The 115,343-nt window shown below is 61.1% G+C and carries 97 protein-coding genes, 2 tRNA genes, 1 pseudogene and 1 riboswitch (2 of these 101 cut by a window edge); of the genes and pseudogenes, 31 read left to right on the top strand and 69 right to left on the bottom strand.

Annotated elements, in window-relative coordinates; translation table 11 throughout:
• The 4 genes from ACIN8IBEIGE_RS01240 to ACIN8IBEIGE_RS01225 all read right to left on the bottom strand — a co-directional run.
• Positions 1–740, bottom strand: the 5' portion of a protein-coding gene (locus ACIN8IBEIGE_RS01240) for a type II secretion system F family protein (RefSeq protein ID WP_160013050.1). 259 nt of this gene lie to the left of the window's left edge; 740 of the gene's 999 nt are visible here — the first part of the coding sequence; it begins with the start codon at positions 738–740; the stop codon falls past the left edge of the window.
• Positions 741–812: 72 nt separating this feature from the next.
• Complete coding sequence (locus tag ACIN8IBEIGE_RS01235; protein WP_256665019.1) at positions 813–1,568, bottom strand: ABC transporter substrate-binding protein; 756 nt, start codon at positions 1,566–1,568, stop codon at positions 813–815.
• A gap of 53 nt (positions 1,569–1,621) precedes the next feature.
• Entirely contained in the window at positions 1,622–2,383 is a 762-nt protein-coding gene (locus ACIN8IBEIGE_RS01230) for an ABC transporter substrate-binding protein (RefSeq protein WP_160013049.1), read from the bottom strand.
• 102 nt (positions 2,384–2,485) lie between these two features.
• Complete coding sequence (locus tag ACIN8IBEIGE_RS01225; RefSeq protein ID WP_256665018.1) at positions 2,486–3,427, bottom strand: substrate-binding domain-containing protein; 942 nt, start codon at positions 3,425–3,427, stop codon at positions 2,486–2,488.
• A 262-nt stretch (positions 3,428–3,689) separates the two neighbouring features.
• Between ACIN8IBEIGE_RS01225 and ACIN8IBEIGE_RS01220 the strand changes: the two genes are divergently transcribed.
• The 4 genes from ACIN8IBEIGE_RS01220 to ACIN8IBEIGE_RS01205 all read left to right on the top strand — a co-directional run bounded on the left by ACIN8IBEIGE_RS01220 (position 3,690) and on the right by ACIN8IBEIGE_RS01205 (position 7,406).
• Complete coding sequence (locus ACIN8IBEIGE_RS01220) at positions 3,690–4,418, top strand: VC0807 family protein (RefSeq protein WP_160013047.1); 729 nt, start codon at positions 3,690–3,692, stop codon at positions 4,416–4,418.
• 24 nt (positions 4,419–4,442) lie between these two features.
• The gene (locus tag ACIN8IBEIGE_RS01215; RefSeq protein WP_160013046.1) at positions 4,443–4,880 is read left to right on the top strand and encodes a YqaA family protein; all 438 of its coding nucleotides are present in this window, start codon (positions 4,443–4,445) and stop codon (positions 4,878–4,880) included.
• A gap of 151 nt (positions 4,881–5,031) precedes the next feature.
• Positions 5,032–5,985 (top strand): YbhN family protein, encoded by a 954-nt coding sequence (locus tag ACIN8IBEIGE_RS01210; RefSeq protein ID WP_372239976.1) that lies wholly within the window; start codon positions 5,032–5,034, stop codon positions 5,983–5,985.
• 155 nt (positions 5,986–6,140) lie between these two features.
• Positions 6,141–7,406, top strand: a complete 1,266-nt coding sequence (locus tag ACIN8IBEIGE_RS01205; protein ID WP_160013044.1) for an Hsp70 family protein — start codon at positions 6,141–6,143, stop codon at positions 7,404–7,406.
• 138 nt (positions 7,407–7,544) lie between these two features.
• Here ACIN8IBEIGE_RS01205 and ACIN8IBEIGE_RS01200 read toward each other — a convergent pair whose 3' ends face one another.
• Positions 7,545–9,875, bottom strand: a complete 2,331-nt coding sequence (locus tag ACIN8IBEIGE_RS01200) for a YgiQ family radical SAM protein (RefSeq protein WP_160016277.1) — start codon at positions 9,873–9,875, stop codon at positions 7,545–7,547.
• Between the two features lie 235 nt (positions 9,876–10,110).
• Here ACIN8IBEIGE_RS01200 and ACIN8IBEIGE_RS01195 point away from each other — a divergent pair, with 235 nt between their 5' ends.
• Both ACIN8IBEIGE_RS01195 and ACIN8IBEIGE_RS01190 read left to right on the top strand, forming a co-directional pair.
• On the top strand, positions 10,111–11,988 hold the full coding sequence (locus ACIN8IBEIGE_RS01195) for a diguanylate cyclase (protein ID WP_178124315.1): 1,878 nt from the start codon (positions 10,111–10,113) through the stop codon (positions 11,986–11,988).
• A 134-nt stretch (positions 11,989–12,122) separates the two neighbouring features.
• Positions 12,123–14,027 (top strand): diguanylate cyclase, encoded by a 1,905-nt coding sequence (locus ACIN8IBEIGE_RS01190; RefSeq protein ID WP_160013042.1) that lies wholly within the window; start codon positions 12,123–12,125, stop codon positions 14,025–14,027.
• A 1-nt stretch (position 14,028) separates the two neighbouring features.
• Here the strand turns inward: ACIN8IBEIGE_RS01190 and alr are convergent, their stop codons facing one another.
• Positions 14,029–15,108 carry an alanine racemase gene (gene alr / locus ACIN8IBEIGE_RS01185; RefSeq protein WP_160013041.1) on the bottom strand — a complete coding sequence of 360 codons (1,080 nt, stop codon included), beginning with the start codon at positions 15,106–15,108 and terminating at the stop codon, positions 14,029–14,031.
• Positions 15,109–15,347: 239 nt separating this feature from the next.
• On the opposite strand from alr, the gene ACIN8IBEIGE_RS01180 reads away from it, so the two are divergent.
• Both ACIN8IBEIGE_RS01180 and ACIN8IBEIGE_RS01175 read left to right on the top strand, forming a co-directional pair.
• Positions 15,348–15,713 carry a VOC family protein gene (locus ACIN8IBEIGE_RS01180; protein ID WP_160013040.1) on the top strand — a complete coding sequence of 122 codons (366 nt, stop codon included), beginning with the start codon at positions 15,348–15,350 and terminating at the stop codon, positions 15,711–15,713.
• 62 nt (positions 15,714–15,775) lie between these two features.
• On the top strand, positions 15,776–16,477 hold the full coding sequence (locus tag ACIN8IBEIGE_RS01175) for a YafY family protein (protein ID WP_160013039.1): 702 nt from the start codon (positions 15,776–15,778) through the stop codon (positions 16,475–16,477).
• 23 nt (positions 16,478–16,500) lie between these two features.
• On the opposite strand, the gene dnaB is transcribed toward ACIN8IBEIGE_RS01175, so the two are convergent.
• The 7 genes from dnaB to rnr all read right to left on the bottom strand — a co-directional run bounded on the left by dnaB (position 16,501) and on the right by rnr (position 23,608).
• The gene (gene dnaB, locus ACIN8IBEIGE_RS01170) at positions 16,501–17,895 is read right to left on the bottom strand and encodes a replicative DNA helicase (protein ID WP_090376759.1); all 1,395 of its coding nucleotides are present in this window, start codon (positions 17,893–17,895) and stop codon (positions 16,501–16,503) included.
• 115 nt (positions 17,896–18,010) lie between these two features.
• The gene (gene rplI / locus ACIN8IBEIGE_RS01165; protein WP_090376762.1) at positions 18,011–18,457 is read right to left on the bottom strand and encodes a 50S ribosomal protein L9; all 447 of its coding nucleotides are present in this window, start codon (positions 18,455–18,457) and stop codon (positions 18,011–18,013) included.
• A 21-nt stretch (positions 18,458–18,478) separates the two neighbouring features.
• The gene (locus tag ACIN8IBEIGE_RS01160) at positions 18,479–19,351 is read right to left on the bottom strand and encodes a hypothetical protein (RefSeq protein ID WP_160013038.1); all 873 of its coding nucleotides are present in this window, start codon (positions 19,349–19,351) and stop codon (positions 18,479–18,481) included.
• Between the two features lie 36 nt (positions 19,352–19,387).
• Positions 19,388–19,618, bottom strand: a complete 231-nt coding sequence (rpsR, locus tag ACIN8IBEIGE_RS01155; RefSeq protein WP_069519637.1) for a 30S ribosomal protein S18 — start codon at positions 19,616–19,618, stop codon at positions 19,388–19,390.
• 28 nt (positions 19,619–19,646) lie between these two features.
• Positions 19,647–20,069 carry a 30S ribosomal protein S6 gene (gene rpsF, locus ACIN8IBEIGE_RS01150; RefSeq protein ID WP_160013037.1) on the bottom strand — a complete coding sequence of 141 codons (423 nt, stop codon included), beginning with the start codon at positions 20,067–20,069 and terminating at the stop codon, positions 19,647–19,649.
• Between the two features lie 243 nt (positions 20,070–20,312).
• A complete protein-coding gene (gene rlmB / locus ACIN8IBEIGE_RS01145) occupies positions 20,313–21,065 on the bottom strand; it encodes a 23S rRNA (guanosine(2251)-2'-O)-methyltransferase RlmB (RefSeq protein ID WP_090376769.1) in 753 nt (250 codons plus the stop codon).
• Entirely contained in the window at positions 21,062–23,608 is a 2,547-nt protein-coding gene (rnr, locus tag ACIN8IBEIGE_RS01140) for a ribonuclease R (protein ID WP_160013036.1), read from the bottom strand. Before rnr ends, rlmB begins: the two co-directional genes overlap by 4 nt.
• A gap of 202 nt (positions 23,609–23,810) precedes the next feature.
• Between rnr and ACIN8IBEIGE_RS01135 the strand changes: the two genes are divergently transcribed.
• Positions 23,811–23,897, top strand: a tRNA-Leu gene (locus ACIN8IBEIGE_RS01135).
• Between the two features lie 82 nt (positions 23,898–23,979).
• Positions 23,980–24,066: transfer RNA gene (locus ACIN8IBEIGE_RS01130), tRNA-Leu, on the top strand.
• Positions 24,067–24,174: 108 nt separating this feature from the next.
• Here the strand turns inward: ACIN8IBEIGE_RS01130 and ACIN8IBEIGE_RS21090 are convergent.
• The 14 genes and pseudogenes from ACIN8IBEIGE_RS21090 to ACIN8IBEIGE_RS01065 form a co-directional block, all read right to left on the bottom strand.
• Entirely contained in the window at positions 24,175–25,059 is an 885-nt protein-coding gene (locus ACIN8IBEIGE_RS21090; RefSeq protein ID WP_372239999.1) for a methyl-accepting chemotaxis protein, read from the bottom strand.
• A pseudogene (locus ACIN8IBEIGE_RS21085) lies at positions 25,033–25,230 on the bottom strand (HAMP domain-containing protein); the annotation flags it as partial. The pseudogene ACIN8IBEIGE_RS21085 and the gene ACIN8IBEIGE_RS21090, both read right to left, overlap by 27 nt.
• 1,017 nt (positions 25,231–26,247) lie before the next feature.
• On the bottom strand, positions 26,248–27,543 hold the full coding sequence (locus tag ACIN8IBEIGE_RS01120) for an adenylosuccinate synthase (protein ID WP_160013034.1): 1,296 nt from the start codon (positions 27,541–27,543) through the stop codon (positions 26,248–26,250).
• A 64-nt stretch (positions 27,544–27,607) separates the two neighbouring features.
• Positions 27,608–28,795: an ATP phosphoribosyltransferase regulatory subunit gene (locus tag ACIN8IBEIGE_RS01115; RefSeq protein ID WP_160013033.1), complete on the bottom strand. Its 1,188-nt coding sequence runs from the start codon at positions 28,793–28,795 to the stop codon at positions 27,608–27,610.
• Positions 28,796–28,832: 37 nt separating this feature from the next.
• On the bottom strand, positions 28,833–29,018 hold the full coding sequence (locus ACIN8IBEIGE_RS01110) for a DUF2065 domain-containing protein (RefSeq protein WP_160016276.1): 186 nt from the start codon (positions 29,016–29,018) through the stop codon (positions 28,833–28,835).
• Positions 29,019–29,118: 100 nt separating this feature from the next.
• The gene (gene hflC, locus ACIN8IBEIGE_RS01105; RefSeq protein ID WP_160013032.1) at positions 29,119–29,988 is read right to left on the bottom strand and encodes a protease modulator HflC; all 870 of its coding nucleotides are present in this window, start codon (positions 29,986–29,988) and stop codon (positions 29,119–29,121) included.
• Positions 29,988–31,145 carry an FtsH protease activity modulator HflK gene (gene hflK, locus ACIN8IBEIGE_RS01100; RefSeq protein WP_160013031.1) on the bottom strand — a complete coding sequence of 386 codons (1,158 nt, stop codon included), beginning with the start codon at positions 31,143–31,145 and terminating at the stop codon, positions 29,988–29,990. The genes hflC and hflK overlap by 1 nt, the downstream gene beginning before the upstream one ends.
• Before the next feature lie 96 nt (positions 31,146–31,241).
• Positions 31,242–32,543, bottom strand: coding sequence for a ribosome rescue GTPase HflX (hflX, locus tag ACIN8IBEIGE_RS01095; protein WP_160013030.1), 1,302 nt, complete (start codon positions 32,541–32,543; stop codon positions 31,242–31,244).
• A gap of 14 nt (positions 32,544–32,557) precedes the next feature.
• The gene (gene hfq, locus ACIN8IBEIGE_RS01090) at positions 32,558–32,818 is read right to left on the bottom strand and encodes an RNA chaperone Hfq (protein ID WP_090249679.1); all 261 of its coding nucleotides are present in this window, start codon (positions 32,816–32,818) and stop codon (positions 32,558–32,560) included.
• A gap of 102 nt (positions 32,819–32,920) precedes the next feature.
• Positions 32,921–33,898 (bottom strand): tRNA (adenosine(37)-N6)-dimethylallyltransferase MiaA, encoded by a 978-nt coding sequence (gene miaA / locus ACIN8IBEIGE_RS01085; protein WP_160013029.1) that lies wholly within the window; start codon positions 33,896–33,898, stop codon positions 32,921–32,923.
• Between the two features lie 28 nt (positions 33,899–33,926).
• Entirely contained in the window at positions 33,927–35,804 is a 1,878-nt protein-coding gene (gene mutL / locus ACIN8IBEIGE_RS01080) for a DNA mismatch repair endonuclease MutL (RefSeq protein WP_160013028.1), read from the bottom strand.
• The gene (locus ACIN8IBEIGE_RS01075; protein WP_372239975.1) at positions 35,801–37,231 is read right to left on the bottom strand and encodes an N-acetylmuramoyl-L-alanine amidase; all 1,431 of its coding nucleotides are present in this window, start codon (positions 37,229–37,231) and stop codon (positions 35,801–35,803) included. The genes mutL and ACIN8IBEIGE_RS01075 overlap by 4 nt, the downstream gene beginning before the upstream one ends.
• Positions 37,232–37,238: 7 nt before the next feature.
• On the bottom strand, positions 37,239–37,706 hold the full coding sequence (gene tsaE / locus ACIN8IBEIGE_RS01070; protein WP_160013026.1) for a tRNA (adenosine(37)-N6)-threonylcarbamoyltransferase complex ATPase subunit type 1 TsaE: 468 nt from the start codon (positions 37,704–37,706) through the stop codon (positions 37,239–37,241).
• A complete protein-coding gene (locus ACIN8IBEIGE_RS01065) occupies positions 37,694–39,193 on the bottom strand; it encodes an NAD(P)H-hydrate dehydratase (RefSeq protein ID WP_160013025.1) in 1,500 nt (499 codons plus the stop codon). The genes tsaE and ACIN8IBEIGE_RS01065 overlap by 13 nt, the downstream gene beginning before the upstream one ends.
• A gap of 59 nt (positions 39,194–39,252) precedes the next feature.
• Between ACIN8IBEIGE_RS01065 and queG the strand changes: the two genes are divergently transcribed.
• Positions 39,253–40,314, top strand: coding sequence for a tRNA epoxyqueuosine(34) reductase QueG (queG, locus tag ACIN8IBEIGE_RS01060; RefSeq protein WP_160013024.1), 1,062 nt, complete (start codon positions 39,253–39,255; stop codon positions 40,312–40,314).
• Positions 40,315–40,357: 43 nt separating this feature from the next.
• Here the strand turns inward: queG and orn are convergent, their stop codons facing one another.
• Both orn and ACIN8IBEIGE_RS01050 read right to left on the bottom strand, forming a co-directional pair.
• On the bottom strand, positions 40,358–40,900 hold the full coding sequence (gene orn, locus ACIN8IBEIGE_RS01055) for an oligoribonuclease (RefSeq protein ID WP_160013023.1): 543 nt from the start codon (positions 40,898–40,900) through the stop codon (positions 40,358–40,360).
• A gap of 76 nt (positions 40,901–40,976) precedes the next feature.
• Positions 40,977–41,756, bottom strand: coding sequence for a class I SAM-dependent methyltransferase (locus ACIN8IBEIGE_RS01050; RefSeq protein ID WP_160013022.1), 780 nt, complete (start codon positions 41,754–41,756; stop codon positions 40,977–40,979).
• A 119-nt stretch (positions 41,757–41,875) separates the two neighbouring features.
• On the opposite strand from ACIN8IBEIGE_RS01050, the gene rsgA reads away from it, so the two are divergent.
• A complete protein-coding gene (rsgA, locus tag ACIN8IBEIGE_RS01045) occupies positions 41,876–42,907 on the top strand; it encodes a small ribosomal subunit biogenesis GTPase RsgA (RefSeq protein WP_160013021.1) in 1,032 nt (343 codons plus the stop codon).
• A 124-nt stretch (positions 42,908–43,031) separates the two neighbouring features.
• Here rsgA and motB read toward each other — a convergent pair whose 3' ends face one another.
• The gene (motB, locus tag ACIN8IBEIGE_RS01040) at positions 43,032–44,048 is read right to left on the bottom strand and encodes a flagellar motor protein MotB (RefSeq protein WP_160013020.1); all 1,017 of its coding nucleotides are present in this window, start codon (positions 44,046–44,048) and stop codon (positions 43,032–43,034) included.
• An 8-nt stretch (positions 44,049–44,056) separates the two neighbouring features.
• A complete protein-coding gene (motA, locus tag ACIN8IBEIGE_RS01035) occupies positions 44,057–44,908 on the bottom strand; it encodes a flagellar motor stator protein MotA (RefSeq protein ID WP_160013019.1) in 852 nt (283 codons plus the stop codon).
• Between the two features lie 119 nt (positions 44,909–45,027).
• On the opposite strand from motA, the gene ACIN8IBEIGE_RS01030 reads away from it, so the two are divergent.
• The 5 genes from ACIN8IBEIGE_RS01030 (at position 45,028) to ACIN8IBEIGE_RS01015 (ending at position 52,470) form a co-directional block, all read left to right on the top strand.
• Positions 45,028–46,542, top strand: a complete 1,515-nt coding sequence (locus tag ACIN8IBEIGE_RS01030; RefSeq protein WP_160013018.1) for an HDOD domain-containing protein — start codon at positions 45,028–45,030, stop codon at positions 46,540–46,542.
• Positions 46,543–46,587: 45 nt separating this feature from the next.
• Positions 46,588–47,403: a rhodanese-like domain-containing protein gene (locus tag ACIN8IBEIGE_RS20875; RefSeq protein ID WP_256665017.1), complete on the top strand. Its 816-nt coding sequence runs from the start codon at positions 46,588–46,590 to the stop codon at positions 47,401–47,403.
• A gap of 36 nt (positions 47,404–47,439) precedes the next feature.
• Entirely contained in the window at positions 47,440–48,300 is an 861-nt protein-coding gene (gene asd / locus ACIN8IBEIGE_RS20870; protein ID WP_256665016.1) for an archaetidylserine decarboxylase, read from the top strand.
• Positions 48,301–48,530: 230 nt separating this feature from the next.
• Positions 48,531–50,336: a molecular chaperone gene (locus tag ACIN8IBEIGE_RS01020; protein WP_160013017.1), complete on the top strand. Its 1,806-nt coding sequence runs from the start codon at positions 48,531–48,533 to the stop codon at positions 50,334–50,336.
• 64 nt (positions 50,337–50,400) lie between these two features.
• Positions 50,401–52,470: an EAL domain-containing protein gene (locus ACIN8IBEIGE_RS01015; protein WP_160013016.1), complete on the top strand. Its 2,070-nt coding sequence runs from the start codon at positions 50,401–50,403 to the stop codon at positions 52,468–52,470.
• A 48-nt stretch (positions 52,471–52,518) separates the two neighbouring features.
• On the opposite strand, the gene serB is transcribed toward ACIN8IBEIGE_RS01015, so the two are convergent.
• The gene (gene serB / locus ACIN8IBEIGE_RS01010) at positions 52,519–53,733 is read right to left on the bottom strand and encodes a phosphoserine phosphatase SerB (RefSeq protein WP_160013015.1); all 1,215 of its coding nucleotides are present in this window, start codon (positions 53,731–53,733) and stop codon (positions 52,519–52,521) included.
• A 174-nt stretch (positions 53,734–53,907) separates the two neighbouring features.
• Between serB and ACIN8IBEIGE_RS01005 the strand changes: the two genes are divergently transcribed.
• Positions 53,908–55,440 (top strand): AhpA/YtjB family protein, encoded by a 1,533-nt coding sequence (locus ACIN8IBEIGE_RS01005; protein WP_160013014.1) that lies wholly within the window; start codon positions 53,908–53,910, stop codon positions 55,438–55,440.
• 51 nt (positions 55,441–55,491) lie between these two features.
• Here ACIN8IBEIGE_RS01005 and ACIN8IBEIGE_RS01000 read toward each other — a convergent pair whose 3' ends face one another.
• The 10 genes from ACIN8IBEIGE_RS01000 to thiC form a co-directional block, all read right to left on the bottom strand.
• On the bottom strand, positions 55,492–56,196 hold the full coding sequence (locus tag ACIN8IBEIGE_RS01000; RefSeq protein ID WP_160013013.1) for a membrane integrity-associated transporter subunit PqiC: 705 nt from the start codon (positions 56,194–56,196) through the stop codon (positions 55,492–55,494).
• 155 nt (positions 56,197–56,351) lie between these two features.
• Entirely contained in the window at positions 56,352–58,601 is a 2,250-nt protein-coding gene (gene parC / locus ACIN8IBEIGE_RS00995) for a DNA topoisomerase IV subunit A (protein ID WP_160013012.1), read from the bottom strand.
• Between the two features lie 7 nt (positions 58,602–58,608).
• Entirely contained in the window at positions 58,609–59,133 is a 525-nt protein-coding gene (locus ACIN8IBEIGE_RS00990) for a TIGR02281 family clan AA aspartic protease (RefSeq protein ID WP_160013011.1), read from the bottom strand.
• On the bottom strand, positions 59,130–60,116 hold the full coding sequence (locus ACIN8IBEIGE_RS00985) for an esterase-like activity of phytase family protein (RefSeq protein WP_178124379.1): 987 nt from the start codon (positions 60,114–60,116) through the stop codon (positions 59,130–59,132). Before ACIN8IBEIGE_RS00985 ends, ACIN8IBEIGE_RS00990 begins: the two co-directional genes overlap by 4 nt.
• Positions 60,113–62,017, bottom strand: coding sequence for a DNA topoisomerase IV subunit B (gene parE / locus ACIN8IBEIGE_RS00980; RefSeq protein ID WP_160013009.1), 1,905 nt, complete (start codon positions 62,015–62,017; stop codon positions 60,113–60,115). Before parE ends, ACIN8IBEIGE_RS00985 begins: the two co-directional genes overlap by 4 nt.
• Positions 62,018–62,032: 15 nt before the next feature.
• Positions 62,033–62,644, bottom strand: a complete 612-nt coding sequence (locus ACIN8IBEIGE_RS00975) for a YqiA/YcfP family alpha/beta fold hydrolase (RefSeq protein WP_160013008.1) — start codon at positions 62,642–62,644, stop codon at positions 62,033–62,035.
• 55 nt (positions 62,645–62,699) lie between these two features.
• Positions 62,700–63,521 (bottom strand): 3',5'-cyclic-AMP phosphodiesterase, encoded by an 822-nt coding sequence (gene cpdA / locus ACIN8IBEIGE_RS00970; protein WP_160013007.1) that lies wholly within the window; start codon positions 63,519–63,521, stop codon positions 62,700–62,702.
• 173 nt (positions 63,522–63,694) lie between these two features.
• On the bottom strand, positions 63,695–64,159 hold the full coding sequence (locus tag ACIN8IBEIGE_RS00965; RefSeq protein ID WP_090376863.1) for a DUF1249 domain-containing protein: 465 nt from the start codon (positions 64,157–64,159) through the stop codon (positions 63,695–63,697).
• A complete protein-coding gene (locus ACIN8IBEIGE_RS00960; protein WP_160013006.1) occupies positions 64,150–64,749 on the bottom strand; it encodes an NUDIX domain-containing protein in 600 nt (199 codons plus the stop codon). Before ACIN8IBEIGE_RS00960 ends, ACIN8IBEIGE_RS00965 begins: the two co-directional genes overlap by 10 nt.
• Before the next feature lie 230 nt (positions 64,750–64,979).
• A complete protein-coding gene (gene thiC / locus ACIN8IBEIGE_RS00955) occupies positions 64,980–66,872 on the bottom strand; it encodes a phosphomethylpyrimidine synthase ThiC (RefSeq protein WP_160013005.1) in 1,893 nt (630 codons plus the stop codon).
• 95 nt (positions 66,873–66,967) lie between these two features.
• Positions 66,968–67,074: riboswitch (TPP riboswitch) on the bottom strand.
• A 217-nt stretch (positions 67,075–67,291) separates the two neighbouring features.
• On the opposite strand from thiC, the gene ACIN8IBEIGE_RS00950 reads away from it, so the two are divergent.
• Positions 67,292–68,734, top strand: a complete 1,443-nt coding sequence (locus ACIN8IBEIGE_RS00950; RefSeq protein WP_160013004.1) for a TolC family outer membrane protein — start codon at positions 67,292–67,294, stop codon at positions 68,732–68,734.
• A 101-nt stretch (positions 68,735–68,835) separates the two neighbouring features.
• Here the strand turns inward: ACIN8IBEIGE_RS00950 and waaA are convergent, their stop codons facing one another.
• Together waaA and ACIN8IBEIGE_RS00940 are read right to left on the bottom strand one after the other, a co-directional pair.
• A complete protein-coding gene (waaA, locus tag ACIN8IBEIGE_RS00945) occupies positions 68,836–70,128 on the bottom strand; it encodes a lipid IV(A) 3-deoxy-D-manno-octulosonic acid transferase (protein ID WP_160013003.1) in 1,293 nt (430 codons plus the stop codon).
• 52 nt (positions 70,129–70,180) lie between these two features.
• Positions 70,181–71,065, bottom strand: coding sequence for a LysR family transcriptional regulator (locus ACIN8IBEIGE_RS00940; RefSeq protein ID WP_160013002.1), 885 nt, complete (start codon positions 71,063–71,065; stop codon positions 70,181–70,183).
• 87 nt (positions 71,066–71,152) lie between these two features.
• Here ACIN8IBEIGE_RS00940 and ACIN8IBEIGE_RS00935 point away from each other — a divergent pair, with 87 nt between their 5' ends.
• The 4 genes from ACIN8IBEIGE_RS00935 (at position 71,153) to ACIN8IBEIGE_RS00920 (ending at position 74,634) form a co-directional block, all read left to right on the top strand.
• Positions 71,153–71,485, top strand: coding sequence for a multidrug efflux SMR transporter (locus ACIN8IBEIGE_RS00935; protein WP_090249763.1), 333 nt, complete (start codon positions 71,153–71,155; stop codon positions 71,483–71,485).
• Positions 71,486–71,701: 216 nt separating this feature from the next.
• On the top strand, positions 71,702–72,874 hold the full coding sequence (locus tag ACIN8IBEIGE_RS00930; protein ID WP_160013001.1) for an FAD-binding oxidoreductase: 1,173 nt from the start codon (positions 71,702–71,704) through the stop codon (positions 72,872–72,874).
• Positions 72,874–73,689 (top strand): aldo/keto reductase, encoded by an 816-nt coding sequence (locus ACIN8IBEIGE_RS00925; protein ID WP_090376887.1) that lies wholly within the window; start codon positions 72,874–72,876, stop codon positions 73,687–73,689. The genes ACIN8IBEIGE_RS00930 and ACIN8IBEIGE_RS00925 overlap by 1 nt, the downstream gene beginning before the upstream one ends.
• A 69-nt stretch (positions 73,690–73,758) precedes the next feature.
• Positions 73,759–74,634 carry a metal ABC transporter ATPase gene (locus ACIN8IBEIGE_RS00920; RefSeq protein ID WP_160013000.1) on the top strand — a complete coding sequence of 292 codons (876 nt, stop codon included), beginning with the start codon at positions 73,759–73,761 and terminating at the stop codon, positions 74,632–74,634.
• 202 nt (positions 74,635–74,836) lie between these two features.
• On the opposite strand, the gene ACIN8IBEIGE_RS00915 is transcribed toward ACIN8IBEIGE_RS00920, so the two are convergent.
• The 6 genes from ACIN8IBEIGE_RS00915 to msbA all read right to left on the bottom strand — a co-directional run bounded on the left by ACIN8IBEIGE_RS00915 (position 74,837) and on the right by msbA (position 83,060).
• Positions 74,837–76,045, bottom strand: coding sequence for an acyl-CoA dehydrogenase family protein (locus ACIN8IBEIGE_RS00915; protein WP_160012999.1), 1,209 nt, complete (start codon positions 76,043–76,045; stop codon positions 74,837–74,839).
• Positions 76,046–76,057: 12 nt separating this feature from the next.
• Positions 76,058–77,341: an acyl-CoA dehydrogenase family protein gene (locus tag ACIN8IBEIGE_RS00910; protein ID WP_160012998.1), complete on the bottom strand. Its 1,284-nt coding sequence runs from the start codon at positions 77,339–77,341 to the stop codon at positions 76,058–76,060.
• 110 nt (positions 77,342–77,451) lie between these two features.
• Complete coding sequence (hldE, locus tag ACIN8IBEIGE_RS00905) at positions 77,452–78,873, bottom strand: bifunctional D-glycero-beta-D-manno-heptose-7-phosphate kinase/D-glycero-beta-D-manno-heptose 1-phosphate adenylyltransferase HldE (RefSeq protein WP_160012997.1); 1,422 nt, start codon at positions 78,871–78,873, stop codon at positions 77,452–77,454.
• Between the two features lie 64 nt (positions 78,874–78,937).
• Entirely contained in the window at positions 78,938–80,338 is a 1,401-nt protein-coding gene (locus ACIN8IBEIGE_RS00900; RefSeq protein ID WP_160012996.1) for a PIG-L deacetylase family protein, read from the bottom strand.
• A gap of 2 nt (positions 80,339–80,340) precedes the next feature.
• Complete coding sequence (locus ACIN8IBEIGE_RS00895) at positions 80,341–81,237, bottom strand: GNAT family N-acetyltransferase (RefSeq protein WP_160012995.1); 897 nt, start codon at positions 81,235–81,237, stop codon at positions 80,341–80,343.
• Complete coding sequence (gene msbA, locus ACIN8IBEIGE_RS00890) at positions 81,237–83,060, bottom strand: lipid A export permease/ATP-binding protein MsbA (protein ID WP_160012994.1); 1,824 nt, start codon at positions 83,058–83,060, stop codon at positions 81,237–81,239. Before msbA ends, ACIN8IBEIGE_RS00895 begins: the two co-directional genes overlap by 1 nt.
• Before the next feature lie 34 nt (positions 83,061–83,094).
• Here msbA and ACIN8IBEIGE_RS00885 point away from each other — a divergent pair, with 34 nt between their 5' ends.
• A complete protein-coding gene (locus tag ACIN8IBEIGE_RS00885; protein WP_160012993.1) occupies positions 83,095–83,709 on the top strand; it encodes a lipopolysaccharide kinase InaA family protein in 615 nt (204 codons plus the stop codon).
• Here the strand turns inward: ACIN8IBEIGE_RS00885 and ACIN8IBEIGE_RS00880 are convergent.
• The 16 genes from ACIN8IBEIGE_RS00880 to glnE form a co-directional block, all read right to left on the bottom strand.
• Positions 83,679–84,497 carry a lipopolysaccharide core biosynthesis protein gene (locus ACIN8IBEIGE_RS00880; RefSeq protein WP_160012992.1) on the bottom strand — a complete coding sequence of 273 codons (819 nt, stop codon included), beginning with the start codon at positions 84,495–84,497 and terminating at the stop codon, positions 83,679–83,681. The two genes, ACIN8IBEIGE_RS00885 and ACIN8IBEIGE_RS00880, sit on opposite strands and share 31 nt — an antisense overlap.
• A 37-nt stretch (positions 84,498–84,534) precedes the next feature.
• Positions 84,535–85,716, bottom strand: a complete 1,182-nt coding sequence (locus ACIN8IBEIGE_RS00875; protein ID WP_160012991.1) for an O-antigen ligase — start codon at positions 85,714–85,716, stop codon at positions 84,535–84,537.
• 10 nt (positions 85,717–85,726) lie between these two features.
• Complete coding sequence (locus ACIN8IBEIGE_RS00870; protein WP_256665015.1) at positions 85,727–86,470, bottom strand: glycosyltransferase family 25 protein; 744 nt, start codon at positions 86,468–86,470, stop codon at positions 85,727–85,729.
• Between the two features lie 24 nt (positions 86,471–86,494).
• Positions 86,495–87,757, bottom strand: coding sequence for a capsule biosynthesis protein (locus ACIN8IBEIGE_RS00865; RefSeq protein WP_160012990.1), 1,263 nt, complete (start codon positions 87,755–87,757; stop codon positions 86,495–86,497).
• A gap of 7 nt (positions 87,758–87,764) precedes the next feature.
• Positions 87,765–88,898 carry a glycosyltransferase gene (locus ACIN8IBEIGE_RS00860; RefSeq protein ID WP_160012989.1) on the bottom strand — a complete coding sequence of 378 codons (1,134 nt, stop codon included), beginning with the start codon at positions 88,896–88,898 and terminating at the stop codon, positions 87,765–87,767.
• Positions 88,885–90,639, bottom strand: a complete 1,755-nt coding sequence (locus ACIN8IBEIGE_RS00855) for a carbamoyltransferase (RefSeq protein ID WP_160012988.1) — start codon at positions 90,637–90,639, stop codon at positions 88,885–88,887. The genes ACIN8IBEIGE_RS00860 and ACIN8IBEIGE_RS00855 overlap by 14 nt, the downstream gene beginning before the upstream one ends.
• 14 nt (positions 90,640–90,653) lie before the next feature.
• Entirely contained in the window at positions 90,654–92,114 is a 1,461-nt protein-coding gene (locus ACIN8IBEIGE_RS00850; RefSeq protein ID WP_160012987.1) for a lipopolysaccharide kinase InaA family protein, read from the bottom strand.
• Positions 92,111–92,857, bottom strand: coding sequence for a lipopolysaccharide kinase InaA family protein (locus tag ACIN8IBEIGE_RS00845; RefSeq protein ID WP_160012986.1), 747 nt, complete (start codon positions 92,855–92,857; stop codon positions 92,111–92,113). The genes ACIN8IBEIGE_RS00850 and ACIN8IBEIGE_RS00845 overlap by 4 nt, the downstream gene beginning before the upstream one ends.
• Positions 92,854–93,588, bottom strand: coding sequence for a lipopolysaccharide kinase InaA family protein (locus tag ACIN8IBEIGE_RS00840; protein ID WP_160012985.1), 735 nt, complete (start codon positions 93,586–93,588; stop codon positions 92,854–92,856). Before ACIN8IBEIGE_RS00840 ends, ACIN8IBEIGE_RS00845 begins: the two co-directional genes overlap by 4 nt.
• Complete coding sequence (locus ACIN8IBEIGE_RS00835) at positions 93,588–94,586, bottom strand: glycosyltransferase family 9 protein (protein WP_160012984.1); 999 nt, start codon at positions 94,584–94,586, stop codon at positions 93,588–93,590. Before ACIN8IBEIGE_RS00835 ends, ACIN8IBEIGE_RS00840 begins: the two co-directional genes overlap by 1 nt.
• Before the next feature lie 53 nt (positions 94,587–94,639).
• Positions 94,640–95,467 carry a lipopolysaccharide core heptose(I) kinase RfaP gene (gene rfaP / locus ACIN8IBEIGE_RS00830; protein WP_160012983.1) on the bottom strand — a complete coding sequence of 276 codons (828 nt, stop codon included), beginning with the start codon at positions 95,465–95,467 and terminating at the stop codon, positions 94,640–94,642.
• Complete coding sequence (locus ACIN8IBEIGE_RS00825) at positions 95,464–96,585, bottom strand: glycosyltransferase family 4 protein (protein WP_160012982.1); 1,122 nt, start codon at positions 96,583–96,585, stop codon at positions 95,464–95,466. The genes rfaP and ACIN8IBEIGE_RS00825 overlap by 4 nt, the downstream gene beginning before the upstream one ends.
• Positions 96,585–97,586 (bottom strand): lipopolysaccharide heptosyltransferase I, encoded by a 1,002-nt coding sequence (gene waaC / locus ACIN8IBEIGE_RS00820; RefSeq protein WP_160012981.1) that lies wholly within the window; start codon positions 97,584–97,586, stop codon positions 96,585–96,587. Before waaC ends, ACIN8IBEIGE_RS00825 begins: the two co-directional genes overlap by 1 nt.
• A 1-nt stretch (position 97,587) precedes the next feature.
• Positions 97,588–98,622, bottom strand: a complete 1,035-nt coding sequence (gene waaF / locus ACIN8IBEIGE_RS00815) for a lipopolysaccharide heptosyltransferase II (RefSeq protein WP_160012980.1) — start codon at positions 98,620–98,622, stop codon at positions 97,588–97,590.
• A 124-nt stretch (positions 98,623–98,746) separates the two neighbouring features.
• Positions 98,747–99,670: a branched-chain-amino-acid transaminase gene (gene ilvE / locus ACIN8IBEIGE_RS00810; RefSeq protein ID WP_090380709.1), complete on the bottom strand. Its 924-nt coding sequence runs from the start codon at positions 99,668–99,670 to the stop codon at positions 98,747–98,749.
• A gap of 84 nt (positions 99,671–99,754) precedes the next feature.
• Positions 99,755–102,703, bottom strand: coding sequence for a bifunctional [glutamate--ammonia ligase]-adenylyl-L-tyrosine phosphorylase/[glutamate--ammonia-ligase] adenylyltransferase (gene glnE, locus ACIN8IBEIGE_RS00805; protein ID WP_160012979.1), 2,949 nt, complete (start codon positions 102,701–102,703; stop codon positions 99,755–99,757).
• A gap of 266 nt (positions 102,704–102,969) precedes the next feature.
• On the opposite strand from glnE, the gene aceE reads away from it, so the two are divergent.
• Positions 102,970–105,615 carry a pyruvate dehydrogenase (acetyl-transferring), homodimeric type gene (aceE, locus tag ACIN8IBEIGE_RS00800; protein WP_160012978.1) on the top strand — a complete coding sequence of 882 codons (2,646 nt, stop codon included), beginning with the start codon at positions 102,970–102,972 and terminating at the stop codon, positions 105,613–105,615.
• Positions 105,616–105,626: 11 nt separating this feature from the next.
• Complete coding sequence (aceF, locus tag ACIN8IBEIGE_RS00795) at positions 105,627–107,297, top strand: dihydrolipoyllysine-residue acetyltransferase (RefSeq protein WP_160012977.1); 1,671 nt, start codon at positions 105,627–105,629, stop codon at positions 107,295–107,297.
• Between the two features lie 100 nt (positions 107,298–107,397).
• Here the strand turns inward: aceF and ACIN8IBEIGE_RS00790 are convergent, their stop codons facing one another.
• A complete protein-coding gene (locus ACIN8IBEIGE_RS00790) occupies positions 107,398–107,874 on the bottom strand; it encodes a hypothetical protein (RefSeq protein WP_256665014.1) in 477 nt (158 codons plus the stop codon).
• Positions 107,875–108,005: 131 nt separating this feature from the next.
• Here ACIN8IBEIGE_RS00790 and ACIN8IBEIGE_RS00785 point away from each other — a divergent pair, with 131 nt between their 5' ends.
• From ACIN8IBEIGE_RS00785 to ACIN8IBEIGE_RS00775, 3 genes are all read left to right on the top strand, one after another.
• A complete protein-coding gene (locus ACIN8IBEIGE_RS00785) occupies positions 108,006–110,648 on the top strand; it encodes a bifunctional diguanylate cyclase/phosphodiesterase (protein WP_160012975.1) in 2,643 nt (880 codons plus the stop codon).
• 61 nt (positions 110,649–110,709) lie between these two features.
• On the top strand, positions 110,710–111,357 hold the full coding sequence (gene msrA, locus ACIN8IBEIGE_RS00780; protein ID WP_160012974.1) for a peptide-methionine (S)-S-oxide reductase MsrA: 648 nt from the start codon (positions 110,710–110,712) through the stop codon (positions 111,355–111,357).
• Positions 111,358–111,375: 18 nt separating this feature from the next.
• Positions 111,376–111,573 carry a putative motility protein gene (locus ACIN8IBEIGE_RS00775; RefSeq protein ID WP_160012973.1) on the top strand — a complete coding sequence of 66 codons (198 nt, stop codon included), beginning with the start codon at positions 111,376–111,378 and terminating at the stop codon, positions 111,571–111,573.
• Here ACIN8IBEIGE_RS00775 and ACIN8IBEIGE_RS00770 read toward each other — a convergent pair.
• The gene (locus ACIN8IBEIGE_RS00770) at positions 111,570–113,222 is read right to left on the bottom strand and encodes an NAD(P)/FAD-dependent oxidoreductase (protein WP_160012972.1); all 1,653 of its coding nucleotides are present in this window, start codon (positions 113,220–113,222) and stop codon (positions 111,570–111,572) included. The genes ACIN8IBEIGE_RS00775 and ACIN8IBEIGE_RS00770 overlap by 4 nt on opposite strands.
• A 126-nt stretch (positions 113,223–113,348) precedes the next feature.
• On the opposite strand from ACIN8IBEIGE_RS00770, the gene ACIN8IBEIGE_RS00765 reads away from it, so the two are divergent.
• Both ACIN8IBEIGE_RS00765 and ACIN8IBEIGE_RS00760 read left to right on the top strand, forming a co-directional pair.
• Entirely contained in the window at positions 113,349–113,885 is a 537-nt protein-coding gene (locus ACIN8IBEIGE_RS00765; protein ID WP_160012971.1) for a PadR family transcriptional regulator, read from the top strand.
• 97 nt (positions 113,886–113,982) lie between these two features.
• Positions 113,983–115,236: an HD-GYP domain-containing protein gene (locus ACIN8IBEIGE_RS00760; RefSeq protein ID WP_160012970.1), complete on the top strand. Its 1,254-nt coding sequence runs from the start codon at positions 113,983–113,985 to the stop codon at positions 115,234–115,236.
• Here the strand turns inward: ACIN8IBEIGE_RS00760 and ACIN8IBEIGE_RS00755 are convergent.
• Positions 115,233–115,343: the 3' end of a 23S rRNA (adenine(2030)-N(6))-methyltransferase RlmJ gene (locus tag ACIN8IBEIGE_RS00755; protein ID WP_160012969.1), read on the bottom strand. Its footprint extends 738 nt past the window's final position; 111 of the gene's 849 nt are visible here — the last part of the coding sequence; the start codon falls outside the window, past its right edge; its stop codon occupies positions 115,233–115,235. The two genes, ACIN8IBEIGE_RS00760 and ACIN8IBEIGE_RS00755, sit on opposite strands and share 4 nt — an antisense overlap.

The raw sequence follows: 115,343 nt of genomic DNA, 5'->3' as shown, positions 1-115,343 counted from the left end.
AGGTTTTGGCCGCGCTGCACAGCCAACTGCACACCGCTGAAGCGTTTGCGCAACGGCGCATGGCGGATCACCGCGCAGGCCTTGGGCAGAGCTTCGAGCATGGGCATGCCAGCCTCCAGCATCAGCCCCAGGCTGTCGAAAAAGTCGCGCAGATTACGCCGCAGCAACGCGGGACCGAGAATCGGCACATTCGCCAACAGGCCATCGAACGGCGAAGCCTCACCAGCAGGCGCGCGCTCACGACGCAGGTAAGACCCACGACCCAGGCCATAGAGCGCGCCCAGCACCAACAACGGCCAGAGCACACCCCACAGATAACCGGCGATGCTCAGCTGACCGCCGACCAATGCGGGCAGCGGCTGGATAAACAGCGCCAGCACCAACACGGCTGCCGGCAACAGCAAGCGTGACTTCACGGCGGCGGCCTGTTGCGCCCGGTGGTTGTAACGCCCGGCCAAGCGCTGATAAACCGCCGCCAGGCAGCCGCTGGTCTGAGCGGCACGCAGCAAGGTGCTGTCCAGCGGGGCGAACAAGCCACTGCGCAGCCCGGCACTGGCCATATCACTACCGCCGGCGATATGGGCTTGCAGGCTGGCCAGCGCAGCCCTGGCGCGCGCTGGCACTTGCAGGCTGAGCAGCGCCCGCTCGACTGGCACACCAGCTTTTTCCATAGCCGCCAGATGGCCGAACAACTGGGCGCGCGCAGCAAAATCAGGCAAGGCAGGACGTGGGGGCGGCATAGGTGGGCTCAACGAAGTCAGATCGACATAACAGGCGTCAGGTTAGCAGGCCGCGAATTGCAGAGCAGCGGGCTATTCAGTTGCCGTCGGTAACTCGGCATGCGGCAGCCAGCGGCGGAATATCTGCGCGAAGCTGCCGTCCTCATGCATGGCATCGAGGGCGCGCCGCCAGCGTTCGACCAGCGCCTTATCGGTCTGCGGGGAGAAGGCGATGTAGTAAGCCGACCGCATAAAGGGCAAGTGCGCCTGCACCTGGTCCGGGCGCAAACCGCCGCTGGCCAGTTCGTCCTTGAGAGTCAGGTCTTCAGTGGCGATCAACTGCACCCGCTCATGTTTGAGCATGGTCACCATATTCTTCGAGCTGGGAACCCCGTAGAGATTCTTGAAACCACGCGCGCTGAGGGTTTCAAAGGTGTACCACTGTTTCGGCACTGCCAGCGGCCCGCTCTCGGCGGCTTGCTGCAGGTTGTCGAAACGCAGATTGCGCGATTTCAGCGAGTAGAAGCTGGTGGTGCCAATCAGCAGCGGGCCGACCCATTGAAACTTGCTCTCACGCTCCGGCGTACGCACAGTGGAGAAGATCGCCGTATTCGGCTCCTGCTGAGCCAGGTGGTAGCCGCGCGTCCAAGGCAGCAGCTCGATCTTGCCGGGGTCGCCGGTACGCTCGATCAGCGCGCGCACCACTTCTACGGCCAGGCCGTGCAACTCGCCATCACGGCTAAAGCTGGTCGGCGGCGCTTCCTCGGTAAGCAGATGCAACTCGGCACGCACAGGCCCGACCAGACAGAGCAGCAGCCAGATCATCAGCGCGCAGCATGGTTTGAGCAAAGTGGGTTCTCCCGGCACTGACTTCAGCCTAGCTCAGAGCCGGGCAAGTCGCGTTATGGCAAGGAAGGTGCGTTCGGCATGCTGAACGGCTGGTTAAACCAGCGCTTATGAATCCGTTCCAGACTGCCATCGCGCAGTAACTCATCAAGGGCCAGCTGCCATTGCCGGACCAGAGCAGGATCGGTGTTATTCGAAAAGGCGATATAGGAGTTGTTACCCATAAAGGTGAACTGCAACTCCACCTCATCACGGCGCATGCCTTGCTGCGAAAGCATGTCATCCAGAGCCAGGTTATTCGCCACCAACAGCTCGATACGGCCGTGCTTGAACATTTTCATCATGTGCTGGGGCGTTGGCACTCCGTAGAGGTTTTTCATACCACGGTCGCTGAGGTACTCATAGGAGTACCACTGTTTGGGCACCGCCAGGGTGTTGAAGCGCTCGACATCCTGCAGCGTGCGCACATTCAACCCGGCGCCGCGTCGCGCATAGAAGCTGGTATGCCCCCGGGCAATCGGCCCGACCCACTGGAACAGCGCCTCGCGCCGTGCGGTGCGCACTGTGGAGAACAAGCCACTGTTGGCCTCGCGCTGCACCTGATGGTAACCACGGGTCCAGGGCACCAGTTCGATGCGGGTGTCCTGTCCGGTACGCTGAATCAGCAGTTCGATCACTTCCACGGCCATACCGGTCAGCTTGCCATCTTCGATATAGCTCAGCGGCCGGTATTCCTCGGTATACAGGCGCAACTCGGCAGCCTGCGCAGATGTACAGCAGCCAAGCAACAACACAACAAACCAGGACTTCAACCACATTGGGCAACACCTGAAACACACGAACAATGGGCCGAAAAACAGAATGATAAACAGCGATTGGTTCAGCAACCAGTCGAGCTCTGCGGCAAATCAGCGCGCGGGCTATGGATTTGCAGTCAGCTCCAACTCCCGCGCTCGCTGCCATTGCGCCAGGTTTTCGCGATTGACCTGCATGACCGGCAACGCGACGCTAACCGGTTGCGGCGGCAGCTCACCACGCAAGCTTTGCGCCGCCAACTGCACGGCCTGATAACCAATGGCGTGAGCCTGCTGAATCATCAGGCTATGGATCTCGCCCTGGCGTAACGCATCGATCAGCAACTCATCGGCATCAAATCCGATATGGAACAGCTCACCGGCTTTATGGAGCCGGCGTAGTGCAGCCAGAGCAGCCCGTGTACTGGTGCTATTGGGGGTAAACACGCCGTCCAGCTGCGGAAGCTGATCACGCAGCGCGTCCACCGCTGCCTGGCTGTCATCGCCGATATAGGCATCGACCAACACCCTCAGCCCCCCTGCTTCAGCCCCCTGGCGAAAGCCACGCTCTCGCTCACTGGTCGAAGTAATACCACGCTGTAAGCGCAATAATGCCACCTGCCCCTGGCCACCAAGTGCCAACGCCAACGCCTGGCCGGCCTGAACACCAGCGCGAAAGTTATCGGTAGCCACCACGCCGCGCACCACGCTGCCGGGCAGATCACGGTCGAAATAGATGGTATTGACTCCACTGGCGGCAAGTTGCTGCACACGCGGGGCAATCTCAGGACCGCTAGGGGCGATGACAAGCGTCTTACAGCCTTGCTCCAGCATCCAATCAATAATCTGTAGCTGGGTTTCCACACGCCCCTCGCGGCTGGGCCCACGAAAGCGCACATTCAAGTCAAGCTCTTTGCCTGCCTGCTGCGCACCGGCCTCCACCTGTACCCAAAAGGGTAGGGCCCCTGCAGCTACAACGCCGATACAATCCTTTGCCAACGTTTGAGTGGCCCAACAGGTCAACGCAACGAATAACAGCGCATATTTCGCTTGGCATCGGCGGTACATCAGCATCACTCCCAGAACCTGACGACGCCATGCATCGCACTCATGCACCGTACCTTAAAGCGCTCAGGCGTCACCGTAGAATTACCGCTATCACTTTAGCATCAGACCATTAGCCTCACCGAGCATGGGACTAGCGGTCATTCGCCAAAAAACGTGGCATACGCCTGCTCCTCACACTTTTTCACACTCCAGGCGACGGTTGGGCTGGTAGCCGCCGTTCAAGCAGGCGATGATCGCGTCTCTTTCCTGCACCTTGAATGACATGACCGATACCACGCAAAGCACTCAGGCCACGCACAAACCCCGCCCGCTGATCGATCTACTGGTCAGTATCCTGATTCCTTCCCTGATCCTGATGAAGCTCAGTGGCGAGAGCCGACTGGGTGCCGACGGCGCGCTGATGCTGGCGCTGGCTTTCCCGCTGGGCTGGGGCAGTTTCGAGCTGCTCAAGTACCGCAAATTCAACTTTATCGCCCTGCTCGGCCTTATCAGTGTGCTGCTTACCGGCGGTATCGGCCTGCTCAAGCTGGACAACCAGTGGCTGGCGATCAAGGAAGCGGCGATCCCCGGCATCATCGGTATTGCCGTGCTGGTATCAACCCGCACCCGCTTCCCGCTGATTCGCACCATGCTGTTCAACAAGACCGTGCTCAACGTCGACAAAATCCATGAGCGCCTGGAGCAGGCCGGTAATACCGAGCTGTTCGAAACGCGCCTGCTCAGAGCCACCTACTGGCTGAGCGGCACCTTCTTCTTCTCCTCGGCAATGAACTACGTGCTGGCCAAGTGGATCGTCATCAGTCCAGCCGGCAGCGAAGCCTTCAACGCCGAACTGGGGCGGATGAACCTGCTCAGTTACCCGATGATCGCGATCCCGTCGATGATCATGCTGATGGCCATCTTCTATTACCTCTGGCGCACCATTCACGGGCTTACCGGCCTCAAGCTGGAAGACGTGATGGCCAATGCCGAGCAGGAAAAGCAGCCTTAAACGACACGGCCTGGCGTACCAAGGGTGTTGACGTTTTCCGCCTACCTCGGCCTGTTTGTTTCGGCCCTTGGCGCCGCCACCCTGCTGCCGCTGCAATCGGAAAGCGTGCTGGTGGCGCTGCTACTCAGCAGCGACTATTCACCCTGGGCGCTGCTGGCGGTGGCCAGCGTCGGCAATATCCTCGGCTCACTGCTCAACTGGCTGCTCGGCCGCTACCTGGAACACTTTCGCCATAAGTCCTGGTTCCCCGTCAGCGAAGCACGCCTGCAGCAGGCACAGCGCGGCTACGCACGGTATGGTCGCTGGTCACTGCTGCTGAGCTGGATGCCGATCATCGGCGACCCGCTGACCCTGGTGGCCGGGGTGATGCGCGAACGCCTGTGGTTTTTCCTGCTGATCGTCAGCCTGGCGAAAACCGCCCGCTATGCTGTATTGGTAGCCCTGACCCTCGGCTGGAGCTGAGTTACACCACGCGCGACACACGCCGTAACGCCAACGGCAAGTCCGAGGTTGAGCATCGGCCATGCCTCCGTGATACTGCGCAGCCTTCGCACAGGCGCGTGCGAGGACAGTCGCAATGCGAAGAAGTGATCTCAGTGGAGCTGCATCCGTGATGAAAAGGAGCGATCTGGTCTGGACCCTGGTGGGGCTCGGCGCCGTGCTGCTGTCGTGCTACTTGCTCTATCACCAAGTGCGCACTATCTCCCTGAATGAAATCGCCGACAGCCTGCGCGCCATTCCACGCCTGGATTGGCTGCTGGCCGCAGCAGCCACCCTTGGCGCCTATAGCGCCCTGGCCTGGTACGACCGCATCGCCCTCGCTCACCTGGGCAAAAAGATTTCCTGGCGCTTTATCAGCCTGTGCTCCTTCACTACCTATGCGCTGGCCCACAACATCGGTGCCTCAGTGTTCTCCGGCGCCCTGGTGCGTTACCGCGCTTACCGCACCAAAGGCATGACGCCGCAGGAGATCGGCATCCTGATCGTCTTCTGCTCCTTTACCTTCGCCCTCGGCACCATCCTCGCCAGCGGCTGCGTACTGGTGCTGGAGCCGGATCTGATCCACCGCGTGGCGAAAGTCACGCCGCTGGTGTCCGAAATCATCGGCGTGCTCCTGCTGCTGTTGGTCGCGCTCTATGTGCTCGGTTCCTGGCGGCACTTCAAGCCCTGGCACTGGGGCAAGCTGCATCTCGAATACCCACGCCTGGGGATTGTCGGCCGCCAACTGCTGGCCGGCCCACTGGAGCTGGCTTGCGCGGCAGCGATCATCTACTTCGCCCTGCCGGCGGAGAACAACCCGGGCTATCTGGTGGTGTTCGGCGTATTCCTCGCCTCGTTCTCGCTGGCGCTGCTGTCTCACGCCCCCGGCGGCCTGGGTGTGCTGGAAGTGACCTTCCTCGCGGCGATGCCCGAGCTGCCAGCGGCGGACGTTCTCGCCGCGCTGATCGTGTTCCGCTGCTTCTACCTGCTGTTGCCGTTCGCCCTGTCGCTACTGGTGGTACTGGGCTTCGAGTGGACGCAGTGGCAGAGCCGCCGCACCACCCCTGACAACCCGCCCTTGCCCTGAGTCGCACACACCGGATAACCGGGGGCAGCATTGCGCCGCACACTCGCATAGAATGCGCGGCCGTTTTTGCGGCACGCCTTCACAACAGCCACTCGCCGGCTTCGTGACAGGATGCCCAGAAACCTCCCGGTACTTATTCAGGAACAGCGCGCCGCATGACCCTTTCCACGCCCGCCCGCGCCTGCGGCATCGACTTTGGCACCTCCAACTCCACCGTCGGCTGGCTACGCCCCGACGCCGAGACGCTGATTCCCCTGGAAGACGGCAAGATCACCCTGCCCTCGGTGGTGTTCTTCAACCTCGAAGAACGCCGCCCGGTGTATGGCCGCCTCGCGTTGCAGGAATACCTGGAAGGCTACGAAGGCCGCCTGATGCGCTCGCTGAAAAGCCTCTTGGGCAGCAAGCTGCTGAAAAGCGAAACCACGGTGCTGGGCAGCGCCCTGCCGTTCAAGGACTTGCTCGGCTTCTTTATCGGCGAGCTGAAAACCCGCGCGGAAAACACTGCGGGCCGTCCCTTTGAAGAAGTGGTGCTGGGCCGCCCGGTGTTCTTCGTCGACGATGACCTCGCGGCCGATCTGGAAGCACAGAACACCCTGGTGGCCGTGGCGCACAAGCTCGGCTTCAAGGACGTGTCGTTCCAGTACGAACCGATAGCCGCGGCCTTCGACTACGAATCGGGCATCAACCGCGAAGAGCTGGTGCTGATCGTCGATATCGGCGGCGGTACCTCGGACTTCTCCCTGGTGCGCCTGGCGCCCGAACGCCGCTCAGTGGCGGATCGTCACAGCGACATCCTCGCCACCGGCGGCGTGCATATCGGCGGTACCGACTTCGACAAACAGCTGTCGCTAGCCGGCGTGATGCCGCTGTTCGGCTACGGCAGCCGGATGAAGAGCGATGCGCCGATGCCCACCAGCACCCACCTCAACCTGGCCACCTGGCACACCATCAACGCGGTCTATTCGGCGCAGTCGCAGCGCCAACTGCAGAGCATGCGCTACGACATCGTCGACCCCACCGGCATTGACCGCCTGTTCCAGTTGATCGAACGGCGCGACGGTCACTGGCTGGCGATGCAGGTGGAAGACAGCAAGATCGCCCTGACCGAACAGGATGCGCGGCCCATCGACCTCAGTCGTCTGGAAGACGGCCTGGTCGCCGAGCTGACCCGCACACTGTTTGAGGATGCCATCGAACCACTGCTGGAGCGCGTGCGTGCCAGCGTCACCCAACTGCTCGGCGATGCCGGCGTCAGTGTTGAGCAGGTCGATACGGTGTTCTTTACCGGCGGTTCCAGCGGTATTCCGGCGTTGCGCCAGAGCGTCGCGGCGATGCTGCCAAATGCCCAGCACGTGGAAGGCAACACCTTCGGCAGCATCGGCAGCGGCCTGGCCATCGAGGCGCACAAACGCTACGGCTAAACACTGCAACAGCTCGCGGCTAAAGCCCCCCCTCCACAAACACATCGGGCTCCGTGGGAGGGGCTTTAGCCGCGATACAACGGCAAACGCCAGCATAAAAAACGCCAGCTTAGCGCTGGCGTTTTTTATGCTGCAGAATCAGCGCGGCACCACCGGCTTCTTCGGCGGCTTCTTGCCTTTGCCTTTCGCGGCATCGGCGCGTTCCTTGGCCGCCTGCTGGTTACGCGCCTGCGCTGCGGCCTTGGCCTGCTCACGCTTGTCCCAGGGGTTGCCACCGGCCGCACCAGTATCACGCGGCGGCAAGCCGGTGTGCTGGGTCAGCATTGGCTTGCCCTTGCTGGTGTCCTTGGCAACCTTGTGGCTACCAGCCGGCGTCGAGTTCTTCCGCCGTGCGCTGTGGTACTCGTCGACCTTGGGCTGGAAAGCCGGAATCAGCTGGTGTTTGCCATTGCCGATCAGATCGCCACGACCCATGCGCAGCAGCGCTTCGCGCAGCATCGGCCAGCCTTTCGGGTCGTGGTAACGCAGGAACGCCTTGTGCAGGCGGCGCTGTTCTTCGCTCTTGACGATGGTCACGCCGTCGCTCTTGTAGCTGACCTTGCGCAGCGGGTTCTTGCCCGAGTGGTACATGGCCGTGGCAGTGGCCATCGGCGAGGGGTAGAACGCCTGCACTTGGTCGGCACGGAAGCCATTGCCCTTGAGCCACAGCGCGAGGTTCATCATGTCCTCGTCAGTGGTACCGGGGTGCGCGGCGATAAAGTACGGGATCAGGTACTGCTCTTTACCCGCCTCTTTCGAGTACTTCTCGAACATGCGCTTGAACTTGTCGTAGCTGCCAATACCCGGCTTCATCATCTGATTCAGCGGGCCTTCCTCGGTGTGCTCCGGGGCGATCTTCAGGTAGCCGCCAACGTGGTGGGTGACCAGCTCCTTGACATACTCCGGCGACTCGACGGCGAGGTCGTAGCGCAGGCCCGAGGCAATCAGGATCTTCTTCACCCCCGGCAGCGCACGCGCACTACGGTACAGCTGGATCAGGCTGGAGTGATCGGTATTCAGGTTCGGGCAGATGCCAGGGAATACGCAGGACGGCTTGCGGCATGCGGATTCGATTTCCGGGCTCTTGCAGGCGATGCGGTACATGTTGGCAGTCGGCCCGCCGAGGTCGGAAATCACCCCGGTAAAGCCCGGCACCTTGTCGCGGATCTCTTCGATCTCGCGGATGATCGACTCTTCCGAACGGTTCTGGATAATCCGCCCTTCGTGCTCGGTGATTGAACAGAAGGTACAGCCGCCGAAACAGCCGCGCATGATGTTCACCGAAAAACGGATCATTTCGTAGGCCGGAATCTTCTCCTTGCCATACGCCGGATGCGGCACGCGCTGATAGGGCATGCCGAACACGTAGTCCATCTCTTCGGTGGTCATCGGGATGGGTGGCGGGTTGAACCACACATCCACCTCACCATGCTTCTGTACCAGCGCGCGGGCGTTGCCCGGGTTGGTTTCCAGGTGCAGCACGCGGTTGGCGTGGGCGTAGAGCACTGGGTCGTTACGCACCTTCTCCATCGACGGCAGGCGAATCACCGTCTTGTCACGGGTCATCCGTGGGCTGGCGAGAATCTGCACAACCTTCGGCTCGTTCGGATCTTCCTGCGGGCCTGAGCCGGCCGCACCTTTCTCCTGCTCGATGGCGCAGGCCTGGGTGTCCTGGGTGTTCACATACGGGTTGATGATCTTGTCGATCTTGCCCGGCCGGTCGATACGGGTGGAGTCCACTTCATACCAGCCCTGCGGCGTATCACGGCGGATAAACGCGGTGCCGCGCACGTCGGTAATGTCTTCGATCTTGTGGCCATAGGACAGACGCTGGGCCACTTCGACGATGGCGCGCTCGGCGTTGCCATACAGCAGGATATCGGCGCTGGCGTCGATCAGGATCGAGTTGCGCACGCGATCTTGCCAGTAGTCGTAATGCGCAATACGGCGCAAGGATGCCTCAATGCCGCCGAGCACGATCGGCACGTGCTTGTAGGCTTCCTTGCAGCGCTGGCTGTACACCAGGCTGGCGCGGTCCGGGCGCTTGCCGGCCAGGCCGCCAGGGGTGTAGGCGTCGTCGGAGCGGATTTTCTTGTCAGCGGTGTAGCGGTTGATCATCGAATCCATGTTGCCGGCCGCGACGCCGAAGAACAGGTTCGGCTCACCAAGCTTCATGAAATCGTCTTTCGACTGCCAGTTCGGCTGGGCAATGATGCCCACGCGAAAGCCTTGCGACTCCAGCAGGCGGCCAATAATGGCCATGCCGAACGAGGGGTGATCCACATAGGCGTCACCGGTCACGATGATGATGTCGCAGCTGTCCCAGCCGAGCAGATCCATCTCTTCCCGGCTCATTGGCAGGAACGGCGCCGGCCCGAAACACTCGGCCCAGTACTTTGGATAATCGAATAACGGCTTGGCGGCTTGCATGGGCATGAAAAGTGACCGGTGTTGGCGAACAGGGATGGAAAATCGCGGGCGCGGAATATAGCACAAATTTTAACCAAACCCGACTCAGACACTCGGATTAAGCGCGTAAAAATCCCCTACGACTTGTAGTCTTCCTGTAGTGGCTTACGGCTATACTCCAGCGCATAACATCGGCCGCCAATAGCCGGGACAAGGGGTGAACGTGCTGCAACGCTTAGCTTTTTCCATCCTAATCATGTTGAGCCTAGCCCTGCTGCCTGGCCTTTCGAATGCAGCCATCACGCTCACGCCCACCAGCAGTGGCATTTCCCTAAACACCGACATCGAACTGCTGGAAGACAGCAGCGCACAACTGACCATTGCCGATATGGCCGACCCGGCCATTCAGAGCCGCTTCCAGCCGGCCAATGGGCGCGCCAGCGTAGGCCAGAGTCTTAACCCCTGGTGGATCAAGGTTACCCTGCAGCGCACTAGCGATGCCCCCAGCCAGTGGTGGCTGGAAGTCAGTTCGGTCACCCAGCTCGACCTGCGCCTGTACCTGCCCGGGCAGAATGGCCGCTGGCAGGAGCGACAATCCGGCGAGCTGGTCAACCATAAAGAAGGCCGCGATCACGAATTCCGCCACATGCTGTTCAAACTGCCGGAGCTGAGCCCACAACCGCTGACCTTTTATCTGCGCAGCTATGACCCGGCCGGCAACTCGTTCCCGATGCGCGCCTGGCAGCTGGATCAGCTGATCCAAGGCGCCGCAGAAGAGAACCTCGCACTTGGCGTGGTCTACGGCATCATCGCCGCGCTGCTGCTGTACAACCTGTTTATCTTCTTCAGCCTGCGCGACTCGGCCTATTTCTGGTACGTGCTGACCACCGCCGGCGCGCTGCTGATGATCCTCAGCATGAGCGGCCATGGCTTTCAGTACCTGTGGCCAAACAATCCTGTGCCCTTCTGGCTGGACCGTGTCACCCTGCCATCGCTCTGGGGCTTCTGCGCCTGCCGCTTTACTCAATGCCTGATGCAAACCCGCACCCATGTGCGCTGGGCTCATCATCTGTTGAGCCTGGCCTGCGTCTGCTATGTGATTGCAGTCGCCCTGGAGGGCCTGGGACAACGCCATACCGCTGCCTGGATCATTGCCCTGCTATCGCTGACCAGCATCCCTGCAGCGCTGGGCTCGGCCCTGATTCGCTGGCGCCAGGGTTACTTCCCGGCCCTGCTCTATCTCTTTGGCTATGGCCTGATTCTCGGCAGCATCAGTCTGGCGCTGATGCGCGCCACCGGCCTGGTACAGCCGGCCACCTGGAATGCTTATGTGTTCCCGCTGTCAGTGGCAGCGGAGTCGATTCTGTTCTCCTTCGCCCTGGCGTACCGTATCCAAACGCTCAAGCAGGAAAAAGCCGAAGCCCTGGAACAGGCTGATCGCGAAAAAACGGCACGTCTGGCGCAGATGCAAGGCAGCGCCGATGAACTGCAAAGTGCGGTCAAACTGCGTACTGCCGAACTGGCGCAGGCCAACCAGCAACTCTGCGAACGCGAGCGCGAGCTCCAGCACGCCGCCTTCCACGACCCGCTGACCGAGCTGCCCAATCGACGTTTTCTGGTCGAGCGCTGCGAAGCGGCGCTGGCCAATGCCCGTCGGCACAATGAAGCCACGGCTCTGCTGCTGATTGACCTCGACCATTTCAAACCGATCAACGACAGATACGGCCACGATGCCGGCGACCTCATGCTGCAAAGCATCGCTCAACGTCTGCGCGAGCACGTACGCTCGGGTGACGCGGTGGCGCGCCTGGGCGGCGATGAATTTGCCGTACTGATCTGCGGCGAGGACGCCGAACAGCATGCCCGCGATATCGCCCGCCGCCTGCTGGACGAGCTGGCCAAGCCGGTGGCCTATGGTGCTGACCGCCTGACCGTAACCATCAGCATCGGCGTGGCGCTGTATCCGCGTCACGCCAGCAACTTCACCACGCTGTACAAGGCCGCCGACGAAATGCTCTACAAGGTCAAGAGCCGCGGTCGTTCAGGCTCGGCTGTTTGCGGGGAGGACGGCGAGCTGAGCAGCAGCGCGCGCCTGCAACTGGATGTGCTGAATGTACCCAGTGGCTTGGGCTGATTACACGAAGGCAGCGATCAAAACGCTCACAGCACAGTTATCACCAAACCAATGTCGTGCTGGCAACTTCTGTGAACGATCACACAGCTGCGCCTATACTCGCGCAAACGCCACTCGACATCAGGACGTCCGCAGTGCAGCGCCTCACCTTATCCATCTTGCTATTGCTGAGCCTGTTTAGCGGCCCGAGCTTTGCCAGCCCGGTGCTGCTGAGCGCGCCAAGTAGTGGCAGCGTGCTCAACGGCCAGATCGAACTGCTGGAGGATGTCGACGGCCAACTGAGCATTGCCGACATGACCGATCCCGCCGTGCAAAGCCGCTTTCAACCCGCCGCCGGGCGCACCAGCGTGGGTCAGAGCGGCAACCCCTGGTGGATCAAACTCAGCCTGCAGCGCAGCAGTGACGCGCCCGCACAATGGTGGCTGGAAGTCGGCGCGGTCACCCTGCTCGACCTGCAAATATTCCTTCCCAGCGCCACAGGCCAATGGCAACTGCGCCAGGCCGGTGAACGCGTCGGTTTCGCCGAAGGCCGCGACCACGATTACCGCCGCGCGGTATTCCGCCTGCCACCGCTCGGCGAGCAGGCGCAAACCATTTACCTGCGCACCTTTGATCCGGCCGGCAACTCCTTCCCGCTGCGTATCTGGCAGCTGCACGACCTCGAGCAACTGGCCAAGCGCGAGCATCTGGTGCTCGGCCTGATCTACGGGGTGATTCTTGCCCTACTGCTGTACAACCTGTTTATCCTGCTGGCCCTGCGCGACCCAGCGTACCTCTGGTATGTACTGACCATGGCGGCCTCATTGGTGTTTATCGCTAGCATGAGCGGCCACGGCTTCCAGTACCTTTGGCCTGACGGCCCGGTGCCCCCCTGGCTGGATCGCATCACCCTGCCCATTCTGGTCAGTCTCGGCATCCTGCGTTTTGCCCAGGCACTGCTGTCCACCCGCACCACCCTGCGCATTGCCCACAGCATCCTCAACGGCTGTGTCGTGGTCTACCTGCTGGCCCTGGCGGTCAACCTCGCCGGCTATCGCAGTGAAACCGGCCTGCTGATCGGGCTGATCCCGATTGTCACTGTCCCTACCCTGCTGCTCAGTGCCGTCATCCGCTGGAGACAGGGCTTTACCCCGGCGCTGTTCTACCTGCTGGGCTACGGCAGCGTGCTGCTGAGCTTTGTGATTCTGGTGCTGCGCGCCGCCGGCGTGGTGCAGCCGGGCGAGTCCACCGCTTACCTGTTCCCGCTGGCAGTGGCGGCCGAGGCGATCCTGTTCTCCTTCGCCCTGGCTTATCGCATCCAGATTCTCAAACAGGAAAAGGCCGACGCGATTCTCCAGGCCGACCGTGAGAAAACCGCACGCTTGGCCCAGGCCCAGGCCAATGCCGCCGAACTGCAGCACTCGGTTGAACTGCGCACCGCAGAACTGGCCGCCACCAATGAACGCCTGCGCCAGCGTGAGCAGGCGCTGCAGCACGCGGCGTTTCACGACCCGCTGACTGAACTGCCAAACCGCCGCTACCTGGTTGAACGCTGCGAAACCGCCCTGGCCAACGCCCGTCGGCACAGCGAAGCGATTGCCCTGCTGCTGATCGACCTCGACCATTTCAAGCCGATCAATGATAAGCACGGCCACGATGCCGGCGACCTGATGCTGCAACAGATCGCCCTGCGCCTGCGTGAGCATGTGCGCGCAGGCGACGCCGTGGCACGCCTGGGCGGCGACGAGTTTGCCGTACTGGTGTGCGGTGCCGATGCCGAAGAGCATGCGCGGGAAATTGCCAACCGCCTGCTCGCCGAGCTGGCCAAACCGGTGATGTACGGCGCCGAACGGCTGACCGTGACCATCAGCATTGGCGTGGCACTGTATCCACAACACGCCGGCACCTTTACCGCGCTTTACAAGGCAGCCGACGAGATGCTCTACCGCGTCAAAACCCGCGGCCGTTCAGGCTCGGCGGTGTGCGGTGAGGGCGGTGAATTGAGCAACAGCGCGCGCCTGCACCTGGATGTGCTCAGCGTACCCAGCGGCCTGCTTTGACTCAGCTGCTGCGATAGCGCCGTGGTACCCGCGCAGTGACCTTGCTGAGCAGCTCATAACCAATGGTGCCGGCAGCCTGCGCCACCTCATCCACCGGCAACTGTGTACCCCACAACTCGACCGCATCACCTACAGCGGCATCGGGCACGTCAGTCAGGTCGACCGTCAGCATATCCATCGACACCCGCCCGACCAGCGCCACCCGCTGGCCACGGACGACAACCGGCGTACCGGTCGGAGTATGGCGCGGGTAGCCATCGGCATAACCGCAACTCACGGTGCCGATACGCGACGGCCGCTCAGCTCGCCAGGTGCCGCCATAGCCAACCGTTTCACCGATTGCTACCTCACGGCAGGCAATCAGCTGCGCGGTCAGGCTCATCGCCGGGCGCAAGCCCAGCTCAGCGGCGCCCAGCTCAGCAAAAGGCGTGGCGCCATAAAGCATGATGCCAGGCCGCAGCCAATCCATATGCGCAGCAGGGATGGTCAGAATTGCCGCCGAGTTGGCCAGCGAGCGCTGGGCAAAATCCAGATCCAGTAGATCGAGAAACTGCTCAAGCTGCAGTTCGCTGGTCTCGCCGCCACGCTCATCGGCGCAGGCAAAGTGGCTGACCAGGTTCAACTCGGCCAGCTGCGCTGCGCCCTGTAAACGACCATGCCATTCACGCACGGCAGCGGCGCTGAAGCCCAGGCGATGCATGCCGCTGTCCAGCTTCAGCCACAGATTCAGCGGGCGCGATAGATTAGCGGCGAGCAGCTGCTGCGCCTGCTGCTCGCTGTGCAACACCAGATCCAGGCCTAGCTGCGCGGCAAACTGATACTCCGCCGCCTCGAAGCAGCCTTCGAGCAACAGAATCCTTGCCTCACCATGCAGCGCACGCACCTCGGCGGCTTCCTCCAGGCTGGCCACAGCAAAGCCATCGGCAACATCGTGCAAGGCCGTCACCACCTCACGCACGCCATGCCCGTAGGCATTCGCCTTGACCACCGCAAATGCCTGTCGGCCCGGCGCACAACGTTTGGCCACCGCGTAGTTATGGGCGATGGCTGACAGATCAACAGTGGCAACAAGAGGACGCATGACAGGGCTCCACGGCAGGCTAAAGCCGAGCATCTTAACCCCCGACTCCCGAGCTGCAAGCGTCAGGTCGCTCAGCACACTGCGGCGCCGCAGTTAGCGCCGCAAATTTAATTGCACAGCCGTGAAAGCTACTGACAATAAGCTGGCAGTAGCACTCCCCTAGAGTGGGCTCCACAGGTTAGAACGCGCCCTCAGATACTGCCGCGGCCTGTCGACCCCAACCTTCAAGGAGAGAGAAAATGAATGCGATCAACTGGTTCGAACTATTTGTCAGCAACTTCGAACGTGCCCGTGGCTTCTATGAACGCGTTCTGGCAACGCCACTGGAGGCAATGGATGGCATGGGCGGACGCGTCGCGCTTTTCCCCTATGCACAAGAAAGCGGGGTCGGTGGTTGCCTGAGTGAATCAGCCGAGCAACAGAGCGGCATTGGCGGCACCCGAATCTACCTGAACGTCGAGGGCCAGCTGGACGCCGTGGTGAACCGGGTTCCCACGGCTGGGGGCGTGATCATCCACAGTAAGATGTCTATCGCGCCGCATGGTTTTATCGCTGTGATAAAAGACAGTGAAGGTAACGAAGTGGGCCTGCATAGCATGTCCTAAGCCCAACCCTCCGGGCGTGCGTCAGCGCGCCCGGTCATCCAGAGCGGAACAGCTGAGACAACATGAGACGCGCCGACCGTCTGTTTCAAATCGTGCAGTTCCTGCGCAGCCGTCGCCTGACCACCGCCCAGTGGCTGGCCGAACGCCTGCAGGTATCGGTGCGCACCATTTATCGCGATATCCAGGACCTTTCCCTTTCCGGAGTGCCGCTGGAAGGTGAAGCCGGCGTCGGCTACGTGCTGCGCCAACCGATGGATTTGCCGCCCTTGATGTTCGAGCGCGAGGAGATTGAGGCGCTGCTGGTGGGCGCGCGCATGGTCAAAGCCTGGGCGGACCCAGAGCTGCAACGAGCCGCCGAATCGGCACTGGCGAAAATCCACAGCGTGCTGCCCAACGAGCTGCGCGATGAGTTCAATCGCAATCAGCTGTTTGCCCCGGAAACCAATCCGTACCCTGTGCACTGGCTCGGCCAGTTGCGCCAGGCCATACGCCAGCACCACAAACTGCTGATCAGTTACCGCGATGAACGCGGTAGAACCAGCCAACGCTGCGTCTGGCCGCTGGGGCTGTTTTTCTGGGGGCAAACCTGGACGCTGTGCGGCTGGTGTGAGCTGCGCAACGACTTCCGCAACTTCCGCATCGACCGCGTGCAGCAGCTGCAGGACCGCGCGGAAACCTTTGAACCGGTAGATGGCCAACGCCTGGAGGACTACCTCAAACCGTTTCTAGGCGAACACGCCACCGCACCACTGTACAAAAGCTAAACGCCTGAAGCCCGCGTGTCAGATCACTCGTCTTCGAACTGATAGCTACCCGGCGCAAGGTTCTCAAAGCGCGAAAACTTACCGAGAAACGCCAGCCGCGCCGTACCCAGCGGGCCGTTACGCTGCTTGCCGATAATGACTTCGGCCACGCCCTTGTACTCGGTCTCGGGGTGATACACCTCGTCGCGGTAAACGAACATGATGATGTCGGCGTCCTGCTCAATCGCACCCGACTCACGCAAGTCGGAGTTGATCGGGCGCTTGTTCGGGCGCTGTTCCAGGCCACGGTTAAGCTGCGACAGGGCAATCACCGGGCAGTTGAATTCCTTGGCCAGAGCCTTAAGCGAGCGGGAGATTTCGGAAATCTCGTTGACTCGGCTGTCGCCGCTGGAGCCGGGAATCTGCATCAGCTGCAGGTAGTCGACCATGATCAGGCCGATCTCGCCGTGCTCCCGCGCCAGACGACGAGTACGTGCGCGCATCTCCGAAGGCGAGATACCGGCGGTGTCGTCGATAAACAGCTTGCGGTCATTGAGCAGGTTGACCGCGCTGGTCAGGCGCGGCCAATCGTCGTCGTCCAGGCGACCGGCACGCACCTTGGTCTGGTCAATGCGCCCTAGCGAGGCGAGCATACGCATGACGATGGAGTCGGAAGGCATCTCCAGGGAGTACACCATCACCACCTTGTCGCTGCGCATCAGCGCGTTTTCCACCAGGTTCATGGCGAAGGTGGTCTTACCCATCGAGGGTCGGCCGGCAACGATGATCAGGTCAGCCGGCTGCAGGCCGCTGGTCAGGTTGTCCAGGTCGGTAAAGCCGGTGGACAGACCGGTGATGGCGTCGCCGGCATTGAACAGGGTGTCGATGCGATCGATGGCCTTGACCAGGATATCGTTGATCCCCACCGGCCCACCGGTCTTCGGCCGCGCCTCGGCAATCTGGAAGATCAGGCGCTCGGCCTCGTCGAGAATTTCGGCACCGGTACGGCCCTGTGGCATATAGGCGCTGTCGGCGATTTCACCGCTGATGCCGATCAACTGGCGCAGCGTGGCGCGCTCACGAATGATCTGCGCATAGGCCTTGATGTTGGCCACCGATGGGGTGTTCTTCGCCAGTTCGCCGAGGTAGGCCAGGCCGCCGACTTGTGACAGCTGGCCTTCCTGGTCGAGCTGTTCGGACACGGTGACCACGTCGAAGGGGTGGTTACGCTCGGCCAGCTTGAAGATCGCACGGAAAATCAGGCGGTGGTCATGCCGATAGAAGTCGCCATCGGACACCGCATCGAGCACCCGCTCCCAGGCGTTGTTGTCGAGCATCAAGCCGCCCAGTACGGCTTGCTCCGCCTCGATCGAGTGCGGTGGCACCTTCAGGGCGGAGGTTTGCAGGTCGTACTGTTCGGGCAGGCTGATGTCGTTCATAAGGCTCGGGCAAGAAATTCTGTGTTGGAAAAACAAAGGGCACGGCATCGCTTTCGCAATGCCGTGCCCGATGTTAGCGAGCCTGCACTCAAGTGCAAGCCCGTTGAGCAGCCAGTTAGGCGGCTACAACAACAACCTTAACGGTTGCTTCAACGTCGCTGTGCAGGTGCACGGCTACGTCGTATTCGCCGAGTTGACGAATGGTGCCGTTCGGCAGACGCACTTCAGCCTTGGCCACTTCAACGCCGGAGGCGGTCAGGGCTTCAGCGATGTCGTGAGTACCGATGGAGCCGAACAGTTTGCCTTCATCGCCCGCGGTAGCGGTGATGGTGACTTCCAGTTCAGCCAACTGAGCAGCGCGGGATTCAGCGTAAGCTTTCTTCTCGGCAGCCAGTTTTTCCAGCTCGGCGCGACGCGCTTCAAACGCAGCAACGTTTGCAGGAGTAGCGGCAGTGGCTTTGCCTTGCGGCAGCAGGAAGTTACGACCGTAACCGGCCTTAACATTCACTTTATCGCCCAGGTTGCCCAGGTTGGCGATTTTTTCCAGCAGGATCAGTTCCATTTGGTAATAACCTCTTAACTTTTAACCTTCACCGTTCGCGGGACCAGAGCCTTGTTTGCGCTCAAAGCGACCACGAAAATCGAACAGGCCATCCAAAACAGCCAGCAGACAGATCAAATTACCGCCCAGTAACACCGCCACATACAGACCGATTTTCCAGAAGCTCGAGAGCCCCTTCATTTCGATCAGACCGTGCCCCAGGGCTAGTCCTGCAACCAGCAACGGCACCGCGCAAATGGTCGCCAGCATCGGTACATCGGTACCTTGCAGCGGCATCAGCACTCCGACCAGCAGCACAATGGCAAGTGCTGGCGGGAGGCGCACGGCGCGAAACTCTTTACCGAAGCCACCCGGGTTGTACAACGAGGCCTGCCAGTATCGCGCCAACACCAGACAGAGAATGCTCGTCGCCTGGAAAGACGAAGCGAGCAACCCGGTCAGGGTCGGAACCAGCGATGCCTGCATGTCAGCCAGTTGCTCAGCAGGCAATTTCGCCTCACTCCAGAACTGCTTGGACGCACCACGGAAAGCTTCCGCAAGCGACGCGACAAGCTCGGGAGAGGTGACGCTCAGCAAAAAAGCAAACATCACACCCAGAACCACACTGACCGCCAGCACCCAGGTCCAGGACGAGGTGGAGCGCAAGACCTGCGCCATCACCAGCGTGCCAACCAGTGTCAGTGCGATACCCGGATCACCGAAATACCACCAGACAAAGGCAGGCAAACACGCCCAGATCAGGATGCCAACTGCATCATTCAACCCCCTGCGCAGCAGCACCAGAGCGCTCGCAGAGGCAGTCAACCAGAACAACAACGGCAATATTGCCGAACCGACCACCACCAGGGTGGCCTGCATGCGGCCGCGCATGATGAACTCAGCCAAAGCACGCATGCGATCTATCTCTCAGCTGTCAGATGCAACCCGATATCAACGGCCGTGGCTGTCGGTGTAGGGCAGCAGGGCCAGGAAGCGGGCGCGCTTGATAGCGGTAGCCAGCTGACGCTGATAACGAGCCTTAGTACCGGTGATACGGCTAGGAACGATCTTGCCGGTTTCCGAGATGTAAGCTTTCAGCGTGTTGAGATCTTTGAAATCGATCTCTTTCACTTCTTCTGCAGTAAAACGGCAGAATTTACGACGACGGAAGAAACGTGCCATGAGAGTGGCTCCTCAATAGATCCGTGGATTACTCGTCAGCGTTGTCGCTGTCGTTGTTGTCGCTGTCATCGCCATCAACAGAATCGGCGTTTTCAGGACGGTCACGACGCTCACGGCGCTCACTGCGGTTTTCTTCGGCCTTGAGCATCTCGGACTGGTCAGTAACGGCCTCGTCGCGACGGATGACCAGGTTACGGATCACGGCATCGTTGTAACGGAAGTTGTCTTCCAGCTCAGCCAGGGCTTTGCCAGTGCACTCAACGTTCAGCATCACGTAGTGAGCTTTGTGGACGTTGTTGATGGCGTAAGCCAGCTGACGACGGCCCCAATCTTCCAGGCGGTGAATCTTGCCGCCGTCTTCTTCGATCAGCTTGGTGTAACGCTCAACCATGCCGCCGACTTGCTCGCTCTGGTCCGGGTGAACCAGAAAGATGATTTCGTAATGACGCATAAATGCTCCTTACGGGTTGTAGCCTGCCGCCAAATGCGGTCAGGCAAGGAGTGAATTTCACTTGTTTGTCTTGCTGAAACAGAAAGGCGCAAAAGCGCCTGCCGTCGCGGCAAGGGGCGACATTCTAGTGAAGCCCCTTGCCACGCGCAAGGCGAACTGGTGATTATTTGAACAATCCGCAGCGGGCACCCGGAAAGAGAAGGCTTAACAAGTGCGGGCACCGACCAGATGCCCGCCACACACTCACTTCTTGCTGACAGCCTTGCGCTGACGCAATGCCTCGAACAGGCACACACCGGTGGCAACCGACACATTGAGACTGCTGACACTGCCCGCCATCGGCAACTTGACCAGGTAATCGCAGTGCTCACGGGTCAACCGGCGCATGCCTTTGCCTTCGGCACCCATGATCAGCACGGTCGGCCCGGTCAGATCATGCTCGTACAACTCCATCTCAGCCTCACCGGCCGTGCCAACAACCCACAGCCCGCGCTGCTGAAGTTTCTCAAGGCTGCGCGCCAGGTTGGTCACCGCGACCAGCGGGATCACCTCGGCGGCGCCGCAGGCCACCTTGCGCACGGTGGCATTGAGCGTGGCGGACTTGTCCTTCGGCACGATAACCGCCAGCGCACCAGCCGCATCCGCGGTGCGCAGGCAAGCACCGAGGTTATGCGGATCGGTCACGCCGTCGAGCACCAGCAACAAGGGCGCGCCCTCAGTGCGATCGAGCAGCTCATCAAGCATCGCCTCGCCCCACACCTGACTGGGACTGACATCAGCCACCACCCCCTGATGCACCCCTTCAACCCAGGCATCCATCTCGCGGCGTTCACACTGACCAACAGCAACCCGCGCATCCGCCGCCAGCGCCAGCAGCACTTGTACCCGCGGGTCATTACGCCCTTCTGCCAGCCAAATCTGCTTGACCCGTTTAGGGTGGTGACGCAGCAATGCCTCTACGGCATGCACGCCATAGATCTTTTCCAACTGACTCATGACTTCGCCTTACGCTTGCGCGCGCCGCCGGACGCTGGCGGCCCACCAGCCGGAGCGCCCTTGCGGTGCGCCCCAGACTTGCCCGACTTGCTGACTGGTTTGGACGACCCACTCTTTGCCGCGCCTTTGCCGGTTTTGCTCTTCGAATCACTGAGCAGCGACTTTTTCAGCGCACGGCTCTTTTCCACATCGGTATTACCTGGCGCAGCGCGCTCGCCGCGACGCCCTGTTTTACCTGTCGCCGACTCAAAACCACCACGACGCTGACCGGCCGGCATAGCCGTTTTGCCTTCAGCCAATTCGAAGTCGATCTTGCGCTCGTCCAGATCGACGCGCATGACCTTGACCTCAACGCTATCGCCCAGGCGGAAACTGCGACCACTGCGCTCGCCCGCCAGGCGGTGATGGACGGGGTCGAAGTGGTAGTAATCGCCCGGCAAGGCGGTGACGTGCACCAGGCCTTCGACGTAGATGTCTTTCAGCTCGACGAACAGCCCGAACCCCGTCACAGCCGTAATCACACCCGGGAAGGTTTCGCCGACGCGATCCTTCATAAACTCGCATTTGAGCCAGTTCACCACATCACGGGTTGCTTCATCGGCGCGCCGCTCGGACATCGAACACTGCTCGCCAAGCTGCTCCAGGGCGGGCTCGTCGTAGGGGTAGATGCGCGCCCTGGGCATGCTCTGCGCACCGGCACGCTTGACGTGCGGGGTATCGAGCTTGGAACGCACCACACTGCGAATCGCCCGATGGATCAGCAGATCCGGGTAGCGACGAATCGGCGAAGTGAAATGCGCATACGCATCGTAGTTCAGACCGAAGTGGCCCTGATTATCCGCGCTGTACACAGCCTGACTGAGCGAGCGCAGCATCACGGTCTGAATCAGGTGGTAATCCGGACGTTCGCGGATACTTTCCAGCAGCAGCTGGTAGTCCTTGGGCGACGGACCGTCCTTCGACTTGCCACGGTGCAGCGACAGCCCCAGCTCGGTGAGAAAGGCCTTGAGCTTCTCTACACGCTCCGGCGGCGGACAGTCGTGCACGCGATACAGCGCTGGAATTTCATGCTTCTGCATAAACGCAGCCGTGGCTACGTTGGCGGCCAGCATGCACTCTTCGATCAGCTTGTGTGCATCGTTGCGCTGGGTTGGGCGGATCTCTGCGATCTTGCGCCCAGCACCGAAGATGATGCGGGTTTCCTGGGTCTCGAAGTCGATAGCACCACGCTCATGACGCGCCGCCAGCAATACCTGATACAGCGAGTACAGCTGCTTGAGATGCGGCAGAACCTCTTTGTACTCACCGCGCAGAGCCTTGCCTTCGCTGCTTTTCGGCAGCTCGAGCATGGCGCTGACCTTGTTGTAGGTCAGGCGCGCATGGGAATGGATAACCGCCTCGTAGAACTGATAATCGGTCATCTTACCGGTCTTCGAGATACTGATCTCGCATACCATGGCCAGACGATCGACATGCGGGTTCAGCGAGCACAGGCCGTTGGACAGCTCTTCCGGCAGCATCGGGATAACCCGCTCAGGGAAGTACACCGAGTTGCCGCGAACCTGGGCTTCGGCGTCCAGCGCCGAATCGATCTTCACATAATGTGAAACGTCGGCGATGGCGACATAGAGCTTCCAGCCGCCGGAAAACAGCCGCCAGTTGCTGCCGTTTTTCTCGCAATACACCGCATCGTCGAAGTCGCGCGCGTCTTCACCATCAATGGTGACGAAGGGCAAATGGCGCAGATCAATGCGCTTCTCCTTGTCCTTCTCCTCGACTTCCGGCTTGAGCTTGCGCGCCTCCTTGATCACCGCCTCCGGCCAGACATGCGGAATATCGTAACTGCGCAGGGCAACGTCGATTTCCATGCCGGGAGCCATGTAGTTGCCCACCACCTCAACCACATCACCCTGGGGCTGGAAGCGCGGGGTCGGCCAGTGGGTGATCTTCACCTCGACGAACTGGCCTTGCTTGGCATTGGCATTGCGGCCCGGGGTGACCAGCACTTCCTGCTGGATCTTCGGATTGTCGGCAACCACGAAGCCCACACCACTTTCTTCGTAGTAGCGACCAACGATCGTTTCGTGAGCCCGCGAGATCACCTCAACGATCGCCCCTTCACGCCGGCCACGCCGATCCAGCCCGGAGACACGCACCAACGCACGGTCACCGTCGAATACCAGACGCATCTGCGCCGGACTGAGGAACAAGTCATCGCTGCCGTCATCCGGCACCAGGAAGCCAAAGCCATCACGGTGACCGCTGATGCGGCCGAGAATCAGGTCAAGTTTGTCCACCGGGGCATAAGTGCCACGCCGGGTGTAGATCAACTGGCCGTCACGCTCCATGGCGCGCAGACGGCGGCGCAGCGCTTCGAGCTGCTCATCGCTAATCAAGCCGAACTCTTCAGCCAGCTCTTCACGCGCCGCAGCAGAGCCACGCTCGTCCAGGTGCTGGAGGATCAGTTCACGACTTGGAATGGGGTTTTCGTATTTTTCCGCTTCACGAGCGGCCTCAGGATCGAGGGATTGCCAATCGGCCATTAGAGAGTGTTCGCCTGTTCTATATAGAGTCGGTTTGCCATGTGCCTATTGAAGCGCGAAAAAGCCCTCTGGGTCAGCATTACGCGACAATAATTTTTCACCATCAGGGCTTTACAAGGTAAAAGGGCGACCGTATAGTTCGCGCCCACAGCGTCGAGCAGACGTTGTAACACGGAACAGATGAGCAATCATTGGTTTCAGTGCCCAGGTGGCGGAATTGGTAGACGCGCTGGTTTCAGGTATCAGTGGCCGCAAGGTCGTGGAAGTTCGAGTCTTCTCCTGGGCACCAAATTTCGTAAGGTAGCGTGATAACCTACTTTGCAAATACGGACGTAATGATCCGTACCGGCAACGGTGAACATTACTGCAGTGCCCAGGTGGCGGAATTGGTAGACGCGCTGGTTTCAGGTATCAGTGGCCGCAAGGTCGTGGAAGTTCGAGTCTTCTCCTGGGCACCAAATTTCAAAGAACCGAGCCAAGTGCTCGGTTTTTTATTGCCTGAATTTCAACCAAGCCACCATAAGGGCGCAACCCGCGCAGAGCAGCACCCTGCGCTCGCTATCACCCTAGACGCGAAACTGCCCCAGACTGGCTTTGAGCTTCTTCGCCAAGCCATCCAGCACGCGGCCACTATTCGCAGTTGCCGCTACCGCCTCCGCCGCCCGCTGCGCCTCGACATGAATGACCTCGACGCGCCCACGCACGGCATCCGCCCCCTCAGCCTGATGCGCCGCTGCCTCGGTCGCCGTGTTGATTGCTCCATGCACTTCCTCGACCGCTTCGCGCACCGACTCTTGCACCCGCGCACTTTCACGCAGCGCAGCCAAGCCCTGATCCGCCTGCTTGCCCGCCTGACCAATTGCCTCAACCGCCTCGCGCGCCCCCTGTTGCAGTGCACCGATATGGGTCTGAATATCGCCGGTGGACTGCTGCGTCTTGCTGGCCAGTGCGCGCACTTCATCCGCCACCACAGCAAAACCGCGACCACTTTCGCCCGCCCGCGCCGCCTCAATCGCCGCATTCAGGGCAAGCAGGTTGGTTTGTTCGGCGATTGAGCGGATCACCGTCAGCACCACTTCAATCTGCTCGCTCTGCTTAGCCAACCGCTCGATGACTGCCGAACCGGTTTCCACACGCCGCACCAACTCCTCGATCGAGCCACCCACGCGCAGCGCAATCGCGGCATTGTCATCCGCAGCCTGACGAATCGCACCGACGCGCTGCAAGGCTTCGCGCATAGCCTGACTTTCCGCCTGCGCCTCCCCCGCCATTTCCGCTAGCGCCTGCAGACTGCCCGCCACCTCATCACGCTGACGCTCAGCAGCAGACTCAGCCGCCGCGCTGCGTGCGGCCAGATTGCCAATCTCCTTCCCAGTGAGCGAGGCCACTTCACCCGCCTCACGCACAATCGGCTGCAACTTGGCAACGAAGCGATTGACCGCTGCTGCCATATCGCCAATCTCATCACGACTATTGAGCTCGACCCGGCGAGTCAGGTCCCCCTCACCCGCCGCCCAGTCATTCAAAACAGCAATCAAGGTATGCAACTTGCTGACCACTCGTCGCCCCAGCACCAGGGCCAATACCAGCAGAATCACCACTGCGACCACCACCAGCCCCATGCTGATGTTCCAGCGCAAACCGGCTGCGGCTTGCTGCACCACCTGACGGCTGCTCTGCTCCATCCCGCCAGCCGCCTCCCGCGCAACGCTCAACCGCGCCGCCAGGGCGTCGGCACTGCTGCTGGCCGCGCCACTCAAACTGTCGGAAACCAACTGCCCACTACTGTCAATCAGGCTGACGAAGCGCTGATCCAATTTCGCCAGCTCTTCATCCACCGACGCAGTGGAAACCCCCAATAGAACCTTGCCGATATCCGAGCCCATTGGGCTGATCGTCGCCTCGGCGATATACACGCCCGGATCAATGGCGGCAGCCTGCAGCACCTTATCCAGCGCGCCACCACCCTCACCCTTGGCCATCAGCGCACGGACACGGGAATCCTGTCGATTGAGGTGACGCGTCAGGCGCTTGCCTTGCGCATCAAGGTACACCGCAAACAGCACAGCCGGATTGCGATGCGCGCCACGCACCAACTCGGTCAGCGCCGGCACATCGGCATCCCAAATCGCCTTCGGCGCAACGGCCGATAAAAGCTGCGCCAACTCGTCCGCCGAACGCTTGAGGTTGCTATCCAACACACCGCGAATCTGCGCCTGCTCCTCAGCTAACCGCACAGAAAGGCCCTTGGCCAACTGCGCCTGGGTACTGGCAGAAAGGCTGTCCAGCCCGCCGCGCACCTCATCACCGGCCTTGGCCAGCTCATCCACCAGACGCGCCGTATCGGCCCGCATGCCTTTGGCCAAATCCGCCTCAAGCGTCGCCACCGTGGTACGGGTCAACGCCACCGCCACGACAACCTGCACCAACAAGGCCACGCCCAGCGCCAGAAACACCGGCAATAACAAACGACTGCGCAGCACGGAAATAATGGCAAACACGGCAGACACTCCTAACAGCGGTAATGCCTATAACGGCGGGAAAGCTGATTTATAAAGGCTAGCTCGAATATTTTTACCTGGACCAGAAACGACAAAGGGCCGCCAAATTGGCGACCCCCTGTGCACTGCCTGTGACTATCAGGCAAACGGATGACGCAACACAATAGTTTCGTTGCGGTCCGGGCCAGTGGAAACGATATCAATCGGCGCGCCGACCAACTCCTCCACACGCTTGATGTAAGTACGCGCAGCCGCTGGCAGCTCTTCCAAGGTTTTCGCACCCAAGGTCGACTCACTCCAGCCTGGCAGCTCCTCGTAAACCGGCTGCAGCCCCAGGTAGCTGTCGGCATCAGTCGGCGCATCAACCAGCACGTCGCCGTTCTGATCTTTGTAACCCACACAGATACGGATGGTTTCCAGGCCGTCGAGGACGTCGAGCTTGGTCAGGCACAGACCGGAGATGCTGTTGATCTCGATGGCGCGACGCAGGATCACCGCATCAAACCAACCACAACGACGCGCGCGACCAGTAGTGGAGCCGAATTCATGGCCACGCTTGGCCAGGAATGCGCCGGTTTCGTCGAACAGCTCAGTCGGGAACGGACCGGAACCAACGCGGGTGGTGTAAGCCTTGGTGATGCCGAGGATGTAATCCAGGTACATCGGACCAAAACCGGAACCCGTAGCGATACCGCCCGCCGTGGTGTTGGAGCTGGTGACGTAGGGGTAGGTACCGTGGTCGATATCCAGCAGCGAACCCTGAGCACCTTCGAACATGATGTCCTTGCCCTCACGACGCATGTCGTGCAGCACGGCGGTCACGTCGGTCATCATCGGCTTGAGCAGCTCGGCGTATTCCATGCACTCGTCGAGCGTCTTCTGGAAGTCGATGGCCGGTTCTTTGTAGTAATTGACCAGTACGAAGTTGTGGTAATCCAGCAGCTCGCCGAGCTTGGCAGCGAAACGCTCACGGTGGAACAGATCACCAATGCGCAGACCGCGGCGCGCCACCTTGTCTTCGTAAGCCGGGCCAATGCCACGACCGGTAGTGCCGATCTTGGCATCGCCACGAGCCTTCTCACGGGCCTGATCGAGGGCCACATGGTATGGCAGGATCAGCGGGCAGGAGGGGCTGATACGCAAACGCTCACGTACCGGCACACCCTTTTCTTCCAGCTTGGTGATTTCACGCATCAGCGCATCGGGCGCAACCACCACGCCGTTGCCGATCAGGCACTGCACGTTTTCGCGCAGGATGCCGGAGGGGATCAGGTGCAGAACGGTTTTTTCGCCGTCGATCACCAGGGTGTGGCCAGCATTGTGTCCACCCTGATAACGCACAACAGCTGCAGCCTGTTCGGTCAGCAGGTCGACGATCTTGCCCTTGCCTTCATCGCCCCACTGGGTACCCAGGACTACGACATTCTTACCCATAACGCTAACCCTCTTCGCAAACTTGATGCCGGCCATAGCCGACGGAAACTTTTCGCACGACCGCTCAGGCTGTCAACGCAGCCAGCTGCCAGCGACCGTCACGCAACAGCAACTGACGATCACAGCCCGCCGCCTCGGCGTCAGCTGCGACCTGCCCAGGCAATGCCTGAACCACACGCTGACCGTCCTGGCGCAAGCGCACAATCGCCTGCCACAAAAACACATCATGGTTATCCGGCGCCCAGATACCGGCGAGCTCTTCACCCAGCTGCATCTGCCCCAGGCTTACCAGGGTTTTCAGATCGGTGGAGAAGCCTGTCGCCGGACGCGCACGACCGAAATCGGCACCGATATCGTCATAACGACCGCCCTGGGCGATGGCATAACCCACGCCAGGGACAAAGGCCGCGAACACCACACCGGTGTGGTAGTGATAACCACGCAGCTCGCCCAGATCGAAGTACAGCGGTAATTCCGGGTAGCGCAAGCTCAACGCATCGGCAATCGCCATCAGGTCATCCAGCGCCGCATGCACATCGTCCGGCGCATCGATCAGGCAAGCCTGAGCCAGATCCAGCACTTCACGACCACCGCACAACTCGCTGAGTGCGCGCAGCATCTTGCGCAGGTCACCCGGCAGGGTTTCGGTCAGCTCTGCGACCTCGTCCATCGCCTTGCGCTGCAGCGCATCGAACAACTGCTGCTCGACCTCACCAGACAGCTCGGCGGCACGCGCCAGACCACGATAGATGCCGACATGGCCAAGGTCCATGTGCACATCCGGCACCGCTGCCAGCTCAAGCGTGTTGACCAGCAGGCTGATAACTTCCACATCACTGGCCGGGCTGGCGTCGCCATACAGCTCGGCACCCAGCTGGATCGGACTGCGCGAGGTGGTCAGCGCACGCGGCTGGGCATGCACCACGCTACCGGCATAGCACAGACGGCTCGGCCCTTCGCGACGCAGGGTATGCGCATCGATGCGCGCCACCTGCGGCGTGATGTCGGCGCGAAAGCCCATCTGCCGGCCGGACAACGGGTCGGTCACCTTGAAGGTGCGCAGATCCAGGTCCTGGCCCGCGCCAGTCAGCAGCGATTCCAGGTACTCGATATGCGGAGTGACCACAAATTCATAGCCCCAGCGCTGGAACAGATCCAGCACCTGGCGGCGCGCCACTTCAATACGCCCTGCGTACGGTGGCAGTACTTCTTCGATGCCATCTGGCAGCAGCCAGCGGTCTACCGTTGCCATTTCGCCATTCCCCTCTTGAACCGGGCGGCACAAGCCTTCAGTGAAGCCAATAAAGGACGGTTGTTCCCAGCAACATGCTGGCCAACCCCAGCAGACGCAGCTGCCTGTCAGACAACTGCGTCAGTTGTAAAAGCGTGTCACGCCAATGGCGCGGACACAGGAAGGGCAGGATGCCTTCCAGCACCAGCACGAGACACAACGCGATGCCTAATTCCTGCCACATGCTTCCCACAGACGCAAAAAAGCCGGGATTTTCCCGGCTGCCGCATGATACCACGTTTTCCACAAGGATCACCCCGGCGGCTGCCCGCCGGGGTGATGACTCAAGGCTTGGACTTCTCCAGATAGCGGAAGAAGTCACTGCTCGGATCAAGCACCAGCACGTCACGCTTATCGGCGAAGCTTTCGCGATAAGCCCTCAGGCTGCGATAGAACGAATAGAACTCCTGATCCATGCCATACGCCTTGGAATAGATTGCAGCAGCCTGGGCATCACCCTCACCACGCAACTCTTCAGCCTGACGATAAGCATCGGCTAGCAACACGCGACGCTGACGGTCGGCGTCGGCGCGAATACCTTCGGCCAGCTCCTTACCCTTGGCGCGGTGCTCACGAGCCTCACGCTCACGCTCTGAACTCATGCGATCAAACACGCTGCGGTTAACTTCTTTCGGCAGGTCGATGGCCTTGACGCGCACGTCCACCACCTCGATACCCAGCTCTTTCTGCGCAGCACGATTCAGGGATGCGGTCACATCTGCCATCAGCGCATCGCGCTCACCGGAAACCGACTCATGCAGGGTGCGCTTACCGAACTGGTCACGCAGCGATGCCTCAAGACGACGCGCCAGACGCTCGTCGGCAATCTGCTTCATGCCGGAGGTTGCGGTATAGAAACGCTCGGCGTCCAGCACTCGCCATTTGGCGAAGGCATCAACCATCAGCGCTTTCTTTTCCAGTGTGAGGAAACGCGAGCTGGTGGAATCCAGAGTCAGCAGACGCGCATCGAACTTACGCACCTGGTTGACGTACGGAATCTTCACATGCAGGCCTGGTTGCACGTCCGGCTGGACGATACGACCGAACTGCAACAGCACCGCACGCTCAGTCTGCGACACAATATAGAAGCTATTCCAGGCGACCAGCGCCAGCACCACGCCAACAATAAGGGCGATCAGCGATTTATTGCTCATCAACGGCTCTCCCTTGTACGCAGTTCAACCTGACGCGGATCAATGCCAACTCGCGAGCCTGCGTCTGCAGTACCCGCAGCACCGGATATCGAGCTAGGCGCAGACGCGCTGCGACCATCAATCATTTTGTCCAGCGGCAGGTAAAGCAGGTTGTTCTGCCCCTTGTCGCCAGTCACCAGCACCTTGCTGGTACTAGTCATCAGCTCTTGCATGGTGTCCAGGTACAGACGCTCGCGAGTAACCTCTGGCGCCTTGCGGTACTCAGCGACCAATGCAGTGAAGCGATCCGCCTCACCCTGTGCGCGGGAAACCACTTCATCGCGGTAACCGTTGGCATCCTCGATCAGGCGCTGTGCCTGACCACGGGCTTCCGGCACCACGCCATTGGCGTAGGTTTCCGCCTGATTCTTCTCACGCTGCTCGTCTTCACGGGCGCGAATCACGTCATCGAAGGCTTCCTGCACCTCACGCGGTGCCGCCGCACTCTGCAGGTTGACCTGAGTAACCGTGATACCGGTGCGGTAGTTGTCGAGGAAACGCTGCAAACGCTCCTTGACCTCGCTGGCCATCAGCTCACGACCCTCGGTCAGCACCTGATCCATCTCGGTGGAACCCACGACGTGACGCACAGCACTGTCGGTCGCATGCTGCAGACTGACTTCCGGCTGATCAACGTTGAGGACGAAATCCTGCAAGTTGCTAACCCGGTACTGCACGGTCAACGGCACTTCGATGATGTTTTCGTCCTCGGTCAACATCTGCCCCTGCTTGCTGTAAGCACGCTCGCGGGTGACGTTTTCCTGAAACTTGCGATCAATCGGCGGGAAATAGATATTCAGGCCCGGGCCGACTGTTTCGTAGTACTTGCCGAAGCGCAGCACCACAGCCTGCTCCTGCTCATCAACGACATAGATCGCGCTGTACAGCCAGACTGCAGCCAGCAGCCCCAGGCCCACGAACAGCAGGCCGAAACCGCCGCCATTGCCCGAGCCAGTCTCACTGCCTCGTTTCTTGCCGCCACCGAACAGCCCATTCAGGCTCTCCTGCAGCTTGCGGAAGGCCTCATCGATATCCGGCGGCCCCTTGCGATCACCGCTCTTACGGCCACCCCACGGGTCCTGATTATTCGAGTTGCCACCCGGCTCATTCCAAGCCATAGCGCTCTCCATCTGATAAAGCAAAGACGCGCCCACGGCGCGCCCGCCAATGCTACAGAATGCATGCAACCAGCGGCAAAGTCGCTGATGCAGGCTTTATTGCAAAGTGTGTTGCTCGATAAATTCCTGCGGTTGCAGCCCTTCACGACTGACCAGCCGATTCAGTTCAATGCGCGGCAAACGCACGGCCAACAGACTACTACCGTCCTCGGCATGCGACTCGCTCTGCACCGCACCCAAGGCGAAGAACTGTGCACGCAAACGCCCCAGGCGCTGCGGCAACTGCAATGTAGCGACAAACAGATCATCGCCCAACAACTCGGCTATAGCCTGACGCAACAACGGCAAACCACGCCCATCACGCGCCGACAGCCAGACCCGCTGCGGCTTGCCATCGGCATCGCGCTGAATCTGCGGCTCCACGCCCTCAAGCAAATCGAGCTTGTTATACACCTCAAGCATCGGCAGCTCATGGGCACCAATCTCACCCAGCACCGCCAACACCTGCTCGATCTGCTGATCGCGCTCGGGCTCGTGGGAGTCGATCACGTGCAGCAGCAGATCAGAATTGCTCGACTCCTCAAGGGTCGCGCGGAATGCCTCGACCAGCTTGTGCGGCAAATGCCGGATAAAACCCACGGTATCGGCGAGCACGATCGGCCCCAGGTCATCCAGATCCAGGCGGCGAAGGGTGGGATCAAGGGTGGCAAACAGCTGATCGGCCGCGTAAACGTCCGAGGTGGTCAGCGCATTGAACAGAGTCGACTTGCCGGCGTTGGTGTAACCCACCAGCGACACCGAAGGAATATCCGCCCGCTGGCGGCCGCGCCGCGCCTGCTCACGCTGGCTGCGCACCTTTTCCAGCTTCTGCTTGATCTGGCGAATCCGCACGCGCAACAGGCGGCGATCGGTTTCCAGCTGGGTTTCACCCGGACCGCGCAGACCGATACCACCTTTCTGCCGCTCAAGGTGAGTCCAACCGCGCACCAGTCGCGTACTCATGTGGTCGAGCTGGGCTAGCTCGACCTGCAACTTGCCTTCATGAGTACGCGCGCGCTGTGCAAAAATGTCGAGGATCAGACCGGTACGGTCCAATACTCGACACTCGAAAGCACGCTCAAGGTTACGCTCCTGACTGGGCGTAAGGACGTGATTGAAGATAACCAGATCAGCCTCGGCGGCTTTGACCTGATCACGCAGTTCTTCAACTTTGCCACTGCCGATCAGGTACTTGGCCGTCAGCCGGTTGCTCGGAACACTGAGGAACGCGACAGTTTCAGCACCGGCCGAGATGGCCAGCTCCTGAAACTCCTGCGGATCCTCGCGCGCCTCGGAATTTTGGCCGTCCAGATGTACCAGAATGGCCCGCTCTCCACCTTCATGGCGCTCGAAGAACAATGCAGCCTCCTAAATCAGGCGTTACCAGGCTCAGCTTCAGCTTGCTCGGTTTCGCTGGCGCTCGGCAGACGCACCGGACGGCTAGGCACTACAGTGGAAATGGCGTGTTTATAGACCATCTGGCTGACAGTGTTTTTCAGCAAAATCACGAACTGGTCGAAAGATTCGATCTGGCCTTGCAGCTTGATGCCGTTAACCAAATAAATAGAAACCGGGACGCGTTCCTTACGCAAGGTATTCAGGTAAGGGTCTTGTAGCGAATGCCCTTTTGACATGTGCCGCACTCCTTTAAGGATCAATTTTCAATAATTTTTAGTAAACCAACGAACGGCTTAAAGCCGTCATACCCCCAAGGATAGACGGCCAACGGCAAGGTCTCAGGTCAATATGGAGACCGCTACCAGGTATTTCAAGGCACGCGGCAGATTGTCGCAGTCGGCGCTATCTAGCCAGTGCACATCCTGCTGCCAACCACGTAACCAGGTGAACTGTCGCTTGGCCAGCTGGCGCGTGGCGATAATGCCGCGTTCCTGCATCTGCTCAGCGTCGAGGTTGCCGTCCAGATAATCCCAGACTTGGCGATAACCCACCGCCCGTATAGACGGTAGACCAACGTGCAAGTCACTTCGCTGACGCAGGCGTTCGACCTCGGCAACCAACCCCTGTTCCAACATCAGGCGAAATCGCAGGGCAATTCGCTCGTGCAACAGCTGCCTTTGTGCCGGAGCAATGGCCAATTGCGCCACAGTATAGGGGAATTGGCGTGCAGCCGATGCGCCAGCAGCAGTATTTTCTGCCGCCTGGCGCTGACGATGAACGGTCATGCTTTGCCCGCTGACATGATAGACCTCAAGGGCGCGAATCAAGCGCTGCGGGTCATTGGGATGGATACGCGCCGCCGATTCCGGGTCGACCGCACGCAGCTCGGCATGCAGCACCTCCCAACCTTCGGCCTGGGCGCGCGCCTCCAGCTCGGCCCGCAACGCCGCATCGGCACTGGGCATGTCGGCAAGACCTTCCAGTAACGCCTTGAAATACAACATGGTGCCGCCCACCAGCAGCGGAATACGTCCGCGCGCGGTGATTTCAGCCATGGCCGCCAGGGCATCGGCACGGAACTCGGCCGCCGAATAGCTTTCGGCCGGGTCACGGATATCGATTAGGCGATGAGGGAACTCGGCCAGCGTGGCCTTATCCGGCTTGGCCGTGCCGATGTCCATGTCACGGTAGATCAACGCAGAGTCGACGCTGATCAACTCGCACGGCAGCACCCGCGCCAGCTCGATGGCCAGATCGGTTTTGCCGGCTGCGGTCGGCCCCATCAGGAAGATCGCCGGGGGCAGGCACTCGGACATGCTTATAACTCTCTAAATGGCACGGCGCTTAGCGGCCGCGCAGGAACAGCTTGTCCAGGTCATCCATGCCCATCTGCGTCCAGGTCGGACGCCCATGGTTGCACTGACCGCTGCGCTCGGTGTGCTCCATATCGCGCAGCAAGGCGTTCATTTCCGGCAGGGTCAGGCGCCGGTTGGCGCGCACGGCACCGTGACAGGCCATGGTGCCGAGCAGCTCATTGAGGTGCGCCTGAATCCGGTCGGTAGTGCCGTATTCGAGCAAATCGCCCAGCACATCCTGAACCAGGCGGGTCGCTTCGGCCTGTTTGAGCAACGCTGGAATCTGGCGAATTGCCAGGGTTTCCGGGCCCAAGCGCTGTAACTCAAAGCCAAGCCTCTGGAACCACTCGGCATGCTCTTCGGCGCAATCAGCTTCACGCTGACTCACCGCAATCGACTCTGGCACCAGCAGTGGCTGGCCACGCAGGCCTTCACTGGCCATGGCAACTTTAAGCCGCTCGTAGGTGATGCGCTCATGGGCGGCATGCATATCCACCACCACCAGGCCTTGCAGGTTCTCGGCGAGGATATAGATACCCTTGAGCTGGGCAATCGCGTAACCCAGCGGTGGAATATCCCCTTGCGCATCCGGCAGGACCGCTGGCGCCGGCGTATTGGCCAGCGGAGTGAAATATTCGCGGTACGCCCCTTGAGCCTCGGCAGCCGGCAACGGGGTTTCCGGGCGGTAGCCCTGATAGCCGGCACCCGGCGAACGCCAGACGGATGCATTGGGCACAGGCTCAAGCAGACTGGCGGCCAAGCCGATTTCACCCTGCGGGCCAAACTCGCCAGCCGCCTGCCCCGTAGGGCGCACCATCTCTGCCACCGCCGCCGGAGCAGCGAGCTGATCCTCGGGACGAACCTCACCCAAGGCTCGGTGCAGCGTGCCGTAGAGAAAGTCATGCACCATGCGGCCATCACGGAAGCGCACTTCGTGCTTGGTCGGGTGCACGTTGACGTCAACCACCGATGGGTCAATTTCCAGAAACAGCACAAAGGTCGGATGACGACCGTTGAACAGCACGTCACGGTAGGCTTGGCGCACCGCGTGGGCGACCAGCTTATCGCGCACCATGCGACCATTCACATAGAAATACTGCAGATCCGCCTGACTACGGGAAAACGTCGGCAAGCCCACCCAGCCCCACAGATGCAGGCCGTTGCGCTCGATATCGATGGGCAGCGCCTGCTCGAGAAACGCCGGGCCACAAACCGAGGCCACCCGCCGCGCGCGGCCCTGTTCATCCGGCGCCTCATGCAGGCCGAGCACAGTCTTGCCGTTGTGGCGCAGGTGGAAGGCCACGTCAAAGCGCGCCAGGGCCAGGCGCTTGATCACTTCCTGCAGGTGATCGAACTCGGTCTTTTCAGTCTTGAGAAACTTGCGCCGCGCCGGGGTGTTGAAGAACAGGTCGCGCACTTCCACCGAGGTGCCGACCGGATGCGCCGCAGGCTGAACCCGCGGCTGCATATCGCGACCTTCGGTCTCCACCTGCCAGGCCTGCTCGGAACCTTCGGTGCGCGAAGTCAGGGTCAGACGCGCGACGGAGCTGATCGAGGCCAGCGCCTCACCGCGAAAACCCAGGCTCATCACCTGCTCGAGGTCTTCCAGCTCGCGGATCTTACTCGTGGCGTGGCGGGCCAGCGCCAGGGGCAAGTCGTCCGGGGAGATACCACTGCCGTTGTCGCGCACTTTGAGCAACTTGACGCCGCCCTGCTCAACATCCACTTCAATGCGTTTGGCGCCTGAGTCCAGGCTGTTTTCCAGCAGCTCCTTGATTACCGAGGCAGGACGCTCGACCACCTCACCGGCAGCAATCTGGTTCGCCAGCCGCGGGCTGAGCAGCTGGATACGCGCGGCTTCACTCATGGCTGCGCAGCCAAAGCAGTGGCGGGAACCTGCAGACGCTGACCGACCTTGATCACATCGCTTTTCAGCGAGTTGGTACTGCGCAGCACGGCCAGGCTGACCTGATAGCGCTGCGCAATCAGCGCCAGACTTTCGCCGGAGCTGACCACATGCTCGCGCGGGCCGAGGGCAATCTTGCCGTTGTCACGCAGCCAGGCCACGTGAGTGCCGGGCGGCGGATTTTCATGGAAGAACTGCCGCACACCCGTAACGATCGAGCGCGCCAGCGCTTGCTGATGGCTGGCACTGGACAGTTTTCGGGCTTCATTGGGGTTGGAGATAAATCCGGTTTCCACGAGGATCGACGGAATATCCGGCGACTTCAGCACCATAAAGCCGGCCTGCTCCACCCGCCGCTTATGCAGTGGCGTCACCCGCCCCATATTGCCCAGCACCTTATTACCGACGTTCAGGCTGGATGACAGCGAGGCGGTCATCGATAGATCAAGCAATACTCCGGCAAGCATCTTGTCCTTGTCGTCCAGGCTGACGTTGCCGGCGCCACCGATCAGGTCCGACTGGTTTTCGGCATCTGCCAGCCAGCGCGCGGTCTCCGAGGTGGCGCCGCGATCTGATAGGGCATACACCGATGCACCGAATGCAGCGGCACGCGGCGCAGCATCGGCATGGATGGAAACAAACAGATCGGCGCCCTTCTTACGGGCAATCTCGGTGCGTTTGCGCAGCGGGATAAAGTAGTCACCCGTGCGCACCAATTCGGCACGGAAGCCCTTCTCAGCATTGATCTGCCGCTGCAGTTCCTTGGCGATCGCCAGGGTCACGTGCTTTTCATACTGACCTTTGACCGGCGACAGTGCGCCCGGGTCTTCGCCGCCGTGGCCGGCGTCGATGGCAATCACGATATCGCGCTTGCCATTGGGCACTGGCGTCAGCTTCGGCGGGGCCTGCGTCGGCGTTACCGGCACCTGGGGGGCAGTGGTTACAGGGGTAGCGGGTAGATTGGGGGCAGCGCCACTTTCCTGGTCAAACAGGTCGACCACTAGGCGATGGCCATACTGCTGATTGGGCGCCAGGGTAAAGCTTTTTGGTGTGACCGCTGCTGACAGGTCAATCACCACACGCAGATCATCCGGGGTGCGCTGCGCCGAGCGTACACCGGTGATCGGGGTATTACTCAAGGTCAGTTGATCGAAGCTGGTAGCCAGTTTGGCCCCACTGACATCAATGACGATACGATTGGGCGCGGACAGCAGGAAAACGCTGTGCTGCACGGGGCCGGACAGGTCAAACACCAGGCGAGTGTTATCCGGCGCACGCCACAAGCGGACACTGCGCACATCCGAAGCGGCCATTACATCGGCGACCAACGCCACCAATGCCACTCCAATTGCGATGAAACGCGCGCCTATGCGCATAGCCAACCCCATATTAAATTCATGCCCCGACGGCCAAAATGGCACACCAGGCGTTGCCGCGCTCGCCTTGCGCCCGCAGATGCAGCGCCCGCCCGGCTCCATGCGGGCTAATGGTAATGTCCATGTCCGCCTTTGGCAAAACGCCTGCGCCGCGTTGCGGCCACTCGACCAGGCACAGTGCATCGCCTTCGAAATAGTCGCGAATGCCGAGAAACTCCAGCTCCTCGGGATCGACCAAGCGGTACAGATCGAAGTGAAAGGCCCTCACCGCACCGAGCTCGTAGGGTTCGACCAGGGTAAAGGTCGGGCTTTTTACCGCCCCAGCATGCCCCAGCCCACGGATAATTCCGCGCGACAAAGTGGTTTTACCGGCACCAAGATCGCCATGCAGATAGATCACCCCCACGCCGCCGGTCGCCTCGGCGATGCGCGCCCCCAGCGCCAGCATCGCCTCTTCATCGGCGGCAAACAGTTCTAACTCAGACACGCAGACTGCTCCTGCAACAATTGACGAATAACCGCACACAAATCACTGGCCGCCAGACCACGGCCCTGCTGCGCCAACTGCTCACCTGCGCAGGCATGCAGATAGACCGCCAGCTGGGCCGCCTCCAACGCAGGCAAGCACTGAGCCCGCAGCGCACCGATCAAACCGGCCAACACATCGCCCAAGCCAGCTCCGGCCATGACTGGATGGCCGCGATCACACAACCACAAACCGCCATCCGGCGCGGCAATCAGGCTGCCTGCGCCTTTCAGCACGCATACCGTTTGATAGCGCCGCGCCAGGGCGCGTGCGGCGGCCGGGCGATCGGCCTGCACCTCAGCCGTGCTGATATCCAGCAAGCGCGCGGCCTCACCGGGATGTGGCGTCAGCACGGTGTTGCCCGGCAACTGAACCTGCGCTTGCGCCAGCAGGTTCAACGCATCGGCATCCCAAACCTGCGTAGCCTGGCTGGCCGCAGCCGCAGATAACAGACTGCGCCCCCAGGCGCCCTGCCCCAGACCTGGGCCAACCACCCAAACGCTGGCATTCACGCCCAGCGTCAGCAGCTGATTGGCCGAGGCCACGCCGGCAGTCATTACCTCGGGCAAGCGCGCCTGCGCTGCCGGCAAATGCTCGCCACGGGTCGCCAGGCTGACCAACCCGGCGCCGGCGCGCAAAGCACTTTGCGCCGCAAGTAGACCAGCACCGGCAAAGCCGCGATCGCCGCCCACCACCAGCACATGGCCCAGCTGGCCCTTGTGCACGCTGCGCGAACGCATCGGTAACTGCGGCAAACTGGCCGGTGTCAGGCGCTGCGCGGTAAAGGCCTGAATAGCGACCAGTGCCGCGTCGGCCTGCAGATCAGCAAACTGCAACTCGCCCAGGTAATCCGCCGACTGCCCGGTAAACAGGCCCAGCTTCAGGCCGATCAGCGTGACCGTCAGCGCTGCACGCACGGCAACGCCCAGCACCTGCCCGGTATCGGCACAGAGCCCGGACGGCATATCCACCGCCAGCACCGGCAGACCGCTGGCATTAAGCAAACGGATAGCCTGGGCATAGGGTTCACGCACGGCGCCCTGCAAGCCCGTGCCAAGTAGAGCATCGAGCACCACACCCTGCAGCTCGGCGCATTCGCTCCAGGGCTGCACCGACACACCGGCGGCCAGCGCCTGATCGCGGGCCAACGCCGCATTGCCCTGCAACTGCGCCTTATCACCGACCGCCAGCACCTGCACCCGCCACCCCGCACGCAGCGCCAACGCGGCAACCAGATAGCCATCACCGGCGTTATTACCGCGCCCGGCCAGCACCGTCAGCACACCGGCATCCGGCCAGTGCCGGCGCAAAGCACGCCAGATGGCATGTGCGGCGCGACTCATCAGATCGAAACCCGGCGTGCCGGCCGCGATCAATCGCGCATCCAGTTCGCGCACTTGTGCGGCGCTGTACAGCGGCAGAGGAAGATTGTCAGGCGAATGCAGCATGCGTCGGCTCCGATGTCTGGCAGAATTATACCCACCTGCGCCCCGGTTACCCGCCTCATATGAATACTGACACCCTTGACCTTATCGCCCTCGCCCAGTCGATCAAAGACTGGGGCCGCGAGCTGGGCTTTCAGCAGGTCGGGATTGCCGATGTGCAACTGGGCGAGCACGAGGCGCACCTGCAGCGCTGGTTGGACGCCGGCTACCAGGGAGAGATGGACTATATGGCCGCCCACGGCAGCAAGCGCTCCCATCCGGACGAACTGGTGCCCGGCACCCTGCGCGTGGTGTCGCTGCGTATGGATTACCTGCCCGGCGACACGCAGATGGTGCAGCGCCTCGCCCAGCCAGAGAAGGCCTACGTGTCGCGCTACGCCCTGGGCCGCGATTACCACAAGCTGATCCGCAAACGCCTGCAACAACTGGCCGAACGCATTCAGCAACAGATAGGGCCATTTGGCTACCGCGCCTTTGTCGACAGCGCGCCGGTGCTGGAAAAGGCCATTGCCGAACAGGCCGGGCTCGGCTGGATCGGTAAGAACACCCTGGTGCTCAACCGCAAGGCCGGCAGTTACTTCTTCATTGGCGAGCTGTTTGTCGACCTGCCGCTGCCCGTCGACCCGCCACATGCCAGCGAGCATTGCGGGCGCTGCACCGCCTGCATGGATATCTGCCCCACCGCCGCCTTTGTCGGCCCCTATGTGCTGGACGCGCGGCGCTGCATTTCCTACCTGACCATCGAACTCAAGGGATCAATCCCTGAAGAGCTGCGCGCGCCCATCGGCAACCGGGTGTTCGGCTGTGACGATTGCCAGATGGTCTGCCCGTGGAACCGCTTTGCCAAACCCACCGAGCAGAGCGATTTCCAGCCGCGCCACAGCCTGGACAACGCCGAGCTGGCCGAGCTGTTCTGTTGGAGCGAAGAGGAATTTCTCAGCCGCACCGAAGGCTCACCGCTGCGCCGCGCCGGCTATGAGCGCTGGCTACGCAACCTGGCCGTCGGCCTGGGCAATGCGCCCTCCAGCATCCCAGTGCTGGAAGCGCTCAAGGCACGCCGCGAACACCCCTCCGAATTAGTCCGCGAGCATGTCGAGTGGGCTCTGGCGCGCCATGGCCTGTAACCGAACACAGAAAAAAGCCCGCAATTGCGGGCTTTTTCATGCATCACACTTTGAGAAAGTGCTGACGGTAGTGCTTCAGTTCAGCGATGGATTCACGGATATCATCCAGAGCCTGATGCGTGCCCTGCTTCTGGAACGACGCCTTGACCTGCGGCGCCCATAGGCCGGCGAGAATTTTCAGGGTGGAGACATCCAGATAGCGGTAGTGGAAGTAGGCTTCCAGGTTCTGCATATATTTGTAGAGGAAACGCCGGTCCTGGCCAATGCTGTTGCCGCAGATCGGCGACTTGCCCTTCGGCACCCACTGTTCAAGGAAAGCGATGGTCATGGCTTCCGCTTCGGCCGGGCCGATGGTGCTTTCGCGTACGCGCTGGGTCAGGCCGCTCTGCCCGTGAGTACGGGTGTTCCACTCATCCATGCCGGCCAGCAGCTCATCACTCTGGTGCACGGCAATCACCGGCCCCTCGGCGAGGATGTTCAGATCGCTGTCGGTGACGATGGTGGCCATCTCGATGATGACGTCTGTTTCAGGCTCCAGACCGGTCATTTCCAGGTCGATCCAGATCAGGTTATTGGCGTTCTGCATGCGCGGCTCCTCAACTAAGGCCGACAGTTTAACAGGCCGCCGGAAAACTACTGCGCTCGGCTGTAGCGCATTGAATTCAAGCCGCGCCGCGCATGCGCCACAACAGCAGTCGGGACTTGCGCCAGTCGCGCAGTTCGATCTGCTGATCCGCAGGCTGCCCCGGCACCTCGAAAGTGTTGCTGATCAACAGGCTGCCGGCCGGCATCTGCGCGCTGACCTTGGCCCACAGCTCGGGCATCGGCGCTGGAGACAGGAAGCAATACACCACGTCAAATACCGACAGGTCTGTACGCCAGAGATTCTCGTAGCGGATCTGGCAATTACGCTGCGGTACGGCGCGTAACCAGGCGATGGCGAAGGACAACGGCGCGGTCTCCACACCGACAAACTGCGCCTGCGGATAATGGCGAGCCAAGTTCAGTAGCGTGCCGGCAGGACCGCAGCCCAGATCGATAAAGCGAAACTGCGCGGGTTGCTGGTCAAGCACTGCGCGCAAATGCTGACGCGTACCGGCTGCAGTCAGGTATAACGGCACCCGCTCGCCAAAGCTGTTCCAGTTGAGCAGCAGCAACAGAAAGAAACCGCCAAGAAACACCCAGGATGGCAGCGGCGCGCCACTGGCCAGCAGCAGCGCCGGAACGAACAGCAGATTCAATCCGCACCACCAGCGCGACAATCCCAGATAGCGCGCCAGCGTGGCAGCCAGCAAGCCTTGCAGCAGGCCAGCTGCCATCAGCGTCGGTCGCCAGGGTGACAGCTGAGCGATCAGGTACAGCGCCAAACCGACCAGCAGGGTCGCACCCAATTGAGCAGACAAGGCCAGCAGCGCCGGATAGTGGCGGACAACGCGCAGCATGCAGACTCCTCAACCGCCCGACCGATGATGCGCCGCAGTTTAGCCGTGCCAGCAGCTCAATAGGCAGCCCGTGCTAGACTCGCGACCGTTTATTGCGCAATTCAACTCTCGGAAGCCCCATGGCCAAACGCCAACTCAACCGCCGGCAAAACTGGCGTATCGAAAAAATCCAGGGCGAGCGCGCCGCACGTGCCGCCAAGCGCGAGTCACAGGCAGTACAGATTCTTGAAGGCGGCGACCTCGGCCCGGAACAGACCGGCCTGGTCATCGCTCACTTCGGCGTACAGGTCGAAGTAGAGGCCCTGGATGGCGAACTGGCCGGCCAGGTATTCCGCTGCCACCTGCGTGCCAACCTGCCGAGCATGGTCACCGGTGACCAGGTGGTATGGCGCGCCGGCAATCAGGGCATTGGCGTGATCGTCGCGCAACTGCCGCGCAGCACCGAACTCTGCCGCCCGGACACTCGCGGCCAGCTCAAGCCAGTCGCGGCCAACGTCGACCTGATCGTAATCGTCTTCGCGCCGCTGCCTGAGCCCCACGCCAACCTGATCGACCGCTACCTGGTAGCCGCCGAGCACGCCGGCATCCGCCCGCTGTTGTTGCTGAACAAGACCGACTTGCTGGATGAGCAGAACGCCGTGGCCCTCAACCGCATGCTCGGCGTGTACCGCGAACTCGGTTATCCGCTACTGGAAGTGTCCGCCCATGGCGGCGACGGCATGCAACAGCTGCAACAGCAGCTCGATGGCCATGTCAGCGTGTTTGTCGGCCAGTCCGGGGTGGGTAAATCGTCGCTGGTCAACAGCCTGTTGCCGGAAGTCGATACCCGCGTCGGGCCACTCTCCGAACTGACCGGCAAAGGTACTCACACCACCACCACCGCGCGGTTGTTCCACTTCCCGGGCGGCGGCGAGCTGATCGACTCCCCCGGGATTCGCGAGTTCGGCCTGGTGCACGTCAGCCGCGACGATGTCGAAGCCGGCTTTATCGAATTTCACGACCTGATCGGCCAATGCCGCTTCCGCGACTGCAAGCACGACCGCGAACCCGGCTGCGCCCTGCTAAAGGCGCTGGAAGAGGGTCGCCTGCACCCACAGCGCATGGCCAGCTACCGGCATATTCTGGCCAGCCTGCCGGAAGCCGAGTACTGAAAGAACTGCCAGGGCGATTTTTAACGTCGCGCCGCGACGCGCCCGCAGGGTGGCCGCCAGAGATGGCAGACCATCAACAAAAAAGGCCGCGACAAGTCGCGGCCTTTAAACATACAGCCACAGCTCATTCAGCGGGCTGATCGAACTGCAACACGCCATCTTCGAAGATATTCAGTCGCTCGCGTAACTGCCCATCGGGCAGCGGTTCGCCGGGCACGACGGGGGGCGTGATGGCAGGCGCATCCGGAGAGTTTCCCGCCTCAGCAGGTGGATCAGCCGAATCACTTTGCGAGCCCTCAATGGCCCGCTGGGCTTTCTTGGTCAGCACCACGATATCGATACGTCGGTTGACCGGATTAAGCGGGTTCTCCCGATCAAACAAGGCCGAGGAGGCATAGCCCACTACCCGTGCGACCTGTTCGTCGTCATAGCCGCCGGCAATCAGCACGCGCCTCGCCGCATTGGCACGATCAGCGGACAGCTCCCAGTTGCCGTAACCGCCGCGCCCGACAAAGGGCGCGGCATCGGTATGACCACTGACGCTGATCTTGTTCGGCACCGCAGCGATAGTGTCGGTCATGGCCAGCAGGATATCTTCGAAATACGGCTGCAAACGCGCGCTACCGGAGGCGAACATCGGCCGGTTTTCGGCATCCATGATCTGGATACGCAGGCCGTCCTGGGTGATTTCGAAGAGGATCTGATCCTTGAAGTTCTGCAGCTGAGGGTTTTCCTCAACCTTGTTCTGCAATTCCTGCAACAGCAACTCCAGCCGCTCACGCTCAACTTCTTCGGCTATCGACTCGGCCTGCAGCTTGTCCACATCGGCTTGCGAATCCTCGGCAGGACTTTGTTCTTCCTGCGGCTCCGGGTTAAGGGTGCGGTCGGGAGCCGGGGTCGGTGTACCGCCCAGGTCGATCACATAGGGGCTAGCACTTTCGGAGAAGCCCACAGGGTCCTGAAAGTAGCCGGAAATCAGTTTTTTCTGCTCGGGCGTGGCCGAGGACATCAACCACATCACCAGAAAGAACGCCATCATCGCCGTGGCAAAGTCGGCGAAGGCGATTTTCCAGGCACCTCCGTGGTGGCCACCGGCAACCTTCTTGACCCGCTTGACGATAATCGGCTGGTTATTTTCCATGGCTCGCGTTAGCCCCCACGCATGGCCTGTTCAAGCTCGGCAAAGCTCGGACGGTGCGCAGGGAACAGCACCTTACGCGAGAACTCCACTGCCAGCGATGGCGGCATACCCGAGGCCGAAGCCACCAGACCGGCCTTAATCGCCTCATAGACGTTCAGTTCTTCCTTGGCATCGTGCTCCAACGCACCCGAGAGCGGGCCGAAGAAGCCGTAGGAAGCCAAGATCCCGAGGAAAGTACCCACCAACGCGGTACCAACCTTCTGGCCGATCTCCGCGTTATCCGCCTCGGCGAGGATCGACATGGTGATCACGATGCCCAGCACCGCCGCCACGATCCCCATGGCCGGCATACCATCGGCCACCTTGGCCACAGCATGCGCCGGGTGTTCGAGTTCTTCCTTGAGGCTGGCGATCTCCATGTCGAACAGGCCTTCCAGTTCGTGCGGAGCCATGTTGCCGGACGACATGATGCGCAGGTAATCGCAGATGAAAGAGGTCATCTGCTGATCTTTGAGGATGCCGGGATACTTGCTGAAAATCGGGCTGGCGGCCGGGTCTTCGACATCCGCTTCGATGGCCATCATGCCTTCGCGGCGGCTCTTGTTGAGAATCTCGTACAGCAGCTTGAGCACATCCAGGTAGTAGTGATGCGTAAAGCGTGAGCTGAACATGCTCAGCGACTTCTTGAACACATGCATAAAAGCGCTACCCGGGTTGGCCTGCAGGAAAGCACCCAACGCCGCACCACCGATGATCATCACCTCGAAGGGATGCACCAACGCCATAAACTGGCCACCGGAAAGAATAAAACCGCCCAACACGCTGGCGAATACAACAATGATGCCGATGATTTTTGCCATAGAAAGAGACTTGCCAGAGAGGGTAGAAAGGGGCTGTGCAAAACAACCCTTCTATTTATCGGAAGTTTTGCGCGAGACTATAGCCAGTTAAGGTCAAAAGCCAGCTTGTCTCAACCCGCATGCCAAAGCCCGCCCACTATCCGCGCACCCTGACAGACTGGCTCAAGCAGCTGGACAGCCAGCTATTGCCTGCCTCCCTCGAAAGTCAGCAAAAGCTGCGCCGTGCCCTGGCAGACAGTAATCGCTCCATGCGCGAGTTGGCGGATTTGATGCAAAATTGCCCTGCCTTGGCGCTAAGCGTCTTGCGTGAAGCCAACCGCAAGAGCAGTGGGCTGAGCGAGCAAACTGAAAGCCTCGAAGCGGCGATCAGCCGCCTCGGCATCAAGCGCACCGAAGACCTGCTCAATGCCCTGCCCGCACTCCCAGAGCAGGAGTTACCCAAAGCGCTGCGGCAAATTCTGCTGATCAGCCAGCATGCCAGCCACCAGGCCAATGGCCTGTTTGCTGGCCGCCTGGCGCGGTTGTGGCAAGAAGTACACTGGGGCAGCCTGCTGTTTCTCGCGCCGATCTGGACCTTGCTCGCCGCCCACCCTGAACTGTTCGACGTGTGGGAGCAGCGTGTGCTGGTCAAGGGCGAAGCCGCGAGCAAGGTGGAGCAGGAGTTGCTCGGCGTACCGCTGCTGAAGCTCTGCCTGGCCCTGAGTGAGCAATGGCATTTACCGGAGTGGGTTACTCAGGGCTATCGGCTGCTGGTCAGCGATCGACGTCTGCTGGTCAAGGCACTGCATATCGCCCGCGACAATGAACATCCACTGCATCAGCAACAAACTCTCGACGCCGACAGCAACCTGCGCCGCTGGTTGACACAGCCGGCCAACAGCATTCTGCTGGCCAACGGCCTGGCACTGTCCGCGCACTACGCCTGGAACAGTCCGCATAGCCTGCGCTGGCAGCGCCTGACCGGTTTATTCCTGCAACTGCCGCTCGATAACGTGCAACAGCTGCTGCACCAGAATGCCGTCAGCAGCGCCCGACAGATGCCCGGTACCGACCTCTGGCACCCGGCCGAAGCGCTACTCTGGCCATGGCAGGCGCGGCACCTGCAAACCATAGTCGAACAGCCCAAGCCCGCAGTTGTCAGCGAGTGGCGCCAGCAATGCGCGCACCTGCTCGCCCTGCCCAGCGCGTTCAGCAATGTGTTGCAGCTGACCGCCTGCGCCAATCAGGCAATCCAGGCCTGCGGTATGCAACGGGTACTGATTTTGCTGGCCGACCGCAACCACACACGCCTGATCGCACAGCAGCAGAGCGGCCTGGACAAAGCCGCCGCCAGCCTTAGCCTTGATCCGCAGCAAAGCCAGGTGCTGCGCCGCCTGCTCAGTGCCCCCGCGCAGCTAAAACTGAGCCCGGCCAACATCGCGCAGTTTTCCGCCATGCTGCCTGGTTCGCTGAAGAGCCTGTTCCCCAGCGAGCATTTGCTGATTCGCTCAATCGCCAGCAACAACCGCGTGGTTATGCTGATCTTTGCCGATCAGGGTGGCACGGCACTAAGCGATGCCTGCGTGCAGGGCTTCGGCAAAACCGTGCAATGCATTGAGCGCGCGCTGGCCAGCTTTGCCAACCGCGGGCGCTAGGCTTTCCGCTACAATCCGTCCCTTTCCTGCAAAAAGAGGCCCGGCATGACCGCCTTCGCTGAGTTGCCCTTGCTGATCGAACCCGCGCAACTGGCCAGCCGCCTGAATGCGCCCGAGCTGATCCTGGTCGACCTGACCAACAACGCCCGCTACACCGCCGGCCATATCCCTGGCGCACACTTTGTCGACCCCAAGCGCACCCAGCTGGGCCAACCGCCAGCCCCTGGCTTGCTGCCTGAGCAGGCTCAACTTGAGCAATTGTTCGGCGAACTCGGACACAACCCCGATGCCGTCTATGTGGTGTATGACGATGAAGGTGGCGGCTGGGCCGGACGCTTTATCTGGCTGCTGGATGTAATTGGTCACACGCGCTACCACTATCTGGACGGTGGCCTGCACGCCTGGCTGGCAGAAGAGCGCGAGCTCAGCAGCGCAGTGCCGGATACCGGTACACAAGCTGTTGCACTGCAGCTGAACAGCGCGCCGACCGCGACCCGCGAATACCTGCAAAGCCGCCTCGGCGCTGCCGACCTGGCCATCTGGGATGCCCGCGCACCCAGTGAGTACAACGGCGAAAAAGCCCTGGCGCAAAAAGCCGGGCACATCCCCGGCGCCATCAACTTTGAATGGACTGCCGGGATGGACCCAGCCCGAGCACTGCGCATCCGCGAGGATATCCAGACACAACTCAACAGCCTCGGCATCACCGCCGACAAAGAAATCATCACCCACTGCCAGACCCACCACCGCTCCGGCTTTACCTACCTGATCGCCAAGCTGCTCGGCTATCCACGGGTAAAAGCCTATGCCGGTTCCTGGGGCGAGTGGGGCAACCACCCCGACACTCCGGTCGAGCGCTAAGCCCCGCAGACCGCCCGCCACTTTTAAGGAACGCCAATGAAAGATCGTCTGTTTATCCTTAGTCAGTACCTGCTGCCGCACCACCTACTGTCGCGCCTGATCGGCTGCGCTGCGGAATGCCGCGCCGGCTGGTTCAAAAATCGCCTGATCGGCTGGTTCGCCAAGCAGTACCAGGTCAATATGAGCGAAGCCCAGGTCGAAGACCTGACCGCCTTTGTCCACTTCAATGACTTCTTTACCCGTGCCCTGAAAGACGGCGCCCGCCCGCTCGACGACAGCCCTGGCGCAGTCCTCAGCCCGGCCGACGGCGCGGTCAGCCAGCTTGGCAAGATCGAACAAGGTCGGGTGTTCCAGGCCAAAGGCCACAGCTTCAGTGTGATTGAGCTGCTGGGCGGCGACACGGAGCGCGCAGCGGCCTTTATGGGCGGCGACTTTGCCACCATCTACCTCTCGCCCAAGGACTACCACCGTGTGCATATGCCGCTAGCCGGCACCCTGAAAGAGATGGTCTACGTGCCAGGCCGGCTGTTCTCGGTCAACCAGACCACTGCGGAAAATGTGCCCGAACTGTTTGCCCGCAACGAGCGCGTGGTCTGCCTGTTTGACACCGAACGCGGCCCAATGGCCGTGGTCTTGGTTGGCGCGATGATCGTGGCGTCGATCGAAACCGTTTGGGCGGGCTTGGTCACGCCACCCAAACGCACGTTGAAAACATTCAGTTACGACGAAGCTGCCCGCGCACCAATTGTGCTGGAGAAAGGCGCAGAACTCGGCCGTTTCAAGCTGGGCTCAACCGCCGTCGTGCTGTTTGGCCCGGAGCAGGTGCAATGGGCTGAAGAACTGGCCGCCAACAGCCCGGTACAGATGGGCCAACGCCTCGCCGCGCCACGCGGCTAATCTGCCAAACCGGCACTGTCAGCCTATACGGACAGTGCCGTGAGACCGGACAGAGTGAACCTCTGAGCATGAAAACCAGTCACAACAAAGACTTCCAGATGATTTGAGTGTCGCGCCAGCTTGGCAACCCAGCCAAGTACATGGCTGCGAGGCCTGCGAGATGCTGCTAGAGTCGAAACATAATTCTTAGACTCACCTGCCTTGCCCGTGTGCTGGAGTATCCGATTTAGATGGATAAACAGAATTCTCACTTGCTACTGCGCGTCACCACGCCGGATAAGCAAAGCCTGTCATTCTGCGACGCCAGTCCGCGTGATCTGAAGAAATGGGTCGATGGCCTGCCCAAAGCCAATATCGGTGAAACCGCACGCCAGCTGTATCAAGCACTGGTTGAACTCAACCAGTTGCTGACGCCTTCGGAAAATCGCCTGCAACTGCTGGAAATCCTCCGCCCGGAAATCTATTTCGTCTGCAAGCAACTGGAAAAACACTTCCTAAACCAAGCCATCGTCCTCGATGAGCGGCCGCGCAAGGTTGCCAACCTCTGCCAGGCCCTGCAGAACCACCTGGCCGTCGGTTATAAACTGATCGTGGCACGCCTGGCAGCGCAACCGGGCCGGGAACGCCATCAACTGCTTGCCGTTGCCCTGCAGCGTGCAACCCACAGCCTGTGCGGCCCATTGATTCGCGCAAGCCAGCTGTACTGCCCAGTTCCCGAAGGGCTCTGGCTTGAGTTGCATCAGCTGTATCAGATTGCCCTGGCGCGTGGCCTGCACAAGACCATGATTCGTGATAGTCAGGCCCTGCGCACCCAAGGCATGAGCACCGAACAAATCTATCTGGTCGCCCTGCTGCTCGGCTGCGCGCGCTGCAACCAGATGCGCCAGAGCGCCATTGCTCGCCTCGCCGAAGTGCTCGAGCCCTGGAGTGCACTGGCCACCCTGCAGGCTGGCGACGAGCCGTCCAGCCTATTCGCCGTTGCGCCGCAAGTGGATGGTCCGCCTCGGTATATTTCGCTGTTCCAGCAAACCGAGCTGCACAAAGCACTAGGAATCGACCCCAGCCAACTGGTCGACGCCATTAAGGAACACCTGCTGCTGCCGGCCGAAAACATTGCTCAATCTCGCCTGACCGTGCCCGAAGGCTTCAGTCACGACATGCTGCAGCACCTGGCCGCAGCCTGGGGCGATATAGCCGAACGTACCTTCCAGCGCAGCCAGGGACAGGGCGCCCTGACCCTGTGCATTGGCATGAGTGCGCTGCATTTCTACCTGGCCGGCAAGCGTCCGTTCAACGAGGTGCTACAAGTTCCGGTAACCGCCAATGCGGCAGTATTCAAGGCCGACACCGGGGCGCCGGATATCTGGTCGAACGCATTCGATGCGCAGAAGAGCAATCAGTGGGAAAACGGCCTACCCTTTGAAGAAATTCAATACAACAAGCCGAATCAGCCCAACGCACCGACGGAGCTAGGCGGCCAAGAAAGCTACCCGACCTACGAAGTCACCATCGTCAATATCAGCCCAGGCGGCTACTGCCTGTCGTGGCCGAAAGACGTCCCCAGCCAGCTGCAGGCCGGTGAACTGCTCGGTGTGCAAGGCTTGCCGCAACAAGGCTGGAGCATTGCCGTGGTGCGCTGGATTCGCCAGGTTCGTGGCGGCGGTACGCAGATGGGTATCGAGCTAATTGCTCCGCACGCGCAAGCTTGCGGCCTGCAACTGGTGCGCAAGGCAGAGCAGAATAGCCAGTACCTGCGCGCCCTGCTGCTGCCGGAAATTAGTGCCATCTCGCGGCCGGCCAGCCTGATTACTGCACGCCTGCCGTTCCAGGAGGGCAATAAGGTCAGCATCAATCTGAATGGCAACGAACATCGCGCAGTACTGAGCCGCCGACAGACCAGCACCGGCAGTTTCAACCAGTTCGAGTACCGGGGTGTCGAGCAAATCAACAGTGAGCACGGGAAGCCTGTCACAGCGCCGAAAAGCCGCACACCAGGCGGGGAGGAAGACTTTGACTCACTCTGGAAGTCGCTGTAGATTGCCGACGCACTCCCTTTTGTCGCCTTTTCGCGCCCGTTCGGCGCAGATTTGATACCACACCATGGCCATTGAAAAAAAAACCATTCGGCTACTGATACTCGAAGACTCGCAGAACGAGGCCGAGCGCCTGGTCAGCCTGTTCCGCAATGCCGGGCGGGCAACCCGTGTGCATCGCCTGAGTTCCAGCGATGACCTTAACGAGGCCCTGCAGCAAAGCTGGGACCTGCTGATCTGCGCACCAAGCAGCGAACAGCTTGCGCCGAATGAAGCGATTGGTGCGATCCGCCGCCAGGCCAAGGATATTCCGGTCATTCAGCTGCTCGCCGACAACGACTCCGACAGCATCACTGAAGCCCTGATGCTCGGTGCTCAGGACGCGCTGCCACAAGGTGAAGACGAACGTCTGGTACTGGTTGCCAAGCGTGAGCTGGCCAACCTGGAAGAACGCCGCGCCCGCCGCGCCTCGGAAGTCGCCCTGCGCGAGGCGGAAAAACGTTGCCAGCTGCTACTCGACAGCTCAGTTGACGCCATCACCTACGTGCACGACGGCATGCACATCTATGCCAACCGCGCCTATCTGGAACTGTTCGCCTACGAAGATGCCGATGAACTGGAAGGCATGCCGATGATCGACTTGATCGGCAGCAGCGACCAGTCGAGCTTCAAGGACTTCCTGAAGAACTATCAAAGTGCCGAAGGCAGCGCCGAACTCAACTGCGCCGGGATCAAGGCCAATGGCCAGAGCTTCCCGGCGCAGATGAGCTTCTCCCCGGCCACCTACGATGGCGAGCCGTGTATCCAGGTGGTGATTCGTGCCGAAACCGGTAACGCCGAACTGGAAGAAAAACTGCGCGAGATCAGCAGCCAGGATCTGGTTACCGGCCTGTTCAACCGCACCCACTTCCTCGAACTGATGGACAGTGCCGCCGAGCGCGCAGTGAATGCCGGCCAGCCTTCGAGCCTTGCCTACATCCGCGTCGACCGCTACGCCAGCCTGCTCGCTGATATCGGCCTGGCGGGCATCGACATCCTCCTCACCGACCTGGCTAATCTGCTGCGTGCGCACTTCAGCACCGATGCACAACTGGCGCGCTTTGGTGATGATGTATTTGCTGTGCTGCAACCCGGCGTCAACCCGGAGAGCACCCGCGAGCAGCTGGATAGCTTGCTGAAAAAGGTCGAAGGTCATCTGTTCGACGTCAGTGGCCGCACCGTGCAAAGCACGCTGTCGATTGGCGTGGCAGGGCTCAATGAGAGAACCGCCAAGGCCCAGGAAGTGGTTGACCGCGCCCACCGCTGCGCCGACGAACTGAGCGATGGCAACGCCATCAAGCTGTTCAACCCGGCCGATGAGCTGGCCGCAGCGGCGAACCGCGGCAATATCGTCGCGATGATTCAACAGGCCCTGGAAAACAACAGCTTCCGCCTGCTGTTCCAGCCGATCATCAGCCTGCGCGGCGACAGCTTTGAACACTACGAAGCGCTGCTACGCCTGATCAACCCACAGGGCGAGGAAATACCGCCCGTGGAGCTGTTCAATGCAGCCAAGGACGCCGGCCTGGCCGAGAAAATCGATCGTTGGGTGATCCTCAACTCGATAAAACTGCTCGCCGATCATCGCAGTAAGGGCCACAACACCCGCCTGTTTGTGCACCTGTCGAGCGCCAGCCTGCAGGACCAGACTTTGCTGCCGTGGCTCAGCGTGGCCCTGAAGGCGGCACGCCTACCTTCAGATTCTCTGGTATTCCAGTTCAGCGAACCGGATGCAATTGCCTACCTTAAGCAGGCCAAAGCCATCACCCAGGGCCTCAACCAGCTGCACTGCAAGACCGCGCTGACTCAGTTCGGCTGCTCACTGAACCCGTTCAACACGCTCAAGCACCTGCATATCGACTTCGTCAAAGTCGACAGCTCCTTCTCCCAGGACCTGAGCAAGGCGGAAAACCAGGAAGCACTGAAAACCCTGCTGGCCAGCCTGCATTCCCAGGCCAAGCTGACCATCGTGCCCTTTGTCGAAAGCGCCAGCGTACTGGCAACGCTCTGGCAGGCCGGGGTCAACTATATTCAGGGCCATTACCTGCAGGGCCCGAGCCAGTCGATGGACTACGACTTCTCGGCCGGCGACGAATAGCTCTGCGGACAAAGAAAAGCCGACGCATGCGTCGGCTTTTTTATCGCCTTATTCCAGGCCGTCGCGATCGCGAAAGCCGAGCAGATAGAGAATACCGTCCAGCCCCAGAGTAGAGATCGCCTGTTTGGCCGATTGCTTGACCAGCGGCTTGGCACGGAACGCCACGCCCAACCCGGCGATGGCCAGCATTGGCAGGTCATTCGCGCCATCGCCCACGGCAATCGTCTGCTCCAGACGCAACCCTTCTTTGGCGGCCAGCTCACGCAGCAAGTCGGCTTTGCGCTGGGCATCGACAATCGGCTCGACCGCTACCCCCGTAACCAGGCCATCGACGATCTGCAGTTCGTTGGCAAACACATAGTCGATACCCAGCTTGGCCTGCAGCTGTTTGGCAAAGTAGGTAAAGCCACCCGACAGGATCGCAGTCTTGTAACCCAGGCGACGCAATTCGCTGAACAGCGTCTCGGCACCCTCGGTCAGGCGCAACGAAGCGCCGATGTCCGCCAGCACGGTCTCCGGCAGCCCCTTGAGCAGCGCCAGACGCTCACGGAAACTGGCGGCGAAATCCAGCTCGCCGCGCATCGCGCGCTCGGTAATCTCCGAGACCTGCTCACCCACACCGGCGGCCTTGGCCAGCTCGTCGATGACTTCTGCCTCGATCAGCGTCGAATCCATATCGAACACCGCCAAACGACGGTTGCGACGGAACAGCGAATCACGCTGGAAGGCGATGTCGACATTCAGCTCCTGGGCCACGCTGAGGAACTCGGCACGCAGGGCCGCCGGATCAGCCGGCTCGCCACGCACCGAAAACTCGATGCAGCCTTTGCCCTGCTCGGCCGGCATATCCAACGGCATGCGCCCTGAGAGGCGGTCGATATGATCGATATTCAGGTCATAACGCGCGGTAATGGCGCTGACGCGCTGCAGCTGCTCAGCGGTGACCTTGCGGGTCAACAGGGTGACGATATGCCGGGCCTTGCCCTGACCACTGACCCACTGCTGGTAGTCGGCCTCGGATACCGGGGTGAAACGCACCTGCTGATCGAGCTTGTAAGCGGTAAAGAGGATGTCCTTGAGCACCGACGAGGCGCGCTCGTTATCCGGGATCTCGACCAAAATGCCGAACGACAGGGTGTCATGGATCACCGCCTGGCCAATATCGAGGATATTCACCCCGCCCTGGGCCAGCACGCCGGTGATGGCGGCAGTCAAACCGGGGCGATCTTCGCCGGTGATATTGATCAGGACGATTTCGCGCAAGGCTCGGTCTCCAGTACAGCGTCAGGGGCAGCGGCTTGTTGAACAGGTCACAAGCCGTGGAAAAGGCGCACATTCTACCCATTTTCACCGGCAAACAGCCACGCACGGCGCTTTGCCCACTGCGGGGGCGCCGCTATACTGCGCGCCAACTACAGTCGACATGAGCCGAGCTCTGTGAACCGGCCCGCCCCCGTAAAACCCGATAATTTCTTCCTGCTGCTGTTCCAGGCCCTGCGCCAGCGGCGCATTCCCTTGGCGCTGCGCATTGTCAGCCATAGCTTGCTGCTGGTAGCCCTGGCCCTGGTGATTTATGGCTGGGTGATCGGCATGCAGTTCAAGCATGCCATGCAGCAGCAAGCCGAAGCTCTGGGCACCAGCCTGATTACCCAAACGGCTGCCTCGGCGACCGAGCTGCTGGTATCCAACGACATCCTCAGCCTCAACGTGCTGCTCAATAACTTGGTGAAAAACCCGCTGGTGGCACACGCCGCGATCTACAGCGTGGACAACCGCATCCTCGCCGAGGCGGGTTCGCGCCCCAGCCAGAGCATGCTCGGGGAAACCGAAGGGCTGTACTCGACACCCATCACCTTCCAAGAGGTGATCGCCGGGCAACTGCGCATTAGCCTCGACATGCAGCAGTTCCAGCAACCAATGACCATCAGCCTGCAGAGCATGGGCATCCTCAGCCTGATTTTGCTGGCCCTGACCCTGTCCTTGAGCATGCGCCTGGGCCGGCATATCTCCACGCCGCTGCTGCAGCTGCGCGTCTGGCTGCGTGACCCGGATGATCCTGCACCTGGCGCAGGCCGTCAGGATGAAATCGGCGACCTGGCGCGCCAGCTTCAAGCCCGCCTGGTACCGGAAAAACCTGCACTGCCTGAAGAAGAGGAAGAGCCGTTCTACGATGAGCCGGCAGCCCAGGACGATGATGACCACCTGCCGGAGTCGTTCGACGATGAGCCGGACTTCGAAGTGCGTGACCTGCGCGATGATCGCTTCGATGAGCAAGACGAGTTGGCCGGGGCGCTGCATAGCGATGACCTACCATACGCCGATAGCGCAGTGGACGATCCGTTTTCCGAGCTACGCGATCAAACCGAGCCTGAAGCTGCGCCAGCCCCCGCGATCCGGCAGCCACTGCCCAGCGCCATACTGGCGATCCAGCTGGGTGCGCAGGAACAGCTACGCCGCCTGCCGCGCAGCCGCCTAATGGAGTTGCTGCAACGCTACCGCGACTGCCTGGACCGGGCTGCCAGCCTGTATCAAGGCGAGCTGCATACCCTCAGCGATGGCAGCAGCCTGATGCTGTTCCACCAGCTTGATATTGGCGAGGACTACCTGACCCACGCCATCTGCTGCGGCGAACTGATGCGCGCTCTCGGTCATGCCCTGCAGATCGAAGTGGCGGACAGCGGTATCACCCTGCAGCTGCAGCTGGGCCTGACCCTGGGTGAAAACCTCAGCGGCCTCAGCCAGGGCGACCTGCTGCTCAGCGAAACGGCGCAGAACGCTCTGGCGCTGTCACAGCACAGCCGCAACCTGCTACTGGTCGAGCGCAGCATTGCCGACGATGCCCTAGTCAGCCAACGCGCGCGCATTCGCGCCATCGCCAGCCCGCAAGGCGCTTGCTGTGTGGAGCGTTTGCTGGAGCCTTACCCATCACTGCTGGAGCGCCAGCTGGCGCGCATGCACGAAAACCATTAATCCGACCCAACAAAAAGCCCGCCTGATTGGCGGGCTTTTTGTTGGCGGCGCTTAGAAGCGGAACACTTCGCCTTCATCACGCATTGGCTCAACCACCGGGATACGCGGTGGCGCAGGCGGCGCAGGTTTTACTGGCGCCGGCTTGCGCGGCGGCTCAGCCACGACCGGCGCTGGCTTGCCGTGGGTTTCGACGGCTACCGCCAATTGCTCGACCAGCTGCTGCACCACCAGGCTCTGCGCCCGCACCTGATCAACGATGGTGCCGCTGTGGGCTTCTTCCAGACGCACTAGGCGCCCGTCAAGCAGCTTGCCTTCGGCACCCACCAGACGCCACTGCGCTTCCAGCACGGCCGGACGCTGCGGGCCTGAATCCAGACGGGTAATCGACAGCCCAAGGCGCACCTGCGGCACGAAACCAGCGGTAGCAGGCGCCAGCACCAGACGCTGACTGTCCAGACGCGAGGCCAATTGACGCAACAGCTGCTGATCGATATCGGCAGCCAAACTGCCAGCCCAGCGCGCATCTTCGGCGGCGATCAGGCTGCCGTCGGCCTGGCGCTGCAACAGGGCTTCGCGCTGCAAGTAATCGGCAATCGCCACCGGCCCGAGCAGCACGGCAATGCCCTGCTCGGTGGCGGGAACGTGAATTTCTCCGCTATCGAGCTGGTACAGCGGTGCCTGCTGATAACGCATACAGCCCGTCAGGCCAAGTACGCCGACCAGCAGGAGAATTCCGGGAAAACGCAGTGCAATCATCTCTCTCATCCAGCCGACCAGTCTGCCGGCGTGCATACACATTAAGTGCCGACGGGTCGCTTGCGTGACCCGCCTTACGGCCGCGTATCATCCTTGAAAGCCGTTCACGACTCCAGCACAGCACTGTGCCAGCATGCGCCTGGGCGAGCCGCAACCTATTCGAGCAGCAGGCTGTCAACGCGCTGGAAGCCGCGCGGCAGCTTGTTGCCGCGACGGCCGCGCTCACCTTTGTAATGCTCCAGGTCATCGGCCTTGAGCGACAGAGTACGCTTCCCGGCTTGCAATACCAGGGTGCTGCCTGCCGGCAGCACGGCCAGATCGGTGAGATACTCCTCGCGCGAAGCAACCCGCTCACCGGGGATGCCGATGATCTTGTTGCCCTTGCCTTTGCCCAGCTGCGGCAGATTGCGCACCGGGAACAGCAGCAAACGACCTTCGGTGGTTACCGCCGCCAGCCAGTCTTCCTCACGGTTAGCCAACGGTTTCGGCGGCACCACTAGCGCGCCTGCTGGCAGGCTGAGCAAGGCCTTGCCGGCCTTGTTCTTGGCCTGCAGGTCTTCGCCCTTGACCACGAAGCCGTAGCCGGCGTCGGAGGCGATCACATACAGCGCATTGTCATCGGGCAGCAGCACGCATTCGAAGGTCGCCCCCGGTGGCGGCGTCAGACGCCCGGTCAACGGCTCGCCCTGCCCCCGGGCGGATGGCAGCGAATGCGCCGCCAGTGAGTAGCTGCGCCCGGTGGAGTCGATAAATACCGCGTACTGATTCGAGCGCCCCGGCGCGGCGGTCTTGAAGCCATCACCGGCCTTGTACGACAGGCCAGTGGCGTCGATATCGTGGCCCTTGGCGCAGCGCACCCAGCCTTTCTCCGAGATCACCACGGTTACCGGCTCGGTCGGCATCAGCTCGGTTTCGCTCAGCGCCTTGGCTTCGGCGCGGGCAACGATCGGCGAACGACGGTCGTCGCCGTACTTCTCAGCGTCATCGAGGATTTCCTGGCGCACCAGCTTCTTCAGCTTGGCTTCGCTGCCGAGCAGAGCCAGCAGCTTGTCGCGCTCCTTGGCCAGCTCGTCCTGCTCGCCACGGATCTTCATCTCTTCCAGGCGCGCCAGCTGGCGCAGGCGGGTGTCGAGGATATAGTCAGCCTGCACGTCCGTCAGACCGAAACGCTCCATCAGCACCGGCTTCGGTTGGTCTTCCGTACGGATGATATGGATCACTTCATCCAGATTGAGGAAGGCGGTGAGCAAACCCTCCAACAAGTGCAGGCGCTTCTCGACCTTGTCCAGGCGGAACTGCAGGCGGCGGCGCACGGTGCCGACGCGGTACTGCAGCCACTCGGTGAGCAGGGTTCGCAGATCTTTCACCGACGGCTTGCCGTCCAGGCCAATCACGTTGGTGTTGACCCGGTAACTGGATTCAAGCTCGGTGGTGGCGAACAGGTGCTGCATCAGCTCGTCGGCATCCACCCGGTTGGAGCGCGGGATAATCACGATGCGGCACGGGTGCTCGTGGTCCGACTCATCGCGCAGGTCGGCGACCATTGGCAGCTTCTTCGCCTGCATCTGCGCGGCAATCTGCTCCAGCACCTTGGCCCCGGAGACCTGGTGCGGCAGGGCGGTGACCACGATATCGCCGTCTTCAACCCTGTAGACCGCACGCATACGCACCGAGCCGCGGCCGGTCTCGTAGATCTTCAGCAGGTCGGCCTTGGGTGTAATGACTTCCGCTTCAGTCGGATAGTCCGGGCCCTGGATGTGCTCGCACAACTGCTCGACGCTGGCACTGGGCTCGTCCAGTAAGCGAATGCACGCTGTCGCAACTTCGCGCAGGTTATGCGGCGGCACGTCGGTGGCCATGCCGACCGCAATCCCGGTGGTGCCGTTGAGCAGAATATTCGGCAGGCGCGCCGGCAAGGTCGCCGGCTCATTCAGGGTGCCATCGAAGTTCGGCACCCAGTCCACGGTGCCCTGGCCCAGCTCGGTCAGCAGGACTTCCGAATAACGCGACAGGCGCGCTTCGGTGTAACGCATGGCGGCGAAGGATTTTGGATCGTCCGGCGCCCCCCAGTTACCCTGGCCGTCGACTAGGGTGTAGCGGTAGCTGAACGGCTGCGCCATCAGCACCATGGCTTCGTAACAGGCGCTATCGCCGTGCGGGTGAAACTTACCGAGCACGTCACCAACGGTACGCGCCGACTTCTTGTGCTTGGAGTCGGCGTCCAGGCCCAGCTCGCTCATGGCGTAGACGATGCGTCGCTGCACCGGCTTCAAGCCGTCGCCGATATGCGGCAGCGCACGGTCCATGATCACGTACATGGAGTAATTGAGGTAAGCCTGCTCGGTAAAATCGGCAAGGGAACGGCGCTCAACACCGTCCAGGCTCAAATCGAGGGATTCGCTCATGCGTGCCTCATTGCAAGGTTGATTGGCGCAGCATCAAGGTGCCGCCGCGCTGGGTAAATTCGAGTTGTTTCAGGGCACTCATGCCCAGTAATACGTCATCGCCGCCCATGCCGGGGGCAATCAAAGCCTCTACATCGGTCAGTACGATATCGCCCAGCTGCAAGCGCTGCAGGCGCGTACGGTGTGCTGTGGCGCGGCCATTGGCGGTGCTGATGGTGATTGCCGCACCCACCTGCAAACCCAGGCGCTGCGCCACTTCAGTCGGCACCGCGACCTGCGTCGCACCGGTATCAAGGAGGAAGGTCACGTCCTCGCCATTGATCTTGCCGCCCGCCATATAGTGGCCCTGACGACTGCTGGCCAGGTGCACTTCGACATAGCCGCTGCCATACAACGACTCGGGCGCCTGATTGGGGTTGCGCTGAGCGTCTTCCCAGTCGCCGAAGAATTTGGTCGCCAGCAACAAAGCAGCGCCCCAGGCCAGCACCAGCATCACCCGTCCGGCACGCTTGCCCGCAGGCTGCTCGCTCACGGCTTGCTACCCCAGCCGCCTTTGGGTGCGGCAAAACGCCAGATAATTGGCCGCGATTCGCCGTCTGCACGACTGAAGCGGCCATTATCAACGCCGATCCAGGCGCCGTCCTGATCCACCCACAAGGCCTCGGCCAGACCATAGGACGGCGCATAGAGCCGCTCCGGAGTCAGTGCTTCGGCAGCAAACGACCAGCACTTCTCGACCTGACCAGTGCTCAGGCTGCGTCGGCAAACGCGATGTGCCTGGCGTTCAAGGGTAAACAGCTTTTCGTTATGGAAGGCCAGACCGGAGAAATCCCGGGGCTGCGGCTTGCCGCCCAGCTGCTCGGGCCCCGCCTCCGTGCCCGCTTCGCTGAACAGCACGCAGCCACCAGTACAGCGCCAGATAGCACGCTGCTTGTGCACCACCAGCAAGCCACGGCGCATGCGCTCGGCCGCCAAGTACAGGCGTTCGCCTGCCGGGTCGACGGCAACGCCTTCAAACAACGAGTTGTAGTGCAACAGCATGCCGCTGGCGCGCGCCTGACGAACCAGCCCCTGAGGCAGTTTCAGCCAATTGGGCTCGCCCATCAGCGGTAACTGCAGCACCGCCGCCTTGGCCTCACTGACTAGGTAGCGATTGCCGGCGGCGTCGCAACTGATGCCCTCGAAATCCAGCTCGCCCCCACGTACCAGACCCGCCGCCCAGCTGCGCATGCGCAGCCCCCAGGGCAGGCGCGCATCCGGCGCAGGCGGCGCGACAAAGGTCTCGGCCGTGGCTTGCCACTGCGATTCATCGGACTCCAGGCGATACAGCTGCTGATCATCGCGGTCGGATACCGCCCACAGCGCGCCATCGCACCAGGCCAGCCCGGACAGATTGCCACCACTGACGCCACTGACCGCTTGCTCGTTGAGCAATTTCAGCTCTTCCAACGCGGCCGCACTCGCCAGCAGCGGTGAGCAGAGCAATAGGCAGACGGCCAACAGCCGCTGCATCAGAGCAACACCTCGGCCAGGTTGCCCTTGGACTCCAGCCAGGATTTACGGTCGCCGGCGCGCTTTTTGGCCAGCAGCATGTCCATGATTTCCTGGGTGCCGGGGTAGTCTTCCAGGGTCAGCTGCACCAGACGCCGGGTGTTGGGGTCCATGGTGGTTTCGCGCAGCTGCGGCGGGTTCATCTCACCCAGGCCTTTAAAGCGGGTGACCTGCGGCTTGCCACGGCGCTTCTCGGCCACCAGACGGTCGAGAATGCCATCACGCTCAGCCTCATCCAGTGCGTAGAAAATCTCCTTGCCCAGGTCGATGCGGTACAGCGGCGGCATGGCCACATAGACATGACCGGCATCCACCAGCGGGCGGAAATGCTGAACGAACAGCGCGCAGAGCAAGGTGGCGATATGCAGGCCGTCGGAGTCGGCGTCGGCGAGGATGCAGATCTTGCCGTAACGCAGCTGACTGAGATCGCTGGAACCCGGATCGAGGCCAACCGCCACGGCGATGTTATGCACTTCCTGGCTGGCCAGCACTTCGCTGCCGTCGACTTCCCAGGTATTCAGAATCTTTCCACGCAGCGGCAGGATCGCCTGAAACTCTTTGTCCCGCGCCTGTTTGGCCGAACCGCCGGCGGAATCACCTTCCACCAGAAACAGCTCAGAGCGCATCGGGTCCTGCCCCGCGCAATCGGCCAGCTTGCCAGGCAGTGCCGGGCCCTGGGTGATGCGTTTGCGCTCAACTTTCTTACCGGCCTTGAGGCGGCGGTTAGCGTTGCTGATCGCCAGTTCGGCAAGCTGCTGCCCCAGCTCCGGGTGGCCGTTAAGCCACAGACTGAAGGCATCCTTGACCACGCCGGAGACGAAGGCGGCCGCTTCACGGGACGACAGACGTTCCTTGGTTTGCCCGGAGAACTGCGCGTCCTGCATCTTCATCGACAGGACGAAGGCAATGCGCTCCCAGATGTCTTCAGGGGCCAGTTTGACCCCGCGCGGCAGCAGGCTGCGGAACTCGCAGAACTCGCGCATCGCATCCAGCAGGCCCTGGCGCAGGCCATTGACGTGGGTGCCGCCCTGCGCAGTGGGGATCAGGTTGACGTAGCTTTCCTGCACCGCGTCGCCGCCTTCCGGCAGCCAAAGCAGCGCCCAATCTACCGCTTCTTTATTGCCCGCCAGGCTGCCGCAGAAGGGCTCATTGGGTAGCCGTTCAAATTCGCTGACCGCATCCACCAGGTAGGAGCGCAGACCGTCTTCGTACAGCCACTCAACTTTCTCGCCACTGGCCTTGTCCTCGAAGCTGACCGCAAGCCCCGGGCACAGCACCGCCTTGGCCTTGAGCACATGCTTGAGCCGGCTGACCGAAAACTTGAAGGAGTCGAAATACTTGGCATCCGGCCAGAAATGCACGCTGGTACCGGTGTTGCGCTTGCCCACCGTGCCGACCACGGTCAGGTCGCTGGCCTTGTAGCCGTCGGCAAAGCTCATCTGATACTCGTTGCCGTCGCGTTTGACCGTGACGATCACGCGGGTCGACAGCGCGTTGACCACCGAGATGCCCACGCCATGCAGGCCGCCGGAGAACTGATAGTTCTTGTTGCTGAACTTGCCACCGGCATGCAGCTTGGTGAGGATCAGCTCAACCCCCGGCACGCCCTCTTCCGGGTGAATATCCACTGGCATACCACGACCGTCGTCGAGCACTTCCAGGGAATTGTCCTCGTGCAGGATCACCTGAATCGATTTGGCATGCCCGGCCAGTGCTTCGTCGACGCTGTTGTCGATGACTTCCTGGGCCAAGTGGTTCGGCCGGCTGGTGTCGGTGTACATGCCCGGGCGTTTGCGCACCGGGTCGAGGCCGGAAAGGACTTCGATGGCATCGGCGTTGTAAGAGCTAGAACCTTGCTGGGCCATGGGGTCTCTTGTTCGTCAATTGAGAGCGGAAAAGTCGATATCCTGCCACAGATGGCGAGGAATACCGGCGAAAGCAAAAAGCACCGGCAAGCGCTCGGCAAAACCCTGAAAGCCGTGATCGCCACCAGCCTGGATACGCAGCGCGCAGGTGCGGTAATAGCGCTGGGCATCGCGGTAATCGAGGGTCTCGTCGGCGGTCTGCAGCCACACCTGATAGCGCGCCGGGTCTTGCAGCACTGCTACATCCAACTCGGCTAGGGCGGTTACATGGTCGGTCGTCAGCTCCCAGGTCTCATCGCTGTAATAGTTCTTCTGCGGCCCCAGGTAACCATCGAAACGCAGATGCGGGCGCACTGCCGGGTTGATCAACAGCGCCGGCAGCCCGTGGCGTTCGGCCAGGTGGGTCGCATAGTAGCCGCCCAGGGAGCTGCCAACCAGCACAGGCCGACCAAGCTCGGTAATCAGCGCTTCGAGCTGAGCAATTGCCTGGCGCGGATGGTGATGCAGGGCTGGTACTCGCAGCTGCGCGGCCAAGCCCAGCTGCGCCATAACGCGCTGCAGCTGGCTGGCCTTGAGCGATGCCGGCGAGCTGTTAAGCCCGTGGATATAGAGAATGGATGTGGTCATGGGGCGGGAGGCTAACCGGTTGCGGCGACCGGCTGCAACCGGTTAGCCGAACGGCTCAATAGCCCTTGATGGTGTAATCGATTTCGAACTTGATCCCGGTAACCCGCGATACACCGGTTTCCAGGCGACCGTCGTCGAACAGGCGCAGCCAGCGATAGCCCGGCGCGGTTTTATCCACCTGAAACTCTTCGCTGCCCGGGGCGAACTGCACGCAGGTCGAGGGCGACGCCAGCAGGCGAATCGGGCCGCGCTGCTGATCGAGCTCCTGATGGATATGTCCCCAGAGCACCGCACGCACCTGGCTGAACCGCTCCAGCACAGCAAACAGGGCATCCGGATTGCGCAGACCGATAGGCTCCATCCACTTGCAGCCGATGGACACCGGATGGTGATGCAAGCAGATCAGGTGATGACGATCCGGTGCTTCGCTCAGTGCCCGCTCCAGCAGAGCCAGCTGCTGATCGCTGAGGTAACCGGGCACAGCACCAGGAATCGAGGAATCAAGCAGAATCACGCGCCAGTTGCCCAGGTCGATCACCGGCTCCAGCAGATCACTGCCGACGCAAGCGTCCTGCATCGCAGGCACTTCATCATGGTTACCGGGGAGCCAGCGCGCGGGCGCGGGGATGGCGGCGGTCATCTCGCGGAAACGCTGATAGGACTCGGCGCTGCCGTCCTGCGAGAGGTCGCCACTGGCCAGGATCAGGTCGATCTGCGGTTGCTCCAGCAGCACACGCTCAATCACCCGCTGCAAGCTGTCCTGGGTATCCATGCCCAATAGCTTGCCCGCCCCGTCGGCAAACAGGTGACTGTCGGATAACTGCACCAGCAGTACCGAGCGATCAACAGCAGTGGTTTTAGTCGGCGCGCCCGGCAAGACCTTCTCCTTGAGCGGAATGCGTGAATTATGCTGGCTAGCCCTGCAGGCGGTAAACCCGCGAAAGGGGAATAGATCACAGAACGTCCGCTGTAAATCCAGCGCCCATCCTAAGGCTAGCGCGTATCGGAATAATGCGCCTGCGACTGATTATCGGCAGAACATGGAAAAACCTAACGGACGGGAGCCAGTTCGTGACCGCAGGCCAGGCAGTGACTCAGCCACTCACCGAGAAACAGATTGAGCTGAGTCTTCTCATCCGGCTGGTGCATGGCCGCATTGGGATAGGGATAAATGCCGCGAAAACGCCGCGCACTCTGCGCCCCAATGACTTCAGCCATTCGCGCATCGTGGTACACACGCACCTCCATATGCGGCACCGGCAGCCAGGGCAGACTGTGCTCCTGACGCACCGAGAGGGTCGAAGTGTAGGGGCAGGTTTCCAGCACTTCCAGCGCCAGCACGCCCAGCTGCTGTTCACCCTGACTCATACCCACACGACGCGCCTGCCGATAGGCATCCGGGCCCTCACGCATTTCCGGCAGCAACTGCATCAGGCGCGCATAGTTGGCCTCGCAAGCGGCTTGCAGCTCGACCAGGTCGACCCGATAGCGCTCGCGCAGCAGGTTCACGACCACAACCCCCGCACTTCGCTGCGGTTTAGCGCCAGCCACTGCAGGGCGATAATGCTGGCGGCATTGTCGATACGCCCGTCTTTCAGCGCATCCAAGGCATCTTCCAGCGGCCAGACGTGTACACGAATATCCTCACCCTCTTCCACCAGGCCATGCACGCCACCGGCGCCTTCGCTGTCGCAACGACCGACGAACAGGTGCACGCGCTCATCCGAGCCACCGGGTGACGGGTAGTACTGGGTAATTGGCCACAACGACGTCAGCTGCAGATTGGCTTCTTCAATCGCTTCGCGGCGCGCGACCTCTTCGGGCTCCTCGTCCTTGTCGATCAACCCGGCGACCAGCTCCAGCAGCCAGGGATTGGCGCTTTTCTCCAACGCACCGACGCGGAACTGCTCGATCAGCACCACACAGTCGCGCTGCGGGTCATAGGGCAGCACGCACACCGCATCGTGTCGCACGAATAGTTCGCGGCTCAGCTCTGGGCCCATGCCACCGGCAAACTGACGATGGCGCAAACGCAGCCGATCAAGCTTGTAGAAGCCGCTGAAGCAGGCTTCGCGCTCGATCACTTGAACATCTTCTCGTTGCATAACGCCCCCTGATTAACAGAAACGGGCCCGAAGGCCCGCCCTGGTTACACCTATGCTGCGCCGAAACATGACGCAGCAAAAGCTCTAGAGTCCGGTTACGAGCTTGCGAGCTAGAGCCATGCAAGGCGAAAACGAGTGAGGAAGCGGAGTGTACGAGTTGTACATGAGCATTCCGAACCGGTTTTCAACGCAGCAAGGCCGACGCGCAGCAGATCGTAATCGGATCTTTATCAGACCTTGTGGTAGAGCTGCGCACCCTGAGCCTTAAACTCCTCTGCCTTGGCTTGCATGCCCGCCTCGGCATCCAGGTCGAGTGCTGCGATGCGTTGCTCTTCAGCATAGACGCGAACTTCCTGGGTGATCTTCATCGAGCAGAACTTCGGCCCGCACATGGAGCAGAAGTGTGCCACCTTCGCCGAGTCCTTGGGCAGCGTTTCGTCGTGATAACTGCGCGCAGTGTCGGGGTCGAGACCGAGGTTGAACTGATCTTCCCAACGGAACTCAAAGCGCGCCTTGGACAGCGCATTGTCGCGAATCTGCGCGCCGGGATGGCCTTTGGCCAAGTCCGCAGCATGGGCGGCGATCTTGTAGGTGATGATGCCGGTCTTCACGTCATCCTTGTTCGGCAGCCCCAGGTGCTCCTTGGGCGTGACGTAGCAGAGCATGGCGCAACCGAACCAGCCGATCATCGCCGCGCCAATACCGCTGGTGATGTGGTCGTAACCCGGCGCGATGTCGGTGGTCAGCGGGCCTAGGGTATAGAACGGCGCCTCGTCGCAGCACTCCAGCTGCTTGTCCATGTTCTCCTTGATCAGCTGCATCGGCACATGGCCGGGGCCTTCGATCATGGTCTGCACGTCATGCTTCCAGGCGATCTTGGTCAGCTCGCCAAGGGTTTCCAGCTCACCGAACTGAGCTTCGTCGTTGGCGTCGGCAATCGAACCCGGACGCAGGCCATCGCCCAGCGAGAAGCTGACGTCGTAGGCCTTCATGATTTCGCAAATGTCTTCGAAGTGGGTGTAGAGGAAGTTCTCTTTATGGTGCGCCAGGCACCACTTGGCCATGATCGAACCACCGCGCGAAACGATGCCGGTGACACGCTTGGCAGTCATCGGCACATAACGCAGCAACACACCGGCGTGAATGGTGAAGTAGTCCACGCCCTGCTCGGCCTGCTCGATCAGGGTGTCGCGGAACAGTTCCCAGGTCAGTTCTTCGGCCGCGCCGCCAACTTTTTCCAAAGCCTGATAGATCGGCACGGTGCCAATCGGCACCGGCGAGTTGCGAATGATCCACTCGCGGGTTTCATGAATGTGCTTGCCGGTTGACAGGTCCATGACTGTGTCGGACCCCCAGCGAATGCCCCAGGTCAGCTTGGCCACTTCCTCTTCGATGGAAGAACCCAGCGCCGAGTTGCCGATATTGCCGTTGATCTTCACCAGGAAGTTACGGCCGATGATCATCGGCTCTAGCTCGGTGTGGTTGATGTTGGCCGGGATGATCGCGCGGCCGCGAGCGATCTCGTCACGCACGAATTCGGGGGTGATGATCTTCGGCACACTGGCCCCGAAGCTGTGGCCGGGGTGCTGCTGGTCGAGCAAGCCGGCTTCGCGCGCCACTTCCAGCTTCATGTTCTCGCGGATGGCAACGTATTCCATCTCGGCGGTGATGATGCCTTTGCGCGCGTAGTGCATCTGGCTGACGTTAGCCCCGGCCTTGGCGCGGCGCGGGTTGTTGACGTGGGCGAAACGCAGCTTGGTCAGCTCGGCATCGGCAAGGCGCTGCTGGCCGAAGTTGGAGCTCAGGCCAGGCAGGCGTTCGGTGTCGCCACGCGCTTCGATCCACGGCGAACGCACATCGGCCAGGCCCTTGCGCACGTCGATAATGACCTTTGGATCGGTGTACGGGCCGGAGGTGTCATACACCATCACCGGTGCATTGATCTCGCCGCCGAAGTCAGTGGGGGTGACGTCCAGGCTGATCTCGCGCATTGGCACCAAGATGTCCGGGCGCGAGCCCTGTACATAGACTTTCTGCGAACGCGGGAAGGGTTGGATCGACTGCTGGTCGACCTGGGCAGATTCACTCAGGATCGGGTTGAGGTTTTTTTCTTGTGTGCTCATCGGCGGCTCTCCAGGGCTATATGTCGGAGCGAACCTGGAGATAAATGAGCGGCGAAAGGTGCACCAGGGGCGGTGCCAGAGGCTCACCGAAGGACAGGCAAGCACATCTTGTTCCCTACGCAGGCCTTAACCTGATCAGGTTCAACGGGATCCGGCAGCTGCCAATCTCAGCCCCGCAATTGGGGCACCCCGACAAGAACGCGACCAGTCTAATCAACCCCAGGCAATAAAACCAACCCGCGAGTCAAATATTCATGACCCGCGCGTCGGATCGTGACGCGCACATATAACCACCTGGATTGTTGCACCCAGGCAACATAGCTTGTTGCAAACTACACTACAGGCGCCTAAACGGCCCTTGACCCCCCAGGCACGGCCCCTTAGCCTTGCCGATTACCGCCAAAATCAGGATCACCCTCATGTTGCGCAGACTCTCTCTGGCTCTCGCTGTGGCCGCCGCGTCCAACGGAATGGCCTGGGCTGCTGAACAAGCCCCGCTGTCCACCAAAACTGACCTGGTCACGGTTTACCAGGAAGCCGCCGCCAACAATGCCGACCTGGCCGCCGCCCGTGCTGACTATGAAGCGCGCAGCGAAGTGGTACCTCAGGCCCGTGCCGGCCTGCTGCCAAACCTGTCTGCCGGCGCCAACCTGAGCGACACCCGTACCCAGGTCGACTCGCCTGCCAACACCAGCTCGCGCAGCGGCGTGGTATACCAGGCCAACCTCAGCCAACCGCTGTTCCGCGCTGACCGCTGGTTCCAGCTGCAAGCCGCCGAAGCAACCAACGAGCAAGCTGCGCTGGAACTGTCGGCCACCGAACAGAACCTGATTCTGCAGAGCGCCGAAACCTACTTCGCGGTATTGCGTGCCCAGGACAATCTGGCCTCGACCAAGGCCGAAGAAGCCGCGTTCAAGCGCCAGCTGGATCAGGCCAATGAGCGTTTCGATGTCGGTCTCTCGGACAAGACCGACGTGCTGGAAGCCCAAGCCGGCTTCGACACCGCCCGCGCCAACCGCATCATCGCCCAGCAACAGGTAGAAGATGCCTTCGAGGCGCTGATCACCCTGACCCACCGCGACTTCGCCGCCCTGGAAGGCATCGAGCACAGCCTGCCGATCCTCGCGCCAACGCCGAACGATGCCAAGGCCTGGGTCGATACTGCCGCTGCGCAGAATCTCAATCTGCAAGCCAGCAACTACGCCGTTGAAGCCGCCGAAGAAACTCTGCGCCAGCGCAAATCCGGCCACGCCCCGACTCTGGATGCGGTTGCCAGCTACCAGAAGGGCGACAACGACAGCCTCGGTTTCAGCAACAATGCCGGCACCATTAACCGCTTCAGTGGTGATGTCGAGCAACGCTCAATCGGCTTGCAACTGAATATCCCGCTGTACAGCGGTGGCCTGACCAGCTCCCAGGTGCGCGAGTCCTACCAGCGCCTGAACCAGACCGAGCAGCTGCGTGAAAGCCTGCGCCGTCAGGTGGTGCAGAACACCCGCAACCTGCACCGCGCGGTGAATACCGACGTGGAAACCGTGCAGGCGCGCAAGCAGTCGATCATCTCCAACCAGAGCGCCCTGGAGGCCACCGAAATCGGCTATCAGGTCGGTACGCGTAACATCGTTGACGTGCTCGACGCTCAGCGCCAGCTGTACAGCTCGGTGCGCAACTACAACAACGCGCGTTACGACTACATCCTCAACAATCTACGCCTGAAACAGGCCGCCGGCACCCTCAGCCCGGACGACCTGGCCGCCCTGGAGCAATACCTGAAATCCGACTACAACCCGGACGAAGACTTCCTCCCGCCGGACCTGGCCAAGGCCGCCGAAGCCCAGCTGCGTGGCAACCCGCAGTACTGAGTTGAGCAAGACAAAAAAGCCCGCTGAATTCAGCGGGCTTTTTGCTGGGCAATAGCTAGTAGGAGCGGGCCATGCCCGCGATTGCACGGGCATGGCCCGCTCTACCGCTTACTCTTTAACAGACGCTCAAGCCCTGCCAGCAAACGCTCCAGCGCCCCCTGATTGGCCCGCATCACCGCCAACCCCGCCTTACGCATGGCCTGCGCGGCATCAGGCTCACGCCACAGCTGCGCAACGCGCTGCGCCAGACCGTCAGCATCCACCACTTCACTCAAGGCACCGGCAGCGCGTAACTGCGCGGCAATCTCCAGAAAGTTGAACAGGTGCGGGCCGCTCAATACCGGCTTACCCAGCGCCGCTGGCTCCAGCAGGTTATGCCCGCCATTGGCCACCAGACTGCCGCCAACAAAGGCGATATCGGCCAGGGCATAAAGAAACAACAGCTCACCCATGGTGTCGCCGAGCAGCACCTGATCACTCGCCAGCAGCGCTTCGCCAGTGGAACGCCGCCGCATGTTGAAGCCTTGCCGCTGGCACAACTCGAACACCGCATTGAAGCGCTCGGGATGGCGCGGCACCAGAATCAGCAGGGCACCGGGGTTCTGTCTGAGTAGCTCACGGTGGGCGGCGAGCACGATCTCGTCCTCACCGGCATGGGTGCTCGCGGCGATCCACACCGGGCGCCGCGTGGCCTGCCATTGCTCACGCAAGGCAGCGGCGCGGGTGAACAATGCAGGATCAATCGTCAGATCGAATTTGATCGAGCCGGTGACCTCAACACACTCCGGACGCGCACCCAGGCTGCGAAAGCGTTCGGCTTCCAGCGCTGTCTGCGCCGCCAGCAAATCCAGCTCGGCGAGCATCGGCGCAGTGAGGTTGGCAAAGCGCGCATAACCACGCGCCGAGCGTTCGGAGAGCCGTCCGTTGGCCAGCGCCACTGGGATGCCACGCTGGGCGCACTGGTGGATATGGTTGGGCCACAGCTCGGTTTCCATAATCACCGCCAGCCGTGGCTGCACCTGATCGAGAAAGCGCGCGGCGGCCCAGGGCAGGTCATAGGGCAGGTAGCAATGCTGTACCCGGCCGGCGTACTCGCTGCCACCGAACATGGCCTGAATGCGCTCCGAACCGGTCGGCGTCATGCAAGTAATGGTGATTGGCAACTGCGGGTAACGCGCCAGCAGCTCACGCACCAGCGGCGCGGCGGCGATGCTTTCGCCCACCGACACCGCATGCAACCAGATGCCACCCGGTTTGAGCGCAGGCAGGCCGAGGGCGAAACGCTCGCCGATACGCTTGGCATAGGCCGGTGCCTGCCAGGCACGCCAAGCCAGACGCCCGGCCACCAGCGGCAGGCCGAAATGAAACAACAGGGTATAGAGGCTTCTATTCATGGCGCGCAGCTTATGCACTTTGACCAATACCGTCGAGTCAGGCGCAGGCCTGCTAGCCGATGGCCTGCAGATGCTGGGCAAAACACTCAGCCAACCACAAGGCCGCTGGCCCCAGCGCCTCGTCACGGCGGCAGACCAACTCGACCACCAGCGGTGGCGGCGTCCAATCGCTGCTCAGCTCAACCAGCTGGCTCTGGTAAGTCGGGTACTGCACCACATGGCGCGGCAGCCAGGCCCAGCCGAGGTTGCGCATCAGCAACTCGGCCATGGCGTAGAAACTGTCCGTGCGCCAGACCGACGGGCTGATTTGCTCGCCACCCGGGTAGTGACTGTCCTGCGGCGCCATCAGCAGTTGCCGATGGCGCGCCAGCTCACGCCGATCGACATGCCCGGCTCCCGCCAACGCGTGCCCGGCCCCGCACACGGTAACCATCTCGATGGTACCCAGGCGCTGACGTTCCAGGGCGTCAGGCATCTGCTCATGGTGGAACAGCAGACCGAGATCGGCGCGGTGCTCCAGCAGCTTACGCGCCACATCGCCCTGGGCGCCGCTGGCCAGCTGCACCTCCAGCAGCGGGAACTGCTTGGCCAGTGCCTCAAGACTGTCGAGCACCGGCTGATAAGGCATCGCCTCATCCTGCGCCAGACGCAGGCGTACTTCTTCTCCGCGCACCAAGCCCAGCGCGCGCCCTTCCAGACGCTGACACTGGCGCAGCACCTCGCGCGCCTCCTCCAGCAGAGCCACACCGGCATCGGTCAGGCGTGGCTGACGGCCGCTGCTGCGCTCGAACAGGCGCACGCCGAGGTCGGCCTCCAGCAAGGCAATCGCATTGCTCACCGCCGATTGTGCGCGCTGCATCTGCCGGCCCACGGCGGAGAACGACTGGCCATCGGCGACACTGACAAACAGGCGAATCTGCTCCAGGCTCCACTGCATAACCCATCTCCATATCAGATAGGTAATCACTGTACCCCATCCGCAAGATCACTAGAATGGCCGCCAGATCACTCTGGAGGCCACATCATGGGCGGCTATCTCTACCTTGCAATTGCCATCACCGCTGAAGTCATCGCCACCACCTCGATGAAGGCCCTGGATGGCTTCAACAAACCCCTGCCCCTGCTACTGGTCGTGGTCGGCTACGCCATCTCGTTTTGGATGCTCAGCCTGGTGGTGAAAACCATCCCGGTCGGCGTCGCCTATGCGGTATGGGCGGGCCTGGGTATCGTGCTGGTGAGCATCGCAGCGGTGTTTCTCTACCAACAACGGCTGGACCTGCCGGCCATGCTCGGCATGGGCCTGATCGTCGCTGGCGTGGTGGTGATTCAGCTGTTCTCGCAAAGCGTCGGCCACTGAGAAACTGCCCAACGCCTGCTGCGCTTCGGCCCTGCGGCGTTAAAAACAGGCCGGGACGCGGCGTCTCGGAATGCTCATTTACACCAGTAAACTCCGCTTCCTCGCCTGTTTTTGCCTTGCATGGCTCTAGCTCGCGAGACGTTGAGCAGGTTCAGAGGTAAGGCGCTAGCGCGGCCGGGTTATACTGCGCGCCTGTTTTCCCGGTGAGACACCTGCATGTCCCAGGCATTAAGCACTGATGTTTTGATCGTGGGCGGCGGTATCGCCGGCCTTTGGCTGAATGCGCGCCTGCGCCGCCAGGGGTTCGCCACCCTGCTGGTGGAAAACGCCCGCCTCGGTGGCGGCCAGAGTGTGAAATCCCAGGGCATCATCCACGGCGGCGCCAAATACGCCCTACATGGCGCGCTGACTGGCGCCTCCGAAGCCATCGCCGATATGCCGCGCCGCTGGCGCGAAGCACTAGCGGGCAACGGCGAGCTGGACCTGAGCGGCGTTCGCCTGCTCTCCGATGCCCACTACCTGTGGTCGCCCGGCAGCCTGGCCGGCAATATCACCAGCTTTTTTGCCAGCAAGGCTGTACGCGGCCGGGTCGATCAGGTCAAGGGCGAGCAGCTGCCCCCGGCCCTGCAACACCCGAAATTCAAGGGCAAGGTCTACCGCCTGGCCGAACTGGTGCTGGATGTGCCGAGCCTGATCAGCCGCCTCAGCGAACTGGCCAGCGATGGTTTGCTGGCTGCCGAGCACATAGAACCGCTGCGGGAAAACGGCAAGCTGGTCGGCCTGATCATCGATGGCCGTGAGATTCGCGCACAACGCATCATTCTCAGCGCAGGGCGTGGCAATGCCGAGCTGCTCAGCGCACTCGACCTCAGCCAACCCGCACAACAACTGCGCCCGCTGCATATGGTCCTGGTCAAAGGTCCAACGTTGAAACCGCTGTACGCCCACTGCCTGGGCGGCGGGCCGAAGCCGCGCGTCACCATCACCACTCACCCGGCGGCCGACGGCCAGTGGGTCTGGTATCTGGGTGGCGATCTGGCCGAAGCCGATGGCGTGGCCCGCGATGAAGCGGCGCAGCTCCAGGCGGCGAAAAAAGAGCTGAGCGCACTGCTGCCCTGGGTCGACCTGTCCGCCGCGCAATGGGCCACGCTGCGAGTTGACCGCGCGGAGCCGGCGCAGTCCGGCCTGGTGCGCCCGGACAACGCCTTCCTCCACGAGCAGGACAAACTGCTGGTGGGCTGGCCGACTAAACTGGCGTTAGCCCCGGACTTTGCTGACCGTGTACTGGCCGCACTCGATCGCGACGGCATTCAGCCGGCGCAGCACGCACCACTGCCCGCGCTGCCGCGCCCGAGCGTCGCCCCACCCGCCTGGGAGGAACTGTTCTGATGCATCCCCTGCATAGCCTGCACAACCTGCACCGCCCACTGGGCGCCACCGAGTTGCTGGTTTCGCCGCTGGGCCTGGGCACGGTCAAGCTGGGCCGTGACCAGGGGGTGAAGTATCCCAACGGCTTCACCATCCCCGACGACGCCGCGGCCCGCGAACTGCTGGCCCAGGCCCATGATCTGGGTATCAATCTGATCGACACCGCGCCAGCTTACGGCACCAGCGAAACCCGCCTCGGCCCGCTGTTGCGCGGCCAGCGCCAGCAGTGGGTGATTGTCAGCAAGGTCGGCGAAGAATTCGATAACGGCCAATCGCACTTTGACTTCAGCCCTGCGCATACGCGGCTCTCGGTGGAGCGCAGTCTCAAGCGCCTGGAAACCGACTTTATCGACCTGGTACTGGTGCATTCCGACGGCAACGATGTGGCGATTCTGCGTGACAGTGGCGTGTACGAAACCCTGGCTGAGCTCAAACGCGAGGGCAAGATTCGCGGTTTCGGCCTCTCCGGTAAAACCGTTGCGGGCGGCCTGCTCGCCCTTGAGCAGGGTGACTGCGCGATGGTGACCTATAACCTTAATGAGCAAAGCGAGCAGGCCGTACTCGACTACGCCGAACTGCACGGCAAGGGCATCCTGATCAAGAAGGCCCTGGCCAGCGGCCACGCCTGCCTGGCTGATGCAGACCCGGTGCGCGCCAGTTTCGAGCTGATCTTCAGCCATCCGGCGGCCTGCAGCGCGATTATCGGCACCATCAACCCGCAGCACCTGGCGCATAACGTCACCACGGCCGCCGCTGTAATTCAGGATATTGCCTGACGGGTCTCACCCGCCGATCTGTGCCAAGCTCTCAGGCCATGCCCACGCCGACACCCGCGAGGAGTTGCCATGCCGCGCACCCTGCTCCGCAAAGACCCCAGCAGCTTCAAGACCCTGCAACTCTTTGTTGAAGCCAGCCCGGAAGGCCTGACTTACCAGGGCCTGGGCATGCCGCTGAACTTTGCGCAGATGCTGGAGAAGCGCAAACCGGTGGCGGTAGCCGACAGCCAGCGCTTTGCCGTGGAGCTGGCCAATCTAGGCGTTTCGGTGCGCCTGACCCTCTGCTGGCAAGGCCGCGAATACTGGGTGCTGGTGCGCCAGCGCCGGGCGGATCGTGGCGATGTGGTGCTCAAGCTGATTTCCGGCTATGTGCCAGCCCACGAACTCAATCTGCCGCTGCTCACCGCAATTCAGGAAGTGGCCGAAGAGTGCCTGCTGGAAACCCCGGAAGGCTGGCTAAGCGGACGCTTTGGCGACACCTGGCTGCCCACGCCCTACCAGAGCAGCCTGCGCTACCGGGAAACCGCGCACTTCAGCCTTAGCCCGCTGTCCGGCGCAGCGCGCCCGGTGCAATGCGGCAACCTCAAGCTGCTCGAACGCCCCCGCGCCTACGTGCACCTGCCGACCGCCTCATTACAATTGGTGTATGACCTACGCCTGGAGCTGCCCAAGGAAACGCGCCAACTCAGCCTGCTGCATGTCGATGAACACTTGGAAAACGGCCAACTGATCGCCCGCCTCAACCGCGCACGCCCCGATCTGTTTCTGATCCCGCTAGACCAGGGCCGGCCGACTGCCGAGCTGCTGACCCTGAAACAAGGCCAGCTACTGCCGGCTAGCACCCGAGGGCTGTGGCTGGCAGAAAACTTCGCGCCACAGGATGGCTGGCTGGTGCACGATGAGCGGACTCGCTGGAAGGATTGGCTAAGCCTGCAAGGCATTTGAATGCAGCCGCAGAGGCAATCTGCAACGGCCAAAACCGTAGGGTGGATGACGCTCTTTTCATCCACCTTTACCGCGTATCGGTGGATGGGTGAAGCGCCATCCACCCTACAACTGGCTGGCGTAGACGCAAAAAAGCCCCGCCTAGGCAGGGCAAAAAGGGATTTCAGGCAGGCGGGCTGGCGTCATCCAGCCCGCGTAACAACTACTTCAATTCGCTGGAGCTCTTGCCCAGCAGACGCCTGGCGACGATCAACAACTGGATCTGCTGGGTGCCTTCAAAGATGTCGAGAATTTTCGAGTCGCGCGCCCATTTTTCCAGCAGCTCATCTTCGCCGTAACCCAACGCACCGGCCAGTTCGACACACTTCAGCGTCACCTCGTTAGCCACCCGCCCGGCCTTTGCCTTGGCGATGGAGGCTTCCTTGGAGTTGGGCAGCTTGTTGTCGGCCATCCAGGCGGCCTTGAGAGTTAACAGTCGCGCGGCCTCCCATTCGGCCTCCAGGCGATAGAGGGTCGCCTCTGCATGGCTGACACTCAGCAGCGGCGTGCGGTAATCCAGCTTGCAGACCTTTTTCAGCAGCTCGCGGGTGCGGTCCAGCGAGGCCTTGGCCACACCGATCGCCATGCCGGCGACCAGTGGACGGGTGTTGTCGAAGGTTTCCATCACCCCGGCAAAGCCCTTCTGCACATCAATTTCTGGGTTGCCCAGCAGGTTGGCCGCCGGCACCCGGCAATCCGTGAAACTGATCGAGGCGGTATCCGAAGCCTTGATGCCGAGTTTCTTCTCCAACCGTGTAACGCTCATGCCCTTTGTTCCGTGCTCGACCACGAAGGACTTGATCGCCGCACGACCGAGGCTCTTGTCCAGGGAGGCCCAGACCACTACCGCATCCGCGCGCTCTCCGGAAGTGACAAAGATCTTCTCGCCGTTAAGCACGTAGTGATCGCCGTCCTTGATGGCCGTGGTGCGAATCGCCGCCGAATCCGAGCCGCAGCCCGGCTCGGTAATCGCCATGGCCGCCCAGGTGCCGCCGAAGCGCGCCAGCTGCTCATCGTTGGCCACCGCGGCAATCGCCGCATTGCCCAAACCCTGACGCGGCATGGCCAGCAACAGGCCGACATCGCCCCAGCACAGCTCCATCACCCCGAGCAGGGCGGACAGATTGCCGCCATTCTTGATGCCTTCCTGCTGCTCACGGGCCGCACCGCGCTTGCTCGCCGAGGTGGCGCCAATCGCATCTGGCGAGCCGGCGTTCATACCATCGAGCAGCGCCGCGAGCAGGTCCAGCTCCTTGGGATAGGCATGCTCGGCCTTGTCGTATTTGCGTGAAATCGGCCGAAAATAATTTTCCGCCACCTGATGGGCCTGATTAACCAGGCCACGGAATTTCTTGGGGGTTTCCAGGTTCATGTTGAGGCGCCCTTAAAGCTGGAGACCGCCGGCCATAATCGCCAGCGCACGCAGATCGCGATACCAGCGCTCGGCTGGATGTTCTTTGGTAAAGCCATGGCCGCCGAGCAGCTGCACGGCGTCGGTGCCTATCTTCATGGCCTTTTCGCTGCACAGCAGGCGGGCCAGATAGGCTTCGCGCTGGAACGACAAACCCTGCTCGGCCCGCGAGCAGGCGCGCCAGACCATCAGGCGCATGGCGTCGAGCTCCACGGCCATATCGGCGACCATAAAGGCCACGCCCTGGCGATGACTGATCGGTTCGCCGAAGGCCACGCGCTCGTTGCAGTACGGCACCACATAATCCAGCGCCGCCCGCGCTGTGCCCACAGCCAGGGCGCACCAGGCCAGCCCGGCATAATCGAGAAAGCTCTGATAGTTGAACGGCTCAGCGGCCAGTCGCGCCTCAACCGGCACCTTAACCCCATTGAGCCGCACCCGCGCTGTGCTGCCAGCCTTCAGGCCCATGGCCGGCTGCGGGCTGCGCTGCAGGCCTTTGGCGCCGGCTTCGACGATAAACAGCGCAGGGCCGTCCGCCGCCTGCGCCGCGACAATCAGGTGACTGGCGTCCAGCCCCCGCAGCACCAGGCTCTTCTCACCGCTGAGCACATAATGTTTACCGCGTTTGCGCGCACGGGTCGCCAGCTTGTGCGGGTCGAAAAGCGGCGTCGACTCATTGACCGCAATGGCCATCACCGGCGCAGGCTCCTCAGCGACAAAGGCCGGTAGCCAGCGCGCCTGCTGCGCGGCATTGCCCCAACGGCGGATGCAGTTGGCCGCCGACAAGGGCACCAACAGAGCGGCGGCCAGGGACAGATCGCCCTTGCCCAGTGCTTCGGCAATCAGCGCATTACTCAACGTGGTGCGTTCACCGGCCATGCCGCCCTGAGCCTCGCTGACCGCATAATGGGTCAGCCCCAGCTCGTGCGCCTGATTGAGCAACGCCGCCGGCAGCACCGCCTGTTCATCGGCATCGTGAGCGAGCGGGCGCAGCACTTCACTGGCGAAGGCTTCGAGCATCTCCACCAGCATCTGCTGCTCATCGGACAGAGACAGATCAAACAAGGCATCCGGATCAGCCGGGCGTGGCAACTTGGCGACTTTGCCCGCACGCTGCGCCGCCGCGCGGAAGCTCGCACGACTGCCGGTGTAGATCAGTTTTTCGAAGGGTTTGCGCAGCTTCAAACGATCCGGCCAGTCAGCCTGGGCGACTCGATTCAGCACTGCCAGGGCGCGGCCCTGTACGTCGGAACTCATGGCATCTCACTCCATACGGGGGATGCCATGGATCATGCGCGCGGTCAGGGCAAGCGCCTATGACCGCGCCGACGCGCTTGACTGGCAAAGCAGCCAGTCAATGTGGCGGATTACTTGCTGCGGATTTTCTCGACAATGGCGGTGGTGGAACTGTTTTCCACCAGCCCCAGCACGCGGACCTCGCCCCCATAGGCGCGGACGATATCGCCGCCCACCACACCCTCGATGCCGTAATCACCGCCCTTGACCAGTACATCCGGCTTGACCGCGCGCAGCAGGTTTTCCGGGGTGTCTTCGCTGAAGCTCACCACCCAATCCACCGCGCCCAAGCCCGCCAAAACGGCCATGCGCCGATCCACGGCGTTGATCGGCCGACCCGGGCCTTTCAGGCGGCTGACCGACGCGTCGTCATTTACCGCCAGCACCAGTCGATCGCCTTGCGCGCGCGCCTGTTCCAGATAGGTGACATGCCCGGCGTGCAGGATGTCGAAACAGCCATTGGTGAAGACAATTTTCTCGCCATGGGCACGGGCGTCGTCGATGGCCAGCAGCAGTTGATCCAGGCTCAGCACACCGCGTTCGGAACCGGCATCACGCTGGATCGCGCGGCGCAGTTCCGGCGCACTGATCGCCGCAGTCCCCAGCTTACCGACCACAATACCCGCAGCCAGGTTGGCCAGCGCCACCGCATTCGGCAGTTCCTCGCCTGCTGCCAGACTGGCGGCCAGGGTGGAAATCACCGTATCGCCGGCACCGGTCACGTCGAACACTTCACGGGCACGCGCCGGCAGGTGCAACGCTGGGTGCTCTGGGCGCAGCAAGGTCATACCATGCTCACCACGGGTCACCAGCAACGCACCCAGCTCCAGCTCCGCCATCAGTGCCGCGCCCTTGGCCACCAGCTCGGACTCATCGCGGCAATGGCCGACGATGGTTTCGAACTCGTGCAGGTTCGGCGTAATCAGGCTGGCGCCGCGGTAGATGGAGAAATCCTTGCCCTTGGGATCGGCCAGCACGGCAATGCCTTTGCTGCGCGCCAGTTGCACCAGCGCCTGATGGTTCTGCAGCGCGCCTTTGCCGTAGTCCGAGAGAATCAGCACCTTGATGCCGTCCAACTGCGCCTCAACGCTGGCGGCCAGGGCCACGCTGTCGGTGCGGAATGGCTCTTCGAAGTCCATGCGCAAAAGCTGCTGATGACGGCTCATCACACGCAGTTTGACGATGGTCGGCTGGTCTTTGATCGTCTGGAAAAAGGTCTTTACGCCAACCGCCTGCAGGCTGTTGCGCAGGCTTGCGGCGGCTTCATCCTCCCCAGTCACGCCGAGCAAGGTAGCCGGTGCGCCGAGGGCAGCGATGTTCAGCGCGACGTTGGCCGCGCCGCCCGGACGGTCTTCGATCTGCTCGACCTTGACCACTGGCACCGGCGCTTCCGGCGAAATCCGCGAAGTGCCGCCATGCCAATAACGATCGAGCATGACATCGCCCACCACCAGAACGGCAGCCTGGTCGAAACGCGGCATGGACACTTTCATAAACACTCCAGAAACGGCAGAACAGATTGCCGGGAATCATAACATTGGCTGGCCACTACGCTGGCTAACCGCCGAGCGTGCGCACCCAGAACAGTTCATGGCGGCGCACCGCCTTGCGGAAGAATTCGTCTTCACCGGTAGCCGGCCAGCGCCGCCCGACCAGCACACGCTGAATCCAGCGGCGGAGACGCCGCTTAAGCGGCAACGGGCCTTGTAAATCGTGCTGCATGGCCAGCGCCATGGCTTTATCTAGTTGCTGCGCGACACCCAGGCACGGGCTCCACAGCCCATCAGCCGGCAGAACTTCGATGGCCGGCGGCAGGGCAATGCCAAAACCGGCCGGCCCCATGGGCCAGCGGTCGTTGTCGTGCAGATGATTGGCGTACAACAGCAACGTTTTCGGCTTGTGCCGGCTCAGCTCAATCGCCTCCAACAGCGCTTGGGTGCTGGCGACGTGGTCGCTGTGCGGGTCCAGCTGCGGGTGCGGGGTGACGACAACCTCAGGCTGGTAGTGCTCAAGCGCAGTTACCAGATCCGCCAGCAGATTGCGCCAGCTGGGCACACCATCGGCATCGCCGGGCAACGGCAGGGCATTGTTCGCGCGCACGCTGCGAATATCCGCTTCACCGGACTCTCGCGAGCCGAACGCCTGCTCAGGCTGCGTCTGCATCGCTGGCAATTGCAGGCAGTAATAGCCGAGCTGCAGGCACTGGCTTTGCGGTACACCGCCCCACAGCGGCACAGCCAGACTGTCCCAGGCACGCAGGCGGCCTTTGAACCGAGCGGCAGCCGCTTGTTCCAGCCCCAGGAGTTGATAGGCCTCAGCCTCAATTTCGCCCTGCGTGAGAGTCAGGATGCTGACCTCACGCGCCCGACTGTACAGGCCAAAGGCGGCCAGTTCAGCGTCGTCGGCATGCGGCGCGATAATCATCAAGCGCTGCTCGGCGTAGTCCGGGTTGCGTTGCGCATGGAGCGTGACGAGCGGATCCAGACGGCAAAACCGACCACGCAGCGACAGCTTGCCCTGCGCCAATAGCTCGCCCTGCCCGGACAGATTCAGATAGCGCCGCCCGTTCACGCCCCGCTCAAAATCCTGACGGTCGTTGCCGATCAGCACATAAGGATCAAACCAACGGCCCAGCCAACTGGCTTTTATCTGCACCTGCAGAATCAGGGCATCCGCCGCCTCCAGTTCGCCTTCCAGCCTCACGCAACCCGCGTCTATGCGACCATTTACGGCTCGGGTCGACTCGGCAAAGGCATAGCTGTAGTCATCGCTGGGCGAATAGAACAGGTGATCAGCAAACCAGGCCTCATGCGCAACCCAACCCAGCACTAGAAGGATCGGCACCCACCACCAGGCGACCAGCACGCCAACGAGCGCCAACACAACAAGTGCCAAAAGCAACGCGATGCGCTTTTGCCGGCGATGGCGCTTGAGCAGGATCTGTTTACGAGCTGACATGATCAGACCTGATAAACCGCAACGCGGTTGCACCAGCGGTCTTTGTATTCGCGATCAGCCCGGCCAAAGGAATAGCGCAGCGGCTTACCCAGCGCGCGCGCCTCACTCCAGGCGGTCTGCGTATTGATAAAACTCAGCACGCTGCCGGGGCTGAATTCGCGGTTTTGCGGATCAACACCGCCGTTGATGTATTCCAGGCTGACCCACTGCGGCGCTTCGACGCGGTACAGCACCTGAATCGCCACTGGCTGATCATTCAGGTAGATCAGCGAGCCGGTCATAAAGTCACGCATCAGGCTGAACACCTCAGCTAGATGCGCCTTACCGGTGGCTTCAAAACCCCAGCGACGCTGAAATAGCTCAGCATAAATCACCGCCTGCTCGGCTGCGGAAAGCTCCAGCATCGGCCGAACCACTCCGCCCGCCTCTTCCAGCAAACGCTGCTCACGACGCTGGTTGTAGCGGAACTTCTTGCTGTATTCCTCAGGCTCGCGCGCCAAGGCCAGGCCCTCTGGCTGCTCACGCAGGGTGCTGATCGCAGCGGCATTGAGCATTGAAATATAACGACCGCGATGGCGCAGCGAGACGCAGGCTGACGGCGCGATCGGAAGAATCAATTCCGCATTGCCTAAGTCGAACAGGCCGCGTTTGCCCTGCTGCTTGAGCACATCCTTGGACAACGCCAGGTGCCGCCCCCAGGTCGGAATCGCGGCCTGCAACTCGCCACCTGAAAACCAGCCCAGGTAACGCACCGGCAAACCCGCGAATTCAGCCAGGCGCTCAACCACCTGCGGATGGGTGGCGACACTGCCACCGAAATGCCGCCAGGCTTCGGCATAAGCGGCCGCATCAATCGACGTCCAGCCACGCTCGCGCCAAGCGCGTAAATGACCAAGCATCAGGCATCAGGCTCCGCGACCAGGTCATCAACCTCGACAAAGTCGCGCGCATGCAGGCGTGCGTAGTAACCGTTAAGCGCCAGCAACTCGCTGTGAGTACCGCGCTCGACAATCTGCCCCTGATCCATCACCAAAATCAGATCAGCCTTCTCGATTGTGCTTAGCCGGTGGGCGATAACCAGTGTCGTACGCCCCTTCATCACCTCATCCAGCGCCCCCTGGATATGCCGCTCCGACTCAGTATCCAGCGCGGATGTGGCCTCATCGAGAATCAGTAGCGGGGCGTTCTTCAACAATGCACGGGCAATCGCCAGACGCTGCCGCTGACCGCCAGATAACAGCACGCCATTCTCACCAACCAGGGTTGCGTAACCTTCCGGAAGCTTCTCAATAAACTCAGCTGCGTAGGCCGCTTCGGAGGCTTTACGCACATCTTCAAACGGCGCGCCAGCCAGATCACCGTAGGCAATATTATTGGTCACAGTATCGTTAAACAGGGTGACGTGCTGTGTCACCAGCGCAATGTGCTGACGCAGGTTACGCAGACGGTATTGCTCGACATCCAGACCGTCGAGCAGGATCTGGCCATGCTCATGGTGATAAAAACGCGGGATCAGACTGGCCAGAGTGGACTTGCCACTGCCCGAACGCCCCACCAAAGCGACCATCTGGCCAGGATCCGCAACAAAGGAAATGTTATTGAGTACCGGCTTTTCAGCCCCGGGATATTGGAAACTCAAATCACGCACTTCAAGGCGCCCACTGACCCGTGCGCGCTCTTCGGTACCGTGATCAACTTCCTGATCCTCATCCAGCTGCTCGAAAATGCTTTCGGCACCAGCCAGGCCCTTTTGCACAGTGGCGCTGACTTCGGACAGCTGACGAATCGGCTTAGGCAGCAACCCCGCCAGGGTGATGTAGGCCACCAGGTCACCTGGCGAAGCATCGCCACGCATCAGAAGCACAAGGAACATCAGCACGGCCATGGCGCTGTAAATCACCAACTGCAACATCGGCGTATACACTGCGCCGGTCTTGGTCATGCGCAGCTGTTTTTCTCGGTTGCTGTTACTCGCGCTGAGAAACCGGGTCTGCTCGTAAGACTCGCCGCCGAAACTACGAACAACCCGATAGCCTTGAATAGTCTCAGATGCAACGTGTGTCACATCCCCCATAGCCACCTGGATCTTCTTGCTCTGCTTACGGAATTTACGACTGGCACTGGTGACCATCAGACCGATCAGCGGCAGAATTGCCAGCATCACCAAGGTCAACTTCCAGTTCATCCACAACAACGAAGCGAACAGGAAAATCACTGTCATGCCCTCGCGGACCACCACCTTAATCGCATCGGTAGCAGCCCCCGTAACCATGGTTACGTTAAAACTGATCCGTGAAATCAGGTGGCCCGAGTTGTGGGTATCAAAATATCGATTTGGCAACACCAGCAGGTTATTAAACAGTGACACCCGTAGGTCATGCACCAAACCCAGCGAGACCCTGGCCAGAAAATAGTTACCCAGAAAGGAACCAATGCCCTGCCAGAGCGCAATCAACACGATCAGCAGCGGCACGACATGCATGAGCTTTAGATCGACAAAGAACGAGATGTCTTTGAGGTAGGGAATAGCCGCAAAAAAGCTGGCGTCCGGGTTGGCTAGGCCATCTACAAAATATTTGAGGATGTAGCCAAACATCGGCTGGGTGGATGCAAAAATCAAAAAACCCAAGATACTGATGGCAAACAGTCCCGAGTAAGGGACAACGTATTTCAGCAATCGCAAATAAACCTTGATGCTCGATTGCTGGTTAGAATTGGCCATTCGGCACGCCTCGTACGACGACTAGAGAGATTAGATGCGGATTGTAACAGCGAAAGAATTCCAAGATTGGCTGAGCCATGGTGAGGTATTGGAAAAAGACAGCCATGGCGCCAAGGTAATTCGCCTCGCCGATGGCAATTTATTGAAAATCTTCCGCAGCCGTCGCCTGCCCTTGTTGGCTCGCTTGCACCCAGATGCGGCACGATTCGAGGATCGGGCCAAGCGTTTGCAGGATACCGGCATTCAGACACCAATTATTTGCGAAACATGCTGGATCGACCGCAGCAACCTTGTTAGCGCCTGCCTCTACAAACCACTCGCCGGCCAGCCGTTGGACCGCCTATTTTGCAACAGTCGCAAACAGTTCGACGTACTGCTGCCGCAACTGGCCGCCTACATCTACCGCCTGCATCAGCGTGGCATCTACTTCCGCTCACTGCATTTAGGCAACATCCTGCGCACTCCAGATGGCGACTTCGGCCTGATCGACTTTCTCGATATTCGTTTCAAAAACCGACCGCTAGGACGCATGCTGATTCGCCGCAACTTCCAACATCTGCACAACTACCTGCAGCGGCGCAAGGTGGATAACTTCCCGTGGGAGGAACTGCTGGCCGCCTACAAAGCCGCAAGCAAGGCATCCAACTGATCCAGAGACAGCTTGGGCAGCACAGTACCCGGCAAACGGCTGTCTAACGACAGGTTGTAAACTTGGAAGGCTGGACTTACAACCCGTTTAGCCATCAACTCGAAACACGGCAGGATGTAGTCCTCATAATCGCCATCCAAGCGGCTACCGACTGCGTCCTCACCCTGCTCGTAGAAACGGCCTTTGCTCGAATCCAAGTCCATCCCAACTACGAAGACCTGTTGGAACCCCAAGTGATAGGCCAACTGAATCCCGGTATAGGGGATGGTACGGCTACTGAAATAGCCCTTGTCGATATTACGACTGAAACCAATGCGATTAGGCTTCTGGCGGAACAGCGAGAAATGGCACTCGAAATCGGCATCCTTGCGAGCAGCCCAGGCAAACTGCCTATCGCCCATCGGCTCACGCCCGCCAACAGGTCGATTGACGCGTTCAAAACCATAAACTGATCGCCCAACAAGAGCATCTGGCACTAGGGCAAGTAGAGTCTCAATCACTCGCGGACTGAAGGCTATGTTTTGCGCCGAGGCAATTCCCTGCTGCAGTAATGGCAAGCGATTACGCACAAAGCTGCTGTCGTCACAAATATAGAACAGCGGCCTCACACCGGCTTCGGCAAAGCGGCAGATCGAACCGTTCATAGATACCATTGGGTATTTCGCGTAGCGCTCTAACGGAAATTCACCGACAGAAGGGCCAGAAGCGACAATGAACAAGACTCCCGAATGCTTACCTCGCAAGGTTTCCAAAGACTGAGTTTCGTTAATACGGCTGCCCGTCAACACACCTCCTCCTCGACTCAGCAAGCATGCATACACAAAACTATTCAACACGTGACTTAGGCGAAAAACCTTCATAATTCGCAGAATACAGAGCAAACCCCAAAAGGACTGGCAGCCAGACTGTAAACCACTCTTCCCTAGGCTTGACCCAAGGACCAATACCATCCGTAAGCAAAGCGACCGCTGAGAAACAACATAGAGCACACAGAGTCTGCCCCGCCACGCTCCCTCTTGACGACCACGCGCGCCAGAAAATCGCTGCTTGCAATACAACCCAAAGCATCACGCCTATCGCGCCCAACTGTACGGCTAAGTGCATGTAGAGGTTATGAGCATGCTCATGAGTTATACCTAACTCAGAGATCAGCAACTTATAATCGGCACCAACACCCAGCCCCAACCAAGGGTTTTCCTGCCATAACAACCAAGCCTGTTCAAGCAGTTGTGGTCGATAGGAAAACCCCCCTCGAAACAGCTGCTCAGGTAACAGCCAAGCAGCAAGTAGCGCCACGAAGACCGCGCCACCACCGGCCAACCATCCCCAACGAGCAGTCGACCACAGACCTGATAGCGACATGCACACAAGCAACGCTAGGGCCGGACCTTTACTGCGAGACATGAGCAAAAAGGCCAGACACCCCAAGCATGCCACCACCCACAAACATGATGGGAAACGAGGAGGCAGCAAACTACGCATAAACAATACAACCAATCCGATTACGCCAATAACATGCGAAGCGAGAATCGTATGATTAAGTAACCCTGTAGAAACAACTCGCACATCTAAAGGCTGGCCCTGCCATATGTAAAATTCAAAAAGCGACCACCACGCAAATCCAGAGCCTAGCAACGCACAGCCTAATAAGACTTGCCAAAGCAAACGTGGGTTTAGTGCTGCCAAGGCTACCATTGCATTAACCGCAAGGCAGACATAGAGCAGCTCTTTAAGCTGGTCTGGCTCGCCTCCCCAGCCTATAGATAGCCCAGCCCAAAATACTGATAGTGCAAACAGGAATAACAGCACCCCATCCCACGACCGTCGTACAACCGGGATGGCAAGTACCGCTAACAACCCCGGCAACCAGAAGAACAGGATCAGCCCCTGCTGATAGAGCTTGCTGGTCGGTAGCAAGAACATACCTAACAATAGCCATGCGAAGCCAAAGGCAAGCCATCGCGTCAAAACTCTGGGCAAACGCGAGACTGTCAATGAATGATTCATAGTTGCTCCATTAGTACGACGTGCGGCCGTAACGAATTCTTGCCCAGCAACGCTGAAGCATTTGGCGTGTTTTGTACTTAGGCTGACGCTCAACCTGCTCAATATCACTCATATCAAATAAACGCTGATACGCCAGAGTCGGCCGCACCATAAGAGCATTGGATGAAGCTTGCAGAATTTCCGAGTAGTACCAGTCGAGCGGTAATCCTGACCCTGGGGCCTCGCGCAGGATCCGCTCATAGAGACTGGCGTTAACAACATAAGCATGAGCAAGGCGAATACGACTGACAGCTAAGAGATTCGAGGAAACAGCAGCTTTCTTGCCACCCTTCTTCAAGGTACCCCCTAGGTACAGCACTCCCCACTCACGCCCCTGTAATTGTTCGCATGCCCGATTCAGCACAGCAGGGGTGTAAGATTCAAACTCGCAGTCATCTTCGAGAATCAGCACCGAAGGCCAGCCAGCATCACGAGCCATGCGAATAATCGCCAGATGACTGCGCATACACGCCCAAGTCGTCTGCAGCTTGTGCTCTGCAGAAGGACTAGGACCATCAACGCGTTTGAGAAAATCCTTGAGTGCCATCGTTGGCTGATCATCGATCAGATCACGAACACTGATGGCGGAGAACCGCTCAGCTACGATACCTACTCGCGCCAAATTGTCGGCCATCTTCGCCCAACGATCAGTACGGTGATCAAGATTGATAACAAATGCATGGTCAAAACAAAATCCGGTCATAGCATCACTCAAACGGCAGCAACCTGCTTTTAGTAGTTAATCAGCAACTAGGCTCTCGGCAAGAGGCCAGCTCTCGATACGCTCGTTACGCAGTAAGCCTCCAAGTAAGACACAGGTTCGCTCAAGCCCCGTGACACCCTGAGCAAGGTGATAGTCGGCAAAGCGAGCCGACTGCTGCTGGCTATCCACATAGTCAGATTCAATGCCCACAATCCGTTGCTGCAGCTGGCTGGCACACTCAACACACTCACCAAAAAAACTGGTCTGCGCGAAGATATCGGGCTCGCCGCTAGCATTCACATAAATCAACGGTCGCCGTGCAAGAGCGGCTTCAATCACCGCATTGGACATAATATTAATGACCAAGGAAGCACGCGCCAGAGCCTCTGCCAGTGAGCAGTTTGCGGGTAAAACCTGCAGATTGGCCAGCCCAGCAGCAGCCTGTCGCCAAAACGAGACCTGGCTACGTGGATGTGCCTTAATCAAGACCTGATACTCGGGATGCGCAACGGCCCAGTCATGAATAAGCGCATAGGTGCGCTGGTATCCGATTTCCTTCTCTTTGTCCGGGCCAATGCCGAGAATCAGCACAGTACGCTGGGACGGCTCAGCCGGAGGCAGGTCGTAGTCGCTGTCGATCATATGCGAGCCTGCCAGTACAGCCTGCGAACTACCAAAGCGTAATGCACGTGCCTGCAGCGCCTGCAACGAGCTCAGACCGAACAGAAAATAATAGTCGTAATCGTTCATGCCCAGGCGCCGCGAACTCTCGACGGTAGAGGCATGGGCTAGATGCACCAGCAGACGCTGCCGCGCATTCAGTGACAGGCGCAGGAAGGGGGCATACAAACTACCATTGCGGTCATTGAGCAGGATGCGTGGCAGGTGGTGCTCGACCAGCCATTCGGCATAGGCCGCCAAGCCGAAGTAGCGGGTCGGCACGCTAAACGGCGGACGTTTCAGCAGACGCTGGCGGAGAATGACCCTAGGTTCTTCCAACGCAGTTTCAACCAAAGTATGACCGCGTGCGCGCAACCCCTCGATCAGCAGCTTCTTGCGCTGAAACTTGATCACCTTGGACGCCGACTGCAGCAGCAGGAAATCGCACGGTTCAGTCGTTACCGTGACAGCCAGACGGTGCTTGGCGCGCAGGCCGAACAGCCAGTCGCCGAACGCTTCACGGGCAAAGCGCAGGGCGCTGCCGAGCAAGCCGTGACGCTCGCGCAGCAGCAGCCAGCGGTAGCGATCCAGAGCGCGGGCCTTGGCAGCCCAGGGGTTGATGGCAACGTTCGGTGTCATGGCGACCTCAGCGCAGGGCGGCAAGCATGGGCAGCGACCAGAAGCGCCGGGATACGGCCGCGTCGGAGAAACGCAGCTGCAAACTGTCGAGCATGCGCTGACGCACGACTGGCAGTTCGCCCGCCGCCTGCGCCTGCTCGGTCAGCGCGACGGCCAGGGCCGGAGCATAGGCCAAGGGGAACAGGCGCCCGACATTACCCACCACTTCGCGCCCACCGCCGCAGTCGCTACCGACCAGTGGCACGCCGGCAGCCATGGCCTCCAGCAGCACCATACCGAACGGCTCGTGGTCGGAGCTCAGGGCAAACACATCGAACGCCTTGAAGTAGCGCCGCCCGCCCGGTACCTGACCGAGAAAACGCACGCTGTTAGCCACGTCCAGCTCAACGGCCAGCGCCTTAAGCGCAACCTCGAGCTTGCCGCTGCCCATGATCGCCAACAGGCTGCCGGCAGGCAGCTGCGCCAGGGCCTGGGCAAAGCCACGAATCAGGGTGGCCTGGTCCTTGTCCGGATGAAGACGACCGACATTGCCAACCACCCAGGCATCCTGCGGCAGCTGCAGCGCTGCGCGAGCCTCCTCACGCGGCAGCAATTCGGCTTGCACGGCAGCCACATCCAGGCGGTTGTACAGGGTTTCGATACGCTCGCCCGGCCAGCTCGGCAAGCAGGCACGCATGTCATCACGCACCGCATCGGACACCCCGAGCAGCGCCAGACGCGCCTTGAAGAAGTTGGCGAACAGCCGCCGCGACAGCCGCCGGTAATCGCCGAAGGCATGATGCACGCCGATCACCGGCAGCTCGCTGCCGAGCAGGGCGACATACACCGGTTTGAAACGATGAGCGATGCAGAATTTGAAGTCGCGCGAGGCGGCGATTCGCTTGAGATCGCGGATCGCCTTGAGCTTAAGGCCACGCACTTGCCGACTGGAATAGTCGAGAAAAATCACCTCATCAGAAGCCGAACCTTCCTCGACTTCCGAACTCGGTTTACCCGTCAGGTATACCGTACAGACTTTATAAGGCGTACCGACAAAGAGCGCAGCATACTGCCGCGCGCAATCGAGGAAGGGGCCGTCATAACCGTGACAGAACTGCAGCACCCACGGCTGAGCAGCCTCCGCGACCTCAGACGTTGTCATACCAATCCTTGCCATCCTTGACCACCAGGATGTCTTCCATGATCAGGTACTGCAGATCGGAGCCGTAGAACATGTTCAGCGCGTCGGTCGGCGAGCAAATCATCGGCTCACCACGGCGGTTCAGCGAGGTGTTCAGCGACACTCCGTTGCCGGTCAGCTTCTCCAGCTCCAGCATCATGTCGTAGTAGCGCGGGTTGTACTCGCGCTTGAGCACCTGGGCGCGCGAGGTTCCGTCCTCATGCACCACTTCGCCGACGCGGGTCTTCCACTCTTCATTGACCTCGAAGGTAAAGGTCATAAACGGGCTCGGGTGGTCGACCTTGAGCATCTGCGGGCCAACGGTGTCGAGCATCGACGGGCAGAACGGCCTCCAGCGCTCACGGAACTTGATCTGCTCATTGATGCGATCGGCCACACCGGCCACGCTCGGGCAACCGATGATCGAACGACCGCCGAGGGCTCGCGGACCGAACTCCATACGGCCCTGGAACCAGGCCACGGGATTCGCGTCGACCATGATCTTGGCGATGCGCTGCGGCATGTTGTCGATCTGTTTGAACACCGGCTTGCTCGGGTGACGAGCACAGGCGGCGATCACGTCCTCGTTGCTGTAGGACGGCCCGAGGTAGACGTGCTCCATCTTCTCCACCGGCACGCCGCGCTGGTGCGAAATATAGGCAGCCGCGCCGACCGAAGTACCGGCATCGCCGGACGCCGGCTGCACGAACAGCTCTTTCACATCGTCGCGCGCGATGATCTTCTGGTTCAGTTTGACGTTCAGCGCGCAGCCGCCGGCGAAGGCGATTTTGCCGGTCTCGCGGATAATGTCACCGAGGTAGTACTCCATCATCTCCAGAGCCAGCTTCTCGAACAGCGCCTGCATGCTGGCGGCGTAGTGGATGTAAGGATCATCCGCAATGTCGCCCTGGCGCTTCGGCCCCAGCCACTCGATCAGCTTGGGCGAGAAGTAGTAGCCCTTGCCGTTTTCCTTGTAGCGGCGAAAACCGATGACGTTGGCGTAGTCGGTGTTGATGATCAGCTCACCGTTTTCGAACTTGGCCAGGCGTGAGAAATCGTACTTGGCCGCATCACCATAGGGCGCCATGCCCATGACCTTGAACTCGCCGTCGAGCATTTCGAAGCCGAGGAACTCGGTGATCGCACCATACAGGCCGCCGAGCGAATCCGGATCGTAGAACTCTTTGATCTTGTGGATCTTGCCGTTCTCGCCGTAGCCGAAGAAGGTGGTGGCGTACTCACCTTTGCCGTCGATGCCGAGGATCGCGGTCTTCTCGGTAAAGCCCGAGCAGTGGTAGGCGCTGGCGGCGTGAGCCAGGTGATGCTCGACCGGCTCGATCTTGATTTTCTTCAGATCGAAACCGAGCTGCTCCAGGCACCACTGAATCTTCTTGTGGTAACGCTTGTAGCGGCGATTGCCCATCAGGATGGCGTCGAGGGCGCGATCCGGGGCGTACCAGTAGCGCTTGGCATATTGCCAGCGGGCTTTCTCGAAGATGCTGATCGGCGCAAACGGAATAGCCACCACATCAACGTCAGACGGTTTGATCCCGGCCTGCTCCAGGCAGAACTTGGCCGACTCGTAGGGCATGCGGTTCTTCGCGTGCTTGTCGCGCACGAAGCGCTCTTCTTCGGCGGCCGCGATCAGCTTGCCGTCGATATACAGGGCGGCGGATGGATCATGGCTGAGGGCGCCTGAAAGGCCGAGAATCGTCAATGCCACTGGTTGTGCCTCTTTTAGTCTGCTGAGCCGACGACGGGCGTCAGCGGTAAACGTTGGTCGAGCAACTGGTGCAGCGCCGAGTCGGCGGGCCAGTTACGCAGAAAACGGGCGCGGTCGCGGGCATAGGCCCTGGCGAAACTGCGCGCGCTGCGATGCTGCTGCATGGCGTCTAGGTCGATCAGCGACCAGCATGCCAGGCGGTCATCCCAGAACAGATTGTGCCCCTTGAAATCACCGTGACTGATGCGTTCGCGCAACAAGGCAGCGAACAGACGATCAAGAGCCAACAGGTCGCTTTCCGGGGGCGATCCGTCGTGGAATGCCTGAAAACGCGCGATTATATCCTGCCCGCCGCAGTATTCGGTAATCAGGTAGGCACGCCCGCGCAGCCAGCACCAGCGCCGCTCCAGTACGGCCAGTGGCTGTGGTGTGGCGATACCCAGCAACTGCAGGCGATTGCCTTCAACCCAACTGTGCCAGGCACGACTGGGCCGCCAGAACCGCTTGAGCCAGTGAGCCAGGTTCTTCACGTTATAACGCTTGACCACCAGCGGCCGGTCTTGCAGCTGCACTCGCGCCACGGTGGCCGCACCACCGGTTTTGTAGATATGGCCCTGCTCGGTTAGCTGATCCAGATTACTCAACAGCGGCTGCAGTTCGGCCTGCTTGTCGCGGCGAACCACCTGAAGGCCGAAAGCACCGACTTTTGCGGCGAACAGGCTGCAATCGCGGGCGATTTTCTTCAAATAATCGCGCAAACGCCACTGGCGAACTTTTTCCACTTCTTTGAGCAACGCTTCCAGCGGCAGGGCATGTTCGCCGTTCGTCAGCAGGTAATGCACCAGCAGTTCTTCGATAAACGGCGTCATTTCGGCGGGCAGCTGGGCGAAGAACACCCCAAGGTTTTCCAGCACCTTAGCGCGCGACAGCGGTTTACCTGCCGTCTCAACCTGTACACCGCCGCCATCGATAACGAACAGTTGGCCGTTATGGCGCAACAGATTGTCCAAATGCAGATCCTCCTGCCACAACCCGTTGAGGTGCATCTGCGCGATGCTGACCAGTGCATTGGCCAGCACCGACTGCTGATCGGTGCTCAGCAGCGGCTGATGCTCCACCTCACGCCAAGCGTCCCACAAACTTTCGGCACTTTGCAGGTACTCGAACAGCAGCCAGCCGCCCTCGCCTTCACTCAGCCCATCCGCCCAAAGCTGCGGCGTATGCAGCCCCTGCTCAGCGAGCAAGTGCGCACCTTCACGCTCGCGCTGAAAATGCCGCGCAGCCTTGTCGCCGACCAGCAACTTGGCCAGCACCGGCCGGCCGCGCCATTCGGCCTGGGCGACATAGCGCTGCCCGGGCAATACGCGCAGCAGGCGCTGCAGGGTCAGCTCAGCCGAGCCAGCTGCATCGACCAACTCGATGGTCAGCGGCAACTCTGGCTCGCGGCCAGCCTGACTGAGGCCCGCCAAATTCATCGCCGCGCCGCCTTGTAACGCCTGCGGGCACCGAGACGCTCACTCCAGCTGCCGAGATCATCCGTTTCGCCGAGATAGGCCGCCAGCAACACGCCAATCTCAGCCTCGCTCCATACACTGGCGCGGCGCAACAATGGCTCCAGATCCTTTACTCGATCGCGCTGACCGAACAGCAGTGGGCGGGTCTTTTCCAGATCAATCAGCTGTGCATCGAAGCCTTCAGCGGTCTCGCGCAGAAAAATATGCTTGGGGTAAAAGCAGCCATGCATCTGCCCAGCTTGGTGCAGACGCCGCGCCAGATCACCACAGGCCTTGAGAATTGCCACACGACGCCCCTCTTCGAGCGCAACCCAACCGGATAACCAGGCATCCAAATCCTGCCAGCCATCCAGAGCGCGAGTCAGCAGCACAGCACGCCGCTCACCCGGCAATTTGCGCTCGGCAAAAAACGCCGCCTGCAGCGCGGGAATACCCAGCGCCGCATAACGGCGAATATTGCGAAATTCGCGGGCAAAGGTGGGCTCGCCGAAGGGGTGCAACAAGCTGCGGGTCAGGTGGTTGCTTTGGCGCTTGAGGTAAAACGCTGCCTCCCCCAGATCCAGCCGATACACGCTACTCCAGCCACCACGTTCGGTATTGGGCTCATCCACCGCTTCCAGCTGCAGCGCCCATAACGCCTCGAAACTGGTCAGCCCATGCCGTTCAAGCAAGGCGCGATCCTGCGCCGCAATAAAGTCACTCATTCCCTGCCCTCGAAAAACTTCACTATCTGCCGCACCCGCCGCTTATCAGTCGAACCCAGGCGCTCACGCCCGCAATACTGCAAGTAAAAGCGCAGGCGCTGACAGCGTGAAAGCACCTTACTGGCAACCTTATCCAGGCAAGCCAGATCCTTGACGACCCGATAGCTGAGGAGCGGTCCCCACCAGAAAGCACCAGTCGGGCAATCAATCAGAAACAGCTCTGCGCGTTCATTGACCAGCAGGTTGCGCCACTTCAGATCGTTATGGGCAAAGTGGTGATCGTGCAAGATACGGGTAGCTCGCGCCAACTGCGCACTGATAGTCGCCACCCAATGTGGATCGCCAAATCGCGAGTCCTGATGTTTGGCCATATGGGCCATGTCCAGAGTGTTTTCCAGCTCGCGAGTGATCAACGCGCCACGCACAAATGTACCCAAGCGCCGCTCCAACCCATACGCGACAATCGGTGCAGTGGGAATGCCCCACTTGGCGAAGTTTTTCAGGTTCTGCCATTCGGCCTTAACCCGCGGTCGACCGACAAAACGCCGCAACCCCTTGCCGCCACCCCAGTAGCGTTTGACGTAATAACGTACGCCTGCGAACTCAACCAGAATAACTTCTGACAGCGGATCACGGGTCAGGCGTTGCCCCTGCAAGGCAAACACCGCTTGCAGAGAGCCAAACTCATCACTCAACTCCGCGTACTCAGGCGCCAGATTCCAACCTGACATCAGTGCGCCTCGCCCTGCGGCGTCACTACATCGACGGCTGAATAGCACCCTAATGCCTCGAGAATTCGCCCGACCGGAACAAACGGCCGCCAGATATAGTCGCCATCCAGCCACTTGAAGCGAAAACGCGGAGCCAGAACCATACCCTTGGTATTAAACCCCGGTCGCCAAACAAAATTTTCATAGCGCCGCGCAATCGTGAAGGTGCGCAGCCCCATCATCGAACCGAGATGACCACCACCTGAGTCGTTGCTGATTACCGCAGCAACGCCGGCCATATGTGCCATCAACCCGCGTATATCAGCAAAAGTGAACACCGGAAAGCCACTGAAGAAGACTTGCAGTTCTTTGCTCTCAGACGGCAGACCAATAAATTCGGCCTGCCAGCCCTGCTTGCGCAGCGACTGTGCCAAACGTCGAAAGCCGCTCATGGAATAGTTTTTCTTGCTGTGTGGTGACGTGGGGAAAATCAACACCCGATTGCCAGGCTCACGCCGCAGGCTGGGGCAGACCATATCAAGGGAGCTAGCAACCGGAATGCCATAGACCGTCGCCACATAGCGATCAATCCACTCGCGCATGGACAGGCCCGCACGCGACTGCAGACAGAACGGCATGCTAGCGCCCTTGAAACACTGCCCAACCACCGTCACGTTGCGCCCCTGTAAGGGAATATCGCGAGGCAATTTTTTCGCCGTGACATAGGCGATATTATCCCGCGCCAAGCAGCGCTCACGCTCGGCAGGGTCTTTTTTCGCCAGATGGCCAAAGTAGGCAACTACCAGATCGCAATCCCCGGCTAGAGACTGCAGATCAGCCTGCTCTAGAGGTTCAATCCGCAGCCAGGTAAAAAACTCCCGCGCCGAAAACAATGTATTGGAGATGAAGCGCACTTGAGCGCCCGCCTGATGGAACTGCCAGGCTAGATGCAGATACAGGGTCACATCCCCCAGCGCCTTGGGTGGCACCACCGCAACAGTCAAACCCTGGAATTTCATTTCACAGCCCCTTCAAACCCACTCGATACGACAGGCACTTCACATGTCGCCATTTACAGCGCATCTCCATAGCGCTGTTTACGCACATACAACGCGTCCGCCTTGCGCTCAAGCCAGACGAGCAATGAGCGCTCGGCGCTGAGCGTCTGGCGCAGCGGCTGCGGCTGCGGCCCCTTCAGCACAGAAAAATAACCGCGCAGAAAGCGCAGCTTGTCGCGCCGGGTTAGGCCGATATCCAGCACGGAGAAATACAGTGCCGCCAGGTCCTTGTTGCGCCAGCGTAAGGGCAGCTGATTGCGGACTTGAGCGCGGTGCAAGTCGATCACTGACAGGCGGAAGTCGTCCGCGGTGACCGGTTTGTCGGTGTGCAGCAGGAAGTGGCAGATGTAGCAGTCACGGTGGTTGACCCCGGCGCGGTGCATGCTGCCGACCATGTTCGCCACTTCCTTGATCAACGCCCATTTCAGCCGCGGCTCGGGCGATTGCTGGGCCCAGTTCAGGCTCAGTTGTTCGAGGTCGGTAGTCGGCGCCAGCTCTTCGGTGACGATAAACGAATGCTGCGCCGCCGGATTACGACCGCGCTCGCCATAGGCCACAGCGGTCATGGTGGCTACGCCGACGTCAGTCAGACGCTGAATGGCCTCCCACTCCTGGCGCGCACCGAGCACCGGCAGCTTGGCAGTGAGCAGGTTCTTGATGATCTCGCCCCAGCCAATGCCACGGTGGATCTTTACGAAGTAACCGCGCCCATCGACTTCGGTGCGCAGTGTGCGGCGGCCTTCCAGTTCGCGGTACACCTGCCCCTGCAGCGCTTCGACAGCAGCAAAGGCGTCGCGTCCGGCCCACAGGCTTTTAAAGGGTTCAGCCAGTACCAGCTTCATCGACGTGTCGCCAGGATGATGTCGGCCGCGTGCTGCGGCATGGAATGCAGGTCAGCGCTGTCGGCATAGGCCAGGCCGTTTCGGCCCCAGAAAGCACGGCGCTGATCGTCGGCCAGCATATCGGCGAGCAGATGGTTAAGGCGCTCCTGCTCGAACGGGCTGGCCAGCACCCGGCCGGCATCGGCTTCGGCAATGTAGTGGGCGTAGCCGCAGACATCGGTCACCAGCACCGGCAGACCGGAGACTAGCGCCTCCAGCAGCACGGTACCTGTGTTCTCGTTGTAGGCCGGGTGGATCAGCAGATCAGCACCCAGCAGGAAGCGCGGAATGTCGCTGCGCCCCTTGAGAATCTGCACCTGATCGGACACGCCCAGCGCCTTGGCCTGCAGCTGAAAAGCGCGCGGATCGTCCTGACCGATAGCGATCAAGCGGGTGCGTTGTTTCAGCTCTCGCGGCAAAGCGGCCAGGGCTTTGAGACTGCGATCCAGGCCCTTGGTCTTGAAGCCAGAGCCGATCTGCACCAGCAGCAGGTCGCTATCCGCCAGTTTGAATTCGGCACGGAACTCGGCGCGAATCTCGGCGGCATTGGCCGGCGCGCGGCGGTCTGCGGCGATGCCCGGCGGCAGCAGGTGAAAGCGCTGCAGCGGGGTGTGGTAATGCTTGATAAACAACGGCTGCTGCACTTCGGAGATCATCAGAATCTCGGTCTTCGACTCGGGAGCAAACACCGCCCGCTCGTAATCGGCAAAGTGCTTGTAACGGCCCCAACGCTTGTAGATCGGCGCGCGCAGAGTTTGCGCCTTGTCCTCATAGCAGCCATCGGCGGCGTAGTAGACGTCCAGGCCAGGCATCTTGTTGAAGCCGATCAGCCTATCCACCGGGCGCCTGACCAGGTCAGCCTCGACCCAGGCGGTGAGCTTTTCATTGCGCTTGTGGTTGAACAGCGCCTTGACCGGCACCACCACCACCTCAAAACCTGCCGGCACTTCACCTTCCCAGATCGGTGTGTAGACGCGAATGGCATGACCGCGCGCCTGACATTCCAGAGCTATGCGCATAAAGTCGCGCTGCAGGCCGCCGAACGGGAAGTATTTGTAGAGAATAAACGCGAGCTGCATCAGACAACGTCCTCGGCCAGCAACAGGGCCTGCAATTGTGTGGCCACACGCTCGGCATCCAGGCCGTCAAAACAGGGTTTGTGGCGATCACCCGAGCCGGCATTCGGCCCCGTGGCGCACAGATGAACCTGACCACGCCCATAGGCACCGACGCGCCCTGGCAGGGTCGGGCCGTACAGGGAAATACTCGGTACATCCAGCGCGGCAGCCAGATGGCCCAGCCCAGTGTCCACCGCCACGCAGGCACTGGCACCGGCGATTACCTTGGCCACGCCTGCAAGATTTAATTTGGGCAGCACCGCCGCATTTTCAATACCGGCGGCGATCCGCCCGGCACGGGCTTTCTCGGTTTCATTGCCCCAGGGCAGGCGCACCGCCCAACCCTGTGCACTCATCTGCTCGGCCAGCGCTCGCCAGTCGGCCTCCGGCCAATGCTTGCTGGGCCAGGTGGTGCCATGCAGAAACAGCAAATAGGGTTGCGGCGACTGATCCGCCAGCTGCGCGCGATTGAGGCCGTAGTCGCCTACACCGGCCGGAAGCGCATAACCCAGTGCCTGGGCGAATAACTGGCGGGTACGTTCAAGAGCATGTTGCTCGCGCGGCACGGCATATACGTGATCATAGAAGCGGCTGGCCAGCGGCTCACGCGCGGAGTCGCGGTCCAACCCGGCAATCGGCGCTTTGACGTAGCGGGTCAACCAGGCGCTTTTCAGCAGGCCCTGGGCCTCGATCACCAGGTCGTACTGGGTTTCACCAAGCCGCTGCTTGAAACGCTTCCACTCACCGCTCTTGAACGTCTGCCAGATGTGCTTGCGCCAACGGCGGATGGCCACAGGGATCACCTGCGCCACCGCTGGATGCCAGGCCGGTATCTCGGCGAAGCCCTCTTCCACCACCCAGTCAAACTGGATGCCGGGGATCGCCCGCGCCGCGTCGGTGAGCGCTGGCAGAGTGTGCACCACATCGCCCAGCGAGGAGGTTTTGATCAACAGTACCCGCAAGCTATTCAACCTCAACCGGGTCGCTGACCAGGCGATCCAGCGCCTCGATCACCGGGCGCGGCTTGAGCTGGCCCAGACAGTTGTAATGACCGAAGCGGCAAGTACGGTCGAAGCACGGGCTGCACTCCAGACCCAGGCGGACGATTTCCACCTGCTCGGCCAGCGGCGGGGTAAAGCCTGGCGAAGTCGAACCGTAGACCGCCACCAGTGGGCGATTCAGCGCAGCCGCCACATGCATCAGGCCAGAGTCGTTGGACACTACAGTACCGGCGCAGGACAGCAGGTCAATCGCTTCAGCCAGGCTGGTTTCGCCAGCCAGGTTCACCGATTCCTCGCGCAAGCCAGGAATCAGCCGACTGCGGATGTCTTCGCCGACCGGGTGATCGTTTTTCGAGCCGAATATCCACACCTGCCAGCCGGCACGGATCTTCAGCTCTGCAACCTTGGCGTAATGTTCGCTCGGCCAGCGCTTGGCTTCACCAAACTCGGCCCCTGGGCACAGCGCCAATACCGGACGATCCAGGCTCAGACCGAACTTGGCCATGGCGGCGTCGCGGCTCTGCGCGTCGATCCGCAAGGCTGGGCGCGGATAAGGCTGCGGCAGCTCGGCACCTGGTTCGAAGGCCAGCGCCATAAAGCGCTCGATCATAAGCGGGTAGCGTTGTTTATCCAGCGTGCGGATGTCGTTGAGCAGACCGTAGCGCATCTCACCCTTCCAGCCGGTGCGCTTGGGGATACAGGCGAAAAACGGCACCAGCGCCGACTTCAGCGAGTTGGGCAGGAGAATCGCCTGATCGTACTGGCCGGCTAGGGACTTGCCGATCCTGCGCCGCGTCGCCAGTTCGAGCACGCCATGACCGAGCGGAAAGCTCAGGGCCTGACGCACTTCGGGCATGCGTTCGAGAATCGGCCGACTCCACTCGGGGGCCAGCACATCGATTGCACAGCCGGGGTGACGCTGTTGCAGACACTGGAACAGTGTCTGCGCCATCACCATGTCACCGACCCAGCTGGGCCCAACGATCAGTATTTTCATGCCAGTTCCAAAAACGACCAAGGAGGCTTTCGCCTCCCGGACAGACTCAACGTTCGACTATCAACCGAGCCTGCATCGCGTGATGGGTATCGCTGTGCTCAACCCATCCTACGAAGCAGGCTGCTTATTTGACCAGCGTGCGCCACTCAGCGTGGGCATCGGTTTTACCCGTCACCAGGTCAAAGTAGGCAGTTTGCAGTTTCTCGGTGATCGGGCCACGGCGGCCTGCGCCGATCTGCCGACCATCGACTTCACGGATCGGCGTGACTTCGGCGGCGGTGCCGGTAAAGAAGGCCTCATCAGCGATATACACCTCATCGCGGGTGATGCGCTTCTCGACCACCTCAAGACCATGCTCGGCGGCCAGGGTCAAAACCGTGTTACGAGTAATGCCATTCAGACAGGATGTCACTTCAGGGGTGTAGATCACACCGTTCTTGACCAGGAAGATGTTCTCGCCCGAGCCTTCGGCCACGTAGCCTTCCGGATCCAGCAACAGCGCTTCGTCGGCGCCACCGGAGATGGCTTCCTGCAGGGCCAGCATCGAGTTGATGTAATTGCCGTTGGCCTTGGCGCGGGTCATCGAGATATTGACGTGGTGGCGGGTAAAGGAGCTGGTGCGCACCTTGATCCCTACCTGCAGGGCTTCGTCGCCCATATAGGCACCCCAGCTCCAGGCTGCAACGATCACCTGGGTTTTCAGGCCACTGGCACGCAGGCCCATCGCTTCAGATCCGTAGAACACCATTGGGCGGATGTAAGCACTTTCCAGGTTGTTCTCCCGCACGGCGGCGCGGGTGGCTTCGTTGATTTCGTCTTTGCTGAACGGAATCTTCATACCCATGATGTGGGCCGAGTCGAACAGGCGGTCGGTATGCGCTTGCAGGCGGAAGATCGCCGTGCCTTGCGGGGTGTTGTAGGCGCGCACGCCTTCAAACACGCCCATGCCGTAGTGCAGGGTATGGGTCAGCACGTGGGTGGTCGCATTGCGCCACGGCACCAGCTCGCCGTCATACCAGATCACGCCATCACGATCGGCCATCGACATAGTTGCCTGCTCCTCAAACTCGATTGCTACAACATTGGCCGGCCACCTGGGTGCCCGACATCCTCAAATTCAGCTCAGCCCACTTCAGCTCAAGCCCAGCTCCTGCCAGATACGCATCACCGTGCGCCGCTCATCGGCAAACTGCTCGCCGCTGACCACCCCAGGCTGCTTTTGCAGGGCCTGGCGGTGCGCCGCTGAGCGGTAGGCCTTGTAGATATCCTGCAGCAAGCGGGCATCTTCGCCCGGTAGCAAGCCGACCCGCTCCAGCCCTTCCAGAATGCGAATATTGTCAGTGAACTCAAGCAATTCCGGGTACTGGCGCGACCAGGCCAGGGCCGCGTATTGCACCATAAATTCAATATCGACGATACCTCCGGCGTCCTGCTTGAGGTCGAACGGTGCCGTGGCCTCAAAGGCATTTGCCGCCGTGCCGGCCGCCGTGGCCTTGCTGCCGAGGTTTTCGCGCATTTTCGCGCGCATCTCGCTGACCTCAGTGCGCAGGGTTGCCAGGTCGCGCTCACGACCCAATACCCCGGCGCGCACCACTTCGAACGCCTTGCCGACCCGCGCACAACCGACCAGCACCCGCGCCCGTACCAACGCCTGATGCTCCCAGGTCCAGGCTTCGCCCTGCTGGTAGCGCTCGAAGGCGCCCAGCGAGCTGACCAGCAGCCCCGCCGCGCCGGAAGGCCGCAGGCGCATATCGACTTCGTAGAGCTGGCCGGAGTTGGTCTGCGTGGTCAGCAGGTGAATGATGCGCTGGCCCAACCGATTGAAAAACTGCGCGCCGTCGATGGACTTTTCACCATCGGTTTCCGCGTGCGGGTCGCCATCGTGGATAAACACCAGGTCGAGGTCAGAGCCATGGCCCAGCTCGATGCCGCCGACCTTGCCGTAACCGACGATAACGAAGTCCGGATCACAAGTGCTGCCGTCAGCGCGGCGCGGCGCACCGTATTTGCTCACCGTATGGCGCCAGGCCAGGGCCAGCACCTGATCGAGAATCGCCTCGGCCAGCCAGGTCAGGTAGTCGCTGACTTTCATCAGCGGCAGGGTGCCGGCGATTTCCGAGGCGGCCACACGCAGCCGGTGCGCCAGTTTGAAGTGACGCAGCGCCTCCATTTGCTGCTCCAGATCCTCTTCGGGAATACGCATTAGCCGCTCACGCAGCTCGGCGGCCAGCTCCGGCGCCAGTGGCGGCTTGAACAGCCGCCCTTCATTAAGCAGCTCATCAAGTAGCAGCGGAAAGCGGGTGATCTGCTCGGCAATCCATGGGCTGGCAGCGCACAGCGTCAGCAGGCGCTGCAAGGCGCTGGGGTTTTCCGTGAGCAGCACCAGATAAGCCGAACGCCGCGCCACCGCTTCGATCAACGGCAGCACACGCTCCAGCACCAGATCCGGATTTTCATGCTCCACCGCTTGCGCCAGCAGGCGCGGAATAAAGGCATCCAGGCGTTCGCGACCAAGGCGCTGCATGGCGCGCACCTGATTGCCATTGCGCAGCCCGGCCAGGCGCTGCCAGGCCGATTGCGGCTCGGCAAAGCCCGCTTCGGCCAGCTGCCGGCACGCGGCCTCTTCGTCCTGCACGTCCTCCCAGAGCGGCAGCCATTCACAGCCCACAGCCTCTTCGACCGACTCGCCGCCATCCTCTTCATCGGGATCGGCGATCACCTGACGGAAGTGCCAGTCAACCCGACCACGCCAGTGCATCAGCTGATCGTGGAACGCCTGCCAACTGTCGAAGCCCATGATAAAGGCCACCCGCGCACGATCCTGATCATTGTCCGGGAGCATCTGCGTCTGCCGATCATCGATGGCTTGCAGCGCGTGCTCGGCATACCGCAGGAAGGCATAACCATCGCGCAGCTCATCGGTCACCGCCGCCGGCAGGTAGCCCTGATCGCGCAGGGTATTGAGCACCGCAAACAGCGAACGCTGCTGCAGGCTGAGGTCGCGACCGCCGTGAATCAACTGGAAGGCCTGGGCGATAAATTCCACTTCGCGGATGCCGCCAGCGCCCAGCTTGATGTTCTCGGCCATGCCCTTGCGCCGCACTTCCTGCTGAATCAGCTGCTTCATCGCGCGCAGCGCTTCAATTGCCGAGAAGTCCAGATAACGCCGATAGACGAAGGGCCGCAACATCTCCAGCAACTGCGCGCCGGCGACTTGATCACCACCAACTACCCGCGCCTTGATCATCGCGTAGCGTTCCCAGTCGCGGCCCTGGTCCTGGTAGTACTGCTCCAGCGCGTTAAAGCTGAACACCAGCGCACCGCTTGAGCCGTAGGGGCGCAGACGCATATCGGTACGGAAGACAAAGCCGTCGACGGTGATCACATCCAGCGCCTTGATCAGCCTCTGGCCGAGACGGATAAAGAACTCCTGATTATCCAGCGGACGCTTCACCCCTTCGGTCTCGCCACCTTCGGGATAGCCGAAGATCAGGTCGATATCCGAGGACAGATTCAGCTCATGGGCGCCCAACTTGCCCATGCCGAGAATGACCATATGCTGCGCCTGACCGCTACGCCGGCCGATGGGCGTACCGAACTGCGTGCAATGGCGTGGGTAGAGCCACTGATAAGCCAGGTCGATACAGGCATCAGCCAGATCGGAAAGGTCGCGGCAGGTTTCGATCAGGTCGGCCTGGCGACTGATATCGCGCCAGATAATCCGCAGCTGCTGACGGTTGCGGTAACGCCGCAAGCGCCGCCCCAGCTCGTCGTCATCGGCGCACTCTTCCAGCGCCTGGGCCAATTGGCCGCGCAACTCGCCCGCCCCGAGACTGCGCTCCAGCTCACCACTGGCGGCCAGATCGAGCAGCATCTGCGGATCGCGCAGGCCCTGCTGCACCACGAAATCACTGGCCGCGCCCACCCGCGGCAACGCCTCCAGTCGCTCACGCGGCCAACCTGCAAAAGCCGCTGCCGCCTCGCTAGAGAGCCCGGCAAATGCGTGCTGCAGGGACTGTTCGGCGCGCAGTGCGAGGGGGGTCAAGGCAGCGGGCAAAGAGGCCAGCGCGGGCAGGCTCATGGTCTATCCTTTTTAGCGGTCTGCCAGTGCAGCGATCATGGATGGCACCACCCACGCTAGAGCGGGTCGAATCACTGGCAGAAAAATAATTGTAGTTTTACTACCAAAGATTGTATCCAAAAGGCTGAAATCGGCGTCGGAATGTAGTAAAACTACACGCAGCCGGTCCTACCCCCGGTCAATCCAAGAATTCACGCGGCCACTCACGAAGTCGGCCACGAAACCTGGCCTCCGATTCTGGAAGCCTTTCCGCCCTGGAGCAAGCCATGCAAGACCTCGATCCCGTCGAAACCCAGGAATGGCTGGACGCCCTTGAGTCCGTCCTCGATAACGAGGGTGAAGACCGCGCACATTACCTGATGACCCGTATGGGCGAGCTGGCCACCCGTAGTGGTTCACAGCTGCCGTATGCGATCACCACGCCGTACCGCAACACCATCCCGCTGACCCACGAAGCACGCATGCCTGGCGACCTGTTTATGGAACGCCGCATTCGCTCGCTGGTGCGCTGGAACGCGTTGGCCATGGTAATGCGCACCAACCTAAAAGATTCGGACCTGGGCGGCCACATCTCCAGCTTCGCGTCCTCGGCGACCCTGTATGACATCGGCTTCAACTACTTCTTCCAGGCTCCCACCGAGGAGCATGGCGGCGACCTGATCTTCTTCCAGGGCCATGCCTCGCCGGGCGTTTACGCCCGCGCCTTTATGGAAGGCCGCATCACTGAAGAGCAGATGAACAACTTCCGTCAGGAAGTCGATGGCAAGGGCCTGTCGTCCTATCCGCACCCGTGGCTGATGCCGGACTTCTGGCAGTTCCCGACTGTATCCATGGGCCTGGGCCCGATTCAGGCGATCTACCAGGCACGTTTCATGAAGTACCTGGAAGCACGCGGCTTTATCCCGGCCGGCAAGCAGAAGGTCTGGTGCTTTATGGGCGACGGCGAGTGCGACGAGCCGGAATCCCTCGGCGCGATCTCCCTGGCTGGCCGCGAGAAGCTGGACAACCTGATCTTCGTCATCAACTGCAACCTGCAGCGCCTCGACGGCCCGGTACGCGGTAACGGCAAGATCATTCAGGAACTCGAAGGCGTGTTCCGTGGCGGTGGCTGGAACGTCAACAAGGTGGTCTGGGGCCGTTTCTGGGACCCACTGCTGGCCAAGGACGTCGACGGCATCCTACAGCGCCGCATGGACGAAGTCATCGACGGCGAATACCAGAACTACAAGGCCAAGGACGGCGCGTTCGTCCGTGAGCACTTCTTCAACTCGCCAGAACTCAAGGCCATGGTTGCCGATCTGTCCGACGACGAGATCTGGAAGCTCAACCGTGGCGGCCACGACCCGTACAAGGTCTATGCAGCCTACCACCAGGCGGTCAACCACAAAGAGCAGCCAACCGTGATCCTGGCCAAGACCGTCAAGGGTTATGGCACCGGCGCCGGTGAAGCGAAGAACACCGCGCACAACACCAAGAAGGTCGATGTCGACAGCCTCAAGCAGTTCCGCGACCGCTTCGACATTCCGGTCAAGGACGAAGAGCTGGAAAACCTGCCGTTCCTCAAGCCGGAAGAAGGCAGCGCTGAGGCCCGCTACCTGAGCGAGCGCCGCGCCGCCCTAGGTGGTTTCGTGCCACAGCGCCGCGCCAAAAGCTTCAGCATCCCGACGCCGCCGCTGGACACCCTCAAGGCCATCCTCGATGGCTCGGGCGACCGTGAAATCTCCACCACCATGGCCTTCGTGCGTATCCTCGCGCAGCTGGTCAAGGACAAGGACATCGGCTCGCGCATCGTGCCGATCATCCCGGACGAAGCGCGGACCTTCGGTATGGAAGGCATGTTCCGCCAGCTCGGCATCTACTCCTCGGTCGGCCAGTTGTATGAGCCGGTGGATAAAGACCAGGTGATGTTCTACCGCGAGGACAAGAAAGGTCAGATCCTTGAAGAAGGCATCAACGAGGCTGGCGCCATGAGCTCCTTCATTGCCGCCGGTACTTCGTACAGCAGCCATAACCAGCCGATGCTGCCGTTCTACATCTTCTATTCGATGTTCGGCTTCCAGCGCATCGGTGACCTGGCCTGGGCCGCTGGCGACAGCCGCACCCGTGGCTTCCTGATCGGCGGTACCGCCGGCCGCACCACGCTCAACGGCGAAGGCCTGCAGCACGAGGACGGCCACAGCCACATGCTGGCGGCAACCATCCCGAACTGCCGCACCTATGATCCGACCTACGGCTACGAGCTGGCGGTGATCATTCAGGACGGCATGAAGAAGATGACCGAACAGCAACAGGACGTTTTCTACTACATCACCGTGATGAACGAGTCGTACCAGCAGCCTGCCATGCCGGCCGGCGTCGAGGACGGCATCATCAAGGGCATGTACCTGCTTGAAGAGGACAAGAAGGAAGCCGCGCACCACGTGCAGCTCCTCGGCTCCGGCACCATCCTGCGTGAAGTGCGCGAAGCGGCGAAGATCCTGCGTGACGAGTTCAACGTCGCTGCTGACGTGTGGAGCGTTACCAGCTTCAACGAACTGCGCCGTGACGGCCTGGCCGTGGAACGCAGCAATCGCCTGCACCCGGGCCAGAAGCCCAAGCAGACCTACGTGGAAGAGTGCCTGAGCGGCCGCAAAGGTCCGGTCATCGCCTCCACCGACTATATGAAGCTGTTCGCCGAACAGATTCGTCAGTGGGTGCCGAGCAAGGAATTCAAGGTGCTGGGCACCGACGGCTTCGGCCGCAGCGACAGCCGCAAGAAGCTGCGCCACTTCTTCGAAGTGGACCGCAACTGGGTTGTTTTGGCTGCCCTGGAAGCCCTCGCCGACCGTGGTGATATCGAACCGAAGGTGGTGGCCGAGGCCATCGTCAAGTTCGGCATCAACCCGGAAAAACTCAACCCACTGGACTGCTAAGGAGCGAAACGATGAGTGAATTGATTCGCGTACCCGACATCGGTGGTGGTGAGGGTGAAGTAATCGAACTGATGGTCAAGGTCGGTGATCGCATCGAAGCCGACCAGAGTGTGCTGACCCTGGAATCGGACAAGGCCAGTATGGAAATTCCCGCGCCGAAAGGCGGCGTGGTGAAAAGCCTGAAAGTGAAGCTGGGCGACCGCCTGAAAGAAGGCGACGAGCTGTTTGAGCTGGAAGCCGAAGGCGCTGCCCAAGCACCAGCCGCGCCTGCTGCGGCACCGGCAGAAGCACCCAAAGCAACTGCAACTGCAACTGCAGCTCCCGCTCCAGCCGCCGCACCTGCGCCAGCCGTGCAGGCCAGCAGCAGCGTGCAGGACGTGCATGTACCGGACATCGGCTCGGACGGCAAAGCCAAGGTCATCGAAATCCTGATCAAGGTCGGCGATAGCGTCGAAGCCGATCAGTCGCTGATCACCCTGGAGTCGGACAAGGCCAGCATGGAAATCCCTTCGCCGGCTGCCGGCGTGGTGGAAAGCATCAGCGTCAAACTGGAAGACGAAGTCGGCACCGGTGATTTCATCCTCAAGCTGAAAGTGACCGGCGCTGCTGCTCCGGCCGCCGCACCTGCCGCTGCTGCACCAACTGCAGCAAGCGATGTGCATAAGGTTCCGGCCGGTGCGCATCCAGCGGTCGCCGCCGAAGTCAGCGCAATTGCCTCCCTGGCAGCCGCCGCTGCCAGCGTTGCCGCAGCGCCCAAGCGTGACGGCGCCAAGGTGCATGCCGGCCCGGCTGTACGCCTGCTGGCGCGCGAGTTTGGTGTCGAGCTGTCTGCCGTACCGGGCACAGGACCGAAAGGCCGCGTGCTCAAAGAGGACGTGCAGGCTTACGTCAAAGCGATGATGCAGAAGGCCAAGGAAGCACCGGCCGCTGGTGCAACCGGTGGTGCCGGTATCCCGCCGATCCCGGTGGTGGACTTCAGCAAGTTTGGTGAAATCGAAGAAGTGGCGATGACCCGCCTGATGCAGGTCGGCGCCAACAACCTGCATCGCAGCTGGCTCAACGTGCCGCACGTGACCCAGTTCGACTCGGCCGATATCACCGAGCTGGAAGCCTTCCGCGTCGCGCAGAAAGCCGTGGCGGAAAAGGCTGGGGTCAAGCTCACCGTGCTGCCGCTGCTGCTCAAGGCCTGCGCCTTCCTGCTCAAGGAATTGCCGGACTTCAACAGCTCACTGGCGCCGAGTGGCAAAGCGATCATCCGCAAGAAATACGTGCACATCGGCTTTGCCGTGGACACCCCGGATGGCCTGCTGGTCCCGGTAATCAAGAACGTCGATCAGAAGAGCCTGCTGCAACTGGCTGCCGAAGCCGCCGCACTGGCGGAGAAGGCGCGCACCAAGAAGCTGTCGGCCGACGATATGCAGGGCGCCTGCTTCACCATCTCCAGCCTCGGCCACATTGGCGGCACCGGCTTTACGCCGATCGTCAACGCGCCGGAAGTGGCGATCCTCGGTGTCAGCAAGGCGACCATCCAGCCGGTCTGGGATGGCAAGGCCTTCCAGCCCAAGCTGATGCTGCCGCTGTCGCTGTCCTACGACCACCGGGTGATCAACGGTGCCGCCGCGGCGCGCTTCACCAAGCGCCTGGGTGACGTACTGGCGGACATCCGCACCATGCTGCTGTAACGCATCAACTTTCGAGCAGCCACGCTCGTACCCTCGACCCCGCCTCTTTCGGCGGGGTTTTTTTTAGGCCTGCGGTAGCGGCAAAAGGTGCGGAAGGCGATCAGCCTTTCTGCAGATTACGGATCAGAAAGCTCAGGGCCTTGGCCAGTTCGGCGGCCCCCTTGTGATCACGCACGATGGTCAGCATTGGGCTGCCATCGTTGGGGTTGCGCAGCACACAGCTGATGCCGCTGGCCGGGCATTCGTAACGCACGAAAGGATCGACACCAAACAGCGGCACCCGCTGGTTGCGCACGGCAATATCGGTGCCCTGCTGACCACGGGTTTCTTCGCGTAGCAACAGCTCGCCGGACTCGCCCTGGCGCAGCTGATAAAGCAGGTCCTGGCGCTGCGCCTGACCGACCTGATAGGCGGCGCGCAGGGCGTAGGTTTTCAGCAGATCATTGCAATGCGCCAACAACGCCTGGCGGTCATTCTGGGTCAGATAAAGGCGTTTCAATTCGAGCAGATAATTGCCCTGTTCGGCACTGCTCAAACCCGTGTCAGGCTCAGCGGCGAACACCGGTGAGATGGCCATACAGCTGCTTAGCAGCACTGCGGATATTAGTTTTCTTGTCAGTCGCAATTGCATGATGCACCCTTACCCGACGCTATAAATGAAGTGAGTCGATTGCCGCTTCGATCAGCATACTGGAAGCCAGCCACCGAATGAAAAGCCATCCCGATGCCGCAAGTCGTTTAGCGGCCGAGGTTGTGACGCAGTTGCCAGTGCCTTCGCGCCTTGGCTTACTACGTTTCGAGCGCTTGAATGAGGCCAGCTGGGCTCTGCTGTACCTCGACGCGGGCTGCGAAGAACAGTTTGGCCTGCCCGCTCACGAACTCTGCTCCCTGCTTGATGCGCCCTACGCCAGCCTGATGGAACCCGCGGTTCGCCACCAACTGCACGACAACATCGCGCAGCAGCTGGCCGACCGTCGCCACTACAGCGTGCAGTACTGCCTGCACACCCCACGCGGCAGCCTGACGTTGATGGAAGTGGGCGAAGCCTTCAAGCAACGCGGCCGCCACCTGCTACGCGGCTATCTGCTGGTGATGAACGAGCAGAGCGCTCCTTCGCCACAAACCCTCGAGCTATACCAGCGCAGCCAGGCCGAGCTGCAAGCGCAACAGCAACGTACACAGGCCCAGCAACAGTTGATCGTCACCCTCGCGCGCCATCATTACGGCGACAGCGATCCCTTGCGTGAAGCCGCCGAGCTGATCAGCAAAAGCGCCTGCGAGCTGTATGGCGTCAGCCGCGTCGGCATCTGGAACCTCAATCAACATGTGCTGCAATCGGTGGCCCTGTACCAACAGGAGCAGGGCCGGCATATCGACCAGGCCGACATTGATGCCAGCGCCTACCCCGCCTACCTGCAGGCATTGCACAGCGGCCGCGCCCTGGACGCGCATGACGCACACCAGGACCCACGCACCTGCGAGCTGAGCAGCAGCTACCTGCAGCCCATGGGCATCACCGCCATGCTCGATGCCAGTATCCGCATCGCGGGCGAAGTGGTGGGCGTGCTGTGCCTGGAGCATATCGGCACGCCGCGCACCTGGCAGGCCGACGAAATCGCCTTTGCCGGCGAACTGGCCGACCAGTACGCCCAGGTGCTGACCAACCAGCAACGCCGCTCGGCAACCAATGCCCTGTACCTGTTCCAGCGCGCCGTCGAGCAGAGCTCCAGCGCCTTTATCCTGCTCAATCGCGACGGCCTGGTGGAGTACGTCAACCCGAGCTTTACCGCCATCACGCTGTACAGCGCCAGCGAAGTCCAGGGCCGCCGCCTGTCAGAAATCCCCGCCCTGGAGAACCTCAGCGACCTGCTGTTCGATGCCCGCTCCAGCCTGGCCGAACACAACAGCTGGCAAGGTGAATTCAAGAGCCGGCGGAAAAACCTCGACCCTTACTGGGGTCAGTTGTCGCTGTCCAAGGTACACGCCGACGATGGCAGCCTGACTCACTACATCGGCATCTACGAAGACGTTACCGCGAACAAACAGGCGCAACAGCACATCGAGCGCCTGGCCTTTCGCGACAACCTGACCGGGCTGGGCAACCGCTACGCCTTTATCCGTTCGCTGGAAAACCACTTCAGCGAACACCCAGGCAAACCGATCAGCCTGCTGCTGGTGGATATCGACAACTTCAAGCGGATCAACGACAGCCTCGGCCACCAGACTGGCGACAAACTGCTGGTCAGCCTGGCGCGCCGTTTGCGCAACACCCTGCCCCCTAGCAGCGTGCTGGCGCGCTTTGCCAGCAACGAGTTTGCCGTGCTGCTCGACGCCAATCAGGCCGACAGCCAGCTGGTAGCGCAGAAGCTGCTGCACACCCTGGACAAGCCGCTGTTTGTCGACAACCAGCTGATCAGCGTCACCGGCTCCATCGGCCTGGGCTGTGCGCCCGAACATGGCGATGATCCGCAGACCCTGATGAAGCACACTGGTCTGGCCCTGCATAAAGCCAAGGCCAACGGCAAAAACCAGCTGCAGGTGTTTACCGATGCGCTGAACGCCGAAGCGCACTACAAGCTGTTCGTCGAGAGCAACCTGCGCCGCGCGCTGATGCAGAACGAGCTGGAGGTGTTCTACCAGCCCAAGCTGTGCCTGAAGAGTGGCCGGCTGCTGGGCCTGGAAGCGCTGCTGCGTTGGCATCACCCGGACAAGGGCATGATCAGCCCGGACAAATTTATCAGCGTGGCGGAAGAAACCGGGCTGATCATCCCCATAGGCAAATGGGTCACGCGCCAGGCCTGCCGCATGAGCAAGCAACTGATCGCTGTCGGCCACACACCGCTGCAAATGGCGATCAACCTGTCGCCCAAACAGTTCTCCGACCCGGACCTGGTTGGCGAGATCGCCGCCATCCTTAATGAGGAACAGCTCGACCCGGCCCTGCTCGAGCTAGAGTTGACCGAAAGCCTGCTGCTGGAAGCCACCGATGACACCCGCCATCAGCTCAGCCGCCTGAAAAGCCTGGGCCTGACACTGGCCATGGACGACTTCGGCACTGGCTACTCCTCGCTCAGCTACCTGAAGAAATTCCCCATCGACGTAATCAAGATCGATCGCAGCTTTATCAAGGACATCCCGGAGAATCAGGACGACATGGAAATCACCTCGGCAGTGATCGCCATGGCGCACAACCTGAAACTCAAGGTGGTAGCTGAAGGTATCGAGACAGCCGCGCAGCTGAATTTTCTCCGGCGCCAGCAATGCGATATCGGCCAGGGCTACCTGTTCGACAAACCCATCGCCAGCCGCGACCTGCTGGAAAGCCTCAGGCGCTATCCCAACCGAGGCTAGCTGTAACAAGCCTGGCTTCTAAAGGTCTATGACACACATGCTTCTGCTGAGGAAATGGCTCATGGTTCTGCGTTCGCAAATTCTCGCCCACAAACTCGAACTGCCCAGCGCCGAGCAGGCACTGCCTGGCCGTGCCGAAGCGATGGCAGTGCCCATCGCACACTTCGTCAATGGCAATGCCTTGCAGGGCCCATTCCCCGAGGGGCTTGAGCAGGCGGTATTCGCCATGGGTTGTTTCTGGGGCGCCGAACGGCGCTTCTGGCAACAACCGGGCGTGTGGAGCACGGCGGTCGGCTATGCCGGCGGCCATACGCCAAACCCAACCTATGACGAAACCTGCTCGGGCCTGACCGGCCACACCGAAGTGGTGCTGGTGGTATTCGACCCACAGGTCACCAGCTACGCCGCACTGCTGAAAGTGTTCTGGGAGGCGCACAACCCAACCCAGGGCATGCGCCAGGGCAACGACATCGGCAGCCAGTACCGTTCGGCGATTTACTGCTACGGCGCCGAACAGCTGGCCGCCGCGCAGAACAGCCAGGCGCAGTTCCAGGCGGAGTTGAGCAAGGCCGGTTACGGCGCCATTACCACCGAAGTACGCGAGGCCCCGCCGTTCTACTACGCTGAGGCTTATCACCAGCAGTACCTGGCGAAGAACCCCGGCGGCTATTGTGGCCTGGGCGGAACGGGAACCTGCCTGCCGGGCTGATAGAGAGGGGATAGCACGATGGAACTCAGCGGCCTGAGCAATCAGGTGTCGACCCAGGCAGCGGCTCAGGCCTCTGCCCTGGCCTCACTGTTGTTGCTGCGCAAAACCCTGGAACTGCAGGCTGCCAGCATCGGCGGCCTGGTCCAGGCCGCCACGCCAGCCAGCGTGCCGAGCAATCCGCCCAATCTGGGCAATAGCGTCGACGTGATGATTTAGCCAGCCACATCCGCCGCCGCACTGCCATCGGCGGTAGTTTCCGCCTTCCAGCTTTTCAACAGTTTGCCGACCTTGTAACCACGCCAGCCCAGCATGCGTGAGGCAGTCAGTACCCCGGCCATCAGCGCCCCGCCTACCCCCGCAGTCACTGTATCGGCGCCAGTCAGATACAGGCCCTTGATCGGCGTCTGGCTGTGAATCCAGTGCTGTTCGAAGCGCTCTACCGTGTGGTCGATGCCGTAGATCTCGCCCTGCTCGTTCCACTGGTACCACTCGGTGGACAGCGGCGTGCCCAGCTCGCAGAAGTCCAGTGCGCCGCGCAATTGCGGCTGATGCTGGTAGAGGGTTTCCAGCAACTGCTCGGTGAGCTGCGCCTTGAACGCCTCGTAGTCGGCGCCGCGCTTGCCCCAGGTGGTGCCCTTCCACTGGGCGAACCACTGCGGCTGGGTCGGTGCGACGATTTCCACCGTGGCCTTGTTCGGATAATGCGCATCCCAGGCCGGGTCCTTGGCCGAGGGGAAGCTGATGTAGATCAGCGGCATCGCCGGGTTCTGCCCGGCCATAAAGCTGCTGACGTTATGGTCGTGGTCGTGGGTCGGGTAGACCCAGTAATTGGTCTTCGGCAGCTTCAACTCGGCGGCGCTGCCCTTGAAGCCTGCGTACAGGCACAGGGTGGCGGCCGACAGTTTGACCTTGGGCAGTTGCTCCAGCAGGCCATGGTCACTGGCCACCGTCGGCTCAATCAGGCGAGTATAGGTCGGCACCAGACCGGCGCAGCTGACGATCTGTGGCGCGCGGATCTCGAAGCCGTCTTTCTGCATGCGCACACCGACCGCGCGACCGTTCTCCACCAGGATCTTGTCGACCCCGGCATAGGTGAACACCTGGCCGCCTGCGGCTTCGATCACCGGGATAATGCTTTCGGAAATCTTCGTCGCGCCGCCCACCGGGTAGTTACCGCCGGTGATGTAGTGCTTGGCGACCATCGCGTGCATCACAAATGCGGCTTCAGCCGGCGGCAGGCCGTAATCACCCCATTGCGCGGTGAGCACGCCGATCAATTCCTGATTGTCGGTCAGGCCTTCGAGCACTTCACGGGTGGTTTTGAAGAAGTAATCCGGCAGCCATAAACGGCGTAGCCTGCTGTAGAGCATGCCCAGTGAACGCGGCAGAGCTTGCCCGGCGAAGAAGCGCGGCACCTTGGCGCTGACTTCGCTAAGCAGGTCGACATAGCGCTCCAGCACCGCAGTTTCCCCGGGAAAGTGGCGCGCCATCTCCGCCTTGAATTCCTCGCGTCCGGCCACGTAGTCGTAAGTCTGCTCGCCGATCACGACGCGGTCATAGTGCGCATCCATTGGCGCCCATTCGAGCTTGCCGTCGCTGATCACATCGAACACCCGGCGGATCGCCGACCAGGGTTTATGCACCTCGCCGATGTAATGCACGCCCACATCCCACTCGTAGCCTTCGCGCTCATAGCTGTGGGTATAGCCGCCGGCGGTGTAGTGCTGCTCCAGCACACACACGCGCTTGCCGAGCTTGGCCAGCAACGCGGCGGTGGTCAGGCCGCCGATACCGGAGCCGATGATGATGGCGTCGTAATCACCCTGAACCAGGCGCGGACGGAAGCGGGTACCGGTGCGTTTCATGGGAAGCTCCTGCGTTATTCTTGTTATGCAATTTTTTGCATACTAGACAGCGACTGGGGTCGATGCAACTTTTTGCATAGACCGTATACTGCGGCGCACCTCAATTGCAGCCGGTGAAACCCGCCTATGTCGCTCAAGCACGCCATCCTTATCCTGCTGGAAAGCGAACCCGGCAGCGGCTACGACCTGCTCAAGCGCTTCAAGGATGGTCTCGGCTACTTCTGGAACGCCAAACACCAGCAGGTTTATCTGGAGCTGAAAAAACTCAGTGAGGCCGGCTGGCTGGAGTTCGAGGCGCAGACCCAAGACACCCGTCCGGACAAGAAGAACTACCGCCTCACCCCAGCCGGCCACAGCGAACTGCTGCGCTGGCTGGGCGAGCCGGTGCAGCCGAACAAGATCAACGATGCACTGCTGGTAAAGCTATACGCCGGTGCGCATACCTCGCTGGATAACCTGCGCGAGGAAATGCAGCGCCATATAGCCGTGCACCGCAAGACCCTGGACAGCCTGCTCAGCATCGAGCGTGACTACCTGGCCTTGCCCGATGAGCAACGCAAAGCGCTGCGCCTGCCCTACCTGACCCTGCGCCGCGGCATTCTTGGCGAACAGTCCTGGCTGGCCTGGGCCGATGAGGTCGAACAGGAGCTGCAACACAACTAACAGGCCGCACCTAGGCATAGAAGTGCTTGCCGATTGCTGCCAGCTCATAGGCAAACCGCTAGACTGCAAGCCAATAGCCACCATCGCCGATACCCGCATGCCTGCGACCTCCGCCTACATCTCCCCCGATCAGCTGTGCGTCGGCCTGTATATCCAGCTCGAACTGGCCTGGTGGGAGCACAACTTTGCTTTCAGCAATTTCAAGATCAAGGACGAAGGGCAGATCAAGGCCCTGCGCGCCCTAGGCCTGGAGCGCCTGCGCTATGACCCGGCGCGCAGCGATTGCCCGCCGCTGGACGCCACTGCGGCCCCGGTTGCGGCCGAGCCCGTAGCAGCGCCAACGCTCAGCCCGCAACAGCAGGCCAGCCAGGCCCGCGCGGAAAAGCTCAAGGCGTTGCGCAAACGACTGGCCGAGGTGGACCGCAAGTTCGTCCAGGCCAGCCAACAGGTCAAGACACTTAACCAGACCCTGCGCAGCCGCCCGGAAGACGCCATCAAACAGGCCGGCGAGATTGTCGGCGCTATGGTCGAAACCCTGCTCGGCGGCAGCGGCGTGGTATTGCACAGCATCAACAGCAAGGCCGCCGAGGACAGTTATTTTCACTCACTGAACGTCACGGTGCTGAGCCTGATGCTGGGTCGCCAGCTCGGCCTGGACAGCGAGGATTGCCATATCCTCGGCCTCGGCGCACTGCTGCACGATGTCGGTAAGCTGGAAGTACCGAGCAAGGTGCTGCTGAAAAGCGAACCGCTGACCCGCCCGGAACAACAACTACTGCAACTGCACTGCGAATTCGGCCTGCGCATGGGCCAGAAACTGATGCTGGATGATGAGGTGCTACGCATCATCCACGAACACCATGAGTACTGCGATGGCAGCGGCTACCCACGCCAGCTGCATGAAGCCGCAATTGGCCGCCTGAGCCGCCTGGTGTGCATTGCCAACCAGTTCGACAACCTCTGCAACCCGCTCAATCCGCGCGATGGTCTCAGCCCGCACGAAGCCCTGGCGCTGATGTTCAAACAATACAATGCGCGCTTCGATGCGGTGGCGCTGAAAGCCTTTATCCGCTGCATGGGCGTTTACCCGCCCGGCTGCCTGGTGCAGCTGGAGGATCAACGCTACGGCCTGGTACTGGGCATGAACCCGAGCCAGCCGCTGAAACCGACGCTGATTGTCTATGACGCCGGCGTGCCCAAAAACGAGGCAATGATCATCGACCTCGAGCAGGAACCGCGCCTCGCCATCGCCAACAGCCTGCGCCCGGCCCAGCTACCGCGCGAGGCGCTGGAATACCTTAATCCGCGCCAGCAGCTGAGCTACTTCGTTGAGCCTACGCAGGGCCGTTAGCTGCCGCTACTTTCCTCGATCAGCCAATCCAGTCGCCAGCCGCCCTGGCTTTGCCCCAGCAGGTCAGCCAGCCACGGCAGGATCTGCTTGAGTTCGTCCTCCAGCCC

It is taken from the genome of Pseudomonas sp. 8BK (assembly GCF_902506475.1).
GTDB lineage: Bacteria > Pseudomonadota > Gammaproteobacteria > Pseudomonadales > Pseudomonadaceae > Aquipseudomonas > Aquipseudomonas anguilliseptica.
Note: the sequence above shows the minus strand (reverse complement) of the source record. Positions and strands in the feature narration are given on the sequence as shown.

Coding starts and splice junctions, on each gene's coding strand:
- ACIN8IBEIGE_RS01030 (WP_160013018.1), top strand. CDS start 45,028: ATGCCAAAGCCCGCCCACTATCCGCGCACCCTGACAGACTGGCTCAAG.
- hflC (WP_160013032.1), bottom strand. CDS start 29,988: ATGAGCAATAAATCGCTGATCGCCCTTATTGTTGGCGTGGTGCTGGCG.
- ACIN8IBEIGE_RS01075 (WP_372239975.1), bottom strand. CDS start 37,231: ATGGGGTTGGCTATGCGCATAGGCGCGCGTTTCATCGCAATTGGAGTG.
- dnaB (WP_090376759.1), bottom strand. CDS start 17,895: ATGAACGACATCAGCCTGCCCGAACAGTACGACCTGCAAACCTCCGCC.
- ACIN8IBEIGE_RS00770 (WP_160012972.1), bottom strand. CDS start 113,222: ATGAAACGCACCGGTACCCGCTTCCGTCCGCGCCTGGTTCAGGGTGAT.
- ACIN8IBEIGE_RS01205 (WP_160013044.1), top strand. CDS start 6,141: ATGACCCTTTCCACGCCCGCCCGCGCCTGCGGCATCGACTTTGGCACC.
- motB (WP_160013020.1), bottom strand. CDS start 44,048: ATGGAAAATAACCAGCCGATTATCGTCAAGCGGGTCAAGAAGGTTGCC.
- ACIN8IBEIGE_RS01115 (WP_160013033.1), bottom strand. CDS start 28,795: ATGGCAACGGTAGACCGCTGGCTGCTGCCAGATGGCATCGAAGAAGTA.
- orn (WP_160013023.1), bottom strand. CDS start 40,900: ATGCAGAACGCCAATAACCTGATCTGGATCGACCTGGAAATGACCGGT.
- thiC (WP_160013005.1), bottom strand. CDS start 66,872: ATGAGCACACAAGAAAAAAACCTCAACCCGATCCTGAGTGAATCTGCC.
- ACIN8IBEIGE_RS01210 (WP_372239976.1), top strand. CDS start 5,032: ATGAAAAGGAGCGATCTGGTCTGGACCCTGGTGGGGCTCGGCGCCGTG.
- rfaP (WP_160012983.1), bottom strand. CDS start 95,467: ATGAAGCTGGTACTGGCTGAACCCTTTAAAAGCCTGTGGGCCGGACGC.
- ACIN8IBEIGE_RS01175 (WP_160013039.1), top strand. CDS start 15,776: ATGAGACGCGCCGACCGTCTGTTTCAAATCGTGCAGTTCCTGCGCAGC.
- ACIN8IBEIGE_RS01015 (WP_160013016.1), top strand. CDS start 50,401: ATGGCCATTGAAAAAAAAACCATTCGGCTACTGATACTCGAAGACTCG.
- rpsF (WP_160013037.1), bottom strand. CDS start 20,069: ATGCGTCATTACGAAATCATCTTTCTGGTTCACCCGGACCAGAGCGAG.
- ACIN8IBEIGE_RS01195 (WP_178124315.1), top strand. CDS start 10,111: ATGTTGAGCCTAGCCCTGCTGCCTGGCCTTTCGAATGCAGCCATCACG.
- ACIN8IBEIGE_RS00775 (WP_160012973.1), top strand. CDS start 111,376: ATGGAACTCAGCGGCCTGAGCAATCAGGTGTCGACCCAGGCAGCGGCT.
- ACIN8IBEIGE_RS01110 (WP_160016276.1), bottom strand. CDS start 29,018: ATGTGGCAGGAATTAGGCATCGCGTTGTGTCTCGTGCTGGTGCTGGAA.
- mutL (WP_160013028.1), bottom strand. CDS start 35,804: ATGAGTGAAGCCGCGCGTATCCAGCTGCTCAGCCCGCGGCTGGCGAAC.
- ACIN8IBEIGE_RS00940 (WP_160013002.1), bottom strand. CDS start 71,065: ATGCAGTGGAGCCTGGAGCAGATTCGCCTGTTTGTCAGTGTCGCCGAT.
- motA (WP_160013019.1), bottom strand. CDS start 44,908: ATGGCAAAAATCATCGGCATCATTGTTGTATTCGCCAGCGTGTTGGGC.
- ACIN8IBEIGE_RS00960 (WP_160013006.1), bottom strand. CDS start 64,749: ATGCAACGAGAAGATGTTCAAGTGATCGAGCGCGAAGCCTGCTTCAGC.
- rpsR (WP_069519637.1), bottom strand. CDS start 19,618: ATGGCACGTTTCTTCCGTCGTCGTAAATTCTGCCGTTTTACTGCAGAA.
- asd (WP_256665016.1), top strand. CDS start 47,440: ATGAAAGATCGTCTGTTTATCCTTAGTCAGTACCTGCTGCCGCACCAC.
- ACIN8IBEIGE_RS01065 (WP_160013025.1), bottom strand. CDS start 39,193: ATGCTGCATTCGCCTGACAATCTTCCTCTGCCGCTGTACAGCGCCGCA.
- miaA (WP_160013029.1), bottom strand. CDS start 33,898: ATGTCCGAGTGCCTGCCCCCGGCGATCTTCCTGATGGGGCCGACCGCA.
- ACIN8IBEIGE_RS00915 (WP_160012999.1), bottom strand. CDS start 76,045: ATGAACCTGGAAACCCCCAAGAAATTCCGTGGCCTGGTTAATCAGGCC.
- ACIN8IBEIGE_RS00920 (WP_160013000.1), top strand. CDS start 73,759: ATGCCGCGCACCCTGCTCCGCAAAGACCCCAGCAGCTTCAAGACCCTG.
- ACIN8IBEIGE_RS01120 (WP_160013034.1), bottom strand. CDS start 27,543: ATGGGTAAGAATGTCGTAGTCCTGGGTACCCAGTGGGGCGATGAAGGC.
- ACIN8IBEIGE_RS00925 (WP_090376887.1), top strand. CDS start 72,874: ATGCATCCCCTGCATAGCCTGCACAACCTGCACCGCCCACTGGGCGCC.
- ACIN8IBEIGE_RS01220 (WP_160013047.1), top strand. CDS start 3,690: ATGACCGATACCACGCAAAGCACTCAGGCCACGCACAAACCCCGCCCG.
- rnr (WP_160013036.1), bottom strand. CDS start 23,608: ATGGCCGATTGGCAATCCCTCGATCCTGAGGCCGCTCGTGAAGCGGAA.
- aceE (WP_160012978.1), top strand. CDS start 102,970: ATGCAAGACCTCGATCCCGTCGAAACCCAGGAATGGCTGGACGCCCTT.
- ACIN8IBEIGE_RS01160 (WP_160013038.1), bottom strand. CDS start 19,351: ATGCGTGCTTTGGCTGAGTTCATCATGCGCGGCCGCATGCAGGCCACC.
- ACIN8IBEIGE_RS00825 (WP_160012982.1), bottom strand. CDS start 96,585: ATGCAGCTCGCGTTTATTCTCTACAAATACTTCCCGTTCGGCGGCCTG.
- ACIN8IBEIGE_RS21090 (WP_372239999.1), bottom strand. CDS start 25,059: ATGGCAGCAGCGGTCAATCGCTTCGTTGCCAAGTTGCAGCCGATTGTG.
- ACIN8IBEIGE_RS00895 (WP_160012995.1), bottom strand. CDS start 81,237: ATGCTTGGTCATTTACGCGCTTGGCGCGAGCGTGGCTGGACGTCGATT.
- ilvE (WP_090380709.1), bottom strand. CDS start 99,670: ATGTCGATGGCCGATCGTGATGGCGTGATCTGGTATGACGGCGAGCTG.
- hfq (WP_090249679.1), bottom strand. CDS start 32,818: ATGTCAAAAGGGCATTCGCTACAAGACCCTTACCTGAATACCTTGCGT.
- rsgA (WP_160013021.1), top strand. CDS start 41,876: ATGGCCAAACGCCAACTCAACCGCCGGCAAAACTGGCGTATCGAAAAA.
- ACIN8IBEIGE_RS00910 (WP_160012998.1), bottom strand. CDS start 77,341: ATGAGTTCCGACGTACAGGGCCGCGCCCTGGCAGTGCTGAATCGAGTC.
- rlmB (WP_090376769.1), bottom strand. CDS start 21,065: ATGAGTCAGTTGGAAAAGATCTATGGCGTGCATGCCGTAGAGGCATTG.
- ACIN8IBEIGE_RS00765 (WP_160012971.1), top strand. CDS start 113,349: ATGTCGCTCAAGCACGCCATCCTTATCCTGCTGGAAAGCGAACCCGGC.
- ACIN8IBEIGE_RS00760 (WP_160012970.1), top strand. CDS start 113,983: ATGCCTGCGACCTCCGCCTACATCTCCCCCGATCAGCTGTGCGTCGGC.
- ACIN8IBEIGE_RS01050 (WP_160013022.1), bottom strand. CDS start 41,756: ATGCTGCGCGTTGTCCGCCACTATCCGGCGCTGCTGGCCTTGTCTGCT.
- msrA (WP_160012974.1), top strand. CDS start 110,710: ATGGTTCTGCGTTCGCAAATTCTCGCCCACAAACTCGAACTGCCCAGC.
- ACIN8IBEIGE_RS01180 (WP_160013040.1), top strand. CDS start 15,348: ATGAATGCGATCAACTGGTTCGAACTATTTGTCAGCAACTTCGAACGT.
- ACIN8IBEIGE_RS00835 (WP_160012984.1), bottom strand. CDS start 94,586: ATGAAATTCCAGGGTTTGACTGTTGCGGTGGTGCCACCCAAGGCGCTG.
- parC (WP_160013012.1), bottom strand. CDS start 58,601: ATGAGCGAATCCCTCGATTTGAGCCTGGACGGTGTTGAGCGCCGTTCC.
- ACIN8IBEIGE_RS00875 (WP_160012991.1), bottom strand. CDS start 85,716: ATGAATCATTCATTGACAGTCTCGCGTTTGCCCAGAGTTTTGACGCGA.
- ACIN8IBEIGE_RS00930 (WP_160013001.1), top strand. CDS start 71,702: ATGTCCCAGGCATTAAGCACTGATGTTTTGATCGTGGGCGGCGGTATC.
- msbA (WP_160012994.1), bottom strand. CDS start 83,060: ATGGCCAATTCTAACCAGCAATCGAGCATCAAGGTTTATTTGCGATTG.
- ACIN8IBEIGE_RS01225 (WP_256665018.1), bottom strand. CDS start 3,427: ATGTACCGCCGATGCCAAGCGAAATATGCGCTGTTATTCGTTGCGTTG.
- ACIN8IBEIGE_RS00840 (WP_160012985.1), bottom strand. CDS start 93,588: ATGTCAGGTTGGAATCTGGCGCCTGAGTACGCGGAGTTGAGTGATGAG.
- ACIN8IBEIGE_RS01230 (WP_160013049.1), bottom strand. CDS start 2,383: ATGTGGTTGAAGTCCTGGTTTGTTGTGTTGTTGCTTGGCTGCTGTACA.
- ACIN8IBEIGE_RS00845 (WP_160012986.1), bottom strand. CDS start 92,857: ATGAGTGACTTTATTGCGGCGCAGGATCGCGCCTTGCTTGAACGGCAT.
- ACIN8IBEIGE_RS00850 (WP_160012987.1), bottom strand. CDS start 92,114: ATGAATTTGGCGGGCCTCAGTCAGGCTGGCCGCGAGCCAGAGTTGCCG.
- ACIN8IBEIGE_RS00785 (WP_160012975.1), top strand. CDS start 108,006: ATGAAAAGCCATCCCGATGCCGCAAGTCGTTTAGCGGCCGAGGTTGTG.
- ACIN8IBEIGE_RS00865 (WP_160012990.1), bottom strand. CDS start 87,757: ATGACACCGAACGTTGCCATCAACCCCTGGGCTGCCAAGGCCCGCGCT.
- ACIN8IBEIGE_RS01000 (WP_160013013.1), bottom strand. CDS start 56,196: ATGATTGCACTGCGTTTTCCCGGAATTCTCCTGCTGGTCGGCGTACTT.
- hldE (WP_160012997.1), bottom strand. CDS start 78,873: ATGAAAGTGTCCATGCCGCGTTTCGACCAGGCTGCCGTTCTGGTGGTG.
- ACIN8IBEIGE_RS00950 (WP_160013004.1), top strand. CDS start 67,292: ATGTTGCGCAGACTCTCTCTGGCTCTCGCTGTGGCCGCCGCGTCCAAC.
- hflK (WP_160013031.1), bottom strand. CDS start 31,145: ATGGCTTGGAATGAGCCGGGTGGCAACTCGAATAATCAGGACCCGTGG.
- alr (WP_160013041.1), bottom strand. CDS start 15,108: ATGCGTCCTCTTGTTGCCACTGTTGATCTGTCAGCCATCGCCCATAAC.
- ACIN8IBEIGE_RS01200 (WP_160016277.1), bottom strand. CDS start 9,875: ATGCAAGCCGCCAAGCCGTTATTCGATTATCCAAAGTACTGGGCCGAG.
- rplI (WP_090376762.1), bottom strand. CDS start 18,457: ATGGAACTGATCCTGCTGGAAAAAATCGCCAACCTGGGCAACCTGGGC.
- ACIN8IBEIGE_RS00885 (WP_160012993.1), top strand. CDS start 83,095: ATGCGGATTGTAACAGCGAAAGAATTCCAAGATTGGCTGAGCCATGGT.
- ACIN8IBEIGE_RS00975 (WP_160013008.1), bottom strand. CDS start 62,644: ATGACCACATCCATTCTCTATATCCACGGGCTTAACAGCTCGCCGGCA.
- parE (WP_160013009.1), bottom strand. CDS start 62,017: ATGGCCCAGCAAGGTTCTAGCTCTTACAACGCCGATGCCATCGAAGTC.
- queG (WP_160013024.1), top strand. CDS start 39,253: ATGAATACTGACACCCTTGACCTTATCGCCCTCGCCCAGTCGATCAAA.
- ACIN8IBEIGE_RS00790 (WP_256665014.1), bottom strand. CDS start 107,874: ATGGCCATCTCACCGGTGTTCGCCGCTGAGCCTGACACGGGTTTGAGC.
- glnE (WP_160012979.1), bottom strand. CDS start 102,703: ATGAGCCTGCCCGCGCTGGCCTCTTTGCCCGCTGCCTTGACCCCCCTC.
- ACIN8IBEIGE_RS00935 (WP_090249763.1), top strand. CDS start 71,153: ATGGGCGGCTATCTCTACCTTGCAATTGCCATCACCGCTGAAGTCATC.
- ACIN8IBEIGE_RS01020 (WP_160013017.1), top strand. CDS start 48,531: ATGGATAAACAGAATTCTCACTTGCTACTGCGCGTCACCACGCCGGAT.
- ACIN8IBEIGE_RS00860 (WP_160012989.1), bottom strand. CDS start 88,898: ATGACAACGTCTGAGGTCGCGGAGGCTGCTCAGCCGTGGGTGCTGCAG.
- waaA (WP_160013003.1), bottom strand. CDS start 70,128: ATGAATAGAAGCCTCTATACCCTGTTGTTTCATTTCGGCCTGCCGCTG.
- ACIN8IBEIGE_RS20875 (WP_256665017.1), top strand. CDS start 46,588: ATGACCGCCTTCGCTGAGTTGCCCTTGCTGATCGAACCCGCGCAACTG.
- waaF (WP_160012980.1), bottom strand. CDS start 98,622: ATGAAAATACTGATCGTTGGGCCCAGCTGGGTCGGTGACATGGTGATG.
- ACIN8IBEIGE_RS00900 (WP_160012996.1), bottom strand. CDS start 80,338: ATGTCAGCTCGTAAACAGATCCTGCTCAAGCGCCATCGCCGGCAAAAG.
- aceF (WP_160012977.1), top strand. CDS start 105,627: ATGAGTGAATTGATTCGCGTACCCGACATCGGTGGTGGTGAGGGTGAA.